Here is an 82,109-nt window from a genome sequence, read left to right as displayed (position 1 = left end):
CCACCAACAAGCTGATAGGCCGCGAGCTCATCCCACACCGAAAAAACTTTCCACCACAACCTCAAAGAAGTGGTCCTATCCGGTATTAGACCCAGTTTCCCAGGCTTATCCCGAAGTGCAGGGCAGATCACCCACGTGTTACTCACCCGTTCGCCACTCGAGTACCCCAGCAAGCTGGAGCCTTTCCGTTCGACTTGCATGTGTTAAGCACGCCGCCAGCGTTCATCCTGAGCCAGGATCAAACTCTCCACAAAAAATCAGTAAAAGAACTGAGCCGTGAAAAGCCCAAAACCCAACCAAAACAAACCACACCACACACCAAAAAGCATGCGGCCTGGCAATCCAAAAATTACTAGAACCAAAAAGGTTCAAAACATTGCTGCCCCTCCGACGAGGAGAAAAGACAACAACAAAAATCCAATCAGCCATGCAACCAACCAGACAAACAACACCCCATCAATGGTTCAGATGTCATTCGACCAGCACACACCACAAAAAAGATGCGCAAACAGTCACACAAACCAACCAAACAAAAAATCATTGGCACACTATCGAGTTCTCACACAACACACGCACACCCAACAACAAGCGAAACCAATCGCTTCCCATCGAAGAGGCTTGCACGACCCTACACACACCCACACAACAAACAAAATCGCCTGCTGAACAAGTGAAAACCTTGAGGATCCACCAGCGCTTGTTTTCCTACCGCCATCTCACCAGAACCACTGTCCGGCGGGGCGTTGTCGGTCGCGCTGACTTGAATAAACCTACACACACACCACACAACAACACAAACCCGCAGGTGGAATGCGGTTTCTAGGTGGGTTAAAGCGGTTTAAAGTGACGTCGATAAGCGAATTCTTCTCTTTGCGCCCTTGACCTGCGCTAATGCACGCGCTGGATATTTGCGCCCAACGCATTCATTTGCTCCACAAAGTGCGGATAACCTCGATCGATGTGCGCGACATCATGAACCACTGTTTCACCATCCGCAACCAATCCTGCGAGAACCAGCCCTGCGCCGGCGCGGATATCCGATGACCAAACATCGGTCGAGGAAAGCTGCTCGACCCCGCGCAACACCACATGATGCCCGTCGACTGAGGCATCAGCACCAAGACGCTGCATCTCATCGACAAAACGGAAGCGGGATTCGAAGACATTTTCCGTGATCACAGACGTGCCCTCCGCGATCGCCGCCAAGCCGATCGCCATCGGCTGCAGGTCCGTCGGAAAACCGGGGAACGGCAGGGTTTGGTAATCCACCGCCTGCGGACGCCCCTCCATGCGTACGCGGAATCCTTGCTCGTACGTCTCCACATCCGCGCCCGCATTCTTCAATTTCGCTAGGGCCAGATGGAGATGGCGCGGCGCGATGCCCCCGACGGTGACATCGCCGCGCGTCATCGCTGCAGCATAAGCCCATGTACCAGCGACAATTCGATCGCCGACGACTGTATGTTCCGTCGGGTACAGCTTATCGACGCCGTCAATCGTCACCGTCGACGTACCCGCCCCCTGAATGCGAGCCCCCATGGCGTTGAGCATCTCGCACAGGTCCACAATCTCGGGCTCGCGCGCCGCATTGTCTAGTACTGTCCGACCCTCCGCCAGGACTGCTGCGGTCAGGATATTCTCCGTCGCGCCCACCGACGGGAAGTCCAGGCTGATCTTCGCACCCGTCAACTTCTCCGCTCGAGCCACCACAGCTCCGTGCTCAATGTGGGTTTTGGCACCCAGCTTTTCCAACCCCGACTGGTGCATATCCAACGGCCGAGAACCGATTGCATCGCCGCCGGGCAAAGCTACGACAGCTTCCCCGCACCTCGCGGTCAATGGCCCCAACACGGCGACAGAAGCGCGGAATTGCCGCACAGCTTCAAAGTCAGCCCGAGAAGAGATGGAAGCGGGCGTGTGGATACTCACGATAGTTCCGTCAATCTCCACCCCGCAGCCCAGGCCCTCAAGGACCTTCTGCATCAACGGAACATCGAGAATCTCGGGGCAATTGTTCAGCGTTGTGGTGCCCTCCGCCAACAACGCCGCAGCCATCAACTTGAGCACGCTGTTCTTTGCGCCGGCGACGCGCACCGACCCCTGCAGACGTGTCCCACCTTGAACCAGAAAACGCTCTTTCACGCCCACCAGGGTAATGAAAATTCGACTACGGCTCCGCCTCGACCCCGGGCAAGCCTTGACTAGGGCAAAGCACCAATGCGGCGGGCAGCATTCACGGCCTCATAACGAGTGTGCGCACCCAGTTTGCGCATCACGCTACGCAGGTACGACTTCACAGTCTCCGCGCCGATACCCATTTCTTCCGCTGCCTCAACGTTCGTGTGCCCCAACGCCACACATGAAAGCACGTCAATTTCGCGGGCAGATAGCTTCGTCGACTGCTTGACGCGCACCGGCGAGACCATCTGGTCACAGAGCTGCTCCAGCTCCTTGCGCAGCTCTTCTTCCTCCACCCGGTTAGCCAGCATGCGCAGCTTCGAGTGCGTCGCACGGATCTGTTCCCACTCCGCGCCGTTCATGACACGGCCAGCCTTCGCCGCCCCTTTTCCGCCCTCGACGCGCCGAAGTGCGGAATTGACCGCCAAGTCCTGCTCCAACGTCCGCGCCGTCATGGTGACCTCCTCGATCACCTTGTCCCCCAGCCGGACCGGCGAATGCACACCCACGTACAAAACGCCACGGATCTCACGCTGCACAATCACAGGAACAGCAACCACAGAGTGCAGCCCCTCGTCCTGGATGACCGTGTCGTACTCGTGCGAAATCACATTCGCCCGCGTGTAATCGGAGACGCCGACAGCGCGACGGGTACTCACCACACGGCCGCCCACACCGTGACTCGGTTCAATCACAAGATTTTGCAGAGCCGGAGTACGCAGCCCGATCCACTGTGTGATCTGAAGCCGGTTGTCCGCCAGCAACGTGCCGTACATGGCCACCGGGATTCCCGTCGCAGTCTTCAACGACGTGAGCGAAGCGCGGATAGCGTCGTCATCGTCCTTGACCCGTTGCGAATCCATTCAAAGCTCCTTACAGGATGCCCCCGTTAGAGTGTCCCCACGGCGGCCGAAAATCCGTCTCTTCGGTACAGGTAGGACCATACTAACCCGCCTACGGGGGTAGCAAAACCATCGACCAGGCCACAGAACGCCGTTCGCATGCGTCCGATCTGCCCCGAACGCCAGGCAATCACTACCCCCGCCCGCCTAAATCGCAGACAACCCCACGTAAAACCGCCAAACCATACGGTTCACAGATCTTGGACTGCTCGGTCTAGATTTTTGCGTTTCGTCGTGTACCATTGAGTCCGTCCGCGGAAACGAAAGAGCTTTCCGCCGAGCACACCCCCAGCTCTAGCCGGGCTTCCCGCCAGAGCTGCAGCCGGGGGAAAACAAACTCAAAGGAGAGACAATGGGAAACGTTTACAGCAACATCCTCGACACCATCGGCGGCACCCCGCTCGTCGAGCTGAAGGGCATTACCGAAGGCACTGACGCCGCCAACGCGCGCGTGCTGGGCAAGCTCGAGTACTTCAACCCGGCCAACTCCGTGAAGGACCGCATCGGCCGCGCGATCATCGACGCAGCCGAGGCCTCCGGCCAGCTCAAGCCCGGCGGCACCATCGTTGAGGCGACCTCCGGCAACACGGGTATCGCCCTCGCACTCGTCGGCGCAGCCCGCGGCTACAAGGTCATCCTGACCATGCCGGAGACCATGTCCGTCGAGCGCCGCGTCATCCTCCGCGCATACGGCGCACAGATCGAGCTCACCCCGGGTGCAGCAGGCATGAAGGGCGCCGTCGAGAAGGCGAACGAGATCGTCGAGCAGAACGAGAACGCCATCCTGGCCCGCCAGTTCGAGAACGAGGCAAACCCGAAGGTCCACTACGAGACCACCGGTCCGGAGCTGTGGAACGACACCGACGGCAAGATCGACATCCTCGTCGCGGGCGTAGGCACCGGCGGCACCATCTCCGGTGCCGGCAAGTACCTGAAGGAGCAGAACCCGGACGTCAAGCTCATCGCTGTTGAGCCGGCTGCTTCCCCGCTGCTTTCCGAGGGCCAGGCTGGCCCGCACAAGATCCAGGGCCTCGGCGCCAACTTCGTCCCGGGCACCCTGAACCGCGAGATCATCGACGAGGTCATCACCATCTCCAACGAGGATGCCGTGGCCACCTCCCGCGAGCTCGCACGCAAGGACGCTGTCCTCGGCGGCATCTCCACCGGCGCGAACGTCAAGGCCGCCCTCGAGGTCGCTTCCCGCCCGGAGAACGCGGGCAAGACCATCGCGACGATCATCTGCGACTTCGGCGAGCGCTACATCTCCACCATTCTCTACGAAGACATCCGCGACTAAGCACTTCGCGCTTGTCGACGCCGCCCCCTCCCGCTGAATCCAAACCCTTCAGCGCGAGGGGGCCTTGTTTTGAGCGCTGTTAGACTACGGCCCATGCTGAAGGTGATCAGGTCCATTCGTGAGGATCTCGCGAACGCCCGCGAGCACGATCCCGCCGCACGCGGCGATCTGGAGAACGCGCTCGTCTATTCAGGCCTGCACGCGATCTGGATGCACCGCATCAGCCACGCTCTCTGGGTACGCGACATCAAGGGTCCTGCCCGCATTATTGCGCAGATCACCCGTTTCCTCACTGGCGTTGAGATCCACCCAGGAGCCACCATCGGCCGTCGTTTCTTCATCGACCACGGCATGGGCATCGTCATCGGCGAAACCGCTGAAATCGGCGAGGGCGTCATGCTTTACCACGGCGTGACCCTCGGCGGTCAGGTACTCACCCAGACAAAGCGCCACCCCACTATCGGCGACAACGTCACCATCGGTGCCGGCGCCAAGGTGCTCGGCCCAATCACAATCGGCGAAGGATCCGCCGTGGGTGCCAACGCCGTCGTCACCAAGGACGTGCCGGCGAATTGCATCGCCATTGGCATTCCCGCTAAATGCCGCCCCCGTGCCAGCGACGAACGCAAGCACCTCGTCGACCCTGACGCTTACGTCGCCGAGGACAACAACTACGTCATCTAAAGGCAGGGGCTCTTTCGACCCCTAGCCCAAGCGCGTTTTACGCGACGAGGTCTTTGTATTCGTCGTTCTTCTCCACGAAGTGCTCGACAACGGAGCAGGTCGGGATGATTTTCTTGCCTGCTGCACGAGTGTCGTCCAACGCAGCCTGCACCAGCTTTCCGGACAGGCCTTGCCCGCGGAATGCCGGGTCAATCACCGTGTGGTTGAAATCCCGTGTATCTGCGTCCACATCGCGGTAGTCAGCGAACCCAGCTTGGTCCCCGTCCACCGTGATGACGTAGCGCTTCTCCGCTTCCTTGTGCTCGACGTTGACGTTCTGCTCAGCCATAGTTGACTCCTTCGTAGTCACTGCGGTTCCGGGGCCTGGCCCGGAATGAATTTCGGAGCCACCCATCATATGCAAAAAGTCCTCCCGCATTCGCAGGAGGACTTCGTGGTTGTGGCCAGAGCCAGGATCGAACTGGCGACCCCACACTTTTCAGGCGTGTGCTCTACCAACTGAGCTATCTGGCCGGAACCGTGCGCCACACACATTGTGTGCAACAACAGTTCAGCGACCCTGACGGGACTTGAACCCGCGACCTCCGCCGTGACAGGGCGGCGCGCTAACCAACTGCGCCACAGGGCCTTATTCTCTTATTTCGCGCTTCAGCGGGGGTTTGATTCCCGCGTCTTGCACGAGTTGATACCTTACACAGAGGGCCCTCAGGGACACAAACCAGCATTACAATCGGCACTTTTCCGGGCATGCTTGTGGGGCCGGTGGGCGTGCTTCGCCCCCGGCTTTTCTCATTCGGGCATGCTGCGCCGACCGTGGGCATGGGGATGCCCCCAGCCGTGCGGGCACGTTCGTTGTTTCTTCCCGTGTCTGTCTGCTGGTCTTTGTGGCCGGGCGTTATTCCCGTTGTTTATTCTCGTTGTTTTCCGAACAACAGGTGCATTGCACCGTATTGGTGGGTGGTGTTCGGAGCCGGTCTTCCCCTTGGGGATACCCATACTGGGGTTCCTGCCCTGATCTCGACCCGGCCGCGGTGGTGGTGGGTGGGATCATCATCGTTGGTGCGGTTGTGGTACCTGCACACCACCGCCAAGTTATCCATGTTGGTCTGCCCACCACGTGACCACGCGGTGACATGATGCACCTCGCAATGATCCGCGGCATGCCGGCACCCCGGCACAGGACACGTCGTCAACGTCGCCCTGGCCAAGTCACGCTGCTTCGCATTGGCGAAACGTTTCGTGTCGTACAGGTTCACCGCACCCGCCTGCGGATGGAAGATCGCCACTTCCAGATCCTCACCATGGAACCGGGCGAGGTACTCCGCACCTGTCATGGTGGTGCCGTCAGACAGTCCCAGGATGGTGTCGTTGCCCTCACCACGCAGAATCCTCGTATGCTCTGCTAACGGGACCACCACCAGTGGGCGGGGTACAGCATCAGCCACACCACCCTCACCACGCAGAATGTCGGTCAGGGCTTCATACATTTGCGGGCCCGCAGGACGACCCGGATCCAGGTTCCGGCGCAAGGCATACTCCAACGCGGCGATGAAACTATCGTCACCCGTGGCGGTAAAGGAGCGTTTGCCTTTCTTCGGTGTACTGAACCGCACCGTGGACTCCGGGGCCGAGGCGTCCTGATCGGGATCGGGGATGATGGTCTTCGCCCGACGACGCAGAGTGTTGTAGTCACCGCGCACCGACAGCAGGGCAAGGCGGAGCCGCCACGTCTCACCTGCCGGCTTTATGGGCTTCAATTGGTTCTCAATGAACACCAACTGATCCAGAGACTTCCCCGTCTCCCGGGCAATCCGGATGGCATGGGCTTGCTGACGGGTGAACTTCGTCGGGCCGAAGTAGATGGTGTGGACACGCTCCCACTCATCAACAGTGGTGGGTTTGACGCCAGCATCACGAGCAGCCTGACGGTCAAAACCAGCCAGGATGTCCAAAGGACTCGCAACAGAAGCGAGAAACGCGTCAAACGTGTTCATGCCCCACACGCTAAAACCCGCCAACCACGAAGAAAAGGGCACGACCCGGAACCTGTGGATAACCGTCGACGCCGCCGAAGTTATCCACAACCCCCGGTTCCATCACACTTTGAAACCACCCTCTGACTTGCTCAAAAGGGCGGTTCCATCCATCGCAAGGAAAAATAAAGGGCCCGAGCACATTAGCTTGGACCCGATCTGCGACCCTGACGGGACTTGAACCCGCGACCTCCGCCGTGACAGGGCGGCGCGCTAACCAACTGCGCCACAGGGCCTTGGTACCCCCAACGGGATTCGAACCCGTGTTGCCGCCGTGAAAGGGCGGAGTCCTAGGCCTCTAGACGATGGGGGCACGCTGTTAGACAGCTCGATTATCGTAAGCCTGCGCTCGGCATAGCGCCAAATGAGCTGGTTAATGGGGTGAAAATGCGGAGTGCACGACGGAAACAACCACCGCCATTTCGGAGAGGGCGCTTAGCGGGCGACGGGAACCATCCGGGCGCGGTCGTCGCGTGAATCGACCACGGTCTTGCCAAACGGGAAGCAGGTAACCGGAATCAGCTTGAGGTTAGCCCATGCCAGCGGCAGACCAATGATGGTGACGGCCTGCGCGGCCGCGGTGACGATGTGCCCGAGGGCAAGCCACAGTCCAGCGAAAATGAACCAGATGACGTTACCGAGCAGGCTCAGTCCCCCGCCGTTGCCTGTATCGACGACCTCGCGGCCGAATGGCCAGAGAACGAAGCCGGCGATGCGGAATGAAGCGAGACCGAACGGGATAGTCACGATGAGCAGACACGCCACGATGCCCGCTAGGACGTACCCCAAGAAGAGCCAAATACCGGCGGTGACAAGCCAGATGATGTTGAGAATCAGTCGAATTAGTCCCATACCGGAAGGATAGATGGGATTCCCCTGACAGGCGCTTAGGCCAATAAAACAAGGCTCAGCGCCATGACAGCCATACCGCTGACGACACCGTAGACGGCACTGTGGTGCCGGCCGGTCTGGATGGCGGTGGGCAGCAGCTTGTCCAGGCTGACAAAGACCATGATGCCGGCGATGGCAGCGAAGGTGACACCGAGGGCGGCGGGGCCAAGGAAGGGGCGGAGGAAGAGGTAGCCGATGACGGCACCGAGGGGCTCGGCGAGTCCGGAGAGGGCGGCCCACCCGGCGGCGGTCCATTTCTTGCCGGTGGCTTCGCGGATGGGAACGGCGACGGCGACGCCTTCAGGAATGTTGTGGATGGCAATGGCCAGTGCGATCGGGGCGGCGAGCACCGGGTCCTGCACCGCCACGAAGAAGGTAGCAAATCCCTCGGGGAAGTTGTGGATGGCGATCGCGAGGGCCGCCATCACCCCGACCTTCCGCATGCGGGCGCTCCCAGCGGCGGCGTCGGGTTCTTCGTGGGGGTTGATCTCGTCGGGCACGAAGCGGTCGATGAGAGCGATGAACAGCACTCCCCCGAAGAACGCCACAGGTGCCCACACATTGGGCGATGCGACACCGGCTTCCTCCAGGCCGTGGACGCCTTCAGGGAAGAGCTCGACGAAGGAGATATAGAGCATCACGCCCGCGGAGAACCCCAGGGACGCGGCCAAGAAACGTTCGCTCGGATGGCGCTGGAGGGCGACGAGAAGGCCACCAAGGGCCGTCGATAAGCCTGCAAATAAACAAATTGCGAACGCCGTCATGCGCGCAGCCTACAGTAGGAAATATGGCTACCGCGAAGATCTACGACGCTGAACTGGACCCAACGAAGGACGAGATGGCGGCGCGCTTTTCGTCGATCACGCAGCTCGACGGCACCTACCGGGCGTACGACCGCGACGACAAGGTCGGCATCGAGGTGCTCGTCGGCCGCGACGACGAGGGCAATCTCACACAGTGCGGCCTCAGCTACCGCGAGGAAGCAATGGCGCTTGACGACGCCTTGACGCCCCTCACCCACTCCGTCCTCGGCCCCCGCTCCGTGGCGCAGCTGACGGCGGACCCTGTGGCTGTCCGCGAATTCGCCCAGATGATTCTGAACGGCGGGCAGGGCGCAGACTTCTCCACAGGCGAGCCGATCTTCGCCGTCCGGGGAACGGGAAGCGGTGAGGCTGTGGTGGACGACGTTGTGATCGAGACACACGACAAGCTGAACTCGGTGGGCACCCTCACCGTCGACGGTGAGGAGAAGCGCTACCAGTTGCGACTGCAGCGCGTCATCCGCGAGCTGCAGTCAGCTGAGGACGGCGACCTGGCGCTTGTGCGCGAGGACGGCGCGATCCTCATGAACCTGGGTATCTGGGACTAGCCCCGAGCTCGTCCCACGGGCGAGCTGACGCGTTACTCGTCGCTCTCCAGGCGCGCGAGCAGCTCGCCGCGCACCTCTCGGCGGCGGATCTTGCCCATCTGGTCCTTCGGCAGCTCCTCGAAGTGGTAGAAGCTGCGCGGGACCTTGTAGCGGGTGAGGTTCTCACGCGCGAATGCCTTGAGACTCTCCGGGTTCATTTCCGCGCCGCGGTCGAGGACGACGCAGGCGACGACGTCCTCGGAGCCGTCGGAACGCGGACGGCCCACGACAGCGACGTCGAGAACATCCCGGTGCCCGCGCAATGTCTCCTCCACCTCCGCCGGGTACACGTTGAAGCCGCCGGTGATGATGAGCTCCTTGATACGGGAGACAAGTTTGATGAAGCCGTCTTCCTCCATCACGCCCATATCGCCGGTGCGGAACCAGCCGTCGTGGAAGACCTTCGAAGTGGCCTCCGGGTTGTTCAGGTAGCCGCCGAAAACCTGCGGGCCCTTGGCCAGGATCTCGCCAGCCTCACCGTACGGCATATCCTCGTCCGGGTTGTCAGGGTTGACAATGCGGATCTCCGTGTCCGGGAACGGGATGCCGATGTAGCCCGGGCGGCGGTCCGCGGATTCCGGGTTGCCCACGATGATCGGTGAGGTCTCCGTCAGGCCATAGCCCTCCACAAGGCGGCCACCGGTGACGTCCTCCCACTCCTCGATGACGCTGGCGGGCAGCGACGATGCACCGGAGAAACCGATCTGCACCTGCGACAGGTCGACATTCTTCTCGCGGGCCGTCTGCACGATTCGCTCGAACACGGTGGGCACACCCGGCACGAAGGTCGGCGGGGTCTTCTTCACCGCTCGCATGATCAAGTCCATCGTCGGTGCCGGCAGCAGCACCAGCTCGCTGCCGATGAAGAACGTCAGGGTCATCGAGAACGTCAGGCCGTACGCGTGGAAGAACGGCAAAGTTGCCAGCATGCGCTGCCCCGGTTCCTGCAGCTCCTTCACCCACGCGCGGCCCTGCACCGGGTTAGCCATGAGGTTGCGGTGAGTGAGCACAGCTCCCTTCGGCGCACCCGTTGTACCGGAGGTGTACAGAATCAGTGCGGGGTCATCGGGTTGGATGTTCTTCGGTGTGCGCACCCGCGGCGGCACGACCTTCTTCGCGCCCACCATCTTCTCCCAGGGCAACGTGTCGGTCGCCGGAGCTGTCAGCTGTTCCCGGGCCTGCTTGAGCTTGCCCACGGGCACCCTCAGCGCCGCCCTCTGCATAAGAGGCATCGCCTTGGTCATGTCGACGCTGACAACGGTCTCCAGATCCGTCTCCCCCTCCGCCTTGAGCGCATTGGCGGTTTTGGCCGCCTTGTCCCACACGATGGCGACGCGTGCACCGTGATCCGCGAACTGGGGACGCAGCTCATGCGCGGTGTACAGCGGGTTGTGCTCCACAACGATGGCACCCAGCTTCTGCACCGCGAAGAACGCGACAACGTGCTGCGGACAGTTCGGCAGCATGATGGCCACCCGGTCACCCTGCTGCACGCCCAGGCGCTTCAAACCGGAGGCTGCGCGGCGCACCTCGACGTCGAGCTCGCCGTAGGTCAGGGTGCGGCCGAAGAAATTCGTGGAAGTCTTATCTGAGTTCGCCGCGAGGTTGTCATCATAGACCTCCACGAGCGTCTTCTCCGGGTACTCCAGAGAGTGGTCTGTCCACTCCGGGTAGTACTGCAACCAGGGCTTAGCAGAGTCCAAGTGGGTGTCGTTCGACGCGTTCTTCTCTCCGGTCATGCGTCCACACTACGCCAGGGACGGGGCGCACTTCCGGGATCACGCGCCGAGTTCAAGGGGCTACACGCGGTCTTCTGCCGGTGGTCGATGAGGACCATTACCATCGGGAGCGAGCAGCACCATTCCTAGGAGAGCAAGCTGAATCAGATTGAAGCGTCCTGGTTTTCGTTCCGCTTATTGAACGCCCAACGGCTGGGCGTGTGATTGTTGATAGTAGGCATCTTCCATCTCTTGTGGGGTGATGTATCCCAATGACTCGTGCAGGCGGTGGTTGTTCCACCAGTACACCCAGCGAAGGGTCGCGATTTCGACTTCCCCAACCGACGTCCACGGCCGGTGGGGATAGATCAGCTCGGTCTTGTAGAGACCGTTGACCGTTTCCGCCAACGCGTTGTCGTAGGAATCGCCGACGGTGCCAACGGACGGATCGATCCCAGCTTGAGCGAGTGCCTCACCGTAGCGGATGGACACGTACTGCGAGCCGCGATCGCTGTGGTGGACTAGTCCTGCAGCACGAAGATCACCTGCGTGATAAAGAGCGTGCTCAAAAGCCTCAAGAGGCAGCTCATCGGTGCGCATGCTCGCCCTGGTGGCAACCCCGACAATCTTGCGGGAGTACACATCGGTGATGAACGCGGTGTATGCAAACCCCGACAGGGTACGCACGTAGGTGATGTCAGCGACCCACAGCCGGTGCGGCGCTGACGCGGTGAAGTCACGATTGACCAGATCAGGACGACGATCCGGGACATCAGCCCGAAGCGTTGTGATCGGAGTGCGGCCCCTTCTGCGGCCTTGGATGCCGGCGAGTTTCATCAACCGTGCCGTCTGATCACGACCGATGTCCCAGCCGGCGCGCTGCATGGCCTTCCACATCTTGCGTACCCCGTAGACGCTGAAGTTGTCCTCGAAGACTCTCACCAATTCGGGGATCAGCAGCGCGTCTGACAAGCTCCTGGCCGACGGGGCTCGTGTTTTAGCTGCTCGGTAGCCGCGAGAGGTGATAAACCCACATTCTGTCTGCCTTAACGTGCGACAGATGGCCTCGACCCCGAAGCGATCGCGATACGTGTCGATGTATTCGATCATCTTCTGGTGGGACGGTCGAGTTCCGCTGCGAAAAAAGCTGACGCGGTCTTTAAGATCTCGTTCGCCCTGCGCAGCTCTTTGTTCTCCTGCCGCAGACGCTTCAGTTCGTCGTCAACCGACTCGCCAGTGCTCCGCTGAACGTCGGGGGACGCTTTGACAGGTTTCAACCAGTTGTTGAGCGTGTGCGCCGAGACGCCGAGCTTCTCGCCGATCTCCTCCGCCGCCGCCCACTTCGAACACCCCTCAAGCTCAACGAGCTCCTCGGCTAACCTCACCGCCTTGTCCTTGAACTCGTCACTGAACTTCCTAGGCATGATCCAATCCTCCTCTAGAAACGATCGGAACTAAACCCAGGACGCCTCAGATAGCTTCCGGTAAAGGCCCCGGGCTCCTATCCCCGCGCAAGCGCTTGATCACGTTCTCGGCGGAAATCAGGCACATGGGTACACCGACTCCAGGTGTTGTCGTGGCACCGGCGTAGTACAAATTGTCCAGCTTCCGGCTCTTATTCGACCCGCGGAGAAAGGCCGATTGCTTGAGCGTGTGGGCCGGTCCGATGGATCCGCCGGACCACGCGTGGTACCGCTCGGCGAAGTCTGCAGGACCGAGCGTCCGCTTGACGACGATTCTCCCGCCCAGCCCTTCCACCCCGCACCACTGCTCGATCTGTTCGACTGCGGCGGCGGCAATGCTCTCAACCTGTTCGCTTGCCTCTCCGCGGTACATATCGCCATGACCGATGGCCTCTTCAGCAGCGACGGGGACGAGCACGAAGAGATTCTCATGCCCCGCAGGAGCGACACCGGGATCGGTCGCGCTCGGTTTAGACACGTAGATCGAGCGGGAGGAGCCGAGGGGCCGCTGGGGCACCGGGCCGTCGAAAACCGCCGCGAAATCGTCGTCCCATTCCCGGGAGAAGAGCAGATTATGGTGCGCGAGCTCCGGAATCTCTCCTTCGACTCCCAGCATCACGAGCACTGTGCCCAGCCCCGGGTCGCGGGGCGCGAAATAGGGTTCGTCGTAGGTCCGCTTTTCCCTCGGCAGGAGGCGGGTCTCGGTGTGGTGGAGGTCTGCGCAGGAAATGATGGTGTCGGCGTGGAGCTGGTGGCCGTCGACAAGCGTGATGCCTGTCGCCTCGCGCCCGGAGTAATTGATGGCAGCAACTTCGGTGTTGAAGGAGAAACGGGCGCCTTGCCCAACGGCGAGGCCGTAGAGCGCGTCCATCACCGACGCGAAACCGCCCTGCGGGTACAGCACGCCCTGCGTGAGGTCCGTGTGGCTCATCAGGTGGTACAGCGACGGGGTGCGCGCGGGATGCGAAGAGAGGAAGACCGCGGGATACGTGAGCATCTGCCGCAGGCGCACGTCCGTGAAGCGGCGGCTGGCGAAGCTGTCGATCGGCTCTGACAAGTAGCGTGCGAGCTTGCTGTAATGAGCCCTGATCCGCGTGAACGGACGCACGGACCGGAACGTCGTGTACAGAAAATACTCCAACGCAAGGTCGTAGACCTCTTCCGCGCTGTCCAGGTATTCGCGGAGCTGAGCGCCTGCCCCCGGCTCGATCGACTCGAAGAGGGCCGCGGCGTTATCCCGGCCGGATGCGATGTCGAGGGGCGAACTGCCCTCCGGAAACAGTCTGTAGGCCGGGGTGAGAGGTGCCAGGTCGAGCACCTCGGACGTGTGCTTGCCCAGCAGCGCGAAGAAATGGTCGAACGCGTCGGGCATGAGATACCAGCTAGGTCCGGTGTCAAAGCGAAAACCGTCGACTGTCTCATTGCCTGCGCGTCCGCCATGTGCAGGCAACTTCTCCACCACGGTTGTCTCGATGCCCTCCTTGGCCAGGAGAGCTGCTGTGGCCATGCCTGCTACGCCGGCACCGATCACGATCGCGGTTCGGGGCTGGGTCATTCGGCACTCGCTTTCCGTATTGCCCGCGCTGTGAGGAGAAATTTCCTGTGGGCGGGCACGCTGATTCTCGACGCTGCCACATCGGCGGCGGGCGTCGCTGCGATGCGTTCGTTGAGGTCGCGGAAGAGAGCTTCAGCTGCGGCCACTCCCCTCCGCGCGGACACAGGCAGAAGCGGAATCGCTTGGCGGGCAAGATCCAACTCGGCCGCGATTTCCCCGGTGACGGTGTTCTTCAGGTCCTCGTCGAGATCGCCGCCGAGATAACCCCGCCCGAGACTGTGGCGGTCCTCCGCGAAATCACGCAGGAAATTGACTTTTTGGAATGCGGACCCCAGCGCCCGAGCTCCTTCCTCCATTGTGCCGCGGTCACCGGGGGCGGGGTCGTGGCCATGCAGAAAGATATCCAGGCACATCAGGCCGATGACCTCAGCGGAGCCGTAGATATAGGAACCGAGGTCCTCCGCGGAGAAGGACGTACCGCCCCATGACGCGTCGCCTAACCCGTCTTGGGTGTCGCGCCGCATGGATGTGAAAAAGGCGCGCACGTGATCGTCGTTAAGCCTGCAGCGCCGGTGGGTGTTCGCCCACGCGTGCAGGACCGGGTCGGCGTGGAAGCGGTGCTGCGGCGCGTGGAGAACCTGCTCCTCATAAAGGTCGAGGGCGGTTTCCGGGCACTCGTTGGCCTCGGCCGTGGTGCCGTCGACGATCTCGTCCGCGATCCGCACCACGGCGTACACGTTCCGGATGTCGCGCCGTGTGCCCGGGTCAAGCACCTGAGTAGCGAGCGAAAAGCTCGAAGAATACTGCTTGATCACTTGTGCCGCGGCCTGGTCCGCCATCCGGTCGTACCGGGAGAGGTAAGTGTGTGTCACGGTCTACCTTCGGAATGGAACATGCGAAGCAACCCCCGGTAAATAGTCACCAGGGGCTGCAGCGAGTTGTGGGCCCTCCGGGGCTCGAACCCGGGACCTGCGGATTAAAAGTCCGTAGCTCTACCAACTGAGCTAAAGGCCCGTGCGCATTCATGGTAGCGGGGAGGGGGCCGGGGGGCGAAATCGGGGCGCTGAAAAGCTGCCCTACCGCAAGTGGTTACGTGAGTTTGTGCGACCGCGGCGGAAAAGGGAACAATGGGCGACGTGACTTCGACGATTCCGCAGCTACGCATTGGCGGCATGGAGCTCGCGTCCCCGGTGATTCTCGCGCCGATGGCGGGTGTGACCAACATGCCGTTCCGTGTGCTGTGCCGCGAAATCGAAGAGGAGCTGACAGGCGCCGTCTCCGGGCTGTACGTGTGCGAGATGATCACGGCGCGGGCGCTCGTGGAAGGCAACGAGAAGACCCTTCACATGACCACGTTCGCGCCGCAGGAGACCCCGCGGTCGATGCAGCTGTACACCGTGGATCCGGAATACACCTATAGGGCCGTGCGCACCATTGTGGAGCACGACATGGCGGACCACGTGGACATGAACTTCGGGTGCCCTGTGCCTAAGGTGACGCGGCGCGGCGGCGGTTCTGCGCTCCCCTATAAACGGAAGCTGTACGGCCAGATCGTCGCGGCTGCGGTACGGGCGACGGAGGGAACCGACATTCCGGTGACCGTGAAATTCCGCGTCGGCATCGACGACGAACACCACACGCACCTGGACGCAGGACGCATTGCCGCCGAAGAAGGTGCCGCCGCTGTGACGCTCCACGGCCGCACCGCAGCGCAGCGCTACTCGGGCGATGCCGACTGGGACGAGATCGCGCGCCTCGTCGAGCACATGGACGGCACGGGGGTCCCGGTCCTGGGCAACGGCGATATCTTCGCACCCCAGGACGCGCAGGCGATGATGGACCACACGGGGTGCGCAGGGGTCGTGGTGGGACGCGGCTGCCTCGGCCGCCCATGGTTGTTCGCGCAGCTTGGGGCACAACTGCGCGGCGAAGAAGTGCCGCCGGAGCCGACGTTGGGAGAAGTGGCGCGCATCATGGCCCGCCACGCCGACCTTCTCGCCGAGCACGAAGGTGAAAAGAAGGGCTGCCGGGACATGCGCAAACACGTAGGGTGGTATCTCAAAGGTTTTCCAGTCGGCGGAGAATTCCGCGGCCAGCTCGCACGGGTGTCCACGCTCGACGAGCTGAATGAGCAACTTTCCACCATTTCCGCCTCACCCGAGCGGGCGCAGGCGGCTGATTCCGCGCGCGGGCGCCAGGGCTCCGCAGCCAAGGTGGCGCTCCCCGACGGCTGGTTGGACGACCCAGAAGACGACACAGTGCCGGTCGGAGCTGAAATCGACTCCAGCGGCGGATAGGGAGGCCACCATGCGCACCGTATACCGGGAGCACCTCAACGCGTTCTCCGAGGATTTGCAGATCATGAGCGACACGGTGCGCACGGTCATGTCCTACGCATCCAGGGCGCTTATCGACGGCTCACTCGACGACGCCGAAGCCGCCCTCACCGAGGCTGACACGTTGAAGGAGATCCGTGTCCGCTGCGAGGAACGCAGCATGGCCCTGCTGGCGCTGGAAAGTCCCGTGGCGTCCGACCTCCGCCAGGTATTCACCTCCATCTACATCGTGGAGGATTTCAACCGCATGGGTGCCCTCGCACGGCACATCGCCAACACCGCTCGGTTGCGCCACCCGGAGTACGTCTACGACGACAGCATGCGCCCGACCGTCGTCGAGCTCGCGCGGCTGGTGGACACCATGAGCGAGCTCATCCACGACCAGTTGATCAGCCCCGACGTCGACGGCGCACTGGAAATGAGCAAATTCGACGACGAGCTCGATGCGCTCAACCAGCACTTATTGAGTACCGTCACCGCACGGGACTGGGAGGGATCGAACCGCGTCGCCGTCGACCTGGCTCTCGTCGGCCGCTACTACGAGCGCTACGCCGACCACTGCGTGAACGTCGCCGCACGCATTGTCTTCCTCGTCACCGGCCTCACACCGGAGCGGTACGTGAGCAAGAAAGACGCCGAAGGCCGCGACGTGGAAATGAACGAGCGTTTCCGGGAATTGGAGAGGTATTTCGGGCAGGGGCGGCGTCGATAAGTAAATAAACTCGAGCCCCCGCTGAAAACCTTCCGGTTCTCGGCGGGGGCTCGTCGCGTCTCAGCCGGCTTTAGCCGAAGCGGCCTGCGATGTAGTCTTCGGTCTCCTTGCGCTCAGGGTTCTCGAAGATGGTGTTGGTGTCGTTGAACTCCACGAGGTGACCCGGCTTACCGGTGGCCTCGAGGGAGAAGAACGCGGTCTTGTCGGACACACGGGCTGCCTGCTGCATGTTGTGCGTCACGATGACGATGGTGTACTCGTTCTTCAGCTCGTGGATCAGGTCCTCCACAGCGAGGGTGGAGATCGGGTCCAGTGCGGAACACGGCTCGTCCATGAGCAGGACCTCCGGCTGCACCGCGATCGCGCGGGCGATGCACAGACGCTGCTGCTGACCACCGGAGAGGCCGCCGCCCGGCCTGTCCAGACGGTCCTTCACCTCATCCCAGAGGTTCGCGCCGCGCAGGGAACGCTCAGCGACCTCCTTGAGCTTCTTCTTGTTCTTCTCGCCGGACAGCTTCAGGCCGGCGACAACGTTGTCCTCGATGGACATGGTCGGGAACGGGTTAGCCTTCTGGAAGACCATGCCGATGGTGTTGCGCACAGCCACCGGGTCGACGTTCTTGGCGTAGATGTCGTGGCCGTCAAGAAGCACTTCACCGTCGACGGATGCGTTCGGGATGACCTCGTGCATGCGGTTCAGTGTGCGCAGCACGGTGGACTTACCGCAGCCGGACGGGCCGATGAACGCGGTCACAGCCTGTGCGGGGATATCCATGTTGACACTCTGCACGGCGTGGAAGTCGCCGTAGTAAATGTCGAGGTCGTTCAACTGGAGCTTGGTAGGCATTGTTTTCTCCTAGAGGGGAATGAAAGGGCGAGGCGACTTACTTCTTGACCGAGAACTTCGACGCGATGAAACGTGCCAGAAGGTTCAGGACAACGACGAGGATGACCAGGGTGAGGGCTGCGCCCCACAGGCGGTTGAGGACCGGCTCAGCGGAACCGGACTTCCACATGTCCAGCATGAACAGCGGCAGCGAAGACTGCGGCTGGTCGAACAGGCCGAACCAGTTGGTCTGCGGGGTGGAGCCGACGAGGATCAGCACCGGTGCGGACTCACCCATGACGCGGGCGATGGCCAGCATGATGCCGGTGACGATGCCGGACAGGGCTGTCGGAAGAACAATGCGCGCAATGGTCTTCCACTTCGGCACACCGAGGGCGTAGGACGCCTCGCGCAAGTCCATCGGGACGACGCGGAGCATCTCTTCTGTGTTACGGACCACGACCGGGACCATGAGCAGGATCAGCGAGAGCGACACAGCGAAGCCGGAGCGCTGCTGCCCCAGAATGGTGATCCACAGTGCGTAGATGAACAGGGCGGAAACGATCGACGGGACACCGGACAGGATGTCCACCATGAAGGTGGTTAGCTTGCCCAGCTTGTTGCCGTTGGAGTACTCCACCAGGTAGATAGCGGTGAAGATACCGATGGGGATGGAGAACAGGGACGCGATCAGGGTCTGCATGATGGTACCTGCAATCGCGTGGAGGGCGCCGCCGCCCTCGGAGCGGTTACGGACACCCACCATGTCGGTGGTCCACCACTCCGGGCTGATGATGGCGTGGTAGCCACGGGACACCAGGGTGAACAGCAGCCACAGCAGCGGGATGAGCGCCAGGATCATGGCCAGCCACATCAGGCCGCCCATAATGGAGTTAGTGGTCTTACGGCCGGAGGAGATATCGGTGAACGGGTTACCGCTCGCCGGGGTGGCCGGGGTACGAGTCGCCGTTGCAGTCGACGCGTTCGAGTTCGCCGGGACCGTTTCCGTCACCTTCGTGACCTTCTGGGGCTCGCCAGCGTTGTTACCGGGGTATGCAGTACTCATGTCATACACCTACTTCTTGTTGACGATCGCGCGGGCGATCGAGTTGACGATGAAGGTCAGGAGGAACAGGACCAGACCCGCGGCGATGTAAGCACCGGCCGAGGTCGGGTTGTTGAACTCCGCAGAGGCGTTCGCGATGGCGGTTGCGAAGGTGGAGCCGCCGTCGAAAAGCGAGCCGCGGAACTCGGGACCCGGGGAGACAACCATGTAGAGAGCCATGGTCTCACCCAGCGCACGTCCGAGACCGAGCATCGAACCAGCGATGAAGCCGGAGAGGCCGAACGGCAGGACCGTCATGCGGATGACCTCCCAACGGGTGGCACCCAGTGCCAGAGCCGACTCGATCTGGCCGGGAGGGGTCTGCACAAAGATCTCGCGCGCGGTCGCCGCGATGACCGGGAGAATCATGATGGCCAAAACGATGCCACCGGTGAGCATGTTGCGGCCGGTGTCGAACGACGGGGAGTTGGCGTACTGCTTGAACAGGACGAAGTCGCCGCCCCAGGAGTGGATCCACTTGTACAGGCCGGACAGCTTCGGGCCGAGGACCTGCGCACCCCACAGACCGTAGACGATCGACGGGACAGCGGCGAGCATGTCCACCAGCGTTGCCAGCGGGCGGACCAGCTGCTTCGGCGCGTAGTTGGACAGGAAGATCGCGATACCGAGCGCGACCGGCATAGCGATGATCAGGGCGATAACGGAGACCGTGACCGTGGTGAAGAACAGGTTCGGGATACCGAACTGCATGTTCTCCAGGTTTGCGGTCTGCCACTGGCCGCCGTAGGTGAGGAAGTTCTCCTTGTTCAGACGCAGCGGATCAAACGCCTGGACGAGGAGGAACAGGCCCACCGCGATGATGATCACGGTGATCAGAGCGGCAGAAATGGTGGACAGTGCCTCGAAGACACGGTCACCCGGGCGCTTCACGCCAGCACCGGAAGACGCAGTGCCAGCGGCGGGGGTGTTGGACGTAGCGGGATCTTGGCCCTTCTCACGCGGAGTAGCCTGCGACGTGCCCACGACAGGGTCTTCGCGGGTGGCGGGGCCGGCTCCGCGATCGTCGTGCTCAGTTGCCGGCAATTCATTGTCAGCCATAGTGACGATTCCTTTGGTTTGTGAAGTTCAGTGTGCGGGAGTGGACCAACCGCGGCCCGCTAGCGCATTTTCCGGGGCGACCGCTGTTGTGCAGCGTTGTGCAAAACGCCGTTCTACGAATCACCCATCACGTAGACATGCCCCCCAACTCACAGCGGTGGCGGGGGGCACATCGTGCTTTCAGACTGTGAGGACTGAAAGCGGGGGGACACAGTCTTAGCTGATGGCGTCGACGGAGGCCTTCAGCTTGTCAGCGAACTCACCCTTGACCGGGATGAAGCCTGCGTCAGCGAGCTCCTCGTCCTGGGACTCGAGAACGACGGTCAGGAAGTCCTTGACCATGTTCTTGGTCTCCTCGTCGTAGCCCTTGGAGCAGACGATCTCGTAGGTGGTGAGGATCAGCGGGTAAGCACCCTCGTTCTGGGAAGCGAACAGGGCCTTGGAGTCGACAACGAGGTCGTTGCCCTCGCCCTTGAACTCGACGTTGTCCAGAGCCTTGTTGACGGACTCGTCGGACAGCTCGACCGGGCCAGCGCCGAAGTCGATGTTCGCGGTACCAAGGTCGAGGTCGTGAGCGTAGCCAGCCTCAACGTAGGTGATTGCACCCTCGGTCGCGTTGACCTGCTCTGCGACTGCGGTGGAGCCGTTAGCGCCAGCACCGACGCCCTGCGGGAAGGCCTTGCCCTCGCCGGTCCACTTGCCGTTGGAAGCGGAAGACAGGAACTTCTGGAAGTTGTCGGAGGTACCGGACTCGTCGGAGCGGTAGATCACGGAGATGTTGGTGTCCGGAAGCTTCGCGTCCTTGTTGTTCTCGGCGATCTTCGGGTCGTTCCACTTGGTGATGGTGCCGTCGAAGATCTCGACGATGTTGTCGACGGTGAGGTTCAGCTGGTCGACGTCCTTCAGGTTGTATGCAACGGCGACCGGGCCGATGACCATCGGCAGGTGCCATGCGTCGTTGCCGCCGCAGCGCTGCTTAGCGGCCTCAACCTCGCCCTTGTCTTCCTTCAGAGCGGAGTCGGAGCCGGCGAAGGTCGCCTGGTTACCGATGAAGTTCTTGATGCCGGAGCCGGAACCGGTTGCGTTGTACGCAAGGTTCGCGCCCGGAACCTCCTCGGAGTAGCGGGCACCGAAGTAGTCCATTGCGTTTGCCTGGGAGGTAGCACCCTCAGCGACGAGCTGACCGGTCTGGCCGGACAGGCCCTCGATGGAGCCGCCGTCCTGGGAGGCGTTGGTGTCGTTGCCGCCGTTGCTGTTCTCAGTGTTGTTTTCGTTGGAGTCACCGCATGCAACGAGGGTCACAGAGGTCAGTGCAGCAATACCTGCGATTGCTGCAGAGCGCTTGATGTTACGGATCACGGGGATACCTTTCCGGTGCGAATTCAGATTGCTTCTGAGCATCGGTCTCAGGCAACCGGAGGTGCCTACCGGCACACGTGTATCCGAGCCTGAGTGCTCACAACTGGGAAAGCTACGGGTCCCGCGTTAACCAATAGCCCCCTAAACGATGAACAATGCGTTAACTTTGGGGACTCCTGTGAATTAGTGGTGCGTTCTATGACACATTCAGCGACGAATGCGCACCTCGGGAAGCTCCTGAGGCGCGGGATCCGCGCTACTACGCGTCAGCCGTCTCATCCCCGCGCGCCGAATACACCACGTGCTTCTCCGCGACCTTAAAGCCCATCGACTCATAGCGGCGCACCGCTGGGCCATTGTCCGCCTCGACATAGAGAATCACCCGGCGCGATCCGCCGGCGGCGAGATGCTCGAGCCCGGCGCGCATGAGCGGGTCGCCGAGCCCTCGGCCACGGAAATCGGAGGAGAGGCCCACGACATAGACTTCCCCCATTTCTGCGGAATGGCGCTTGGTCCAGTGGAAACCGGCGAGCTCAGGGAGCTGAGAGGACGCATCCGCACCCCCTGCCCACAGAAACCGCACGCCCGCGGGATCGAACCACGAGGTGTCCATCGCGTCGCGTAATGCATCGAGCGTCCAGCCCCCCTGTTCGGGGTGCCAGGAGAAAGCATCGTTGTTGACATCCAGCCAGGCATGCTCGACAGCCTCGCGTCCCCAGCGTTCGACGGAGTCGGTGTAACTCAACTCGACGAAGCCGTCCCCCAGGACTTCCGCTGCGGCACCAGTACCGCTGACAGCCTCCATCGCGGAGCCCTCGATCGCCATCACCAGCAATTCACGGGTCGGCGACAACGAAAGCTTCTTGGCTAGAGCCTGCGCCGCGGGAAGATTTCCGTGCGCCCACAGACCGGCAGTGGGCCGTTCGTCCAGTACCACCTCAGCTATCTGTGTGCCGTGACCGTTTCTGCGCTCAGCGGGATCCACGACCAATTCGGCGGAACCGTCGGGGGCGCAGGCGGCGAGGGAGATGGGTGCGCCGTCGATAAGCAATGCCCAATGAACGTGGTCGGATGCCCGGCCGAGCTCTTTAGTGAAGCCTTCGGACAAAGCCTCCACCCCGTCTGTCGTGTGCGCGCGGTCCAGTATGCCGCGCACGGCGTTGAGCAGCGGGGACTCGGACGTGAGATCGACGCGTTGCACTCCGGACAAACCCTGTGTCATGCCCCCAGGCTACGGTAAAGGCATGAAGGCGAAGGGTTTGGCTGCCGCGGCGGGTGTGCTCGCGGGCATTGTCGCGGTCGCGTTCGGGGCGGATGCCGCCGTTGCCGCGAATGTGGAGCGCACGCTTGCCGCCAACGCGCGGGAGGCTGACGGTCTTCCGGCGGACCCGGACACGTACGTCGGCGGTTTTCCGTTCGCGCAGGTCGCGGTCACGGGCAAGGTTCCGCGCGTGAGCTTCCAGGCTCTGGATGTCGACGTTGAAGGCGTGGGAATCGCCAACTCGCGCACCGACATCTACGACATCATTATCAATGCGGACAAAGCGCTCAACGCCGACTTCGCGGGCAGTCAGGCGAAGCGGGTGGAGCACACTCTCTCGCTCGACGGCGTCGCGTTCGGGCAGCTGCTCGGGATGACGGACCTGGACATCGCCAATCCGTACGATATTTCGCCGACCGGCGGCACCGCCAGCGAGGCGCAGCTCACCGGCACGGTCCCCGGCACCGACAAAAAGACGTCCGCCGTGGTCACCCTCCGCCTCGACGGCACGACGTTCCGCATGGAGCCGAAGCAGCTTATCGACGTCCCAGCGGACCTCATTCCCGCCGTCGCCGATGCCTACACTTTGGAGCTGGATACCCGGAAGATCCCGATCGGCGCGCAGGCCGACAAAGTGGAGGTGACGGGCGGCTCCATCAGGTTCTCTGCGCAACAGCACGCGGTGACTGTGACTCCGGAGCTACTCTCCCCTATCGCTTCTCCAGCCAACGGATGACTACCCTTGACGGGCATGAGCGATAACACTGAGAACGCTAATAACAACGCTGACAACATTGAGAATCCTGCGGGCACCGAGACCCCCGCAGCGAACACACTGAACAGCAACGACGCCGTCAACCTCGCGGCGGAGCAGTCCAAGAACACCGCCCACCGCAATATTCCGGCGCTGGGCCTGGACGAGATCCCTCTCCCGGACGACACCGCGAACCTGCGCCAGGGCCCAAACCTGCACGACGGCTTGTTGGGCCTCCTGCCGCTGGTGGGCGTGTGGCAGGGCACGGGCCAGGCAGTAGAGCTCCCGGCCTCCCCCGACGAGGACCCGGTGGAATACGCATTCGGCCAGCAGCTGGTCATCTCACACGACGGCGAGAATTACCTGAAATTCGACTCCCGCATCTGGCGCATCGACGCTGAAGGCAACGCTGTCGGTGCCGACCAGCGCGAGACCGGTTTCTGGCGCATCTCGCTGAAGGACGAGATCGAGATGACACTGACTAATTCCCGCGGCTTGGTGGAGATCCTCTACGGTTCCCCGGTCAATGAGCGCGCGTGGCAGATCACGTCCGCCTCCACGATCGCGACGGAATCCGGCCCCGCCAACCACGGCCCGGGCAAGCGCATGTACGGACTGATGCCCAACAACAACCTGGGCTGGGTCGATGAGCGCGTGGCGGGCGGCACCGCCGAAGACGAACTCGTCTTCATCCCCTACATGTCCGCCGAACTGAAGCGAATCGCCGGCTAGAGTCCCACTGCGTGCTCTAGCTGGCCATCGCCACGCTGATGAGCTTGCGCAGCTTCGCTTCTTCTTTTTTGCCGGGAGCGGGGAGCTTCGTGCCGTCGATAGCCGTGACGCGCACGCCTCCGCGCACGGAGCTGACCAGCCAGACCTGATCTGCGCTGAGCAGGTAGTCGACGTCGAAGTCCTTTTCCTTGCAGCGCCAGCCGTTTTTCTCGGCCTGTTTGAACACCGCGGCCTGCGTCGTCCCGGGTAGGACATCGCCACCCGTGGTAGGGGTGCGCAGTTTGTCACCGCGAACCGCGATGATGGACGAGGTCGCTCCCTCAAGCACGCGGCCCGTGGTCGGGTCGATGTAGATGACATCGTCGAAACCTTTGCCCTTCGCCCACCGCAGGGCGGACATCGCCGCCGCGTAATTGAGCGTCTTCGCCCCGACAGTGAGCCACGGGGTCTCGTCCGTCGCCGCGAGCGTATAGCCGCGCGGAGCGGTCATGACTTTCGCGCCGCGTTCGCGTAGCTCGATCTGCTCGCGCGGGATCGGACGCACCGTCACCCACGCGCTGGGCACACCGGTGGATTCACGGCCGCGGGTGTACGTCCACTGGCATTTCGCCTCCACCTCCTCCGGCTCTAGTCCCGATTCGCGCACGAAATCCGCCACTGCCTGCTCTGTGGCGGCGCGCCACGTATCCAGAGGCGGCTCCGGGAGGTCCAGCAGCCGCGCGGAATTAGTGAAGCGCTTCAAGTGCGCGTCCACGTTCGTCGGGGCGCCGCCGGTGACCAGGATCGTCTCAAAACAGCCGTCCCCGCGCGTCACCGCCGCGTCGTCCCAGTACACGTGCGGCAAGTTCGCGTTCTGCCGCCGCATGGAGCCGCCGAACGGCTCAACGAGATAAATGACAGCGTGATTGGGGCCCATACCGGCCCATTATGCCCGCGTAGAATCAGCTCCGTGAAAAACTACCGTTCGCCCCTACTGAGTTTCAATGGAGCGGCCGAGCTGCCCGACGCCACGAGCACGCTTATCGACGCCGCCGGCGTCCCCTCCCACTACGGCGACCCCCTGCGGGAACAGCGTTTCGTGGAGCGCGGCGGTGTTGCCGTCGACCGCAGCCACCGCTGCGTGATCCGCGTGGCTGGACCGGATGCCCCGGTATTCCTGAACAACCTGCTCTCGCAGAAGCTCGACGATGCCCCCGTCGGGTTCAGTGCCGCCGCGTGCGACTTGGATATGCAGGGCCACATCCTGCACCACGCCGACATCACGCGCGTGGGCGACACCTTCTACCTGGACACACCGTCCTATGCCGGCCAGTCCTTCCTGGACTACCTGACAAAGATGATCTTCTGGTCTGAAGTGACCGTCGAGGAAGCCGACCTGGGCATCATTACTGTGCTCGGCGCACCCGGATCCTTCGCGGTGCCGGAACCCGTCGAGGCGGTATTCACCCGCGAAGTGGATTGGGCAGGCCCGCGGCGCATTGACATCGCGGTCCCCCGCGAGCAGCTCGCGGACGCTTACCGCACACTCACCGGCCCCGATTCGGGCTTGGAGCGCGCCGGACTGATGGCCTTCACCGCCGAACGCGTCAAAGCTCTCGAGCCCGAGCAACGCGCCGATTTGGACGAGAAGTCCATCCCCCATGAAGCTCCCACACTTATCGCTCGTGGCGGGCACCTCGGTGCCGTCCACCTGAATAAGGGCTGCTACCGCGGGCAGGAGACAGTAGCGCGTGTGGAGAACCTCGGGCGCTCCCCGCGTCTCCTCGTGCTGGTCCACCTAGATGGCTCTGCCCCTGCGGAACCTGCTGCGGGCTCCCCCATCACCATGGGTGGCCGCACCGTGGGCAGGCTAGGCACCGTCGCGCACGACTGCGACTACGGTCCGATCGCACTGGCACTGGTGAAGCGCTCTGCATTGAATATCCCCACCAGCGATGCCCCTCAAGCCGGACAGACGCCTGCGGGCATCACCCTAGAGATCGAGGCTGGAGACGAGGAAAACGGCACGATGACGGTCACCGCCGCCGTGGACATCGATTCCCTGCCGGCGGATGAGGGGGAAAGGGCGGGGCGACGCGCCGTCGATAAGCTGCGCGGACGCGAACGTTAGACGCGTATGACTTCCGCACCCCAGGCGCAACATGCGACCTGGGGTTTTCTCTCGCGGAAATCAGACGGATCTAACTAACGCTCATCCTCGTCAGCGTCCCAGTCGGCGTACTCGGCGTACTGCGGATCGACATCGTAGTCGTCGTCCGAGTCGTAGTTGTCGTCCCACTGGTTGGAAGGGGCCTTGCCCGCGAGCTCCCGCTGGAGCGAATCAAGATCCATGTCGGGCGTGTTGTACTTCAACTGGCGTGCGACCTTGGTCTGCTTTGCTTTGGCGCGTCCGCGACCCATGGCGTGACCCCCTTGAGGTGTCTAAAGAGCGGCTCAAATAGTCGGCGGCCCTTTTGAAAACGTCTGAAAATTTGTCCTGCATGCCATAATAGCGTGCGAGTCAAATTATGTCGCTTGCGCTCTTGACCTGCACTAACTCCGGGAAGAAGAGTCGGCGCAGGCGAAACTGAGAGGAACAGACGGCTTAGTGCACGTGCGAACCAACGAGCGTCGCGCGGCTCCCGCCGTCCTCCTCGGTAGCGGTGCGGACGACGCCGAGCTCCCAGCAGTCGATGTGGCGCGCGGTGAGCATGGCCAGCGCGCGGTCCCGGTCTTCGGGCGCGACGATCGCGACCATGCCCACACCCATGTTGAAGGTCTTCTCCATCTCCACGTCGGGCACCTTGCCCACGGTGCGGATAGTGCGGAAGATCTGGGGCGGCTCCCAGGACGCGCGGTGCATCTCCGCGACCTTGCCCTCGGGGATGACGCGCTCCATGTTGCCCGCCAAGCCGCCGCCAGTGACGTGGCAGAAAGTGCGCACCTGGCACTCGTGCGCCAAAGCGAGGCAGTCGAGGGAGTAGATGCGGGTGGGCTCCAGAAGCTCCTCACCGAGGGTGCGGCCGAGCTCCTCGATGTGCCCGTCGAGCGGCAGGCCCGCCTTCTCCAGCAGGACGTGGCGTGCCAGCGAGTAGCCGTTGGAGTGCAGGCCGGAGGATGCCATACCGATGATCACATCGCCGTCGCGCACGCGGTCCGGACCGAGCAGCTCGTCCGCCTCCACGACACCGACGGCGGTGGCGGAGACATCGTACTCATCCTCCCCCATGACGCCCGGGTGCTCAGCGGTCTCGCCGCCGAGCAGCGCGCACCCCGCCTGGACGCATCCTTCGGCGATGCCGCCGACAATCGTGGCCACCTTCTCCGGCACGACCTTGCCCACCGCGATGTAGTCCTGCAGGAACAACGGCTCCGCACCGCACACGACAAGGTCGTCGACGCACATGGCCACGAGGTCGATGCCGATGGTGTCGTGCTTGTCCATGGCCTGGGCAACGGCGAGCTTCGTCCCCACACCGTCGGAACCGGCGGCCAGCAGCGGCTCCTTGTACTTGCCCAGGGCGAAGAGCCCGGCGAAGCCACCGAGGCTGCCGCGGACCTCCGGGCGGGTCGCACGCTTGGCGTGGGGGGCGAAGAGCTCGACGGCCTTGTCGCCGGCCTCAATGTCCACACCGGCGGCGGCGTAGGAAACGGAAGCGTCGGCAGTGTCCGGCTTCTGGTTGTCGGGGGTGGTCATGGTGCTACATCCCTTCCTGGATACGCCGCACGGCGTCAGCGTTGGCATTGTGCTCGGGAAGCCCGAGCGGGTAGTGGCCGTCGAAGCAGGCGGCGCACAGATTGTTGGCGGGTTTGCCGGTGGAGGAAATCATGTCGTCAATAGTCACGAACGCCAGGGAATCGGCGCCGATGACGCGGCAGATATTCTCCGCCACCGCTTCATCGTTGCCTCCGGCGTTGTTAGCAATGAGCTCGCCCGGGCTGGCGAAGTCGATGCCGTAGAAGCACGGCCATTTCACCGGTGGCGACGCGATGCGGACGTGAACCTCCGCCGCGCCCGCTTCACGCAGCATCCGGATAAGTTTGCGCTGCGTGTTGCCGCGGACAATCGAGTCGTCGACAACAATGAGCGATTTGCCCTCGATGATCTCGCGCACCGGGTTGAGCTTCAACCTCAGACCCAGCTGGCGCAAGGTGTCGGACGGCTGGATGAAGGTGCGGCCCACATAGGCGTTCTTCATCAATCCCTGCGCGAACGGGATGCCGGATTCCTCGGCGTACCCGATCGCCGCGGGGGTACCGGACTCCGGCACCGGCATGACCACATCGCCGTCCACCGGCGCCACATGAGACAGGCGCCGGCCGATCTCTAAGCGGGCCGCATTGACCGTGGTGCCCTCCACCACCGAATCGGGGCGGGCGATGTAGACGTACTCAAACACGCACGTCTTCGGGGTTGCATCGGCGAAACGCTCAGAGTGAATACCCGAAGAGTCAATGGCGATGAGCTCTCCCGGCTCGATATCGCGGACGAACGACGCACCGGTGATATCCAAGGCCGCAGTCTCGCTCGCGATCACCCAGCCCTGCTCCAAGCGGCCGAGCGACAGCGGTCGCACACCGTGCGGGTCGCGTGCGGCGTACAGGGTCTTGCCGTCGGTGAAGACGAGACAGAACGCGCCCTTCAAGGTCGGGAGTAGTTCCCGGGCAGAGTCAAGGAGGGTGCGGTCGTCCCTGACACCGTCCGCAAGCAGAGCCGACACGACGGCAGTATCCGACGACGAGCCCTGTCCCTCGACACCTTCCGCTGGCACGAGCTTGCGGCGGATCGCCTCATCCTGCAGCGTCTTATAGTTCACCAGGTTGCCGTTATGGGCGAGGGAGACATCCGTGCCGTTTGGCGACGTACGGAACATCGGCTGGACGTTCTCCCAGTTCTGCGCACCCGCCGTGGAATAGCGTGTGTGGCCGATCGCCACATCGCCCTGCAGCGCGTCCAGGATCGCCTCATCAAAGACCTGGGACACCAACCCGCTGTCCTTGAACACCACGATGCGGCCGTCATCGCCTACCGCAATGCCAGCTCCCTCTTGGCCTCGGTGCTGCAAGGCGAAGAGCCCGAAATACGTCAGTTTGGAGACATCCTCACCCGGCGCCCATACGCCGAATACGCCGCACTCCTCGCGCGGCTCATTCTCCTCGGCCTCCAGATCCGGCAATGCGCGAGCGTTAGCGGCATCGATAGCATCAGCATTTAGGCTTTGCACGCGCTCAACCCTAGTGGATTCATCCACCTAGAGGGCAATCACCGGCAACCCGGCGGCGACCTCACCGGCACGGGAACCGGATGCCTCAATCCGTCCGTCCGCCACGGCTTCAGTGAAGTCCACTTTTCCCGCGGCCAACTGCAACCACACCTCCGGCGTCATCTCCACCACATTCGGGGGCGTGCCACGCGTGTGCCGGGGGCCTTCCACACACTGAACAGCCACGAACGGGGGCACTCTGAGTTCCACAGTGTGTCCGGGGAGTTCGTCGGCGAGGGCGCGCACGGTGCGTCGACAAGCGTCTGCAATCAGCTGACGTGACGGACGCGGCTCACCTTCCGGGTCCTCGATCCACCCTTTGACCGCATCTACCGCGGCGCGGGTTGCCTGGGGGTCGTTCTTAGGAGCCATGGGAGCAGTCTACGTATTAAACTCACAGAAATGACCGAGACAGCGGAACCTGTAGACAAGCCCTCATCCATCACCCTCCGATTCATGGCCGCCCCCACCGACGTCCTCCACGCCGGTGCACAAGGCGTTTCTGGCGGCCGCGTGCTGGAATGGATCGACAAAGCCGCCTACGCATGCGCCGTGCAGTGGTCCTCGACTTACTGCGTAACCGCTTACGTGGGGCACATTCATTTCACCCGTCCAATCCCGTCCGGCCACATCGTGGAAGTCCGCTCCCGCATCGCCATGACCGGGCGTTCTTCCATGCACATCGTCAACGAAGTGCTTTCCGCCGATCCGCGCGAAGGCGTGTTCACTCGCGCTTGCGACTGCCTGGTCATCTTCGTGGCCAAGGACCCGGAGACCGGCAAGGGCATGGAAGTGGCTAAGTACGTGCCCACCACCGAGGAAGAAAAGCGCGTCGAGCAGGCCGCCAAATCCCGCCTTCAGCTGCGCAAGAACATCGAGGACGAGATGCTGAAGCAGACCTACGACGGCGAATCACGCGCCCCGCGCGTCATCCACCGCTTCATGGCCAAACCGACAGACATCAACTGGGGCGGAAAAGTCCACGGCGGCACCGCCATGGAGTGGATCGACTCCGCCGGCACCTCCTGCACGATGGAGTGGTCCGGCGAGCAAACCGCTGCCGTTTACGCCGGCGGAATCCGCTTCTACCGTCCCATCTCCATCGGCGACCTCATCGAGGTTGACGCCCGCATGACCCGCACCGGCGAGCGCTCCATGAGCGTGAGCACCCACGTCCGGTCCGGTGACCCGCGCGGGGGCCGCGAGAACCTTCAGACCGCCATCCACGCAACCTTCACCTACGTGGCCACCGACATCGACGGCGCCCCGATGAAGGCCCGCCAGTTCGTCCCCGAGACCGACGAGGACAAGGCCTTGTGGGAGCACGCCGAGGTGCTCAAGGAGCTGCGCGAGGAGTACCGCCCCATGCCGCTGGTATCCCCGAACCCGTCGAGCCAGCGCACCGACTAGGGCGCATGTTCCAGCGGTAGGCGCGCAGCCGCGCAACGCTAAAGCGCCGAGGGGATCATCCCCCCGGCGCTTTTCGCGTAGCTACGGTTTCTGTATCTCTACACCGCTGCGTTCGGCGCATCCGCGTGCGCGAACAAGCCCGGCAGGGTTCCAGCCCAGGCGGTGCGCAGCGCCTCCATGCTGACGGACTGGCCCGCGGCCGGAGTGCCATCTGCGAAGGTGATCTCGCCGGTCAAGTTCGTCGAACCGATGACAGCAGCCGGAATACCCAGCTCACCAGCTTCAGCGACAACGCGGTCGACGCGGTCCGGGCTGCACGCCACGAGCACGCGGGATGCGGACTCGGAGAACAGTGCGGTGAACGCGTCCTCGTGCACGTTGGTCAGGTCGAGCTCCGCACCCTTACCGGTGTCCTTAAGCATCTCGAACACAGCCTGGCCCAGACCGCCCTCAGAGAGATCGTGGGCGGCGGTGAGGCCAAATGCAGCGCCGGATTCCTTCTCGTTTTCCGCCGAGCCGCAGAAGAAGTCCGCCAGCTTCGCCTCGTTAGCCAGGTCCACCTGCGGCGGAAGGCCGGACAGGCCGGCGCCGGAGATGTCCTGCCACACGGAGCCGCCGAACTCGTCCTTGGTCTCGCCGAGCAGGACCAGGACATCGGAGTCGCCGTTGTTGACCACGCGGTGGCTCACGGAGTGCGCTACGTTGTCGATGACACCCAGCACACCGACCACAGGGGTAGGCAGAATCGGGGTCTCACCGGTCTGGTTGTAGAAGGAGACGTTGCCGCCGGAAACAGGGATACCCAGCTCCTTCGCGCCGTCGGCGAGGCCGTGCACAGCCTCGCGGAACTGCCACATCACGTCGGGGTTCTCCGGGGAACCGAAGTTGAGGCAGTTGGTCACGGCCACCGGGCGGGCACCGGTGACTGCAACGTTGCGGTAGGACTCCGCCAGCGCGAGGCGAGCGCCCATGTTCGGGTCCAGGTAGGTGTAGCGGCCGGACGCATCGGCGGAGACGGAGACGCCGCGGCCGGACGTTTCGTCGATACGCAGGACACCCGAATCCGCGTGGCGCGCTTGAACGGTGTTACCGCGCACGTAACGGTCGTATTGCTCGGTGATCCAGTCGCGCGAGCACAGCGCCGGGGACGCGACGAGCTGCAGCCACGCGTCCGCGACATCAGCCGGCTTTTCGACGTCCACCTGCTCCTGCACCCCGTCCTGCCACTCCGGGCGCGCCCACGGGCGCTCGTAAACGGGTGCTTCATCGGCGATGGTCGACGGCGGGGCGTCCAGGACGATGTCGCCGTTGTGCTCGATGATGAGGCGGTCAGTTTCGCCGGTGACCTCGCCGATCTCCGCGCAGGCGACATCCCACTTAGCGCAGATGGCCTTGAATTTCTCCACGTTTTCCGGAGCCACCACGGCGCACATGNTGCCACTCCGGGCGCGCCCACGGGCGCTCGTAAACGGGTGCTTCATCGGCGATGGTCGACGGCGGGGCGTCCAGGACGATGTCGCCGTTGTGCTCGATGATGAGGCGGTCAGTTTCGCCGGTGACCTCGCCGATCTCCGCGCAGGCGACATCCCACTTAGCGCAGATGGCCTTGAATTTCTCCACGTTTTCCGGAGCCACCACGGCGCACATGCGTTCCTGGGACTCGGAGGCGAGGATCTCCGCCGCGGTCATGTTCTCCGCGCGCAGCGGCACAGCGTCGAGGTTGACGCGCATGCCGCCGTCGCCCGACGCGGCCAGCTCGGAGGTGGCGCAGGCGAGACCCGCGCCACCGAGGTCCTGGATGCCCACAACGACGTCAGCGCCGTAGAGCTCCAGGCAGCACTCGATGAGGACCTTCTCCGCGAACGGGTCGCCGACCTGGACGGCTGGCAGCTTGCGCTCCGCACCGTCCTCGAAAGTCTCGGAGGCGAGCACGGATACACCGCCAATGCCGTCGAGACCCGTGCGCGAGCCGAAGAGCATGACCTTGTTGCCTTGGCCGGATGCGAACGCGAGCTTCAGGTCCTCGACCTTCAGCGTGCCCACGCACAGCGCGTTGACCAGAGGGTTGCCCGCATAGGTGGCATCGAAGGAAGTCTCGCCACCGATATTCGGCAGACCAAGCGAGTTGCCGTAGCCGCCGACACCGGAGACAACACCCGGCAGGACGCGCTTCGTGTCGTCCGCGTCAGCCGGGCCGAAGCGCAGCTGGTCCATCACGGCGATCGGGCGGGCACCCATAGCCATGATGTCGCGGACAATGCCGCCGACGCCGGTTGCGGCGCCCTGGTACGGCTCCACGTAAGACGGGTGGTTGTGGGACTCCACGCGGAAAGTCACGGCGTTGCCGTCACCGATGTCCACCACGCCGGCGTTCTCGCCGATGCCGGCGAGCAGCTTCGCACCCATCTCCTCCGTCATGGTCTCGCCGAAGTAGCGCAGGTGCACCTTAGAGGACTTGTAGGAGCAGTGCTCGGACCACATGACCGAGTAGACGGTGAGCTCGGCGTCCGTCGGGCGGCGGCCCAGAATCTCGCGGATGCGGGCGTACTCGTCGTCCTTCAGGCCCAGCGCCGCGTAGGGCTGCTCCTGCTCCGGCGTCGCCTTCGCGGCCTCAACAGTGTCGTTGTGCACGTGCGGGTTCTTTTCCTGTGCGGTCACGCGAATCACGCTCCGATCTTCGAGATTTCGGCGATGGCGGACTGGATCAATCCCAGCCCGTCGGTGGACGGCCCCGTGAGCAGATCGATGGCGTGCTCCGGGTGCGGCATGAGCCCCACAACGCGGCGGTTCTCACTGGTCACACCAGCGATGCCGTTCATCGATCCGTTGAAGTTGTCGGTGTAGCGGAACACCACCCGGCCCTCGGCTTCCAGCTTGTCGACGGTAGCCTGGTCCGCCTGGAAGCGCCCCTCCCCGTGCTTGGCCGGGACGAGGATCTTCTGGCCAGCCTCGAACTCGCTAGTCCACGCTGTCTCCGCGTTGGCCACTTCAAGGTAGGTGTCGGTGCAGTGGAAGTGCAGCCCCTTGTTGCGGGTCAGTGCACCCGGCAAAAGGCCAGATTCCGTGAGGATCTGGAAACCGTTGCAGATGCCCAGCACCGGCATGCCCTTGCCAGCGGCTTCGACGACGGCGTTCATCATCGGCGCCATCGCCGCGATCGCGCCGGAGCGCAAGTAGTCGCCGTAGGAGAAACCACCCGGAACGATGACGGCATCAATTCCCGTCAGGTCCTGGTCCGCATGCCAGAGCGACTTCGGCTCTGCGCCAGCGAGACGGACGGCGCGGAGCGCATCAACGTCATCAAGCGTGCCGGGGAACGTGATCACCCCGATGGTCGCTGTCATGCTTAAGCCTCCCCTTCGCCCTCGCGCACGACGACGAAGTCCTCGATCACGGTGTTAGTGAGCAGCGTCTCCGCGACGCGGTTCAGCTCCTCGTCCGTGACAGAGTCAGCCACCTCGAGCTCGAAGCGCTTACCTTGACGGACATCGGTCACCCCGTTCACCCCGATGCGCCCCAGCGCACGGTGCACGGCCTGGCCTTGCGGATCCAGAATTTCAGCCTTGGGCATGACATTGACAACGACTCGTGCCATGAGAATCCTTCACAGTCTTGGGGGTCTGAAGACGCGGTTCAGTATATCCGACACCCCGCCCATTCCCTTTTTCTCACGTTTCCCGTCTCCCCAAAACGCCCAAGTGCTGCACCCCGGACCCGGCGCGGCTCTAACCCCGAGCACCTCTAACCCCGGCGCGTCCAACCCCGAGTGCGTCTAACCTCGGCGCGCCTCACCCTGCACATGGGCATGAATTAACTGGCATGGACCGTGACCGGCGACTTCTGGCCATAACCGCCATCCGATTCATGCCAACAGATTCATGCCAACCCTGCCCCTTCCAATCCGCCGCCCGACTCTCCTGGCCCTGCACCGACTTCGCATCTCCCCACACGTCCCCGCACCAGTTCACACCCGCCGCGTTGAAAACCGTTTTCATTACTGCTTAGATATTCCACATGAAGAAAAAGCACGTTCACCGCTCAGCCGCCGCCGTCGCTGCCGCAATGCTCGCCGGTGCGAGCCTCACCGCTTGCACCCCCGACAAGACTGGCTCCAGCGCGGGCAACCCCGACAGCTCCAGCAACTCCGCGGACCCGTCCAATGTCCTGGCCACCACCAGCGTCTGGGCCGATGTCGCATCCGCTGTCACCGGCAACGATGTCGAAGCAATCATCGAGGGCGCCAACATGGACCCTCACCACTACGAGCCGTCCGCCAAGGACCTCGCCCGCGTACGCGAAGCCGGCACTCTCGTCGCTAACGGCGGCCCCTATGACGCCAGCCTTTACACCGTCGCCGAGCAGGACCGCATTATCAGCGCGATCCCCCTGGTGAGCAAGGAAGAAGCCGACGCCCACAAGCACGAGCACGATCACGGTGACGACGGAGGCCACAGCCACGAGGAAGACGAGGCACACGCCCACGACCACGAAGGTCACAGCCACGGCCACACCGCGGAAGACATCGACGACCTCGAGCACGCCTGGTTCTCCACCGCGAAGGTCAAAGAGGTGGCGGCTGCGGTGACGGAAAGGGTCGGGGGGACGACGGGGGACGTCGACAAGCGGATGGACACCAACGACGAGAAGCTCGCCGCGCTCCCGCACACTCATGTCGCAATGACGGAGCCGATCGCCGCGCCGCTGGTGTGGGGCACCGAGCTGCACGACATCACCCCGGAGGGCTACCTCAAGGCGACGCTCAACGAGTCGGAGCCGTCCGTGCAGGATGTCGCGGCGTTCCTCGACGAGATCACCTCCGGCCACGTCGACGTCCTCATCGTGAACCCGCAGAGCACGAACAGCGCCACGCAGCAGCTGGCCAACGCCGCCCGCGAGAACAACGTGCCCATTGTGGAGATGCGCGAGACCCCGCCGGAGGGCATGAACTTCCTCGACTACTTCGACCAGGTCGTCGGCGAGCTCGCGGACGCCGTGAGCGCCCTGCCGCAGGACGCGGAGCACGACCACGGCGAGCACGAGCACGGCCACGAGCACGGCGAGAACGCCGCGTAAGAACGCGCGAAACGCGAACGGTAACTATCGATCGGTAACTATGCTCCACAACCGCCGGTTATGTGCGCAAACATGAACATAAACGGGCGGGGTTACCGATCGATTGTTACCGTTCGCCACTAACGCGCTATCGCCGTTGAAATCGATTTTCAGCAGTGGTTTGATCAGACAGTGACTTCTTCCGGTAACCGCACCCCTGCGGTCCTCGAGCTGCGCGGCGCCGCCGTCGACCCGCTGTGGTCCGGCCTGGACCTGACCGTGCGCCGCGGTGAGTTCATCGCGGTGCTCGGCCCGAACGGCGTGGGCAAATCGACGTTGCTGCACGCCATCATGGGTTCGCGCCGTCTCACCGCGGGCACCGTCGACGCGACGGACCGCATCGGTTTCATTCCGCAGCAGCACATGTTCCCCGCCGACCTGCCCGTGCGCGGCCGCGACCTGGTCTCGCTCGCGTGCGCGCACGGTGTCACGCGCCGACGGCCGCCCGCAGGCAAAGTCGACGAGCTCCTTGCACGCGTGGGCGCCACACGTTTCGCGGACCAGCGCGCGGGCCTCCTGTCCGGCGGCCAGCAGCAACTCATCCGCCAAGCGCAGGCACTCGCCGGCGAGCCGGAGCTCATGCTTGCCGACGAACCCCTCCTCTCCCTCGACCTCGCCCGCGAAAGGGACACGGTCGACCGGTTGGCCGACCTGGACGCCGGTGTGCTGTGTGTGACGCACTCCATCAACCCGTTCTTGTCGGTGGTGGACCGCGTCCTCTACCTCGGCCCGGAGGGACACGTGGTGGGGACGGTCGATGAGGTGATGCGTTCGGACGTGCTGAGCGAGCTGTACGGCACGCACGTGGACGTCGTCGAGGCGAACGGACGGATGGTGGTCTTGTGACGGGAGGACTAGATACAGCCTTGGACACCACGCAGTACCTGCTCAGCCTCGACTTCGTGCACATCACGCTCATCGCCTGCGCGCTGCTCGGACTCCTGTCCGGCGTGATGGCGCCGCTGATCGTGGTGCGGCAGATGTCTTTTTCCGTCCACGCGACATCGGAGCTCGCCCTCATGGGTGCCTCCGCCGCGCTGCTTTTCGGCGCGAACGTCGGAATCGGTGCAGTGGCTGGTGCCGTCGTCGCCGCGATCGTCCTCGCCGCCCTGGGATTCAGGGGGCAGCAGGACTCGGCGGTCGGTGTGGTGATGAGCTTCGGCATGGGCCTGTCCGTGCTGTTCATCCACCTCTACCCCGGCAACTCCAACCGTGCGCTGGCGTTGTTGACGGGCCAGATCGTGGGCATTTCCGGGCAGAACCTATGGCTGCTGGCGGGCACGACGGTGCTGGTGGTCGTAGCAGTCGCGGTGCTCTGGCGCCCGCTGCTCTTCGCCTCCGCGGACCCGGTCATGGCGGCTGCCTCCGGAGTGAACGTCCGCGCGATGTCCGTCCTCTTCGCTGTCCTCGTGGGTATCGCGTCCGCCCAATCGGTGCAGATCGTCGGCGCGCTGCTGGTCATGTCGCTGCTGATCACGCCAGGAGCGGCCGCCACGCAGATCACGGCTAGTCCCGTACGCGCCATCGTCTGGGCAGTCGTCTTCGCGGAGATCTCCGCTGTGGGCGGCATGGTGCTCTCCCTGGCGCCGGGCGTGCCGGTGAGCGTGTTCGTCGCCTTCATTTCCTTCGGCATCTACCTGATCTGCCGGGTCATCGGCGGGGTGCAACGGCGTCGCGTAGGCGGCACCACCGCTAGACAGCAGAGCGAGCAGAACAAACTCCGCGATCGGAGCGCACGGACCAGCGGAGAAGCCTAGAGGTCCCGGTAGTTCACCGGTTCCAGGCCCTCGCCCGCGGCGGCAACAGCAGCGGCGACAAAGTCGTCGCGAACTTTCTTCTTGGACAGATTCCTGCCTGACACGGAAAGTCGCACGGTGTTGCCGCGCTTGGCGCTGCGCACAGCGGCGTCGATAATACTGCGGCGCCACCAGCCCGCGGCACCGAAGCCCTCACCGACGGAGAGGTTGCGTGAGTAGACGACCTCCCCGGTGTGCAGGAAGTGGATGCCCTGAGTCGAGCCGGCGAGGCGGAAATCGAAACTGTGCAGGGCTTCCAACGTGCCGTCGGACATGCGCCAGCGCGGCGGAGCGAAGGTGTCCAGCTCGAAGCCGAGCTTCTCCATTTGCCGGGTCGCGCCCTTGAGCCGCAGCTTGGCCTCGTGAGCTTCGAGGTTGGCGAACTCCGCGCGGCGACCTTGGACAGGCTGGTCGAAACCATTGAGGATCAGCCCGCGCCCGCCGTCCATCTGCTCCTTGAGCCATCCGCGGGTCTTCGCGTCCTTGGCCAAGTGCCACTTCTTGTCGATGTGCGGCGCGACCAGCAGGGAGACCGGAATCGACTCGCGCTCAAGATCGCTGACAAGCTTCTGCACATCCTTGCGTGTCTCGTCGAAAATCGAAGAAACAGAGACGAGCAAGTGGCGGGACATGGGCTACATCTTACTTCTACAGCAAAGCCCCCGCTCGGCGAGGGAGCGAGGGCGGTGCATGCTGCGGTGCTTTAAGGGTTGGCCGGCTTGCTGTACTGCGACAGATCCACCTGCGGCGTCGGCTGCAGGTGCGAGGTGGCCGGATTCTCCACACTGGGGTTGGAAAGGTGGACGTCGCTGTCGTCCTCACCTGCCACGTAGGGGTCCTCGCCGTTGAGCACCCGTTTGACCTGATCGTGGTCGACGGTCTTCGTCCAGGTGCCCACGACCAACGTCGCAATCGAGTTGCCGGCGAAGTTGGTCAGGGCACGTGCCTCGGACATGAAACGGTCGATGCCCACGATGATGCCCACGCCGGAGATGAGGTCGGGGCGGAAGGCCTGCAAGCCCGCGGCCAGCGTGGCCAGACCCGCGCCGGTCACGCCCGCGGCACCCTTCGACGCGATGATCATGAACACCAGCAGGGAGATCTGCTCGCCCATGTTCATCGGCATGTTCAAGGCGTCCGAAATGAAGATCGAGGCCATGGTCAGGTAGATCGCGGTGCCGTCGAGGTTGAAGGAATAACCCGTCGGAACAACGATGCCCACGGTGGACGGGTGCACACCGAGGTGCTCCATCTTGCGCATGAGGTTCGGCAGCGCCGACTCGGACGAGGAGGTGGCCAGGATAAGCAGGAACTCGCGGCCGAGGTACTTGAACAGCTTCCACGGCGACACGCGGGTGACCACCCACAGGACGGTCCCCAGAACGCCGAAGACAAAGAGGAAGCAGGTGACGTAGAAGGCCAGCATGAGCACGAGCATCTGCATCACTGCCTGAATACCCGTCTTGCCCACCACAGCGGCCATTGCACCGAACGCGCCGATCGGAGCGACCCACAGAATCCAGCCGAGGATCTTGAACACCAGCTTCTGCAGGTGCGCAACGAAGTTGAGGATCGGCTCCCCCTGCTTGCCCATGGACTGGACGGCGAAACCGACGAACAGACCGATGAACAGCACCTGCAGGATCGACTCAGAGGTGAACGCGCTGAAGAACGTGTCGGGGACGATGCCCTGGATGAACTCGATGAGCCCGCCAGACTCGCCGGCTTTCTCGGCGTATTTCGCGCCCTCGGAAGGGTCGGCGCCGAGTGCCAGGCCCTCGCCCGGTTTGATGATGTTGCCCACCACCAAGCCGATCGCCAGGGCGAGCGTGGACATGACGGTGAAGTAGATCAACGCCAGTCCGCCGGTCTTGCCCACGGTCGCGGCGGATCGGACAGAGCCGATGCCCAGAACGATCGTGCAGAAGATGATCGGGCCGACGATCATCTTGATCAGAGACACGAAGGTGTCCCCGACCGGCTTGAGTTTGACGGCGAAATCCGGGGCGATGAGGCCCACGGCGATACCGGCGACCACCGCGACGATCACGCCGATGTAGAGCCAGTGGGTGTTGTCTTTACGCTTCTTCGGTTCAGCGATTTGGGGGCTACCGGAAGCTGCGGCTGGGGAGCCGGGTTGCACGGATGACATCGTGCCTCCTCTCAATGATGAAAAGTAACAAGTCAGTCATACTCCTCACCAAAGAGAGTTCTCGCATTGAGAAAGGCTACCGTGATTTATTTCACAGCGCCCGCCGTGTGCAGCGTCCATGCGTACTCGAAGGCGGTCTGCTTCCACTTCGCGTAACGCCCGGACACACCGCCGTGGCCAGCTGCCATTTCGGTTTTGAGCAGGAACTGCCCGCCGGTCGCGGTCGCGCGCAGTTTCGCGATCCACTTCGCGGGTTCGACGTACAGCACACGCGTGTCGTTGATGCTGGTCACCGCGAGAATATTCGGGTAGTCCTTCGCCGCAACATTCTCGTACGGCGCGTAGGTGGCCATGTAGTCGTACACCTCCGGGTCGTGGTACGGGTCGCCCCATTCCTCCCATTCGCCGACGGTCAACGGCAGCTCCGGCTTGAGAATCGACGTCAGCGGATCCACGAACGGCACGATCGCCTGAATGCCGGCGAATTTCTCGGGCGCGAGGTTGGCCACCGCCCCCATGAGCAGGCCGCCGGCGGAGCCGCCTTCGGCGACAAGCATGTCGGAGGTGGTCACGCTGTCGTCGATAAGCGCGTCAGCGCAGGCCACGAAGTCGGTGAACGTGTTCTTCTTGGACAGCATCTTGCCGTTGTCGTACCACAAACGCCCCATCTCGCCGCCGCCGCGCACGTGCGCGCACACCCACACCATTCCGCGGTCGAGCAAGCTCAGCCGCGCGACGGAGAAGCCGGGATCCGTCGACGCTTCGTAGGACCCGTAGCCGTACAGCAAGCAGGGGGCAGGCTTGTCGACATCCGCATCTGCACGCCTCACCACCGACATCGGCACCTTGGTGCCGTCTTCCGCCGTGGCCCACATGCGCTCGGCGACGTACTCGGCCGGGTTGTACCCGCCGCGGACTTCCTGCTCCTTGAGCAAGGTGAGCTCCCCGGTTGCAACACAGTAGTCCAGCACCTGGGCAGGCTGGGTGAAGGAGGTGTAGCTGATGCGCACCACCGGCGCATCCCACTCAGGGTTGCCGGCCAGGCCCGCGGTGTAGAGCTCCTCGTCGAATTCCAGCTCGCGGAACTCGCCGAATTCGCCTCCCGTCAGGTCGGCGACAGCGAGGCGGCCGATCCCGCCCCGTCGATAAGCGGCGAAGATGAAGGCGCGGTAAGCGTCGGTGCCCTCGATGCGGATGTCGTCGTTGTGCGGCATCAGCTCTGTGAGCTCGCGCAGCGGCGGAAGCTGCTCCCCCACCGCCGGTACCTGGCACACGCCGACCGAGGAATTCGGACCGTGTGCGTTATGCGTGACCACCCAGTGCTCGGCGTCCTCCTTGCCATCCTGCTCCAGGACGGCGAGGTCCACGTTGTACTCCACGCCCGGCTCGCGGGGCCAGAGCACAGCGAACTCTCCTTCGGGGTCGTCCATGGGCAGGACGCGGTACTCGGTGGTCAGCGAAGACGCGGAGACGATGAGGATGTAGCGCTCGGAGCGGTCCGCGGCCACGCCGACGCCGAATTTCTCGTCGGTCTCCTCGTAGACGAGCACGTCCTCGGCTGCGTCGGTGCCCAGCGTGTGGCGCCACACCTGGTGGGGGCGCCAGGCGTCGTCGACGCGGACGTAGAAGATGTGGTCCTCGCCGGCCCAGGTGGCGCCGTAGAAGATGCCCGGAATGGTGTCTGCGAGCAGCTGGCCCGTCTGCAGGTCCTTGACTGCTAGGTCGAAGCGCTCGTCGCCCGCCATGTCCGTGGAGTACGCGAGGTAGCGCCCCGACGTGCTCACGCTGGACGCGCCGACGGAGAAGAACTCGTGGCCCTCGGCGAGCGCGTTAAAGTCCAAGAGAACCTGCTCCCCCGGCAGGCCGGAACCGTCCTCGGGCAGCTCCGGCGGCAACCACGGGTCGCTGCCGTCCGTGACGGGCACGCGGCAGCGGATGCCGTAGCTCTTGCCCTCCTCCGTGCGGCCGTAGTACCACCAGTCGCCCTGGCGCTGCGGGACGGACATGTCCGTCTCCTTCACGCGCGACTTGATCTCGTTGTAGATCGCGTCCGTCAGGCCGTCCAGGTGCGCCGTCTGCTCCTTGGTGTAGGCGTTCTCCGCCTCCAAGTACGCGAGGGTCTCCGGGGACTCTTTGTCGCGCAGCCACTCGTAGTCGTCGACGAAGTCGCGGCCGTGGAAACTGCGGGTGATCGGGTGCTTCGCCGCGACAGGCGCGGCACCACCGGAAGCACCGGCAGCGCCAAAGCCAGCACCAGCGGACGGATTCGATTGAGAAGTCTCGGGGGTCTCAGTCATGCCCACCGAGTGTAGCCCCCGCGGGTTTCCGCCTCGTCCCCTAGAACGGCGGTCATCGGGCACCGGCAACACCAAGCTCGATGACAATTCCACCCGGGAACCGACGGAAATGTCGGCATCGAATCGGCGGCTAACTTCTTCGGTTATCGAACTAGCTGTGGGCGTTAGCCACAGCGGAATCGATCAGTTCCTTGAACCGCGGTGCCGCCCAACGCACGGTCAAGGGATTGATGATGGAAGATGCCGTGACTAGCGACTGGTCAGTCGCGGCGACTTCAGCGCCATTTTCGATAGCCCTGATCCGCGAGTACACAGGGTCTTTGTGCATCTCTTCACGGTTCGCTTCGTCGGTGTAGAAGGTGAAGATCAGGTCAGAGCTGTTCAGGGCATCGGCGTTTTCCTTGGACAGCTGAGCCGAGTCGGTGCCGGGTGTCACCGGGAACTGCTTGTACACATCGTCGACCTTCAACCCCAGGTTGGACACGAAAGCAACGCGCTGTTCACCGGGAAGGAAGATGCCCAGGTTCTGCGGGCCATCGTTGTAAATGTAGCTGAACGTGTAGTTCCCGTATTCCTCCTCAGCGTTCTCTTTGAAAGCTGCCGCCACATCGTCCTTGACCGACTGCGCCTTCTCCGGCTCGCCGAGGGCCTTCGCCACGACATCCACCTGTTCCTCCCACGTAATTGTCCACGGCTCCTTCTCGTACGCGACGGTCGGCGCGATCTTGGAAAGCTGGTCATACTGATCCTGAGTAATTCCCGACCACGGCGCGAGGATAAGGTCGGGCTTGTACCCCAAGACTTTCTCAGCGCTCAGAGCATCGTCGCCTTCGAACTGCTCCGGCAGTTCATCCCCGCGCTCCTCGACCGCCTCTTTAATCCACGGCAAATATCCTGATTCATCCGCGCCCCATGCGTACGACTGGATCGCCACCGGAGTGTGCCCCATGGCAATAGCCAGCTCGGCGGACCCCTGGCCGATTGTCACAATGCGCTCGGGCTTCTCTTTGATTTCAGCCGTTCCCAATGCGTGCTCAATAGTCACCGGCTGAAAATCGCCCGAAGACTGCGACGCACTAGTACTCGACGACGAAGCAGAACCGGGATCCTGAGTCTCGGCGGAACATGCGGAAAAAGCTGCCGCAGCAGCGAAAGCGGAAACGAGAACGGTAAGCCGTTTCATTGAGTGTCCTTTCATCCATAAAAAGTTTGTTTGGTCAGGCTACCCTAACACTCACAGTTCGTCTACACTGCTTCGCATGCGATCAGGTGCGACCCAGCAAAAGACCCGCAGGGGGCTCCGCAATCGCAGAAAATGGGGCAGCTTAGCGGGTCTTATGGCTCTTCTCGTGGTGGGATTCATGCTGAGTCTCGGAGTTGGCGCGCGCAACATCCCGCTGAACGAGGTCTGGCACTACCTCATTTCGATCGCAGACTTGCGCAAAGACATGGACACCATTTCTCAGGATGAACTGACCGTGGCCGCTCTCCGGTTCCCGCGTACATTGCTGGCTGTTCTCGTCGGCACAGCACTCGGTGTTGCCGGGGCACTCATCCAAGGTCACACCCGTAACCCTCTCGCAGACCCGGGCATCCTGGGGGTCTCCGCGGGCGCGGCCTTGGCAGTGGTCGTGTCTTTTTCTTTCCTGGGTGTGACAAGCGTGACCGGGTCAGCAATCGCTGCTTTCCTTGGAGCCGGCGCAGCCACCGTTTTGGTTTTCGCTCTTGCAGCCGTCAACAACGGACACATGAATCCCCTCAACGTAGTGCTCGGTGGAGCAGCCTTATCCGCGGTGATGAGCGCCTTGACCTCCGCTTTCGTACTGACTGACACCCAATCTCTCGACCAGATGCGCTTCTGGAACGCCGGCTCCGTGGCAGGCCGAGACCTCGATGTCTTCTGGGGAGTGCTGCCGTTCATCGGAATCGGTCTGGTGGCTGCTTACGCGACTGCTCCAAAACTCAATCTGCTGACCATGGGCGAGGATGTCGCTGAATCTCTCGGGGTGAACGTGAAGCGTTCACGGGTGATCGGCATGGGGCTGATCGCGGTTCTGGCGGGCACTGCAACCGCGGCGGCGGGTCCGATCGGTTTCCTTGCGCTTTTGGTCCCTCACATCGCGCGGGCGATCAGCGGTCCGGACTACCGCTGGATCCTCCCTCTGTCCGGCCTTCTTGGAGCAAATTTGCTGGTCTACGCAGACATCGTTGGCCGCGTCATTGCGAGGCCTGCCGAAGTACAGGTCGGCATCGTTCTGGCTTTCGTCGGCGCTCCGTTCTTCATCTGGATGATCTACAGGAACCGGGTGATTTCACTATGAGTGGAACGCAAATGAGGACATCGATAAGGGTTGGCGCAATGAGCGTCGCGTGGCGCCCTCGCGTTTTCTTTGCAACGGCTCTGCTCGCCCTCACGGCACTCGCAGTCTTCGTAATGGCTCTCGCGATCGGCGACTACACACTGCCGTTCAGCTCGATCGGCCAGGTCCTTCTTGGCAGGGGTGACGAAACGGATCGGTTGGTGATTGTCCAATGGCGCATGCCCCGCGCCGCGACGGCGGCCGGAGTGGGGGCATGCCTAGGGCTGTCGGGGGCGCTACTGCAATCAGTGACACGGAATCCCCTCGCTAGCCCAGACATCCTTGGAATCACGATGGGCGCGTCCGCCGCTGCAGTGACTGTCATCGTCTTTGGAACTGGTAGCGCGGAAGTGGTGGCCACTTGGCTCGGCGGCCTCGGCGTCTCTGTTTCGGCAGCAATAGGCGCACTTGCCTCAGCACTGGTGATTTGGCTGCTGGCAATGCGGCGAAGCGTCGACACGTTCCGGCTCGTGCTGTTCGGTGTGGTCATCAACGCGCTGTTGCAGTCATACGTGAACTACCTCCTCGTCAAAGCAGAGCTTCGCGACGCCCAAACGGCGAGTTTTTGGTTGACCGGTTCACTCAACGCTGCGAATTGGCAAACGGCGGCGCCAATGCTGGCCTTACTCGCCGTCCTGACCCCCGTTCTGGCGTGGGCCAGTTTCAGGTTGAAGGCCATGGAGCTGGGACCAGAAGTAGCAATCGGGCTGGGGTTGAATCCCAGAATCAACCAATTCTGCTTTATGGGTGTTTCCGCTTTGCTCGCCGCAGTTGCAGTCGCCGCTGCGGGGCCGATCGGGTTCGCAGCCTTCGTCGCCCCGCAGGTAGCCCAGCGATTATGCGGAGTTTCAGCTCCCCCTCTCGTTGCGTCTGCGTTGACCGGAGCTGCGCTGGTCCTCGGGTCCGATCTCGTTGCCACCCACGCGCTACCAGTGGCTCTCCCGGTCGGCCTACTCACTTCCGCGATCGGAGGCAGCTTCCTTGTTTACTTGCTCATTCACACGAATCGGAGGGCTTCAATTTAATGGATGGCATTTCAGTACGCGATCTCCGGGTCTCTTACGGCCCGAAAGTGGTTATCAACAGCCTCGACGTGGATCTTCCGGCAGGAAAAGTGACCACGATCATTGGTCCGAACGGTTGCGGCAAGTCGACCTTTTTGAGGGCTGTGGGACGGCTCGTTCCATCGTCGGGAGACATACTTCTCAGCGGCCGAGACATCCGCTCAGTGCCGCGGAAACAATTGGCCACGCGCCTATCCATGCTGCCTCAAACCCCAGTCGCGCCCGAGGGCATCTTGGTCAAGGACCTCGTGGGCAGGGGCAGGCACCCGCATCAATCCTGGTTCAATCAGTGGTCATCTAAAGACCACGATGTCGTCGCCGAAGCTCTTGCTCTAACCGGATCAAGTGACCTTGCGGAGCAGCCCGTGAACGAGCTGTCTGGCGGACAACGGCAACGGGTATGGATCTCTATGGTGCTTGCGCAACAGACTTCCGTCATGTTCCTCGACGAACCGACGACCTACCTCGACCTATCCACCTCAATTGATGTGCTCAACCTCGTCCGCCGTCTCAACACCGACCTCAACCGCACCATCGTCATGGTGCTGCACGACATCAATTTGGCAGCCCGCTATTCCGACAACCTCGTAGTGCTTCGCGGCGGTGATTTGAAAGCTGAGGGCACCCCGGCAGACATCATCTCGTCCACGCTCCTCCAAGAGGTATTCAATCTAACCGCCCTCGTACGAGAAGACCCCGCCACAGGTGGTCCCCTCGTTGTTCCAGCAGCACCCGGAAACGAGTAACACGTGGCCACTATACCATCCGCAGCGTTCAACGATCCGTTCATCACCACGGTTCCCACCCGCGACGGCGCAGAAGTATTCACCGCTGAAGTAATGGCGAACTTCGAGATTGCGCCCCACGTCCGCGAAATCACTTTTCACGCGGAAGAGCTGTCACGCTTCGGCGTAACGGGTCCCGATGAATTCTTCGGCTTGCTTATGCCCCAGCACGGGCAGGAATACGTACCAATTCCACCGCAGTCAACAGCGAACATCAGGGGGCACGTCGCGTCCCTACCCAACCATTCCCGCCCCGACTTGCGCTGGTACACAATCCGCCACTTGAACTGGCAGCGCAATACTCTGTCCACGCAGATCACCACGCACGGCGTGAAAACCGCTGCCGAAGCCACTGGACCTGGCTTGCGTTGGGTGCTTTCAGCCGAACCCGGGGACAAAGTCGGAATCGTCGCGGCGAGCGGCCTGTGGCATCGGCCGTCTTATGCCCCGTTCGAGCGCGCCGTGCCGCAGCTCCTCATCGGCGATGCCACATCTGCGCCCTCAATTCTGAGCATCCTGGAGTTTCTTGATCAGTTTCATTCTGCAGAACTCTCCCAGACCCACGTCGTGCTCGTGGCTAGTTCCTCCGACGACCACCCGCCGGAGATACTCAGTTGGCGCGGACGGGTAGCAAGCATGGAGCTACTTTATGCTCGCTACTCCGATCATGTTTCAGTACTTCAGCGCTGTCTCACCCATAAGCAAAGGAACGAGCAGGCGTTTGATGATGTCCGCTACGTGTACGCCTGCTGCGAATCAGCACTGGCTAAGCAGGCCCGCAGCTTCGCCAAGCACGAGCTGGGGATCGATCCGAAAAATATCTTCTGGAGCCCGTTCTGGATCCAGGGCCGACCGCGGCCCTGATGCTTCGGTCACTGCGTGGCCGACGGCCTGCATGCCCACCGAGTGTAGCCCCCGCGGGTCTAGGCGAATTTGCGGCCTGAAAGGCGCTCGTAGGCCTCGATGTAGCGGTCGCGCGTGGCCTCAACGACGGAGCCGGGCAGCTCCGGCGGCGGCGTGCCCTCCTCCGGGTCCCAGCCGGATTTCGGGCTGGTCAGCCAGTTGCGCACGTACTGCTTGTCAAAGCTTGGCTGGCTCTTGCCCTCCTCGTAGGAGTCCGCCGGCCAGTAGCGGGAGGAATCCGGGGTCAGCACTTCGTCCGCGAGCACGAGCGTGCCGTCCGCATCCAGGCCGAACTCGAGCTTGGTGTCGGCGAGAATGATGCCGCGTGACTCCGCGTACTCCGCCGCACGCGAGTAGATCTCCAAGGTCGTCTCGCGCAGCTTCTCCGCCAGCTCGGTGCCTAGCTTCTTTGCCACGTACTCGAAACGCACATTCTCGTCGTGCTCTCCCTGCTCTGCCTTGGTGGCGGGAGTGAAGATCGGCTCCGGCAACTTGGACGCTTCCTTCAGGCCCTCCGGCAGGGGAACGCCGCAGACGGCACCGTTCGCGTCGTACTCCTTCTTGCCCGACCCTGTCAGGTAGCCGCGGGCCACGCACTCGAAGGGGATCATGTCCAGCTTCTTCACCACGAAGGCGCTGCCGAGGACTTCTTCGGGAATTCGATCGTCATCAAGCGGACCCGCGAGGTGGTTGGGCACCCCGTCGAGCAGCTCGAAGAAGAACTCGCTGGTGTAGGTGAGGATCTTGCCTTTGTCCGGGATCTCCGGCTCGAGAGCGTGGTCGAAGGCGGAGATACGATCGCTGGCCACCATCAACAGGGTCTGGTCGTCGATCTCGTAGATCTCCCGGACCTTGCCGGCGGAGAGATGGTTGTAGTCAGAAAGCTCTGGACGCATGCGTGCGATGTTACGCCCCCCGCTACAGGATCTCTCCCGGAGTGTACCCAGCGGCCTCCGGGTACTTCTGTGCCCAGACGTGAATGCGGTCCAAAACGTTGTCCACCTGGGATTCCGCGGCGCCGATGAATGCGTGGCGGTCCGCCAGCGCGTCTTCGAGCTGCTGCTGGTCCAAGGGCAGGCGGTCGTCACCCGCGAGACGCTCCACAAGGTTCTGCTCCGCGCCGTTCTCACGCATGTCCAAGGCCATGGCGACAGCGTGCTCCTTGATCACCTCGTGCGCGGTCTCGCGGCCCACGCCCGCGCGCACCGACGCCATGAGGATGCGCGTGGTGGCCAAGAACGGCAGGTAGCGGTCAAGCTCGCGGGTGATCATCGCCGGGAACGCGCCGAATTCCGCCAGGACGGTGAGGAAGGTCTCCATCATGCCGTCGATGGCGAAGAACGCGTCCGGCAGCGCCACGCGGCGCACCACGGAGCAGAACACGTCGCCCTCGTTCCACTGCTGGCCGGACAGGTCGCCGACCATGGTGAGGTAGCCGCGCAGGATGACCTGGAAGCCGCCGACGCGCTCGCAGGAGCGGGCGTTCATCTTATGCGGCATGGCCGACGATCCGACCTGGCCTTCCTTGAAGCCCTCGGTGACAGTTTCGTTGCCGGCCATGAGACGGATCGTGGTGGCCAGGCTCGACGGGCCGGCGCCGAGCTGCACCAGCGCGGAGACTGCATCGAAGTCGAGGGAGCGCGGGTAGATCTGGCCCACGGAATCGAAGATGCGCTCGAAGCCTAGGTGCTGCGCGATCGCCTGCTCCAGCTGGTTCAGCTTGCCTTCATCGCCGCCGACCAGGTCCAGCATGTCCTGCGCCGTGCCCATCGGACCCTTGATGCCGCGCAGCGGGTAGCGCCCCAGCAGGTCCTCGATGCGGTCGAGCGCCACGAGCATCTCATCCGCCGCCGAGGCGAAGCGCTTGCCCAGCGTGGTCGCCTGCGCGGCCACATTGTGGGAGCGTCCCGCCATGACCAGCGAGCGGTACTCGCCCGCCCGGTTACCGATGGCGCTGAGCACCGCCACCGCACGCCCGCGCACCAGCTCGAGGGAGCGGTAGATCTGCAGCTGCTCGACGTTCTCCGTCAAGTCGCGGCTGGTCATGCCCTTGTGGATGTGCTCGTGGCCCGCCAGCGCGTTGAATTCCTCGATGCGCGCCTTCACGTCGTGGCGCGTCACCCGCTCGCGCTCGGCAATGGAGTCCAAGTCCACCTGGTCCACGACCTTCTCGTAGGCGGCGATCGCGTCCTCCGGGATATCAATTCCCAGGTCGCGCTGGGCGCGCATCACCGCGATCCACAGCTGGCGCTCCAGCACGATCTTGTGCTCGGCGCTCCACAGCGTGGCCATCTCGGCCGATGCATAGCGGTTGGACAGGACATTCGCGTTACGAGGTTTCGAGTCAGTCACGCGCCCCATTATCGCACGAAGCACGCTTATCGACGTCTCCGCCGCCACCCCGGGTTCCCCAATGGCCCCGTGGATTTCGTTTACACCCGCCCTCGGGCGTGTTGTCGAACGCGCAGGTCAGCGAATGGCGCTCTGGATGACACACCAACGGCATGCCATCCAGATCCACACGGTCGATTTAGATCTCTATCTCCCCGTCGATCGCCGGGCGGGCGATGTCGCGCCGATAGAAGGAGCCGTCGAGCTCGATCTGCTCGATCGCCTTGTAAGCGGCCTCCACCGCATCGGACAGGGTGGCTCCGGTGCCCAGGATGTTCAGCACGCGGCCGCCGGCGGACACGTAGCCGTCTGCGGTATCTGCCGCGGTGCCGGCGTGGAGGACGCGGGCAGGGTCGTCGAGAAGCCCGCCCTGCGCGGTGATGGCGTCGCCCTTGCGCGGGTTAGCCGGGTAATTCTCGGCGGCCAGGACCACGGTCACGGCGTAGCCGTCCTTCCACTCCAGCGGGGCGAGCTGCGCCAAAGTTCCGGTAGCGGTGGCGTGGAGGACGTCCGCCAGCGGAGTTTGCAGCAGCGCGAGCACCGCCTGAGTCTCCGGATCACCGAAGCGGGCGTTGAACTCCACCACGGCCGGGCCCTGCGCACCCCAGGCAAGCCCCGCGTAGAGCAGACCGGAGTACGGGGTGCCGCGGCGAACCATCTCAGCTGCCACGGGAGCGACCACCTCGTCGACAATGCGCTGCACACCGTTAGCTGGCAGCCACGGCAGCGGGGTGTACGCACCCATGCCGCCGGTGTTGGGGCCCTCGTCGTTGTCGTAGGCACGCTTGTGGTCCTGGGCGGGCAGGAGCGGCACGACGGTCTCGCCGTCAACGAGGCAGAACAGGGAGACCTCGGGGCCTTCCAGGAAGGATTCGAACAGCACCGGGTTGCCGGCGGCGATCACTGCCTCCGCGTGCTCCTTGGCGGCGGCGCGGTCCGAGGTGACCACAACGCCTTTGCCGCCGGCCAGACCGTCGTCTTTGACCACGTAGGTGGGGCCGAATGCGTCGAGAGCAGCCTCCACCTCGGACTCATCGGTGACCTGGCGGGCCTCCGCGGTGCGCACGCCTGCCGCAGCCATGACGTCTTTCGCGAAAGCTTTGGAGCCCTCCAGTGCCGCCGCCTCCTTCGACGGCCCGAACACGGCAATACCGGCCTCCCGCAGCGCGTCGGCGACACCAGCCACCAGCGGTTGCTCCGGGCCGATGACCACCAAGTCGGCTCCGATGGACTGGGCCAACTCCACGGTCGCGGGGCCGTCCGTCACGTCGAGGTCGTGCAGAGTGGCAAGCCGGGCGATGCCGGCGTTGCCCGGCGCGGCGTGCAGCTCATTTTCTGTGCCGGCGGCGCTATCCGCACCGGAGAGTGCATGGACAAGGGCGTGTTCGCGGCCGCCCGAACCGATCACGAGGATGCACATGAGGGCCATAGTATCGCTACCCTGGGCGGGCATGAGCACTGTCTTCACCAAGATCATTAACGGGGAGATCCCCGGCCGCTTTGTCTACCGCGACGAGACTGTCGCCGCATTTTTGACCATTGAGCCGATCGCGTATGGCCACACGCTCGTGGTTCCGGTCGCCGAAGTGGATAAGTGGACGGACCTGGATCCCGAGACCTGGCTGCACGCCAACGAGATCGCCCAGGAGATCGGCCAGGCTGTGATCAAGGCTTTTGGTTCAGAGCGCGCCGGTTACCTCATCGCGGGCTTCGAGGTCCCGCATGCGCACATCCACGTTTTCCCGGCGAACGATATGTCGGGTTACNTTTTGACCATTGAGCCGATCGCGTATGGCCACACGCTCGTGGTTCCGGTCGCCGAAGTGGATAAGTGGACGGACCTGGATCCCGAGACCTGGCTGCACGCCAACGAGATCGCCCAGGAGATCGGCCAGGCTGTGATCAAGGCTTTTGGTTCAGAGCGCGCCGGTTACCTCATCGCGGGCTTCGAGGTCCCGCATGCGCACATCCACGTTTTCCCGGCGAACGAGATGTCGGGTTACAGCCGGCAGAACATCATGCGCGCGGACGAGACCGACGACGCCGAGATGGATGCCGCCGCCGCTAAGCTCCGCACGGAGCTGGGCACCGGCGAGGACGGCCGCCGCAACTAGGCGGCTGCATCCGGGCAGCCGCACCCGACCATCGGCCCCTAGCTGTCCGATCCCGCCGCGTCCGGCTCACCGCCGACGCGCAGCCACGGCAGACTCACCGTGAATTTGGAGCCCTTGCCCGGCGCGGATTTCACGGTGATGGCTCCACCGTGCTGTTCGACGATGGATTTCGTGATTGCCAGCCCCAGTCCCGAGCCACCAGCACTCTTGGAGCGGTTGCGGGAAGAATCCGCGCGGTAGAACCGTTCGAAGATGTGCTCGGTATCTTCGGGTGACATGCCGATGCCGTTGTCCGCAACGTCAATGTAGACGTTATCCAAGTATTCACGCAGCGTGATGGTCACTTCCGCGTCCGCGCCAGCATGCTTGAAGGCGTTGCTGACCAGGTTGAGCAACACTTGGTGGAGGCGGTCCGGGTCGCCGGAGACCAGCGGGATATCGGATGCCTCATTTTCCACTGTGAGTGTCCGCCCCGGGAACGCTGCTTTGGCCGAACTGGTGACAGACAGCACGAGCTCCAGCACGTCGACTTCTCTCATATTCAGCCGGGAACCTTCCGCACGGGTGAGAGCCAGCAGATCCTCGACAAGCAGTTTCATGCGGGCGGATTCCTCGTCGATCTTGCCCAGCACCATGTCAGCGTCGTCAGTCGCGCCCGCACGGTACAGCTCGGTGTAGCCGCGCACACTCGTCAACGGGGTACGCAGCTCGTGGGACGCGTCGCCGACAAACCGGCGCATTTGCTCCTCTTTCGCGCGCGACTCGTCGAGGGTTTCCTGCAGCTGGCTCACCATGGTGTTCATCGCGTACGACAAGCGCCCGAATTCCGTGTCGCGCGGCCACGCAGGCGCACGGCAATTGATATTCCCGTCTGCGATCGCCAACGCAGTATTCTCCAGATCCTTGAGCGGCAGCAGCGCACGGCGCACGAAGAACGTTCCGGCCGCGCCCATCATCGTCAAAACAAGCAAGCTTATCGACGCCAGCACCACCGCCAACGCCTCCAACATCTTGTTTTCCTGCTCGAGCGATTTGGCCACGACCGTTGACGTTCCGTCCGGTGCTTGGACCGCAATGACCCGGAACTTCAGATCTGTGTGGTTGCCGAAGAAGCAGTCGGCGCCGACCGTGTGCGGGCGGCGGTCGAAGACCAATTCCGAAGGATTCGGGTTGCAGCCGTCCACTCGGTCGATGCGGGGGATCTGACCGGGAACCACAGTCATGAGCAAGAACTGGCTGGGCAGGTACGTGTCCGTGGAACTGTTGCGGACGTCGGGGCTGAGCGCCCACGTGGTCAAGCCCTTGCGCAGATCCTTGTCCACGCGCTCGTACGTCTGATCACGGGTCAACCCCCACACTGCCGCGGACATACCCGTCAATCCCAAGCCCGAAATGACCATCAGGATGATCAGGAGCCGAGTTCGCAGCCGCAAACTGGGCACCTGACGGGCAGCCAAACGCGTCAACGTCGCGGGAGCGACATCCGGTCTCAGCGATGCCATTACTGGCGCGGAGTGCGCAGCACGTAGCCCACACCGCGGACTGTGTGGATAAGCGGTGTATCACCCGTATCCACTTTGCGGCGCAGGTAGGAAATGTAGGACTCCACGACGTTGCCGTCGCCGCCGAAATCGTAGTGCCACACATTGTCCAAGATCTTCGCCTTGGACAGCACCACTTCCGCGTTCAGCATCAGATAACGCAAGAGGTTGAATTCCGTCGGGGACAGCTCGACAATCTGGCCGGCTTTGGTCACCTCGTGCGTTTCGTCGTTAAGCGTCAAATCTGCGTAACGGATCGTGGAATCCTCGACCTCGCCCTCGGTGACGTTGCCACGGCGCAAGATGACGCGCAGGCGCGTAATCACCTCTTCGAGCGAGAACGGCTTAGTCACGTAATCATCCGCGCCAATGGTCAGACCGTGAATCCGGTCCTCCACCCCGTCTTTGGCCGTGAGGAAGAGCACTGGCGCGTCCAGGCCCTCGCTGCGCAGCTTGCCCAGCAGCTCGAAACCATCCATTCCCGGCATCATCACATCGAGGATGTACGCATCCGGCTTCAACTCACGCGCCAGCTTGAGCGCCTCTTGGCCGGACTCCGCCGACTCCACATCGAAGCCCTGGAACTTCAGGGAGACGGTGAGCAGCTCGACGATATTCGGCTCGTCGTCGACCACGAGCACCTGGACATTTTGCGGTGTAGGCGTATCAGCCATGACAGTCACTTTCTTCATTGAGCATGGTGACTTGCTGCAAAGGCACTCTCCTGCCCCTGCGCGCGTCACGCGGGATCAGGCTTATTTAACAAGCCGAAACTGGATGTTTCCTGTGCGTCCACTGTACCGCTGGTTCGTCTTGCGGGGGAGTTCCTCGACCCCGATGCACGAATCAACCCCAGCCCACCGCGCGAACAGTGAACTGGGGTCTACCTCGAGCTGGAGACGAGACTTGAACTCGCAACCTACGGTTTACAAGACCGTTGCGCTACCGATTGCGCCACTCCAGCACTGGGCGAGATTGTACAAGTAGAAACGCCCGCACGACAAAAGGGGCCTCTCCTCGCGCGGGACAATCCGTGCGGTTAGTGTGTCGGTGTGGCAACGGTGTTCAAGAATTTGCGTGAGTCAATGCGCACCACCAGCCCGGTGGCGACCATTGACCAAGCCCGCACGTCTCCTCCGCCATCCGTCCTCGCGCCTGTCGACCTGACAGATCCGACTCAGGTCGCGGCGGTGATGACCATTGGCGCACGCGTCGGCGAAATCCTCATCGCCAACGGAACAACCAGTTCGGACGCGAAGGCGCAGATTCACGCGGTGACATCATCGTACGGTCTGCACTACTGCCACGTGGACATCACGATGAACACCATCACGATCAACTCCGTGATCGGCACTGTGCACAAGCAACCAGTGAACGTTTTCCGTGTGGTGACGGACATGTCCGAAAACTACACCAAACTCCAGGAAGCCGACCGCCTGATCCGCTCGATCCGCGCGGGTGCGACACCGCCGGACATCGCGGAGAAGATCCTGGACGACTTGGAGGCGGCCCCGCCGCCGTACCCCCGGTGGATCTCCATCGCCGGCTGGGCGCTCATGGGTGCCGCTGTGTCGATCTTGCTCGGCGGCGATCTGCTCATGTCCCTACTGGGTGCGATCACCGCCGCGCTCATCACCGTGATCAACGCCTGGATGGGCAAAAAACAGCTGCCGTATTTCTACCACTGCGTTGTGGGCGGATTCGTGGCCACGGTACCGGCCGCGGTGTTCTACTCGTTGGCTACGAGGGCGGGCACGACGATCGTGCCCAGCCAAGTCATCGCTACCGGCATCGTCGTCCTCTTGGCCGGGCTGACCCTGGTCCAGTCGCTGCAGGACGGTGTGACCGGCTCCCCCGTCACCGCAAGCGGGCGCTTCTTCCAAGCAATCCTGTTCACCTGCGCAATCATCGCCGGCGTGGCCGGAGGCATCCAAGTCGCGGACCTTTTCGGTGCGGGCCTGCCCCCGATTGAAACGCAGCCGCCCACCCCGACGTACGGGTCGGCGATTGTGCGCAGCCTCGGCGGCGTGCTCGCGGCGGCAGGGTTCGCTCTCGCTGTGTACGCCGAGATCCCCGCAATTATTGCTTCCGCGGCTACCGCGTTCTTCGGTGGCTTCACCTATTACGCCGTGCTCATCCCCTTCGGCTCAGGCCGCCTATTCGCCACCACGCTGTGCGCCATCATGGTTGGCCTCGCCGGTGGTCTGATCGCCCGCCGCTACTTGATTGCCCCGCTGATCACAGAGGTCGCCGGTGTCACACCGTTCTTGCCGGGTTCAGGCGTATACCGCGGAATGTACGCGCTGCTCAACGACCAGACCGTGCTGGGCTTGAATAACATGTTCATCGCTGTAAGCACCTGCATGGCCCTGGCTGGCGGAGTGGTGCTGGGCGAGTGGATCGCACGCCGCATCCGCCGCCCGCAAACATTCAACCCCTACCGCGCCTTCCGCGCCGCAGGGCGCATGACGTTCCAGCAGATCCAGCGCGCAGAGCAAGCTGCCGCACGCCGCCGAGCCGAACAGCAGGCAAAAAGCCAAGCCAAAAAAGAACTGGCCAAGAAGCAACCGCCGAAGCCAGCCAAGAAACAGCAGCCCAAGAAGAACCAGCCAATCAAGAATCCCCTGGCGAAGAAGCCCTCAAAGCGCAGCCCGGGCACGCCGCCCAGCGCCGGCGGCGATGGCGTAGAATAAACGGGTCAAAACTGTTCACCGCCAGGCAAGACCCCCAGGAGGTTTTTCGTGCCCCCCAAGATCACCGACAGCCGCCCCAACCCGGACGCAGCCGTCCACACGGTCGAGGAGCAAACGGCCTCCGGAGCGCGCCGGATCGTGGCTACGTACGCGGAGGATCTTGTCGACGGTGTGACGCTGATGTGCATGCTCGGCATCGAGCCACGCGGCTTGGTGTATAAGCAGTTCGCCGAGGATTACGAGACTGAGCTCGCCGAGGCCGGCGAGGACGAAGCCTCCGCTAAGAAGGCAACCAAGAAGACCGCTAAGAAAGCGGCCAAGAAGTCCACCAAGAAGACGACGAAGAAGGCCGCCAAGAAGACGGCCAAGAAAGCGTCGAAGAAGGCCACGAAGAAAACAGCTAAGAAGGCGACTAAAAAGTCCACCAAGAAGACGACGAAGAAGGCCGCCAAGAAAACCGCGAGCGATGAGGAATAACCAGTTCGTCGTTGTAGCCAACCGCTTGCCGGTCGACCGTGTCGACGGCACATGGGTGGCCTCGCCGGGCGGGCTCGTCGCAGCACTCGCACCTGTCCTCAAAGCCAACAAAGGCTGCTGGGTGGGGTGGCCCGGGGAACCGGGCGCGGACTTCGAACCCTTCGACAACGACGGGATCACACTCCACCCAGTGAAGCTGGATAGCGACGATTTCCACGACTTCTACGAAGGGTTTTCAAACTCCACCCTCTGGCCTCTCTACCACGACCTCATTGTCACGCCGATCTACCACAGGTCTTGGTGGCAGCGTTACCGGACCGTGAACGAGAAATTCGCCCGAGCAGCCGCAGACGTTGCCGCTGAAGGCGCGACTGTCTGGGTGCAGGACTACCAGCTCCAACTGGTTCCAGGCTTGCTGCGCGAGATGCGCCCCGACGTGACCATCGGTTTCTTCCTGCACATTCCTTTCCCCAGCCCGGATTTGTTCCGGCAACTTCCGTGGCGCGCCGAGGTACTCCACGGGTTGGAGGGCGCCGACCTGATCGGTTTCCAGCGCGAGCGCGATGAGGCGAATTTCCGGGACCTCGCCGCGACATTCCCAGGTGCCCAATCTCAGGTGCCGGAGCGCGTGGGCACCACGGGCGCGGCAACGATTCCCCGCACCGGCACGTTCCCCATTTCTATCGACGCCTCCGGTTTCAGCCCCGCCGACGAATCCGACATCGCGAAGGTGCGCGGCTCCGTGGCTAACCCCCGCACACTCATGCTGGGGGTGGACCGCCTGGACTACACCAAAGGCATCCTGCAGCGCCTCACCGCTATCGAGGAGTTGCTGGAGGAGGGCCGGCTCGATTCCATCGCCATGATTCAGGTGGCTACTCCGTCGCGGGAGCGCATCGCCAGCTACAAGAAGACGCGGGCGGGTGTCGAGGAAGCTGTCGGGCGCATCAACGGCCGCTACGGCTCCTTGGGCAACCCAGTCGTCCATTACGAGCACCACTCTGTGCCCAAGTCGCAGCTGCGCAACTACTACTCGGCCGCCGACATCATGCTGGTCACACCGTTCAAAGACGGAATGAACCTCGTGGCCAAGGAGTATGTCGCCTGCCATCCGGACGGCAGCGGCGCTCTCGTGCTCTCCGAATTCGCCGGTGCCGCCGTCGAACTCGACCGGGCACACCTGTGCAACCCCTTCGATATGGAGTCGGTGAAAGGGGCGATCATGGGGGCCGTCGATAAGCAGGGCTCCGATGAAGAGCGCGACGCGATGTTGGCTATGAACGCGCACGTCCTCGAACACGATGTCGCACGCTGGGCCGATTCTTTCCTCGACGCATTGCGCGAGGTCAAGCGATGAAGCGACTCGCCGCCGCGCTCTGCCTGATCCCCCTGGCAGCCTGCTCTCCCGCGCCAGATCACGTGCTTGCGGGCCGCACGTGGGAGGTCACGGCCCTGTACACCGACCCCGATACGCCAGGCGCCCTTCCTAGCGACGCCGCTGGCCGCGCCCTCATCGTCTTTGGCGCGGAATCGATCACCGCCCGCACCGCCTGCGCACCACTGCAAGCGGGCGCCGATGTCTCCGACACCGAAGTGCGCCTCAAAGGCGTGCGCGTCGGCGATGCCCGCGAGGATTGCATCGGCGGCTCGCGGCGCGTCCACGACCAGCTCACCGGGCTGCTCACGGAGGGCGCCGAATTCGATGTCGCCCACCTCACCAACGACGTGATCACGCTGAAGCTTCGCTCCGACGCCCTCGACAGGCCCACCATCAAACTCGTCGCGCAATAGGAAGGATCAGCTTTGCTCCCCTCCCCGCACACCGCCCTCGACCACCTCGCGCACGCCGAGACACTGCTGGTCTGCATGGATTTCGACGGGACTATCTGCCCCCTGGGCACCGACGCGTACACCGTCACCCCCGACCCGCGGGCCATCAGCGCATTGGAGGCACTTGCTGAGCTCCCCAGCACCGACGTAGCAATTCTGTCCGGCCGCCACCTCGACGGCCTACGCCGCGTCTGCCCCCTCGGCCCGCCCGTCACGCTCGTCGGCTCCCACGGTGCCGAACCCGCCTCCGGCGGCCCACAGCTCAGCGAAGACGAGCGCGCGTACCTCGACGATATTCACCACCAACTGGAGCAGCTCATTAGCGGTATCCCCGGAACCTTCGTGGAAACTAAGCCCTACCAGCGGGTCCTGCACGTGGTGAAGCTAGCCGCCTCGGACCCCGAAGCAGCAGCCTCACTCCTGCAGCAGGCGATGGAACTGCCCACTCACGGCCGACCGGTCACCCCGGGACACAACATTCTGGAGTTCTCCGCCGTGGACATCACCAAGGGCTCCTGGCTCGCCGCCGAAAAGACCAGCTACGCCGCCACGCTCTTCGCCGGCGACGACGTGACGGACGAGACCGCTCTCTCCGCCCTAGATACCCGCCCCGGCGCGGACGTGGGTGTGAAGGTGCGCGCCGCCGATGCAAGCGGCACCGCCGACACCGCGGCGAACTACCAGCTCGGTTCTGTTGATGAAGTCGCCCACTTCCTCACCGCGCTCGCGGCGGCGCGACGGTCTGCCCGGGGCTGAACTCGGTCGGGAGAATGATCCGGGGTGCGGTTCGGCTGCTGTCGCCACTGCTGCCACTGCCCTCGCCGGCCTCCCCAATCAGCTCGGTGAGCACTCGCCCGACTGCCTCACCCTTGCGCTTATTGGGCTGCACAACGGTGGTCAGACCGCGCCCGAGCGCCTGCTCCACGCCGTCGAAACCAGTGACGGAGACATCCCCCGGCACATCGAGCCCGACGCTGCGGCAGTAGTCGAGCACCCCCAGCGCCATGGAGTCGGTGGTGCACAGCACAGCGGTCACGTCGGGGGCGAGGGCGAAGAGCTCACGGGCAGCGTCGATAGCCGAGGCGTGGTCGTTGAAATGCCTGGTCACAATGGGCACGTCCGCAATACCCGCCTCCGCGAACACCTTGAGCGCGCCAGTGATGCGGCCGCGCTGCACGTGCATGTCAGCCTCCGCCACATCCTCCGGTGTCACGGTTCCTTCGCGCGACTCGTCGCTGAAAAGTCGCTTGCCCACGATTCCAATACGCCGGTGCCCCGCCTCCACCAGCGCCCGGGCAGCCGGTGCGATGGCCACCGCGTCGTCGATGCCCACGTACGCGGGCCCGCTCTCCCCCACCCCGGATCCAGCGGCCGGGTAAGGCTGGTCGCACACCACCACCGGTACGCCCCGCGCCAGGACAGCGTCAAGGTGCGGGCCGGAATGGGGGACGGAGTAGACCACGAAGGCGTCGACAAGCGCTGCCGCAATGAGCGGACTGGCCTCCGATCCTTGGCTGGGGCCGAGCGGAATGAGCGTGAGCGCGTTGCCCGCACCGGCGGAACTCTCGCTGAGCCCCGCGAGAAAATCTATCGACGCCTGATCCTCAAACGCATAAGCCAAATGCTCCGTCAGGATCACCCCGACCGCCCCCGCCTGCCGCGTCCGCAGACTACGCGCCGTCGGGTCCGGCCCCGTGTATCCCCGCGCTCGCGCCGCCGCCAAAATCCGTTCCCGCAACTCCGGCGACAGTTGATCCGGGTGGTTGTAGGCATTCGACACCGTCGTGCGGGACACCCCCACCTCCGCCGCGATCGATGCCAGCGTGCCCCGTCGTTGAGCCATGAAGCTACTCTATACAGCGTGATTGTGAACCGCCGCACCATCGAGCACGACGGCATGCAGCGCCGCTTCACCGAAGTGCTCCCCGACGACCCCGCCGACGACGCACCCGTCGTCCTCTTCCTGCACGGTTCGCTCCAATCCGGCAGCGTCGCCCGCCGCTTCACCGGCAACACATTCGACGCTCTCGCCGACCGCGGCTGCATCGTCCTCTACCCCGACGGCGTGGACCGCCACTTCAACGACCACCGCGTCGGCTTCCAGGAAAAAGCACGCCAGTTGCTTATCGACGACACCTCCTTCCTCTCCACCCTCCTCCCCCCGAGCCGAGGCCCCGTCATCGGCTGCGGCTTCTCCAATGGCGGCGCCATGATCCAACGCTTCGCCCTCGAACGCCCCGGAGTGCTCGACGGCATCGCCTGCTTCGGCTCCGCTTGGCCCACCGACGACAACCTCCTGCCCGAGATCGCCGCCCTCACTCCCAATTGGGTTCCTACCCCCGTCCTGTGCGTGCAAGGCACCGCCGACCCCCTCGTCCCCTACAACGGCGGCCCCTCCGGCATCGGCAACGCCAACCGCGGCACCGCCCGCTCCGCCATCGACTCCGCCTGCTACTTCGCCCAACTCAACGGCCTGAACCCAGCCCATCACACAACCGCCAGCTTCGCCGGCGGCGAGGTGCGCGTGGACCGCTTCGGCCCCGGCATGCCCGGCTCCCCCGCCAGCGCCGGCTCCCCCTCCCCCGCCAACACCGCGTCCCCTTCCCCCGCCGGAACAGCGTCTCCCTCCGACGCTGCGTTCCCCTCCGACTCCTCGCGGCCCGCCCCCGTCGAGCTGTGGAGCATCGAAGGAATGGGCCACTTGGTTCCCAGCCCGAAGAAGCTTGACGACAGAATCGGCCCGGGCACCGACAAAGTCGTCGGTGCCGAGCTGGTGGCCCGGTACTTCGGCCTGTAGAACCCGCGTAGCCCCAGCGCCGTCACCTCACCCTCGCGCTGGCTGCCTCCGAGGATTTCATTGGCATGAACTCGTTGGCATGAATCGGGTAGAAGAGTGGGTGGAAAAACGGCGGGATCATGCGGTGATTGCGCCAATTGCCAGCAAATCCGGCACCCGATTCATGCCAACCGGTTCATGCCTACGTGTCTATGCCCACCGGTTCATACCCACCAAGCCCCGCGCGCTAGCGGGGAGTCGGCTGCGGCGAGTCGTTTGCGGCGCGAGTTTCCTAGGTGCCCGGCCTATTCTTGGGGCTTCGCGGCCACGCGGCGCTGGCGGGCGAACTCGCTGAGGACAACGCCCGCGGCGACGGAGGCGTTGAGGGATTCGACCCAGTCCTCGGTGGGAATGGACATGATCACGTCGCAGTTCTCGCGGACGAGGCGGGAGATGCCTTTGCCCTCGGAACCCACGACGATGACCACGGGGTCGGTGGCGGCGTGGAAGGTGTCCAGGGTGTGCTCGCCGCCGGCGTCGAGGCCGACGACCATGTAGCCGTTGTCCTTGAACTGCTTGATGGTGCGGGTGATGTTGGTCGCCCGGGCGACCGGCAGGCGTGCGGCGGTACCGGCGGACGTGCGCCAGGCCACACCGGTGACCTGCGCAGACCGGCGCTCCGGGATGATCACGCCGTGTCCGCCGAACGCGGCGGTGGAACGAATCACCGCACCGAGGTTGCGGGGGTCGGTGATGTTGTCCAGGACGACGAACATGCCGGTCTGGTTGCGCTCGTTGACGTCGGCGATGAGGTCGAAGACGTCGGCGTATTTGTACGGCTGGATCTTCAGGCCTATACCCTGGTGCAGGCCGTTGCCGGTCATGGTGTCCAGGTCGCGGCGCGGGACCTCGTGAACCGGGATCTGGCGGGTGTTGGCCATGAGGACGGCCTCGCTAAGCCGGTCGTCGTGGCCGGTGCCCTGCGCGACGATCAGAGCCTCTGCGGGGACTTTCGCCTGCAGGCACTCGATGACTGGGTTGCGTCCCACCACTAGGTCGGCCTGCTCGCGTTCGTGACGGCCGGAGTCGCGGCGCTGGCGCTCCAGTTTCTTCTTGTGGGCGGAGTGGTAGACGCGGTCCTCGGCCTTCGGGGTCGGTCCCTTACCGGCGAGGCCACGGCGGCGCTGGCCGCCGGACCCCTTCGTGGCGCCCTTCTTGTTCTTCTTCTGTTTGTCGGGGCGTTCGTACGGTTTAGCCATTCGGGTTCTCCTCCTGCTCCTTCAGCGACCATGTCGCACCGTCGGGGGTGTCGGTGACCTCGATGCCGGCGGCGGTGAGGCGGTCGCGCACCTCGTCGGCGGTGGCCCAGTCCTTCTCGGTGCGGGCCTGCGCGCGGCGCTCGAGCTCGGCGCGGACAAGCACGTCGAGGGCTTTCTGCGCACCAGCGGAGTCCGCGGATCCGCTGGCCCCGCCGTCTGCGCCTCGCGATGCCCACTCGACTGGGTCAACACCCAGCACAGCAGTCATTGCACGCACGGACCCGGCAAGTGTCCGGGCCTGCGCAGCGTCGCCGTCTGCCAGGGCTTTGTTGGCCGCGCGCACGGTGTTGTGGATCTCTGCCAGGGCCTTCGGCACGGCGAAATCCTCGTTCATGGCGGCTTCGAAGCCAGGGGTCCACTGCCCCACCTCAACGGGACCGGTGGGGGAGGTGCGGGAGATGAGGTCCTCGATGCGTCGATAAGCAGTTGCTGCTTCTTGGAGCGCTGCCGGCGAGTACTCGAGCACGCTGCGGTAGTGCGCGGACCCGAGGTAGTAGCGCAGCTCGACGGGGCGGACGGTTTCGAGCATGTTGTCGATGGACAGCACGTTGCCGAGCGACTTGGACATCTTCTCGCCCGCCATGGTCACCCAGTGGTTGTGCATCCAGTAACGGGCGAAGCTGTCACCGGCGGCGTGGGACTGGGCCTGTTCGTTCTCGTGGTGCGGGAACTGCAGGTCGAGGCCGCCGCCGTGAATGTCGAACTCCCCGCCGAGGTACCACGTGGTCATCGCGGAGCACTCCAGGTGCCAGCCCGGACGGCCGTCGCCCCACGGGGTGGGCCAGCTGGGCTCGCCGGGCTTCGCGGCCTTCCACAGCGCGAAATCGTGCGGGCCTCGCTTGCCGCGGTTGTCGGCCTCGCCCTGCTCCATTTCCTCGACGCGGTTGCCGGACAGGGAGCCGTAGTCGGAGCCGTCGGCTGCCACCCACGCGGCAACGTCGAAGTACACGGAGCCGTCGGCTGCGTACGCGAAGCCGTTGTCCATGAGGCGCTGCATGTAGTCGACCATCTGGGTGACAAACCCGGTCGCGCGCGGCTCGACACTCGGCGGCAGGACACCCAGCGTGTTGTACGCGCGGGTGAACTCGCGCTCGTAGGTGGACACCCATTCCCACCAGGGGCGGCCGTTGTCGGCGGCTTTGGTGAGAATTTTGTCGTCAATATCCGTCACGTTGCGCACGAACGCCACGTCCTGGCCGTTCGCGAGGAACCAGCGGCGCACGATATCGAACGCCACGCCCGAACGCAGGTGCCCGATGTGCGGCGAAGACTGCGGTGTCGCACCACACACATACATCGAGACGTGGCCCTTTCGGACCGGCTCGAAATCGCGGAGAGTGCGGGTGGCGGTATCGAAAATGCGTTGAGTCACGCGCCCCAGTTTAGAGCAGAGCTACCGCTTATCGACGAGCGCCGTCGCCACCGCCGCCCGCCCCTGCCCAGCACCGGTGAAGCCCATGTGGTCGGTCGTCGTCGCGCTGATAGACACCGGTGCGCCAAGCGCCTCCGACAGCACCCGCTCCGCCTCCTCACGCACCGGACCCATCTTCGGGGTCTGCGCGATGAGCTGCGCGGACACGTTCACGATCTCGTAGCCATGCTTGTCCGCGAGCTCCCGCACCTCCCCCAGCAACCTCGCCCCCGTCACACCCGCGTACTCCGGGCGACCGACCCCCACGAAGCTGCCCAGGTCACCGAGCCCTATCGCCGACAGCACCGCGTCCACGATCGCGTGGCTGACCACGTCGCCGTCCGAATGGCCTTCACAGCCAGCGGTGTCCTCAAAAAGCAGGCCCGCGATCCAGCAGGGCTTGCCCTCCTGAATCTGGTGGGCATCAAATGCAGTGCCGACGCGCAGAGAAGTCATGCCCCCGACACTAGCTGCCAGCGCCCGCTGCCGGTGCTCGCTGCCGGCACTAGCCACTTACGTCACTTCACTCGCTCAGCTGCCGGGGACGTCGAAGACGGTCGGCTCCGCCTCCTCCGTGATGCGCTCCGCGAGCACCAAATCGATCGGCGTGGTGATCTTGAACGCCATCGGGTCCCCCTGCACCGTTGTCACGGGCACACCGAACCATTCCATAAGGCTCGCGTCGTCGGTGGCGGTGAAGCCGGCTGCAGCCGAGCCGACCTGCGCGAAGTATTTCTCGTTGGCGGCGCGCAATGTAGCCAGGTCGAAGCCCTGCGGGGTCTGCACCGCGCGGAGCGTGGCGCGGTCCGGAGTGCCCAGGACAGTCGCGCCGTCGTCGGTCACGTGCTTGATGGTGTCCGCGACCGGCAGAACCGGCACCACTGCCGGAGCCCCGTCCAGCACCTCGCGGGCCACACGGGCGATCATTCCGGGTGGGGTGAGGGCGCGGGCGGCGTCGTGGATGAGCACGGTGGCGTCGATAAGCGAAAGTGCCTTAAGGCCCTCCCACACGGAATCCGCGCGCTCACCCGCGCCGTGAATGAACTGAACATCGTGGCCGCGCAACAGCTGACGCGCGTGCGGCTCCATGTCGGGGCTGACAATCACGCCGATACGGTCGACAATCTCGGAGGTCTCCATCGCCGTCACCGAACGCTCCAAAAGCGAACGGCCGCGCAGCTGCACGTAGGCCTTAGGGATCTCCGCACCGAGCCGTGTTCCGCGCCCGGCGGCGGCGATCAGCGCGACAACCGGGGTTGTGGACGAGTTAGTCCTCGCTGTCATCGTCGTCGAAGCTGAGGTCGTCCAAATCGACGTCATCCTCAGGATCGAAATCCTCGCGCGGCTTGTCCACCAGCCCCTGCTCGACATGGCGGGCGATCACCGACTGGATCTCCTTCTCCATGCCGTCGGCCTTCTTCTCGTCCACCGGCTCCGCGAGCGCGAGCTCTCCAACGAGAATCTGGCGCGCCTTGCCCAGCATGCGCTTCTCACCGGCGGAGAGACCGCGACCCTGGTCGCGGCGCCACAGATCGCGCACCACCTCGGCGACCTTATTGATGTCGCCCGACGCCAGACGCTCCTGGTTCGCCTTGTAGCGGCGGGACCAGTTACCGGCTTCCTCCACATCCGTCTCGCGCAGGACCGAGAAGACCTTGCGCAGGCCCTCCTCCCCCACGACATCGCGGACGCCGACCAACTCCGCGTTCTTCACCGGCACACGCACCGAAAGATCAGACTGCAGGATATTCAGGACAAGGAAGTCAAGCTCTTCCCCGCCCATCTCACGCTTTTCAATGTCGGCGATACGGGCCGCACCGTGGTGCGGGTAGACGACCACTTCTCCGACTGTGAAATCCATGAAATCTCCTCTTTCGGGGGTTCAAAGCAACGTGTCGATTCTAGCACCTGCTGCGACACCTGTTCCGATGCCTGTTCCGGCACATGTCCCTTCACTAGCCCCTCCACGGCTGCTCGACCCCCGGCCGTGGCCACCCCGCCGCTGCCGGATACCCCCGGATGACCCCTCTTTGGACGTGGGGTACGTCTCCGGCCCGTCCCGAAACTGTGAATTGGGACTGCCGAAAGGCTAAGGTAAGTCGGTGATACGCCTTAAAGAACTCTCTATGGAGGACATCGACGTGAAGTCCCTGAAGTCGGTCGCTCGCCGCGGTGGCGCAGTCTCTGTCGCAGCCGCATCCGCATTGCTACTCGCCGGATGCTCGGCAGGCCAGATCACCCAGACCTCTTCCCAGGTCGCGGCCGTCAACGGCGCCAGCGCCCAGACCGAGGACGGCTCCATCGCCGTCCGCGATGTCACCGTGCTTCTGGATGAATCCGGTCAGGCCGCCCTGAAGTTCACCGCCACGAACCAGGACTACGACCTGAACGACCACCAGCTGCAGTCCGCTGAGGTCGACGGCAAGTCCGTCCAGCTTGGCTCCGTGAAGCCGATGGCGTACAACACCAACATCGTCGGCGACTCCGCTGAGGGTCTGCGCAACATGCCGCAGCACGACGGCGAGAAGATCCAGTACGTCGAGACTTCCCTGGCCAACGACTCCTTCGCGTACGGCGGCAACCTGCCAGTCACGTTCACGTTCGACTCCGGCACCATCGAGACCGTCGCCACCGTCTCCGCCCCGACCGTCGAGTCCGGCCAGACCCACCGTCAGCCGGAAGCTGAGCACGAGCACTAGTCCGCTTCCCCGTTCGGCAGCGCCGCCGCGGACTAACTACGCTGCGGGGGCATGAAGAAACGCACCGTCCACACGTGTTCCGAGTGCGGGTACTCGTCCCCGAAATGGCTCGGCCGCTGCCCTGAATGCGGCGCGTGGGGCACCCTCCAGGAGCAGGCCACCGCCCCCACTGGCGCCTCACGTGCCGCCGGGCTGGGCGCGGGCGCTGGCGCACCCCGCGGGTTGACGCCCACCAGTGCCGCCCAGCCCATCACAAAGATCACCGGTAGCGCGGCTTATCGACGCCCCTCCGGCATCTCCGAACTCGACCGCGTCCTCGGCGGCGGCGTGGTCCCCGGCTCAGTGGTCCTCCTTTCCGGCGAACCAGGTGTAGGCAAATCGACACTGCTGCTCGAAGTTGCCAGCCGTTGGGCTGCCGCCGACGACGACCGCGAGCGCGACACCAGCCCAACCGGCAGCTCCTCCTCGCCTGCCGGCGGTGACACCGAGCGGGGCCGCACTGCCCTGTACGTCACCGCGGAAGAATCCGCCGCGCAGGTCCGCGGCCGCGCGGAGCGCACCGGCGGACTCAACGACCGCCTCTACCTCGCCGCTGAGTCCAACCTGGACGTGGTGTTCGGGCACGTGGAGCAGGTGAAGCCGAGTCTGCTCATCGTCGATTCTGTGCAGACAATGCAGGCCCCGGGTGTCGAGGGAGTGGCAGGCGGCGTCGCGCAGTCGCGCGCGGTCACCGCAGCTCTGACCACCTTGGCCAAGACGACGAACCTGCCCATCCTGCTGGTCGGCCACGTGACCAAAGACGGCAATGTCGCAGGCCCGCGTGTGCTGGAGCACCTCGTGGACGTGGTCCTGGCTTTCGAGGGCGACCGCCAGACCAGCCTGCGCATGCTGCGCGGCCTGAAGAACCGCTTCGGCGCCACCGACGAGGTCGGCTGCTTCGAGCAGACCTCCGACGGCATCCGTGAAGTCCCCGACCCCTCCGGCCTGTTCCTGTCGCACCGCGGGCAGACGCCGGACGGCTCGGCGGTCACTGTCGCGATGGACGGCGTGCGTCCGATCCTCGCTGAGGTGCAGGCGCTCACCGTGGACCCGGTGAATAAGTCGCCGCGCCGCGTGGTCACGGGTCTGGACTTCAACCGCGTCCCCATGGTCCTTGCTGTCCTCCAGGCGCGGTGCGGGGAGCGCACGAACGACAAGGACGCGTACGTGGCCACCGTCGGTGGCATGCGCATCACGGAGACGGCGACGGATCTCGCGGTAGCTCTCGCGACCTGGTCGAGTCTGCACAACCAGCCCCTGCCGCCTAAGACCGTCGTGATCGGCGAAGTAGGGCTCGCGGGTGAGTTGCGGCGCGTTCCCAACCTCGACCGCCGCCTCGCGGAAGCTGCGCGGCTCGGTTACGAGAACGCGATCGTTCCCGCCGGCAGCGGCACCGACATCCCCCGCATTAACGGTATGAGGATCCGGGGGGTGGGGACGCTGGGGGAGGCGATCGCGTGCGTCGATAAGCGGAAGTAGACTGCGTTTCTTATGACATTCATGCGTGACACGCTGCAACGCCTCGCGCCCGGCACGGACTTGCGCGACGGGCTCGAGCGCATCAAACGCGGCAACACCGGCGCGCTGATCGTGCTCGGCGACGGTCCCGAGGTCGCCGATGTGTGCGACGGCGGCATCGAATTCGACGTGCCGTTCACCCCGACACTGCTGCGCGAGCTATCCAAGATGGACGGCGCCGTCATTCTTTCCGACGACGCCGCCCGCATCACCCGCGCCAACGTGCAGCTCGTGCCGTCGCCCACGTTCCCCACGTCCGAGACCGGCACCCGCCACCGCGCCGCCGAGCGCACCGCCTTGCACACGGGCGTGCCGGTAGTGTCCGTGTCCGCGTCGATGAACATCGTCACCGTCTACGCCGACGGCAAGCGCCACGTCATCGAGGAGCCCGTGGTGATGATGACGCGGGCCCGCCAAGCCATCGCCACCGTCGAGCAATACCGCTCCCGCGTGGACAAAGCGAACCAGCGCCTCAGTGTCGCCGAGATCAACCGTTACGCCACCGTCGAGGACGTCCTGCATCTGCTGCAACGCCAGCTCCTCCTGCAGCGCGCGGCGCGCGACGTCGACGACCAGATCCTCGAGCTCGGCACCGACGCCCGCCAGCTCCGCCTCCAGCTCAGCGAGCTCCGCGGCACCATTTGCCACGACATTTCCATGCTCGTGTGCGACTACCTCGTCGCCGACGGCGCGCCGAGCAACACGCTTATCGACGACACCCTCTCCTCCCTCGACCTCCTCCCCGACCCCGAGCTGCTCAACACTTCAGCTCTGGCAAGCACCTTGGGGCTGCCCGCGACCGAGGAGAACCTCATGGAGGCCGTCACCCCGCGTGGCTACCGCGCTCTGACCCGCATCCCCCGTGTGCAGAAATTCCTCATCGACCACATCGTCGCCGAATTCGGCGATCTGGACGCCATCCGCGCAGCCGACGCCGAGGAATTGGCTCAGGCCGAGAACGTCTCGCCGCTGTGGGCGCGCCACATCGTGGAGGGGCTGCGCCGCTTCGCGTAGCCCGGCGACACCTGCCCGCTTCGCGTAGCCCGGCGACACCTGCCCGCTTCCCGCGGCACCCCGCCGCGCCCAACCGAATCCCGCCGCTCCTGACCGAATCCCGCCGCTGCCAGCCGCTCCCGGCCGCGGATTCCTCCGCCCGGCTGTGCAGGAAGCGGCGGCGGCCCTCCGTCTCTTTACTCGGTGACGTTGAACGTGACCGGCTCGGAGCTGTTCTCGCCCAAGAAGCCGACGGCGGCGTAGGCGCCGGGGGCGGCGGGCTGGCGGGCGTCGCAACGCTGGGGCGCAGAGTCCAAACCGGACCATTCCGCCGTGAACTTGCGGCTCTCGCCGGCGGCGAACGTCTCTTTGCCCGTGATCATCGGCTTGTTGCAGTCGGTGTCACTCCAGATCTGCTGGAAGCCCTCGCGGTCGATGGAGAACGCCGCGAAACGGAGGGGGTTCTCTTCGGTGTCGATGACGCAGTCCCCGCCCGTCGGGTTGTGGATGGTGACGCTGAATTTACGTTCCGAAGCGGGATCGCCCGGCGCGAATGCGGTCTTGTTCAGGTCGGTGCTCAGCTGCAGATCGCTGAGCTCGCACGTCTTCTTCGCCGCCAGCGCCTCGGCGTCCTCGGGGCTGCTGGTGGCCTTGGTCGGCTCGGTGCTCTCGGACTCGCCCGTCTTGGACTCTTCGGTGGCGGCGGCGTCGCTGGTGCCCGTCGTCGTTTCGGTCCCGGATTCTTCGCCCGGGTTCGGCTCCGTCGGGGTGGTCACGAGTGTCGACGGCGGCGGAGTCGGTGTCTCCTCGACGTCATCCCCACCCGACCGCGCGAAGGCAGTCAGCGCCCACACAACCAGCGCCACGACAGCCAGAATCACCACGACCGCAGCTACACGCCGCCGCGTGTAAATCTCCTGCGGCAGCGGACGGTGCTCCTCGCCGTAGCCGTTCAGGCCGTCGGAACGGCCAGCACGGTCGGAGCTGGCACGATCGGAGAGACCGCGGTCAGAGGCTCCGCGGTCGGCTCGGGTCGGGCGGTCAGGGCGGTAGGGCGGTTGGTGTGTCACACCGTGATCCTAACCCGCGAAATGCTCCTGAACGCTTGTGACGCGGCCATCCTCAAGCCTGTATCTTGCGGCGATGACACCGACGCTGCCCTCTTCGACTTTGCTCTGCAACGACGGGATCCGCGCCATGATGTGCTCCGCGGTCACCTCCGCGTGGACCTCCTCGATCCCGGCGCGGTCCGCACGCCCGCTCTTCTGCGCAGCCAGAACACTCGGCGCGATCTTCTCCACGAACACGCGCGTCAGGTCCGCGGGCAGGTCCCCGTCCTCGAAGGACGACGCCGCTGCACCGATCGCGCCGCAGCTCTCGTGGCTGAGCACCACGATCAGCGACACGCCCAGCGACTGCACCGCGTATTCCAGGGATCCAGTCACGGTCGCGTCGACGCAGCCGCCGGCGGTGCGGATGACAAAAAGGTCGCCGAGGCCGACGTCGAAAAGCATCTCCACCGGCACACGCGAATCGGAGCACGCCAGCACAGCGGCGAAGGGGGATTGGCCTTCGCGGAGCTCGTTGCGTCGATAAGCGTTCGTGTTCGGGTGCTCGGGGCTGTCGCTGGCGAACCTCGCGTTGCCCGCTGCGAGGTGCTCCCACGCCTCCCGCGGAACCTTCCTGAAAGTCATGGCAACTATTCTTGCACGCATTGTGATTGATACCGCCAAAGTCATCGCCTGGTACCGCGCCAACGCCCGCGACCTGCCGTGGCGCCGCCCCGGCACCACCCCGTGGGGCGTGCTCCTGTCCGAGGTGATGAGCCACCAAACCCCCGTCGCCCGCGTCGCCCCCATCTGGGAAGAATGGATCGCACGCTGGCCCACCCCCGCCGACCTCGCCGCTGCACCCACCGACGACGTTCTCCGCGCATGGGGCACCCTCGGCTACCCGCGCCGCGCGCTGCGCCTCAAAGAATGCGCGCAAACGCTTGTCGACGCCTCCGATGGCTCCGTCCCCCGCTCCGTCCCCGCCTTGCTCGCCCTCCCCGGCATCGGCGACTACACCGCCCGCGCCGTCGCCGCCTTCGCCTACGGCCAGGCCGTGCCCGTCGTGGACACCAACGTCCGCCGCGTCTACGCCCGCGCCGTCCTCGGCAGACCCGTGGCCAGGCCCCAGAAAGCCGAACTGGAGTGGGTAGCGGAACTACTTCCCGCCGACGACGCCGCCGTGTTCTCCGCCGGCCTCATGGAATTGGGCGCACTCGTGTGCACAGCGAGCTCCCCCACCTGCTCCTCCTGCCCGCTTCGCGACGACTGCGCCTGGCTCGCCGCCGGCTCCCCCGCCCCCACCGCCGACGAGCTTGCCCGCCGCAAAGTCCAGAAATTCGCCGGCACCGACAGGCAAGTCCGCGGCAAAATCATGAAAGTCCTCCGCGAAGCGACCGAGCCCGTCCCCCAATCCGCCATCGACATCGTCTGGCCCGACGACGCCCAGCGCTCCCGCGCCCTCTACTCGCTCCTCGAAGACGGCCTCGCAGCCCAGGATGCAGACGGCCGCTTCCGGCTCCCCTAACCGGATAGGTGCAGTTCGCGTCGGCTGCAGGGCCGTCGATTACTCCAGCCTTCTACTTCCAGCGGCCGCGGTACGTCATGCCGCCGGGCAGCTTCACCCACACGCCGCCGCGCGAGTTCACCGTCACCGGCCCCATCTTCGTGGACATCGACGCGCCCGACTTAGACACGTTGATCCACGAATTCTTGCCGACCTTCTTCTTATCCCTGTAGAGCAGCCCCATGGCGTTTTATCTTACGGCGAACCCCGTAGTACTGCCCCCACCGGATGTATTTTCTCACTTAAAACCCAAATTAAGCGGGAAACTGTTCTACGATTCCACGCATGATTTTCACCTGCCGTTTCGCCCCGCGCGCTGGCCGCCGCGCTTTCACGCGCGATCGCCGCTGTTTTTCTCCCCGCAGCCGCGCCGGCACCGCTGTCAGTGCCGCTGCCGCGGCGTGCGCTTCCGCTTTGCTCGGCACCGCAGCCCTTACCTCGGCCGTCACCCCGGTCCTCAACCCGGCCCCCGCCAGCGCCCAAACCGCAGATGAGATCCGCAACGGCATCCACCACGCTGCCACCACGCCCGGAGGTGCGCCGGTGCACGGGTACGACCCGTTCTACGACGACCCGGTGCCGGCGGCGGAGCTCGATAGGCCAGGGAAGATTGTCCGGTCCCAGCCCGCACCCCACCTGCTCAACATCCTCGGCCCCGACTTCTACGGGTACGCCAAGCGCATCCTGTACACCTCCACGACAGTCAACGGCGACATCGTGCCGGTCAGCGGCGTGCTCATCGAACCGGCGAATCCGTGGCGCGGCAACGGTCCCCGGCCCACGGTGGTTTTCGGTCCGGGTACTCGTGGGTCGGGGGACGCGTGTGCGCCGTCGAGGGGCCCGTGGATGGTGGGGCAGATCGACGTCGAAAAGCGTGCAGTGGGCTCGAATTATGAGCTCCTGAATTACCACGCCGCAGCCTTGCTGGGCATGCGGGTCGTGGTGACGGACTACATCGGCCTGGGAACGCCCGGTGCTCACACGTACGTGCTCCACGACGAGGAAGCCCACGCAATGCTCGACGCCGCCCGCGCCGCCACCCCGAATGGCGGGCCCGTCGGTTTCTGGGGGTACTCGCAAGGCGGCGGGGCTGCGGCTGCGGCAGCAGAACAAGCAGCGACCTACGCGCCGGAACTCGACGTGAAGGCGACGTACGCCGGCGCGCCGCCCGCCGACCTGCTGGCCACGATGCGCGGCGCGGATAATTCGAGCATTACAGCCGTCCTCGGGTACGCGCTCAACGGATGGCAAGCGCGCTACCCGGAGATCAAAGCCGCTCTCGGACCCGTCTTCAACGACCGCGGACGCGAATTCCTTGCCTCCACAGCCGACGCGTGCATGGCCGACAGCGTCCTCCGCTGGGGCCTTCGCGACACACGCGCACTCACAGCCAGCAGCAAGAACCTCAGCGAGGCAATCATCGAGCGGCCCGAAATACGCACGCTTATCGACGCCCAACAACTCGGCCACCTCTCCCCCTCCTCCCCCATCATGATCTCCACCACCGGTAACGACGATGTCGTCCCCAGCAGCCAAGTGGTCCAACTCGCGCGCGACCACTGCGCACTCGGCGCCGATGTCACGCTTTACGACAGCTCCCTCCCTCCCCTCACCCCCGGCCTCAAAACCGGTGCGAACCACGCCGTCGGCGTCTACGCCCACCTCGGACCCTCCATGCAGTGGATGGTCGACCGCTTCAACGGAGTGCCCAACATCTCCAACTGCGGCACTTTCTAACGCAGCCCTAGGTTCAGACGCAGCCCTGAGTTCGGACCCAGCCCTGGGTTCGGACGCAGCACATCATCCCGCTTTCCGACGCCTCCTCCCGCGCCGGCCTCGGCCACGTCGCCCCCGCAATCACCCACTCCGGCGAGGTGATCCGCTGGATGAACGAGCGCTTCGAAGCCAACTGAGCGGCGCGGGAATCCGCTACTTTCCCTTTTTCACGCTGCACTTCGCCGGGAAACGCAAAGACTCCCCGACACCCATTTCCACGCCTTCACGTGGGGGTGCGGGGAGCTTCGGTTTTCAGTTTCAGCCCAGGTGGACAGCTGCGACCTAGCTAGGCTTTCTCGCCGTCGTCGCCGTCGGAGAGGTCGTCCGGTTTCGGGCCGTCGCTGTAGTCGCCGTTGTCGGGGTGGCCGTCGCTGTTATCTCCGTTGTCGGGGCGGCCGTCGTCGCCGTTATCAGCGTCGCGCGGGGGCTCGAGCGTGTCGGTGCCGGTAGCGATGCCACCGTTCTCCCCGTCGCCGAAGCCGGCTGGGTCTTCGGGCGCGCTGTCGCCGTCGCTGCCGTCATCCAAGTTGTCGGGGTCTGGCGGAGTCGTCGCGCGGATCTGCACCTCTTCCTGGCCGTCCTCCGGGGCGATGTCGCGGACATCGTCCTCGTCGAGATCGCCGAAAGTGTCCTCGGGAAGCGGCTTCGGCTTCGGCGTGAAGGTGAACTCAGCGGACTCGTAGTCGCGCGGACTGTCGGTCTTGCCGTCCCAGTTGGTCACGCCGACCTCGATAATCTCGCCGGCGCCGATCTCGCCGAAGAGAATCTTCTCGGACAGGACATCCTCGATCTCGCGCTGGATGGTGCGGCGCAGCGGGCGGGCACCCAGAACCGGGTCGAAGCCGCGGGCGGCCAAGAGGTTCTTGGCGTCGGCCGAAAGCTCGATACCCATGTCCTGCGCCGCGAGGTTCTTCTCCAGGCGGGTGGCCAGGAGCTCGACCATCTCCACGATCTGCTCCTGGGTGAGCTGGTGGAAGACGACAATCTCGTCGATACGGTTGAGGAACTCGGGGCGGAAGTGCTTCTTCAGCTCGTCGTGAACCTTGTTCTTCATGCGCTCGTACTGGGCGTCCGCGTCCGTGGCGCTGTCACCGGTGAAGCCCAAGCCGACAGCCTTGGAGATGTCGGAGGTACCCAGGTTCGACGTGAAGATCAGGACGGTGTTCTTGAAGTCGACGTTGCGGCCCTGGCCGTCGGTAAGCCGGCCCTCTTCGAGCACCTGCAGGAGGGTGTTGTAGATCTCCTTGTGGGCTTTCTCGATCTCGTCGAAAAGCACGACGCTGAACGGCTTGCGGCGCACCTTCTCCGTGAGCTGGCCGCCCTCCTCGTAGCCGACGTATCCCGGAGGCGCACCGAACAGGCGCGACGCGGTGAAGCGGTCGTGGAACTCGCCCATGTCCACCTGGATGAGGGCGTCCTCTTCGCCGAAGAGGAACTCGGCGAGCGCCTTCGACAGCTCGGTCTTACCCACACCGGACGGGCCGGCGAAGATGAACGAGCCGGATGGGCGGCGCGGATCCTTCAGGCCCGCACGGGTGCGGCGGATTGCGCGGGACACAGCCTTGACGGCGTCGTCCTGGCCGATGATGCGCTTGTGCAGCTCCTCTTCCATGTTGAGCAGGCGCGAGGACTCGGACTCGGTGAGCTTGAACACCGGGATGCCGGTCCAGTTGGCCAGCACGTCGGCAATCTGCTCTTCGCCGACCTCGGCGATGTCCTCGAGTTCGCCGGAGCGCCACTGCTTCTCCTTCTCGGCGCGCTCCTCACCCAGCTTGCGCTCGGTGTCGCGGAGGCCGGCGGCCTTCTCGAAGTCCTGGGCGTCGATAGCCGCTTCCTTCTCCTTGCGCACGTCGGCGATGCGATCGTCGACGTCGCGGAGACCCTTCGGGGCGGTCATGCGCTTGATGCGCATGCGGGCGCCAGCCTCGTCGAGGAGGTCGACGGCCTTGTCCGGCAGGAAGCGGTCGTTGATGTAGCGGTCCGACAGATTCGCGGCGGCGGCCAGAGCGTCGTCGGTGTAGGACACGCGGTGGTGCGCCTCGTAGCGGTCGCGCAGGCCCTTGAGAATCTGGATGGTGTCCTCGATGCTCGGCTCGTCGACCTGCACCGGCTGGAAACGGCGCTCGAGGGCAGCGTCCTTCTCGATGTGCTTGCGGTACTCGTCCAGCGTGGTCGCACCAATGGTCTGCAGCTCACCGCGGGCGAGCTTCGGCTTCAGCAGGGAGGCAGCGTCGATCGCACCCTCGGCTGCGCCAGCGCCGACGAGGGTGTGGATCTCGTCGATGAACAGGATGATGTCGCCGCGCTGGTTGATCTCCTTGAGCACCTTCTTCAGGCGCTCCTCGAAGTCGCCGCGGTAACGGGAGCCCGCGACCAGAGAGCCCAAGTCGAGGGAGTAGACCTGCTTGTCCTTCAGCGTCTCCGGGACCTTGCCGTTGGCGATGTCCAGAGCCAAGCCCTCGACGACGGCGGTCTTACCCACGCCCGGCTCACCGATGAGCACCGGGTTGTTCTTGGTGCGGCGAGACAGGACCTGCATGATGCGCTCGATCTCCTTGTCACGTCCCACGACCGGGTCGAGCTTGCCTTCCTTCGCTGCAGCGGTGAGGTTGCGGCCGAACTGGTCGAGCACCAGCGAGTTGGAGCGATCGCCGCCGCCACCGCGCGGGCCGCCCATGCCGCCCTGGCTGGAGCCGGCACCGGCAAGGCTCGGGCCGTTGCCGCCCTGGCCTTCGGCGACCTCGGGGTTCTGGCCGTCGCCGCCCTCATAACCCGAGAGCAGCTGGATGACCTGCTGGCGCACGCGCGGCAGGTCAGCACCGAGCTTGATCAGCACCTGCGCAGCCACGCCCTCACCTTCGCGGATCAGGCCGAGCAGCAGGAACTCGGTGCCGATGTACTTGTGGCCCATCTGCAGACCCTCGCGCAGCGCAAGCTCCAGCACCTTCTTCGCCCGCGGTGTGAACGGCACGTGGCCCGTGTGCGGCTGCGAACCGCGGCCGATGATGTCGATGACCTCGCGGCGCACATCCTCGAGGTTGATGCCCATCGACTCGAGAGCCTTCGCTGCGACACCCTCGCCCTCCTGGATCAGCCCGAGCAGAATGTGCTCAGTGCCGATGTAATTGTGGTTCAGGTCGCGCGCTTCCTGCTGGGCCAGCACGATCACGCGACGTGCACGGTCAGTAAACCGCTCGAACATGTGGCAACCCCTTTTTCCCTGTTCGTCAGAGCTAATTCAGTGTTGAGTTCCACCCACCATAACGCGCACGTACATGACGCAATCCCGCCTTGAAAGGCGCACGCGCGAAAACAGAGCAAAACAGCAGGTCCCGGGGGTGTTCGCTGGTAGCGAACGTGGGTTGGAACGTCGATAAGCGGCAATGCGCACATAGGATGGGCGGAAACGAGAGGAGCAACCCATGCCTATCAGTCTGTCCGGCCGTAATTTTCTGAAGCTGCTCGATTTCACGCCCGATGAAATCCGGTACCTGATCGACCTGTCGCGGCAGTTCAAAAACCTCAAGCTCGCCGGCACGCGGCACCGCCACCTGGAGGGAAAGAACATCGTGCTGCTGTTCGAGAAGACCTCGACGCGCACGCGCTGCTCCTTCGAAGTCGCCGGCCACGACCTGGGCATGGGCGTCACCTACCTCGAGCCCGGCTCGTCGCAAATGGGCAAGAAGGAATCCATCGCCGACACCGCACGCGTGCTGGGCCGCATGTTCGACGGCATCGAGTACCGCGGCTACGGCCAGGAAATCGTCGAAGAGCTCGCCGCGAACGCCGGCGTCCCCGTCTGGAACGGCCTCACCACCGAATTCCACCCCACCCAAATGATCGCCGACATGCTCACCATCGAAGAGAACTTCCCGCAAGGGCTGCGCGGCCTCAAACTCGTGTACATGGGCGACGCGCGCAACAACGTGGCCAATTCACTCATGGTCGCGTGCGCCAAACTCGGCATCCACTTCGTCGCGTGCGGCCCGCAGGAGCTCATGCCAGAGCAATCGCTTATCGACGCCTGCACCTCCCTCCCCTCCTCCGCCCCCATCACCCTCACCGAAGACGTCGACGAAGCCGTCACCGGCGCCCACGTCATCTACACCGACATTTGGGTCTCCATGGGCGAACCCGACGACATCTGGGAAGAGCGCATCCGCCTCCTCGAGCCCTACCGCGTCACCTCCGCCGTCATGGCCAAAGCCGCCCCCGACGCCATCTTCATGCACTGCCTGCCGTCCTACCACGACACCAAGACCACCATCGGCGCCGAAATCGCCGAAAAATTCGGCATCACCGAGATGGAAGTCACCGACGAGGTCTTCGAGTCCGCCCAATCCAAGGTCTTCGACGAAGCCGAGAACCGCATGCACTCGATCAAGGCGATCATGTACGCGACGCTGTCCTAGCGTTGCTCCTCCACGGCTGCGTTAGGCTTCGTGCTGCTCTCGTAGCTCTNTTCAGGTCGCGCGCTTCCTGCTGGGCCAGCACGATCACGCGACGTGCACGGTCAGTAAACCGCTCGAACATGTGGCAACCCCTTTTTCCCTGTTCGTCAGAGCTAATTCAGTGTTGAGTTCCACCCACCATAACGCGCACGTACATGACGCAATCCCGCCTTGAAAGGCGCACGCGCGAAAACAGAGCAAAACAGCAGGTCCCGGGGGTGTTCGCTGGTAGCGAACGTGGGTTGGAACGTCGATAAGCGGCAATGCGCACATAGGATGGGCGGAAACGAGAGGAGCAACCCATGCCTATCAGTCTGTCCGGCCGTAATTTTCTGAAGCTGCTCGATTTCACGCCCGATGAAATCCGGTACCTGATCGACCTGTCGCGGCAGTTCAAAAACCTCAAGCTCGCCGGCACGCGGCACCGCCACCTGGAGGGAAAGAACATCGTGCTGCTGTTCGAGAAGACCTCGACGCGCACGCGCTGCTCCTTCGAAGTCGCCGGCCACGACCTGGGCATGGGCGTCACCTACCTCGAGCCCGGCTCGTCGCAAATGGGCAAGAAGGAATCCATCGCCGACACCGCACGCGTGCTGGGCCGCATGTTCGACGGCATCGAGTACCGCGGCTACGGCCAGGAAATCGTCGAAGAGCTCGCCGCGAACGCCGGCGTCCCCGTCTGGAACGGCCTCACCACCGAATTCCACCCCACCCAAATGATCGCCGACATGCTCACCATCGAAGAGAACTTCCCGCAAGGGCTGCGCGGCCTCAAACTCGTGTACATGGGCGACGCGCGCAACAACGTGGCCAATTCACTCATGGTCGCGTGCGCCAAACTCGGCATCCACTTCGTCGCGTGCGGCCCGCAGGAGCTCATGCCAGAGCAATCGCTTATCGACGCCTGCACCTCCCTCCCCTCCTCCGCCCCCATCACCCTCACCGAAGACGTCGACGAAGCCGTCACCGGCGCCCACGTCATCTACACCGACATTTGGGTCTCCATGGGCGAACCCGACGACATCTGGGAAGAGCGCATCCGCCTCCTCGAGCCCTACCGCGTCACCTCCGCCGTCATGGCCAAAGCCGCCCCCGACGCCATCTTCATGCACTGCCTGCCGTCCTACCACGACACCAAGACCACCATCGGCGCCGAAATCGCCGAAAAATTCGGCATCACCGAGATGGAAGTCACCGACGAGGTCTTCGAGTCCGCCCAATCCAAGGTCTTCGACGAAGCCGAGAACCGCATGCACTCGATCAAGGCGATCATGTACGCGACGCTGTCCTAGCGTTGCTCCTCCACGGCTGCGTTAGGCTTCGTGCTGCTCTCGTAGCTCTGCGTTAAGCTTCGCGCCGCGCGCCTGCGCTCTGCGGGATGCCGCGTCGCCGCACACCTGCGCTCGTAGTTTTGCGTTTGGTCCGCGCCGCGCGCCTGCGCTCTGCAGGATGCCGCGTCGCCTATTCCACGCGCCAGCGCTCCGAATCGCGCCGCGCGGTGCCGCCTCCACCGCGTGCCGCTCCTCCTCTTCCATCCGCCCCTCTTCCATGCGTCCGGTCCTGAGCCCGGGCGCATACCCAGCACCAGCACCAGCGCCTCGCCCGGAGTAACGCGCGCTTACTCCGGGCATGCCTGTAGGGCCGGAGGGCGTGCTTCGCCCCCGGCCTACCCGACTGTCACCGCAGGTTTCCGGCTACGCCCCCCTGTTTCTCTACCCGTTGTTTGTGGTCTATTCGCGTTGTTTTCCGAACAACAGGTGCATCGCGCCGTATTGGTGGGTGGTGTTCGGTGCGGGTCGCCCCCTGGGGGATACCCACACCGGTTTGCCGGCTCTGATCTCTACCCGGCCGCGGTTGTTGCGGTGGGGATCATCGTCGTTGGTGCGGTTGTGGTACCTGCACACCACCGCCAGGTTGTTCATGTTGGTTTGTCCGCCGCGTGACCACGCGGTGACATGATGCACTTCGCAGTTATCCGCGGCATGCCGGCACCCCGGCACCGGGCACGTCGTGAGTGTTGCTCGGGCAAGGTCGCGCTGCTTCGCATTGGCGAAGCGTTTCGTGTCGTACAGGTTCACCGCACCCGCCTGCGGATGGAAGATCGCCACTTCCAGATCCTCACCATGGAACCGGGCGAGGTACTCCGCACCCGTCATGGTGGTGCCGTCAGATAGTCCCAGGATGGTGTCGTTGCCCTCACCCCGCAGGATCTTGGTGTGCTCCTCAAGCGGGACCACCACAAGCGGGCGGGGCACAGCATCCGCCACACCACCATCCCCTTTCAAGATCTCCGTGAGTGCCTTATACATCTGCGGGCCCGCAGGACGACCCGGATCCAGATTCCGGCGCAAGGCATACTCCAACGCGGCGATGAAACTATCGTCACCCGTGGCGGTAAAGGAGCGTTTGCCTTTCTTCGGTGTACTGAACCGCACCGTGGACTCCGGGGCCGAGGCGTCCTGATCGGGATCGGGGATGATGGTCTTCGCACGCCGCTTCAGAGTGTTGTAATCACCGTGCACGGACAGCAGGGCGAGGCGGAGCCGCCACTTCTGACTGGCTGGTTTGATGGGTTTGAGTTGGTTCTCGATGAACACCAACTGATCCAGAGACTTTCCCGTCTCCCGGGCCACACGGATGGCGTGGGCTTGCTGTCGGGTGAACCTCGTCGGGCCGAAGTAGACGGTGTGGACACGCTCCCACTCATCAACAGTGGTGGGTTTGACGCCGGCATCACGAGCAGCCTGACGGTCAAAACGGTCAAGTTGAAGTGTCCTGGGTTTAGTTCCGATCATTTCTAGAGAAGGATTGGAATCATGCCAAGGAAGTACAGTGACGAGTTCAAGGCCAAGGCAGTGCGTTTGGCTGAGGATCTCGTTGAGCTCGAAGGGTGTTCGAAATGGGGTGCAGCCGTAGAGATCGGTGAAAAGCTCGGCATTCCAGCGCACACGCTCAACGATTGGTTGAAGCCGAATATGGCCTCGTCCGATGTTGAGATTGGCGCCGGCGAGTCAGCGGCTGACGAGCTGAAGCGGCTCCGGAAAGAGATTAAGGAGCTACGCAGGGCTAACGAGATCTTGAAAACCGCGTCAGCTTTTTTCGCGGCGGAACTCGACCGTCCCACCAGAAGATGATCGAATACATCGATGCGTATCGCGATCGCTTCGGGGTCGAGGCTATCTGTCGCACCTTGAAAGAGACAGAATGTGGGTTCATCACCTCTCGCGGTTACCGAGCAGCGAAAGCACGAGCGCCGTCGGCGAGGAGTTTGTCAGATGCGCTGCTTATTCCTGAATTGGTGAGGGTCTACGAGGACAACTTCAGCGTCTACGGGGTCCGCAAGATGTGGAAGGCTATGCAGCGCGCCGGCTGGAACATCGGTCGTGATCAGACCGCGCGTTTGATGAAGCAAGCTGGTATTCAAGGCCGCAGGCGTGGCCGCACACCGATGACAACGCTTCGGGCCAACGTGCCGGATTGCCGCCCTGACCTGGTCAACCGTGACTTCACTGCACCCGCGCCGCACCGGTTGTGGGTCGCTGACATCACCTATGTGCGCACCTTGTCTGGTTTTGCCTACACCGCGTTTATCACTGATGTGTACTCCAGGAAGATCGTCGGTGTGGCGACTCGGGCGAGCATGCGTACCGATGAACTGCCGTTGGAGGCCTTTGAGCACGCCCTGTATCACGCTGGTGATCTTCGCTCAGAAGGGCTTGTCCACCACAGTGACCGCGGCTCGCAGTATGTCTCGATCCGTTACGGTGAAGCGCTCACCCAGGCAGGTATCGATCCGTCTGTCGGCACCGTCGGCGACTCCTATGACAACGCGTTGGCTGAAACGGTCAACGGGCTCTACAAAACAGAGCTGATTTATCCCCACCGGCCGTGGGCATCGGTCGGTGAAGTCGAGATCGCCACCCTTCGCTGGGTGCACTGGTGGAACAACCAGCGACTTCATCAATCCCTGGGATATATCACTCCACAGGAGATGGAGGACGCCTACTATCAACGATCAGACGCTCAAACGTTGGGCGTTAAATAAGCGGAACAAAAACCAGGACGCTTCA

General features: G+C 63.9%; 73 protein-coding genes, 6 tRNA genes, 1 rRNA gene, 2 pseudogenes and 1 other annotated feature. Of the genes and pseudogenes, 31 read left to right on the top strand and 51 right to left on the bottom strand.

Annotated elements, in window-relative coordinates:
- The 3 genes from CZ338_RS07115 to ramA form a co-directional block, all read right to left on the bottom strand.
- A 16S ribosomal RNA gene (locus tag CZ338_RS07115) occupies positions 1–254 on the bottom strand; the annotation flags it as partial.
- Positions 255–888: 634 nt separating this feature from the next.
- Positions 889–2,142, bottom strand: coding sequence for a UDP-N-acetylglucosamine 1-carboxyvinyltransferase (gene murA / locus CZ338_RS07110; RefSeq protein ID WP_087117588.1), 1,254 nt, complete (start codon positions 2,140–2,142; stop codon positions 889–891).
- Between the two features lie 59 nt (positions 2,143–2,201).
- Positions 2,202–3,041 (bottom strand): acetate metabolism transcriptional regulator RamA, encoded by an 840-nt coding sequence (ramA, locus tag CZ338_RS07105; RefSeq protein WP_087117557.1) that lies wholly within the window; start codon positions 3,039–3,041, stop codon positions 2,202–2,204.
- A gap of 391 nt (positions 3,042–3,432) precedes the next feature.
- On the opposite strand from ramA, the gene cysK reads away from it, so the two are divergent.
- Entirely contained in the window at positions 3,433–4,377 is a 945-nt protein-coding gene (gene cysK, locus CZ338_RS07100; protein ID WP_087117556.1) for a cysteine synthase A, read from the top strand.
- 93 nt (positions 4,378–4,470) lie between these two features.
- On the top strand, positions 4,471–5,061 hold the full coding sequence (gene epsC / locus CZ338_RS07095; protein WP_087117555.1) for a serine O-acetyltransferase EpsC: 591 nt from the start codon (positions 4,471–4,473) through the stop codon (positions 5,059–5,061).
- Positions 5,062–5,098: 37 nt separating this feature from the next.
- On the opposite strand, the gene CZ338_RS07090 is transcribed toward epsC, so the two are convergent.
- From CZ338_RS07090 to zupT, 8 genes are all read right to left on the bottom strand, one after another.
- Positions 5,099–5,389 (bottom strand): GNAT family N-acetyltransferase, encoded by a 291-nt coding sequence (locus CZ338_RS07090; protein ID WP_087117554.1) that lies wholly within the window; start codon positions 5,387–5,389, stop codon positions 5,099–5,101.
- Between the two features lie 112 nt (positions 5,390–5,501).
- Positions 5,502–5,574 (bottom strand) — tRNA-Phe (locus CZ338_RS07085).
- Between the two features lie 41 nt (positions 5,575–5,615).
- A tRNA-Asp gene (locus CZ338_RS07080) sits at positions 5,616–5,689 on the bottom strand.
- Positions 5,690–5,969: 280 nt separating this feature from the next.
- A complete protein-coding gene (locus tag CZ338_RS07075) occupies positions 5,970–7,055 on the bottom strand; it encodes an HNH endonuclease signature motif containing protein (protein ID WP_087117587.1) in 1,086 nt (361 codons plus the stop codon).
- Between the two features lie 201 nt (positions 7,056–7,256).
- A tRNA-Asp gene (locus tag CZ338_RS07070) sits at positions 7,257–7,330 on the bottom strand.
- Position 7,331: 1 nt separating this feature from the next.
- Positions 7,332–7,407, bottom strand: a tRNA-Glu gene (locus CZ338_RS07065).
- 122 nt (positions 7,408–7,529) lie between these two features.
- Positions 7,530–7,946: a YccF domain-containing protein gene (locus tag CZ338_RS07060; protein WP_087117553.1), complete on the bottom strand. Its 417-nt coding sequence runs from the start codon at positions 7,944–7,946 to the stop codon at positions 7,530–7,532.
- 35 nt (positions 7,947–7,981) lie between these two features.
- On the bottom strand, positions 7,982–8,749 hold the full coding sequence (zupT, locus tag CZ338_RS07055; RefSeq protein ID WP_087117552.1) for a zinc transporter ZupT: 768 nt from the start codon (positions 8,747–8,749) through the stop codon (positions 7,982–7,984).
- Between the two features lie 23 nt (positions 8,750–8,772).
- Here zupT and CZ338_RS07050 point away from each other — a divergent pair, with 23 nt between their 5' ends.
- Positions 8,773–9,354 (top strand): CG0192 family protein, encoded by a 582-nt coding sequence (locus CZ338_RS07050; protein WP_087117551.1) that lies wholly within the window; start codon positions 8,773–8,775, stop codon positions 9,352–9,354.
- 32 nt (positions 9,355–9,386) lie between these two features.
- On the opposite strand, the gene CZ338_RS07045 is transcribed toward CZ338_RS07050, so the two are convergent.
- From CZ338_RS07045 to CZ338_RS07025, 5 genes are all read right to left on the bottom strand, one after another.
- The gene (locus CZ338_RS07045; protein ID WP_087117550.1) at positions 9,387–11,132 is read right to left on the bottom strand and encodes a long-chain-fatty-acid--CoA ligase; all 1,746 of its coding nucleotides are present in this window, start codon (positions 11,130–11,132) and stop codon (positions 9,387–9,389) included.
- Between the two features lie 174 nt (positions 11,133–11,306).
- Positions 11,307–12,535, bottom strand: a protein-coding gene (locus tag CZ338_RS07040; protein ID WP_235839365.1) for an IS3 family transposase whose coding sequence is annotated in 2 segments (ribosomal slippage) — positions 11,307–12,259 and positions 12,259–12,535 — 1,230 coding nt in all. Because the reading frame shifts where the segments join, the coding sequence is not laid out codon by codon here.
- Positions 12,536–12,581: 46 nt separating this feature from the next.
- Positions 12,582–14,129: a phytoene desaturase family protein gene (crtI, locus tag CZ338_RS07035; RefSeq protein ID WP_087117549.1), complete on the bottom strand. Its 1,548-nt coding sequence runs from the start codon at positions 14,127–14,129 to the stop codon at positions 12,582–12,584.
- The gene (locus tag CZ338_RS07030) at positions 14,126–14,968 is read right to left on the bottom strand and encodes a phytoene/squalene synthase family protein (RefSeq protein ID WP_087117586.1); all 843 of its coding nucleotides are present in this window, start codon (positions 14,966–14,968) and stop codon (positions 14,126–14,128) included. The genes crtI and CZ338_RS07030 overlap by 4 nt, the downstream gene beginning before the upstream one ends.
- Before the next feature lie 102 nt (positions 14,969–15,070).
- Positions 15,071–15,143: transfer RNA gene (locus tag CZ338_RS07025), tRNA-Lys, on the bottom strand.
- Between the two features lie 158 nt (positions 15,144–15,301).
- On the opposite strand from CZ338_RS07025, the gene dusB reads away from it, so the two are divergent.
- The gene (dusB, locus tag CZ338_RS07020; protein ID WP_407919369.1) at positions 15,302–16,426 is read left to right on the top strand and encodes a tRNA dihydrouridine synthase DusB; all 1,125 of its coding nucleotides are present in this window, start codon (positions 15,302–15,304) and stop codon (positions 16,424–16,426) included.
- Between the two features lie 10 nt (positions 16,427–16,436).
- A complete protein-coding gene (locus CZ338_RS07015) occupies positions 16,437–17,177 on the top strand; it encodes a phosphate signaling complex PhoU family protein (RefSeq protein WP_087117547.1) in 741 nt (246 codons plus the stop codon).
- A gap of 70 nt (positions 17,178–17,247) precedes the next feature.
- Here the strand turns inward: CZ338_RS07015 and pstB are convergent, their stop codons facing one another.
- The 5 genes from pstB to mshD form a co-directional block, all read right to left on the bottom strand.
- Entirely contained in the window at positions 17,248–18,024 is a 777-nt protein-coding gene (gene pstB / locus CZ338_RS07010) for a phosphate ABC transporter ATP-binding protein PstB (RefSeq protein ID WP_087117546.1), read from the bottom strand.
- A gap of 37 nt (positions 18,025–18,061) precedes the next feature.
- Entirely contained in the window at positions 18,062–19,069 is a 1,008-nt protein-coding gene (gene pstA / locus CZ338_RS07005) for a phosphate ABC transporter permease PstA (RefSeq protein WP_087117585.1), read from the bottom strand.
- A 9-nt stretch (positions 19,070–19,078) separates the two neighbouring features.
- Positions 19,079–20,167: a phosphate ABC transporter permease subunit PstC gene (gene pstC, locus CZ338_RS07000; RefSeq protein WP_087117545.1), complete on the bottom strand. Its 1,089-nt coding sequence runs from the start codon at positions 20,165–20,167 to the stop codon at positions 19,079–19,081.
- A gap of 216 nt (positions 20,168–20,383) precedes the next feature.
- The gene (gene pstS / locus CZ338_RS06995; RefSeq protein ID WP_087117544.1) at positions 20,384–21,526 is read right to left on the bottom strand and encodes a phosphate ABC transporter substrate-binding protein PstS; all 1,143 of its coding nucleotides are present in this window, start codon (positions 21,524–21,526) and stop codon (positions 20,384–20,386) included.
- 259 nt (positions 21,527–21,785) lie between these two features.
- A complete protein-coding gene (gene mshD, locus CZ338_RS06990; protein ID WP_087117543.1) occupies positions 21,786–22,748 on the bottom strand; it encodes a mycothiol synthase in 963 nt (320 codons plus the stop codon).
- Between the two features lie 22 nt (positions 22,749–22,770).
- Here mshD and CZ338_RS06985 point away from each other — a divergent pair, with 22 nt between their 5' ends.
- Together CZ338_RS06985 and CZ338_RS06980 are read left to right on the top strand one after the other, a co-directional pair.
- A complete protein-coding gene (locus CZ338_RS06985; RefSeq protein ID WP_235839489.1) occupies positions 22,771–23,523 on the top strand; it encodes an LmeA family phospholipid-binding protein in 753 nt (250 codons plus the stop codon).
- Positions 23,524–23,538: 15 nt separating this feature from the next.
- The gene (locus tag CZ338_RS06980; RefSeq protein WP_087117541.1) at positions 23,539–24,273 is read left to right on the top strand and encodes an FABP family protein; all 735 of its coding nucleotides are present in this window, start codon (positions 23,539–23,541) and stop codon (positions 24,271–24,273) included.
- Positions 24,274–24,289: 16 nt separating this feature from the next.
- Here CZ338_RS06980 and CZ338_RS06975 read toward each other — a convergent pair whose 3' ends face one another.
- Entirely contained in the window at positions 24,290–25,189 is a 900-nt protein-coding gene (locus tag CZ338_RS06975) for an aminodeoxychorismate lyase (protein ID WP_087117540.1), read from the bottom strand.
- A gap of 24 nt (positions 25,190–25,213) precedes the next feature.
- Here CZ338_RS06975 and ygfZ point away from each other — a divergent pair, with 24 nt between their 5' ends.
- Positions 25,214–26,383: a CAF17-like 4Fe-4S cluster assembly/insertion protein YgfZ gene (gene ygfZ, locus CZ338_RS06970; protein ID WP_087117584.1), complete on the top strand. Its 1,170-nt coding sequence runs from the start codon at positions 25,214–25,216 to the stop codon at positions 26,381–26,383.
- 74 nt (positions 26,384–26,457) lie between these two features.
- Here ygfZ and CZ338_RS06965 read toward each other — a convergent pair whose 3' ends face one another.
- From CZ338_RS06965 to CZ338_RS06950, 4 genes are all read right to left on the bottom strand, one after another.
- Positions 26,458–26,673: a DUF3073 domain-containing protein gene (locus tag CZ338_RS06965; RefSeq protein WP_087117539.1), complete on the bottom strand. Its 216-nt coding sequence runs from the start codon at positions 26,671–26,673 to the stop codon at positions 26,458–26,460.
- A gap of 184 nt (positions 26,674–26,857) precedes the next feature.
- A complete protein-coding gene (gene purM / locus CZ338_RS06960; protein WP_087117538.1) occupies positions 26,858–27,949 on the bottom strand; it encodes a phosphoribosylformylglycinamidine cyclo-ligase in 1,092 nt (363 codons plus the stop codon).
- A gap of 4 nt (positions 27,950–27,953) precedes the next feature.
- Entirely contained in the window at positions 27,954–29,453 is a 1,500-nt protein-coding gene (gene purF, locus CZ338_RS06955) for an amidophosphoribosyltransferase (RefSeq protein WP_087117583.1), read from the bottom strand.
- A gap of 51 nt (positions 29,454–29,504) precedes the next feature.
- The gene (locus CZ338_RS06950; protein ID WP_087117537.1) at positions 29,505–29,888 is read right to left on the bottom strand and encodes a sterol carrier family protein; all 384 of its coding nucleotides are present in this window, start codon (positions 29,886–29,888) and stop codon (positions 29,505–29,507) included.
- A gap of 30 nt (positions 29,889–29,918) precedes the next feature.
- On the opposite strand from CZ338_RS06950, the gene CZ338_RS06945 reads away from it, so the two are divergent.
- Positions 29,919–30,926, top strand: a complete 1,008-nt coding sequence (locus CZ338_RS06945) for an acyl-CoA thioesterase (protein WP_087117536.1) — start codon at positions 29,919–29,921, stop codon at positions 30,924–30,926.
- Positions 30,927–31,024: 98 nt separating this feature from the next.
- Here CZ338_RS06945 and CZ338_RS06940 read toward each other — a convergent pair.
- From CZ338_RS06940 to purS, 4 genes and pseudogenes are all read right to left on the bottom strand, one after another.
- Positions 31,025–32,359, bottom strand: a pseudogene (locus CZ338_RS06940) (AIR synthase-related protein); the annotation flags it as partial.
- A 121-nt stretch (positions 32,360–32,480) separates the two neighbouring features.
- Positions 32,481–33,557 (bottom strand): annotated as a pseudogene (locus CZ338_RS06935) (AIR synthase-related protein); the annotation flags it as partial.
- 32 nt (positions 33,558–33,589) lie between these two features.
- Positions 33,590–34,270: a phosphoribosylformylglycinamidine synthase subunit PurQ gene (purQ, locus tag CZ338_RS06930; protein ID WP_087117535.1), complete on the bottom strand. Its 681-nt coding sequence runs from the start codon at positions 34,268–34,270 to the stop codon at positions 33,590–33,592.
- 2 nt (positions 34,271–34,272) lie between these two features.
- A complete protein-coding gene (gene purS, locus CZ338_RS06925) occupies positions 34,273–34,521 on the bottom strand; it encodes a phosphoribosylformylglycinamidine synthase subunit PurS (RefSeq protein WP_087117534.1) in 249 nt (82 codons plus the stop codon).
- 419 nt (positions 34,522–34,940) lie between these two features.
- Here purS and CZ338_RS06920 point away from each other — a divergent pair, with 419 nt between their 5' ends.
- From CZ338_RS06920 to CZ338_RS06910, 3 genes are all read left to right on the top strand, one after another.
- The gene (locus CZ338_RS06920) at positions 34,941–35,999 is read left to right on the top strand and encodes a metal ABC transporter solute-binding protein, Zn/Mn family (protein ID WP_087117533.1); all 1,059 of its coding nucleotides are present in this window, start codon (positions 34,941–34,943) and stop codon (positions 35,997–35,999) included.
- Between the two features lie 171 nt (positions 36,000–36,170).
- The gene (locus tag CZ338_RS06915; protein WP_087117532.1) at positions 36,171–36,884 is read left to right on the top strand and encodes a metal ABC transporter ATP-binding protein; all 714 of its coding nucleotides are present in this window, start codon (positions 36,171–36,173) and stop codon (positions 36,882–36,884) included.
- On the top strand, positions 36,881–37,795 hold the full coding sequence (locus CZ338_RS06910) for a metal ABC transporter permease (protein WP_204211897.1): 915 nt from the start codon (positions 36,881–36,883) through the stop codon (positions 37,793–37,795). Before CZ338_RS06915 ends, CZ338_RS06910 begins: the two co-directional genes overlap by 4 nt.
- Here the strand turns inward: CZ338_RS06910 and CZ338_RS06905 are convergent.
- The 4 genes from CZ338_RS06905 to CZ338_RS06890 all read right to left on the bottom strand — a co-directional run bounded on the left by CZ338_RS06905 (position 37,792) and on the right by CZ338_RS06890 (position 43,466).
- Positions 37,792–38,466: a DUF2334 domain-containing protein gene (locus CZ338_RS06905; protein ID WP_087117530.1), complete on the bottom strand. Its 675-nt coding sequence runs from the start codon at positions 38,464–38,466 to the stop codon at positions 37,792–37,794. The two genes, CZ338_RS06910 and CZ338_RS06905, sit on opposite strands and share 4 nt — an antisense overlap.
- A gap of 71 nt (positions 38,467–38,537) precedes the next feature.
- A complete protein-coding gene (locus tag CZ338_RS06900) occupies positions 38,538–39,986 on the bottom strand; it encodes a cation:dicarboxylate symporter family transporter (protein ID WP_087117529.1) in 1,449 nt (482 codons plus the stop codon).
- Positions 39,987–40,072: 86 nt separating this feature from the next.
- A complete protein-coding gene (locus tag CZ338_RS06895; protein WP_087117528.1) occupies positions 40,073–42,283 on the bottom strand; it encodes a S9 family peptidase in 2,211 nt (736 codons plus the stop codon).
- Positions 42,284–42,434: 151 nt separating this feature from the next.
- Entirely contained in the window at positions 42,435–43,466 is a 1,032-nt protein-coding gene (locus tag CZ338_RS06890) for an ABC transporter substrate-binding protein (protein WP_235839487.1), read from the bottom strand.
- Positions 43,467–43,620: 154 nt separating this feature from the next.
- On the opposite strand from CZ338_RS06890, the gene CZ338_RS06885 reads away from it, so the two are divergent.
- The 4 genes from CZ338_RS06885 (at position 43,621) to CZ338_RS06870 (ending at position 47,356) form a co-directional block, all read left to right on the top strand.
- Positions 43,621–44,604: a FecCD family ABC transporter permease gene (locus CZ338_RS06885; RefSeq protein WP_087117526.1), complete on the top strand. Its 984-nt coding sequence runs from the start codon at positions 43,621–43,623 to the stop codon at positions 44,602–44,604.
- The gene (locus CZ338_RS06880) at positions 44,601–45,668 is read left to right on the top strand and encodes a FecCD family ABC transporter permease (protein ID WP_087117525.1); all 1,068 of its coding nucleotides are present in this window, start codon (positions 44,601–44,603) and stop codon (positions 45,666–45,668) included. The genes CZ338_RS06885 and CZ338_RS06880 overlap by 4 nt, the downstream gene beginning before the upstream one ends.
- Positions 45,668–46,453, top strand: coding sequence for an ABC transporter ATP-binding protein (locus tag CZ338_RS06875; RefSeq protein ID WP_087117524.1), 786 nt, complete (start codon positions 45,668–45,670; stop codon positions 46,451–46,453). The genes CZ338_RS06880 and CZ338_RS06875 overlap by 1 nt, the downstream gene beginning before the upstream one ends.
- 93 nt (positions 46,454–46,546) lie before the next feature.
- Positions 46,547–47,356: a siderophore-interacting protein gene (locus CZ338_RS06870; RefSeq protein ID WP_143341275.1), complete on the top strand. Its 810-nt coding sequence runs from the start codon at positions 46,547–46,549 to the stop codon at positions 47,354–47,356.
- Positions 47,357–47,415: 59 nt separating this feature from the next.
- On the opposite strand, the gene CZ338_RS06865 is transcribed toward CZ338_RS06870, so the two are convergent.
- The 3 genes from CZ338_RS06865 to purD all read right to left on the bottom strand — a co-directional run bounded on the left by CZ338_RS06865 (position 47,416) and on the right by purD (position 51,206).
- Complete coding sequence (locus CZ338_RS06865) at positions 47,416–48,291, bottom strand: phosphoribosylaminoimidazolesuccinocarboxamide synthase (RefSeq protein ID WP_087117522.1); 876 nt, start codon at positions 48,289–48,291, stop codon at positions 47,416–47,418.
- A gap of 22 nt (positions 48,292–48,313) precedes the next feature.
- Positions 48,314–49,756 carry an adenylosuccinate lyase gene (gene purB / locus CZ338_RS06860; protein WP_087117521.1) on the bottom strand — a complete coding sequence of 481 codons (1,443 nt, stop codon included), beginning with the start codon at positions 49,754–49,756 and terminating at the stop codon, positions 48,314–48,316.
- A 169-nt stretch (positions 49,757–49,925) separates the two neighbouring features.
- Complete coding sequence (gene purD, locus CZ338_RS06855) at positions 49,926–51,206, bottom strand: phosphoribosylamine--glycine ligase (protein WP_087117582.1); 1,281 nt, start codon at positions 51,204–51,206, stop codon at positions 49,926–49,928.
- Positions 51,207–51,237: 31 nt separating this feature from the next.
- Here purD and CZ338_RS11390 point away from each other — a divergent pair, with 31 nt between their 5' ends.
- The gene (locus tag CZ338_RS11390; protein WP_087117520.1) at positions 51,238–51,900 is read left to right on the top strand and encodes an HIT domain-containing protein; all 663 of its coding nucleotides are present in this window, start codon (positions 51,238–51,240) and stop codon (positions 51,898–51,900) included.
- Between the two features lie 38 nt (positions 51,901–51,938).
- On the opposite strand, the gene CZ338_RS06845 is transcribed toward CZ338_RS11390, so the two are convergent.
- The 3 genes from CZ338_RS06845 to CZ338_RS06835 form a co-directional block, all read right to left on the bottom strand.
- Positions 51,939–53,402: a sensor histidine kinase gene (locus tag CZ338_RS06845; protein WP_087117519.1), complete on the bottom strand. Its 1,464-nt coding sequence runs from the start codon at positions 53,400–53,402 to the stop codon at positions 51,939–51,941.
- Positions 53,402–54,115 carry a response regulator transcription factor gene (locus CZ338_RS06840; protein WP_087117581.1) on the bottom strand — a complete coding sequence of 238 codons (714 nt, stop codon included), beginning with the start codon at positions 54,113–54,115 and terminating at the stop codon, positions 53,402–53,404. The genes CZ338_RS06845 and CZ338_RS06840 overlap by 1 nt, the downstream gene beginning before the upstream one ends.
- Before the next feature lie 217 nt (positions 54,116–54,332).
- Positions 54,333–54,405 (bottom strand) — tRNA-Thr (locus CZ338_RS06835).
- 121 nt (positions 54,406–54,526) lie between these two features.
- On the opposite strand from CZ338_RS06835, the gene thrE reads away from it, so the two are divergent.
- From thrE to otsB, 5 genes are read left to right on the top strand one after another with little or no spacing between them, the layout of a single operon-like run.
- Positions 54,527–56,134: a threonine/serine exporter ThrE gene (gene thrE, locus CZ338_RS06830; protein ID WP_087117518.1), complete on the top strand. Its 1,608-nt coding sequence runs from the start codon at positions 54,527–54,529 to the stop codon at positions 56,132–56,134.
- 48 nt (positions 56,135–56,182) lie between these two features.
- On the top strand, positions 56,183–56,611 hold the full coding sequence (locus CZ338_RS06825) for a histone (protein WP_087117517.1): 429 nt from the start codon (positions 56,183–56,185) through the stop codon (positions 56,609–56,611).
- Positions 56,601–57,968, top strand: a complete 1,368-nt coding sequence (locus tag CZ338_RS06820) for an alpha,alpha-trehalose-phosphate synthase (UDP-forming) (protein ID WP_087117516.1) — start codon at positions 56,601–56,603, stop codon at positions 57,966–57,968. Before CZ338_RS06825 ends, CZ338_RS06820 begins: the two co-directional genes overlap by 11 nt.
- A complete protein-coding gene (locus CZ338_RS06815; RefSeq protein WP_087117515.1) occupies positions 57,965–58,402 on the top strand; it encodes a hypothetical protein in 438 nt (145 codons plus the stop codon). The genes CZ338_RS06820 and CZ338_RS06815 overlap by 4 nt, the downstream gene beginning before the upstream one ends.
- 12 nt (positions 58,403–58,414) lie before the next feature.
- Complete coding sequence (gene otsB / locus CZ338_RS06810; protein WP_235839485.1) at positions 58,415–59,197, top strand: trehalose-phosphatase; 783 nt, start codon at positions 58,415–58,417, stop codon at positions 59,195–59,197.
- On the opposite strand, the gene CZ338_RS06805 is transcribed toward otsB, so the two are convergent.
- Positions 59,157–60,284, bottom strand: a complete 1,128-nt coding sequence (locus CZ338_RS06805) for a LacI family DNA-binding transcriptional regulator (RefSeq protein WP_087117514.1) — start codon at positions 60,282–60,284, stop codon at positions 59,157–59,159. The two genes, otsB and CZ338_RS06805, sit on opposite strands and share 41 nt — an antisense overlap.
- 18 nt (positions 60,285–60,302) lie before the next feature.
- Between CZ338_RS06805 and CZ338_RS06800 the strand changes: the two genes are divergently transcribed.
- Positions 60,303–61,238 (top strand): alpha/beta hydrolase family esterase, encoded by a 936-nt coding sequence (locus CZ338_RS06800; protein ID WP_235839484.1) that lies wholly within the window; start codon positions 60,303–60,305, stop codon positions 61,236–61,238.
- 284 nt (positions 61,239–61,522) lie between these two features.
- Here CZ338_RS06800 and rlmB read toward each other — a convergent pair whose 3' ends face one another.
- The 5 genes from rlmB to CZ338_RS06775 form a co-directional block, all read right to left on the bottom strand.
- A complete protein-coding gene (gene rlmB / locus CZ338_RS06795; protein ID WP_087117513.1) occupies positions 61,523–62,476 on the bottom strand; it encodes a 23S rRNA (guanosine(2251)-2'-O)-methyltransferase RlmB in 954 nt (317 codons plus the stop codon).
- Positions 62,469–63,908 (bottom strand): cysteine--tRNA ligase, encoded by a 1,440-nt coding sequence (cysS, locus tag CZ338_RS06790; RefSeq protein ID WP_087117512.1) that lies wholly within the window; start codon positions 63,906–63,908, stop codon positions 62,469–62,471. Before cysS ends, rlmB begins: the two co-directional genes overlap by 8 nt.
- A gap of 21 nt (positions 63,909–63,929) precedes the next feature.
- Positions 63,930–64,403, bottom strand: coding sequence for a 2-C-methyl-D-erythritol 2,4-cyclodiphosphate synthase (ispF, locus tag CZ338_RS06785; RefSeq protein ID WP_087117578.1), 474 nt, complete (start codon positions 64,401–64,403; stop codon positions 63,930–63,932).
- Positions 64,404–64,478: 75 nt separating this feature from the next.
- Positions 64,479–65,231: a 2-C-methyl-D-erythritol 4-phosphate cytidylyltransferase gene (ispD, locus tag CZ338_RS06780; protein WP_087117511.1), complete on the bottom strand. Its 753-nt coding sequence runs from the start codon at positions 65,229–65,231 to the stop codon at positions 64,479–64,481.
- The gene (locus CZ338_RS06775) at positions 65,215–65,808 is read right to left on the bottom strand and encodes a CarD family transcriptional regulator (RefSeq protein ID WP_087117510.1); all 594 of its coding nucleotides are present in this window, start codon (positions 65,806–65,808) and stop codon (positions 65,215–65,217) included. Before CZ338_RS06775 ends, ispD begins: the two co-directional genes overlap by 17 nt.
- A 265-nt stretch (positions 65,809–66,073) precedes the next feature.
- Between CZ338_RS06775 and CZ338_RS06770 the strand changes: the two genes are divergently transcribed.
- From CZ338_RS06770 to disA, 3 genes are read left to right on the top strand one after another with little or no spacing between them, the layout of a single operon-like run.
- Positions 66,074–66,646: a hypothetical protein gene (locus CZ338_RS06770; RefSeq protein ID WP_087117509.1), complete on the top strand. Its 573-nt coding sequence runs from the start codon at positions 66,074–66,076 to the stop codon at positions 66,644–66,646.
- A 51-nt stretch (positions 66,647–66,697) separates the two neighbouring features.
- Positions 66,698–68,164, top strand: a complete 1,467-nt coding sequence (locus CZ338_RS06765) for a DNA repair protein RadA (RefSeq protein ID WP_087117508.1) — start codon at positions 66,698–66,700, stop codon at positions 68,162–68,164.
- Positions 68,165–68,176: 12 nt separating this feature from the next.
- Positions 68,177–69,217, top strand: coding sequence for a DNA integrity scanning diadenylate cyclase DisA (gene disA, locus CZ338_RS06760; protein ID WP_087117507.1), 1,041 nt, complete (start codon positions 68,177–68,179; stop codon positions 69,215–69,217).
- A gap of 176 nt (positions 69,218–69,393) precedes the next feature.
- On the opposite strand, the gene CZ338_RS06755 is transcribed toward disA, so the two are convergent.
- Together CZ338_RS06755 and CZ338_RS06750 are read right to left on the bottom strand one after the other, a co-directional pair.
- Positions 69,394–70,266, bottom strand: coding sequence for a hypothetical protein (locus CZ338_RS06755; RefSeq protein WP_235839483.1), 873 nt, complete (start codon positions 70,264–70,266; stop codon positions 69,394–69,396).
- A 9-nt stretch (positions 70,267–70,275) separates the two neighbouring features.
- The gene (locus CZ338_RS06750) at positions 70,276–70,890 is read right to left on the bottom strand and encodes a carbonic anhydrase (RefSeq protein WP_087117506.1); all 615 of its coding nucleotides are present in this window, start codon (positions 70,888–70,890) and stop codon (positions 70,276–70,278) included.
- On the opposite strand from CZ338_RS06750, the gene CZ338_RS06745 reads away from it, so the two are divergent.
- Positions 70,889–71,773 carry an HhH-GPD family protein gene (locus tag CZ338_RS06745; protein WP_087117505.1) on the top strand — a complete coding sequence of 295 codons (885 nt, stop codon included), beginning with the start codon at positions 70,889–70,891 and terminating at the stop codon, positions 71,771–71,773. The genes CZ338_RS06750 and CZ338_RS06745 overlap by 2 nt on opposite strands.
- A gap of 52 nt (positions 71,774–71,825) precedes the next feature.
- Here CZ338_RS06745 and CZ338_RS06740 read toward each other — a convergent pair whose 3' ends face one another.
- Complete coding sequence (locus CZ338_RS06740) at positions 71,826–71,996, bottom strand: DUF4236 domain-containing protein (protein WP_087117504.1); 171 nt, start codon at positions 71,994–71,996, stop codon at positions 71,826–71,828.
- Positions 71,997–72,097: 101 nt separating this feature from the next.
- Between CZ338_RS06740 and CZ338_RS06735 the strand changes: the two genes are divergently transcribed.
- A complete protein-coding gene (locus tag CZ338_RS06735) occupies positions 72,098–73,549 on the top strand; it encodes a lipase family protein (protein WP_087117503.1) in 1,452 nt (483 codons plus the stop codon).
- Between the two features lie 325 nt (positions 73,550–73,874).
- Here the strand turns inward: CZ338_RS06735 and CZ338_RS06730 are convergent, their stop codons facing one another.
- The gene (locus CZ338_RS06730) at positions 73,875–76,790 is read right to left on the bottom strand and encodes an ATP-dependent Clp protease ATP-binding subunit (protein ID WP_087117502.1); all 2,916 of its coding nucleotides are present in this window, start codon (positions 76,788–76,790) and stop codon (positions 73,875–73,877) included.
- 220 nt (positions 76,791–77,010) lie between these two features.
- On the opposite strand from CZ338_RS06730, the gene argF (CZ338_RS06725) reads away from it, so the two are divergent.
- On the top strand, positions 77,011–78,000 hold the full coding sequence (argF, locus tag CZ338_RS06725) for an ornithine carbamoyltransferase (protein WP_087117501.1): 990 nt from the start codon (positions 77,011–77,013) through the stop codon (positions 77,998–78,000).
- Positions 78,001–78,341: 341 nt separating this feature from the next.
- A complete protein-coding gene (argF, locus tag CZ338_RS06720; protein ID WP_087117501.1) occupies positions 78,342–79,331 on the top strand; it encodes an ornithine carbamoyltransferase in 990 nt (329 codons plus the stop codon).
- Between the two features lie 438 nt (positions 79,332–79,769).
- Here argF (CZ338_RS06720) and CZ338_RS06710 read toward each other — a convergent pair whose 3' ends face one another.
- Positions 79,770–80,834, bottom strand: a complete 1,065-nt coding sequence (locus tag CZ338_RS06710; protein WP_087117499.1) for an HNH endonuclease signature motif containing protein — start codon at positions 80,832–80,834, stop codon at positions 79,770–79,772.
- A gap of 21 nt (positions 80,835–80,855) precedes the next feature.
- Between CZ338_RS06710 and CZ338_RS06705 the strand changes: the two genes are divergently transcribed.
- Positions 80,856–82,084, top strand: a protein-coding gene (locus CZ338_RS06705; RefSeq protein WP_143341226.1) for an IS3 family transposase whose coding sequence is annotated in 2 segments (ribosomal slippage) — positions 80,856–81,132 and positions 81,132–82,084 — 1,230 coding nt in all. Because the reading frame shifts where the segments join, the coding sequence is not laid out codon by codon here.
- Positions 81,131–81,230: a sequence feature (AL1L pseudoknot), on the top strand. Its footprint overlaps the gene before it by 100 nt.
- Positions 82,085–82,109: the final 25 nt, after the last annotated feature.

Source organism: Corynebacterium urinipleomorphum (assembly GCF_900155535.1).
Lineage (GTDB): Bacteria > Actinomycetota > Actinomycetes > Mycobacteriales > Mycobacteriaceae > Corynebacterium > Corynebacterium urinipleomorphum.
The sequence above is the reverse complement of the archived record's forward strand: the minus strand, read 5'-3'. Positions and strand labels throughout refer to the sequence as shown.

Bases quoted from the DNA above. Each gene is read 5' to 3' on its own strand.
- CZ338_RS06900 (WP_087117529.1), bottom strand. From the start codon at position 39,986: ATGTCATCCGTGCAACCCGGCTCCCCAGCCGCAGCTTCCGGTAGCCCC.
- ramA (WP_087117557.1), bottom strand. From the start codon at position 3,041: ATGGATTCGCAACGGGTCAAGGACGATGACGACGCTATCCGCGCTTCG.
- cysK (WP_087117556.1), top strand. From the start codon at position 3,433: ATGGGAAACGTTTACAGCAACATCCTCGACACCATCGGCGGCACCCCG.
- disA (WP_087117507.1), top strand. From the start codon at position 68,177: ATGACATTCATGCGTGACACGCTGCAACGCCTCGCGCCCGGCACGGAC.
- purD (WP_087117582.1), bottom strand. From the start codon at position 51,206: ATGTGCATCCTCGTGATCGGTTCGGGCGGCCGCGAACACGCCCTTGTC.
- purQ (WP_087117535.1), bottom strand. From the start codon at position 34,270: ATGACAGCGACCATCGGGGTGATCACGTTCCCCGGCACGCTTGATGAC.
- purM (WP_087117538.1), bottom strand. From the start codon at position 27,949: ATGACCACCCCCGACAACCAGAAGCCGGACACTGCCGACGCTTCCGTT.
- CZ338_RS06985 (WP_235839489.1), top strand. From the start codon at position 22,771: ATGAAGGCGAAGGGTTTGGCTGCCGCGGCGGGTGTGCTCGCGGGCATT.
- CZ338_RS06745 (WP_087117505.1), top strand. From the start codon at position 70,889: ATGGCAACTATTCTTGCACGCATTGTGATTGATACCGCCAAAGTCATC.
- CZ338_RS06870 (WP_143341275.1), top strand. From the start codon at position 46,547: ATGGCGAACTTCGAGATTGCGCCCCACGTCCGCGAAATCACTTTTCAC.
- CZ338_RS06770 (WP_087117509.1), top strand. From the start codon at position 66,074: ATGGAGGACATCGACGTGAAGTCCCTGAAGTCGGTCGCTCGCCGCGGT.
- ispD (WP_087117511.1), bottom strand. From the start codon at position 65,231: ATGACAGCGAGGACTAACTCGTCCACAACCCCGGTTGTCGCGCTGATC.
- rlmB (WP_087117513.1), bottom strand. From the start codon at position 62,476: ATGGCTAAACCGTACGAACGCCCCGACAAACAGAAGAAGAACAAGAAG.
- CZ338_RS07060 (WP_087117553.1), bottom strand. From the start codon at position 7,946: ATGGGACTAATTCGACTGATTCTCAACATCATCTGGCTTGTCACCGCC.
- pstC (WP_087117545.1), bottom strand. From the start codon at position 20,167: ATGGCTGACAATGAATTGCCGGCAACTGAGCACGACGATCGCGGAGCC.
- CZ338_RS06875 (WP_087117524.1), top strand. From the start codon at position 45,668: ATGGATGGCATTTCAGTACGCGATCTCCGGGTCTCTTACGGCCCGAAA.
- purS (WP_087117534.1), bottom strand. From the start codon at position 34,521: ATGGCACGAGTCGTTGTCAATGTCATGCCCAAGGCTGAAATTCTGGAT.
- thrE (WP_087117518.1), top strand. From the start codon at position 54,527: ATGCGCACCACCAGCCCGGTGGCGACCATTGACCAAGCCCGCACGTCT.
- CZ338_RS06840 (WP_087117581.1), bottom strand. From the start codon at position 54,115: ATGGCTGATACGCCTACACCGCAAAATGTCCAGGTGCTCGTGGTCGAC.
- CZ338_RS06750 (WP_087117506.1), bottom strand. From the start codon at position 70,890: ATGACTTTCAGGAAGGTTCCGCGGGAGGCGTGGGAGCACCTCGCAGCG.
- CZ338_RS07090 (WP_087117554.1), bottom strand. From the start codon at position 5,389: ATGGCTGAGCAGAACGTCAACGTCGAGCACAAGGAAGCGGAGAAGCGC.
- dusB (WP_407919369.1), top strand. From the start codon at position 15,302: ATGGAGCTCGCGTCCCCGGTGATTCTCGCGCCGATGGCGGGTGTGACC.
- pstA (WP_087117585.1), bottom strand. From the start codon at position 19,069: ATGAGTACTGCATACCCCGGTAACAACGCTGGCGAGCCCCAGAAGGTC.
- CZ338_RS06980 (WP_087117541.1), top strand. From the start codon at position 23,539: ATGAGCGATAACACTGAGAACGCTAATAACAACGCTGACAACATTGAG.
- mshD (WP_087117543.1), bottom strand. From the start codon at position 22,748: ATGACACAGGGTTTGTCCGGAGTGCAACGCGTCGATCTCACGTCCGAG.
- CZ338_RS06805 (WP_087117514.1), bottom strand. From the start codon at position 60,284: ATGGCTCAACGACGGGGCACGCTGGCATCGATCGCGGCGGAGGTGGGG.
- CZ338_RS06730 (WP_087117502.1), bottom strand. From the start codon at position 76,790: ATGTTCGAGCGGTTTACTGACCGTGCACGTCGCGTGATCGTGCTGGCC.
- CZ338_RS07075 (WP_087117587.1), bottom strand. From the start codon at position 7,055: ATGAACACGTTTGACGCGTTTCTCGCTTCTGTTGCGAGTCCTTTGGAC.
- CZ338_RS06815 (WP_087117515.1), top strand. From the start codon at position 57,965: ATGAAGCGACTCGCCGCCGCGCTCTGCCTGATCCCCCTGGCAGCCTGC.
- CZ338_RS06895 (WP_087117528.1), bottom strand. From the start codon at position 42,283: ATGACTGAGACCCCCGAGACTTCTCAATCGAATCCGTCCGCTGGTGCT.
- CZ338_RS06975 (WP_087117540.1), bottom strand. From the start codon at position 25,189: ATGGGCCCCAATCACGCTGTCATTTATCTCGTTGAGCCGTTCGGCGGC.
- argF (WP_087117501.1), top strand. From the start codon at position 77,011: ATGCCTATCAGTCTGTCCGGCCGTAATTTTCTGAAGCTGCTCGATTTC.
- pstB (WP_087117546.1), bottom strand. From the start codon at position 18,024: ATGCCTACCAAGCTCCAGTTGAACGACCTCGACATTTACTACGGCGAC.
- CZ338_RS06865 (WP_087117522.1), bottom strand. From the start codon at position 48,291: ATGCGTCCAGAGCTTTCTGACTACAACCATCTCTCCGCCGGCAAGGTC.
- CZ338_RS07050 (WP_087117551.1), top strand. From the start codon at position 8,773: ATGGCTACCGCGAAGATCTACGACGCTGAACTGGACCCAACGAAGGAC.
- epsC (WP_087117555.1), top strand. From the start codon at position 4,471: ATGCTGAAGGTGATCAGGTCCATTCGTGAGGATCTCGCGAACGCCCGC.
- CZ338_RS06735 (WP_087117503.1), top strand. From the start codon at position 72,098: ATGATTTTCACCTGCCGTTTCGCCCCGCGCGCTGGCCGCCGCGCTTTC.
- CZ338_RS07015 (WP_087117547.1), top strand. From the start codon at position 16,437: ATGCGCACCGTATACCGGGAGCACCTCAACGCGTTCTCCGAGGATTTG.
- CZ338_RS06885 (WP_087117526.1), top strand. From the start codon at position 43,621: ATGGCTCTTCTCGTGGTGGGATTCATGCTGAGTCTCGGAGTTGGCGCG.
- CZ338_RS06820 (WP_087117516.1), top strand. From the start codon at position 56,601: ATGAGGAATAACCAGTTCGTCGTTGTAGCCAACCGCTTGCCGGTCGAC.
- CZ338_RS06775 (WP_087117510.1), bottom strand. From the start codon at position 65,808: ATGGATTTCACAGTCGGAGAAGTGGTCGTCTACCCGCACCACGGTGCG.
- CZ338_RS06950 (WP_087117537.1), bottom strand. From the start codon at position 29,888: ATGGCTCCTAAGAACGACCCCCAGGCAACCCGCGCCGCGGTAGATGCG.
- crtI (WP_087117549.1), bottom strand. From the start codon at position 14,129: ATGACCCAGCCCCGAACCGCGATCGTGATCGGTGCCGGCGTAGCAGGC.
- ispF (WP_087117578.1), bottom strand. From the start codon at position 64,403: ATGACTTCTCTGCGCGTCGGCACTGCATTTGATGCCCACCAGATTCAG.
- argF (WP_087117501.1), top strand. From the start codon at position 78,342: ATGCCTATCAGTCTGTCCGGCCGTAATTTTCTGAAGCTGCTCGATTTC.
- CZ338_RS07045 (WP_087117550.1), bottom strand. From the start codon at position 11,132: ATGACCGGAGAGAAGAACGCGTCGAACGACACCCACTTGGACTCTGCT.
- CZ338_RS06765 (WP_087117508.1), top strand. From the start codon at position 66,698: ATGAAGAAACGCACCGTCCACACGTGTTCCGAGTGCGGGTACTCGTCC.
- zupT (WP_087117552.1), bottom strand. From the start codon at position 8,749: ATGACGGCGTTCGCAATTTGTTTATTTGCAGGCTTATCGACGGCCCTT.
- CZ338_RS06880 (WP_087117525.1), top strand. From the start codon at position 44,601: ATGAGTGGAACGCAAATGAGGACATCGATAAGGGTTGGCGCAATGAGC.
- CZ338_RS07030 (WP_087117586.1), bottom strand. From the start codon at position 14,968: ATGGCGGACCAGGCCGCGGCACAAGTGATCAAGCAGTATTCTTCGAGC.
- CZ338_RS06945 (WP_087117536.1), top strand. From the start codon at position 29,919: ATGACCGAGACAGCGGAACCTGTAGACAAGCCCTCATCCATCACCCTC.
- CZ338_RS06845 (WP_087117519.1), bottom strand. From the start codon at position 53,402: ATGGCATCGCTGAGACCGGATGTCGCTCCCGCGACGTTGACGCGTTTG.
- CZ338_RS06920 (WP_087117533.1), top strand. From the start codon at position 34,941: ATGAAGAAAAAGCACGTTCACCGCTCAGCCGCCGCCGTCGCTGCCGCA.
- purB (WP_087117521.1), bottom strand. From the start codon at position 49,756: ATGGGGCGCGTGACTGACTCGAAACCTCGTAACGCGAATGTCCTGTCC.
- CZ338_RS06890 (WP_235839487.1), bottom strand. From the start codon at position 43,466: ATGAAACGGCTTACCGTTCTCGTTTCCGCTTTCGCTGCTGCGGCAGCT.
- CZ338_RS06965 (WP_087117539.1), bottom strand. From the start codon at position 26,673: ATGGGTCGCGGACGCGCCAAAGCAAAGCAGACCAAGGTCGCACGCCAG.
- CZ338_RS06740 (WP_087117504.1), bottom strand. From the start codon at position 71,996: ATGGGGCTGCTCTACAGGGATAAGAAGAAGGTCGGCAAGAATTCGTGG.
- CZ338_RS06710 (WP_087117499.1), bottom strand. From the start codon at position 80,834: ATGATCGGAACTAAACCCAGGACACTTCAACTTGACCGTTTTGACCGT.
- CZ338_RS06905 (WP_087117530.1), bottom strand. From the start codon at position 38,466: ATGTCCCGCCACTTGCTCGTCTCTGTTTCTTCGATTTTCGACGAGACA.